The sequence below is a fragment of the Caenispirillum salinarum AK4 genome, assembly GCF_000315795.1.
Lineage (GTDB): Bacteria > Pseudomonadota > Alphaproteobacteria > Rhodospirillales > Rhodospirillaceae > Caenispirillum > Caenispirillum salinarum.
The window spans coordinates 1-113,510 of the sequence record NZ_ANHY01000015.1 but is presented as its reverse complement, the minus strand read 5'-3'; the positions used below and the strand labels follow the sequence as shown (position 1 = coordinate 113,510).

Sequence of the window (113,510 nt, the reverse complement as noted above, 5' to 3'; positions counted from 1 at the left end):
GGCGGCATGGTCTGGCTGGGGGCCGGGATGGATGCCGACACCTCGTTGGCGTCGCTGTCGACGCCGGAGACCGCGTAGGCGGTGCCGGGGGCCGTGACACCGTCCGGCGCGATCTCCAGCGTCAACACGGGATTGGTGCTCATGGCCGACCACGCCTGGATGCGCGCGACCTCTTCGCCGGCCGCATTGGTGATGGTCAGGCGGTCGAGGAAGAATTCGGGGATGTTGTCCACCAGCCCCGTGTCCATGGGGTGATGGATCATCAGCCGCAGCCGGTCGGCGCCGTCCACCGTGCGCCAGGCGCGGGCGCGGACCTCGCCCAGGTGGTCCTCCCAGTTGCCGCCGTCGGCCACCAGACGGGGTGCGGCGCAGCCGCCGCCGGGGGCCTGGACCACCGTGCCGCCCAGGTGCCAGACGCCGTCGCCGGTCTTCACCGCCGCCCGGATGGCCGTGCCCTCGTTCACCTTCATGCGCAGGGCGATGAAGGGGCGGGCCTTGATGGGCTCCAGCATCACCGCGCGGGGGATGGGGTTCAGGTCGCCCAGCACCAGGATCTGCTTGACGTCGGGAATGCCGTCGGCGCGGACAGAGACGGGGACCATGCGGCCGTCCTCCACCTTCTCCGGCGCGAAGACCTGCACGCGGTCGTCGAACACCACCGGCTCGCCGTTCAGAAGCTGTTCGTGGACGTAGTCCCAGACCACGGAGTCCAGCGGGTCCGTCACGTCGGACGCGCCGGCGGGAGATACGGCGAGGCAGACCGCCAGGGCGAGGCTTGCAAGGGAGGATAGGCGCATGGGTCGGTCTCCTCAGCGTTCGGGCGGGCGCCAGGTGACGCCGTGGTCGGCGAAGATGCGCTTCATCGTGCCGTCGGCCTCCATGGCGTCGATCACGTCGCCGACGGCGTAGCCGAGCGCGCGGTAGGTGTGCTTGACGGCGGCTCCGACGTCCCAGGCCGTCTTCACCAGGCCCGGCGTCGGCACGGCGGCGATCTCGAAACGCTGGCGGTGGTTCTTCAGGCCTGCCTCAAGCTGGCTGGCGGGCGCCATGACGCCGGCGACCTCGCCGTTGACGAGCGCATTCACGGCTTCCATGGGCGTGGCGAAGCGCACCATCCCGGGCAGCAGCCGTCCGCCGAAGGCGCCGGACAGATAGAGGTCCGGCAGGCTGTCCAGTTCGACCGCGATCTTTTCGTAGGCGAAGACCGGCAGCGTTTGAACGCCATCCGTCTTCACCGGATCGCGGGCGACCAGGAATTCCTCGCGGTGGTAGGCGCCGAACAGCACCACCAGGTCGTTGCGGATGTTCAATTCGCGGTCGACGGGCATGTGCAGCATCACGTCGGCGACGCCGCCGCCCAGGTAGTGGCCTTTCCAGACGCCGTTGCGCAGGTCGTCGTCGACGTTCTCGTCGGCGGTCAATTCCATGTAGGTGACCTTGAGGCCCATGCGGTCGGCGATCTCGCGGCCGATGTCGACGTCGATGCCCACCAGCTTGCCGGCGTCGTCGCGGTAGGAGAACGGCGGGAAGTCGCGGTAGACACCGATGCGGATGGAGCCCTTCTCCATGATCTCGTCAAGCGACAGGGCGTGGCCGGTGGTCGGCCACGCCCCGGTCAGCAGGACGGCGAGAAGAACGGTCAGGAGGCGGATAATACCCATCGTTACCCTCTCGCTAATACCGGACGACACTTGAAAACAAAGACTTGTCGCCCGGCAAGGCCGATTGGCCGCCGCGCCTTATGGCGCGTGAGGCTGCGTGCCGCTTGAACGCAGCCCCGGCGATGCCAATCGCCGGGGCGTATAGGAGGTTCACTCTTCCGTGTACTTTTCCTCGATGTAGGCGCGGATGGCCCACAGGGCTTCCTGGCTCAGCGTCTCCTCGAAGGCGGGCATGTAGGTCATGCCGTTGCGCACGACGCCGTTGCGCACGCGCATGACGTACCACTCGTCACCCTCCAGGCCCTGCGGCAGGTAGCGCAGGTCGGGCGCGACACCACCGGAGATGACCTCCAGGCCGTGGCAGCGGGCGCAGTTCTGGTTATAGGCGGACGAGCCGATCTCGATGGCCTTGGCGTCGCCGCGGTAGGGGTTTTCCTCCACCCACTCGTCGCCGAGGGGCTCCAGGCCGGTCACGTCGACCGCCTGGGGGGTCACGTCGCCGTGGGCGACGGCGGCCGTCGGCAGGGCGGAGGCACCGGCGAAGGCGGCGAGACCGGCGATGGCGAAGGCGGAGGCGGTGCGAAGGAAGAAGGTCATGGGGCCGTTCCTCGGAAATACGCTGTGGCGGTGGATGAAGCGGGGCGTCTGGCGCCGTCGTCTTCGTCGTCGGGTCTGGTCGTCGTCGTCACCGTCCCTTGCAGGCTAGCGGGGGTGGGCCGGGTCGCGGTAGACGACTTTGGTACGATGCCGGGCGGCGATCTTCAGGCGGTGGCGGCCGGCAATTCGTCGGCGCGCGGCGCGGGGCCGGCGGCGTCCAGTTCGGCGGTCTCGGCATCGGTGAACACGCGCGAGCGGGTGATGAACCGCACCCCCTCCGGCGCTTCCAGCGAAAAGCCGCTGCCGCGTCCGGGGGTGACGTCGATGGTCAGTTGGGTGTGCTTCCAGTACTCGAACTGCGCGGCGCCGATGAACACGCGGCAGCCGGCGACGGTGCCGAGGTAGACGTCGGCGTGTCCGACCCGGAAGTCCCCTTCCGGGTAGCACATGGGCGCCGATCCGTCGCAGCAGCCGCCCGACTGGTGGAACATCAGGGGGCCGTGCGTCTCGCGCAGGCGGCCGATGACGGCTTCGGCGTCGGGGGTGACGGTGACGCGGTCGACCATGGCGGCGGCTCCTGCGGGATCGGGAAAAGACCCGGAGCCGGCCGGGGAGCCCGGCTCCGGGTGTCGCGCGCGGGCTCTTAGAAGAAGCCCAGCGCGTTCGGGCTGTAGCTGACCAGAAGGTTCTTGGTCTGCTGGTAGTGCGAGAGCATCATCTTGTGGGTCTCGCGGCCGATGCCCGACTGCTTGTAGCCACCGAAGGCGGCGTGCGCCGGATACAGGTGGTAGCAGTTGGTCCACACGCGACCGGCCTGGATGCCCCGGCCCATGCGGTAGGCGGTGTTCATGTCGCGGCTCCACACGCCGGCACCCAGGCCGTAGAGCGTGTCGTTGGCGATCTCCAGCGCCTCGGCCTCGTCCTTGAAGGTGGTCACCGACACGACCGGGCCGAAGATTTCCTCCTGAAAGATGCGCATCTTGTTGTGGCCCTCGAACACCGTCGGCGCCACGTAGAAGCCGCTGTCGAGGTCGCCGCCCAGCTCGGCCTTGCCGCCGCCGGTCAGCACCTTGGCGCCCTCGCGCTTGCCGATGTCGATGTAGCTGAGGATCTTCTCCAGCTGGTCGACGGAGGCCTGGGCGCCGATCATGGTCGACGGATCGAGCGGGCTGCCCTGCTTGATCTGCTGCACGCGCTTGATGGCGCGGTCCATGAAGTCGTCGTAGATGCTTTCCTGCACCAGCACGCGCGACGGGCAGGTGCAGACCTCGCCCTGGTTGAGCGCGAACAGCGCGAAGCCTTCCAGCGCCTTGTCGAAGAAGGCGTCGTCCTCGGCCATCACATCGGCGAAGAAGACGTTGGGCGACTTGCCGCCCAGCTCCAGCGTCACCGGAATGATGTTTTCCGACGCGTACTGCATGATGAGGCGGCCGGTGGTGGTTTCGCCGGTGAAGGCCACCTTGGCGATGCGCGGGCTGGTCGCCAGCGGCTTGCCGGCTTCCACGCCGAAGCCGTTGACCACGTTCAGCACGCCCGGCGGCAGGATGTCGGCGATGATGTCCATCACCACCATGATGCTCATGGGCGTCTGCTCGGCGGGCTTGAGCACGATGCAGTTGCCCGCGGCCAGCGCCGGGGCGATCTTCCAGGCGGCCATGAGGATCGGGAAGTTCCAGGGGATGATCTGGCCGACGACGCCCAGCGGCTCGTGGAAGTGGTAGGCCACCGTATCGCCGTCGATCTCGCCCATGGTGCCTTCCTGGGCACGAATGCAGCCGGCGAAGTAGCGGAAGTGGTCGATGGCCAGCGGCAGGTCGGCGGCGGTGGTCTCGCGGATCGGCTTGCCGTTGTCGGTGGTCTCGATCAGCGCCAGCAGCGGCAGGTACTGCTCCATGCGGTCGGCGATCTTGTTCAGGATCGCGGCGCGCTGGGCGACCGGCGTCTTGCCCCAGGCGGGGAACGCCTTGTGGGCGGCGTCCAGCGCCTTTTCCACGTCCTCGGCGGTGGAGCGGGCGACTTCGCACACCGGCTGACCGTTCACGGGGCTGATGTTGGTGAAGTACTGCCCCTTCACTGGTGCGACCCATTCGCCGCCGATGAAGTTCTCGTAGCGCTCGCGGATGGCGAACTTGGTCTGGAGCTTGTCGAGTTCCTGCTGGAGCATGGTGTTCCCTCCTAAGGCCACATTGAGAGCGGGTCGGTGTGTGGAGGGACTATGCTCTCAGGGCCGGCATTTTCTCCATTCAACTTTGGTACACGGCAGTGCAGCGGAGATTTTTACTGTCGCGGCGAAGACAAGCGTGGCAGCGTGCCGACGCTACGCCCGATCCATCGGAAGGAGAACCCGTACAATAGTCGCATTGCCGCCGGACGGCTCCGCGCGCGACCATGATTTCCCTTGTACACCAGGGATCAAGGACTCATGCGCCGCACTGGATTTCTCGCCGCCCTCTGCCTGTCGACCGCGCTGACCGCCCTGCCCGCCCTCGCCGCCGAAAAGGCCATGCAGGCCGTCGACATCGGCTGGCTGAGCAAGGAGCGCGACCTGCCGCCGGTCCTGTCCAACCTGGACGAAATCCCCGCCGACAAGGGCGTGGCGGGTGCGCGGCTCGGCATTTCCGACAACGACACCACCGGCCGCTTCATGGGCCACGACTACACGCTGACGGAACTGGTCGTGCCGCTGGAGGGCGACGTGGCCGACGGCTTCCGACAACTGCGGGACAGCGGCCACCGCCTCATCGTCACCGACCTGACGGCCGAGGAATTGCAGACGGTCGCCGCCCTGCCCGAGGCCGCCGACACCCTCATCTTCAACGCCGGCGCGCCGGACGATGCCCTGCGGCAGACGGCGTGCCTGGCGAACGTGCTGCACACCCTGCCCTCCCGCGCCATGCTGGCCGACGCGCTGGCGCAATTCCTGGTGAAGAAGCAATGGCGGGAGTGGTTCCTGGTCATCGGCCCGGCCACGGGCGACAAGGCCTTCGCCGATGCCATCCGCCGCGCCGCCGCCCGCTTCGGCGCCGAGATCGTGGCGGAGAAGGAATGGCAGTGGGACCACGACATCCGCCGCACTGCGCACGAGGAAATTCCCCTCGTCACGCAGGATGTCGACTATCAGATGCTGATCGTCGCCGACGAGCGCGGCGATTTCGGCGAATACATCCCCTACAACACCTGGGAGCCGACGCTTGTGGCCGGCACCCAGGGTCTCGTCCCCACCGCCTGGCACAAGGTGGTGGAGCAGTGGGGCGCGGTGCAGCTTCAGAACCGCTTCGAGGAACTGGCCGGCCGCCCCATGAGGCCGGAAGACTACGCCGCCTGGGCCGCCGTGCGCTCGGTCGGCGAGGCGGTGACGCGCGAGAACACCATCGAATTCGAACCCGTCAACGCCTTCATCCGCTCCGACGCCTTCGAGCTGGCGGGCTTCAAGGGCCGCAAGCTGACCTACCGCCCGTGGAGCGGCCAACTCCGCCAGCCCATCCCGCTGGCCGCCCCGCGCGCCCTGGTGGCGCTGGCGCCCATGGAAGGCTTCCTGCACCAGACAACCGAACTGGACACGCTCGGGTACGACGCGCCCGAGGTGGACTGCGACCGATGAGAAAGGACACGTCCATGCGCCTGCGCACTACCCTTCTGGCCCTCGGTCTGGGCCTGGCGGCCTCGCCCGCGCTGGCGGCCGGCACGCTGTATGTCTCGAACGAGAAGGATGACAGCCTGTCGGTGGTCGACATCGAGACGCTGGAAGTCGTCGACACCATCCCCGTCGGCATGCGCCCGCGCGGCATCACGCTGAGCAAGGACCAGAAGACGCTCTACATCTGCGCCTCCGACAGCGACACCGTGCAGGTGATGGACATCGCCAGCCGCAAGATCCTCCACAACCTGCCCTCGGGCGAAGACCCCGAGCAGTTCGCCCTGCACCCCGACGACCGGCACCTCTACATCGCCAACGAGGACGACGCCATCGTCACCGTGGTCGACACGGAAAGCCGTCAGGTGGTGGAGCAGATCGACGTGGGCGTGGAGCCCGAGGGCATGGCCGTCAGCCATGACGGCAAATGGGCGGTGAACACCAGCGAGACCACCAACATGGTCCACTGGATCGACACCGCCACGCAAAAGCTGGTCGCCAACACGCTGGTGGACCAGCGCCCGCGCCATGCGGTCTTCACCAGGGACGACAGCCTGCTGTGGGTGTCGTCGGAGATCGGCGGCACGGTCTCCATCATTGACGTGGACAGCAAGGAGATCGTGCACAAGATTTCCTTCGAGCTGCCCAACATCCACCCGGACCGCATCCAGCCCGTGGGCATGGAGCTGACCAGCGACGGCAGAACGGCCTTCATCTCTCTGGGGCCGGCCAACCATGTCGCCGTGGTGGACGCGCAGACCTATGAGGTGAAAGACTACCTGCTGGTCGGCCGGCGCGTCTGGCACATGACGCTGACCCCGGACGAGAAGCTTCTGTTCACCGCCAACGGCGTTTCCGGCGACGTTTCCGTCATCGACGTGGAGGACATGAGCGTGCGCAAGACCATCAAGGTGGGCCGCTACCCCTGGGGCCTGGCGATCGTGGAATGACCGACAGCGCGGCCTTGGTCATACGTGGTCTCAGCTTCTCCTACGGCCCGCGGGCGGCGCTGGAGGATGTGTCCTTCCATGTGCCCGCCGGCGGGGTGACGGCCCTGCTCGGCCCCAACGGCGCGGGCAAGAGCACGCTGATGACGCTGACCGCCGGTCTCTTGAAGCCGCCGCCGGGGACCATCACCGTGCTGGGGCACGACATGGCGGCGGCTCCGCGCAAGGCGCTGGCGCGTACCGGCATCGTGTTCCAGCAGCCGACGCTGGACCTGGACCTGACGGTGGCGCAGAACCTGCGCGTCTTCGCCAGCCTGCACGGCCTGCCCCGCAAGGTCACCGAGGCCCGCATGGCCGAGGAACTGGAGCGCCTGGACCTGACCGGCCGCGCGACGGAGAAAGTCCGCGCGCTCAACGGCGGCCACCGCCGGCGGGTGGAGATCGCACGCGCGCTCATGCACAAGCCCGACCTGCTGCTTCTGGACGAGGCCACCGTCGGCCTGGACGTGCCCACCCGCAAGGCGCTGGTGGCGCACGTCCATGCGCTCGCCCGCGACACCGGGCTCGCGGTGCTGTGGACCACGCACCTGATCGACGAGGTCGACCCCGCCACCGACCGCGTGGTGGTGCTGCACAAGGCGCGGGTGCGGGCCGAAGGTGCTGTGTCCGACGTGCTGAAGCAGGCCGGCGCAGAGGACCTCGCCACCGCCTTCGACCGCCTCACCGGCCCCGATGCCGCACCGCTGACGGAGGCCGCCCAATGAGCGCCGCCCTCATCGCCCTGCGGGGCATCATCGCGCGGGAAATCCTGCGCTTCGTCCACCAGCGCAGCCGATTCCTCGGCGCCCTGGTGCGGCCGCTGATCTGGCTGCTGGTCTTCGCCGCCGGCTTCCGGGCCGCTCTCGGTGTCTCCATAATGCCGCCCTATGAGACCTACATTACCTATGAGCTGTACATCCTTCCCGGACTGGTCGGGATGATCCAGCTGTTCAACGGGATGCAGAGCAGCCTGTCCATGGTCTACGACCGCGAGATGGGCTCAATGCGCGTGCTGCTGACGAGCCCCCTGCCCCGCTGGTGGCTGCTGGTGTGCAAGCTGCTGGCGGGCACCGTGGTGTCCATCCTGCAGGTCTATGCCTTCCTGCTGATCGCGCGGGCCTTCGGCATCGAGACGCCGGGCTGGGGATTGCTCGCCGTGCTGCCGGCGCTGATCGCCAGCGGCATGATGCTGGGGGCGCTGGGGCTTCTGCTGTCGTCGGCCATCAAGCAGCTGGAGAACTTCGCCGGCGTGATGAACTTCGTGGTATTTCCGCTGTTCTTCTGCTCCTCGGCGCTCTACCCGCTGTGGAAGATGCGGGAGAGCAGCGTTATCCTCTACCAGATCTGCGCCGTGAACCCCTTCACCCACGCGGTCGAACTGATCCGCTTCGCCCTGTACCTGGAGTTCAACGCCGCCGCGCTGGGCTGGACACTGCTCGCCGCTGCCGTCTTCCTGGGCTTCGCGGTGCTTGGGTACGATCCGGCGCGGGGCCTGATGAAACGCAAGGCGGCGGAGGCCTGAGAGACATGCGTACCGTCATTCTCGCCCTTCTGCTGGCGTTCGCCGCCCCCGCGCTCGCCCAAGTGGAGGCGCCGGCGGGCTACCGCATGGACCACTACCGCGCGCCCGTGCCCGACCATGTGCCGGGCGGCCGGGTGATCGGCATCGACGAGGCCCGTGCGCTGCATGAAAGCGGCGGGGCGGTCTTCATCGACGTCATCCCCGCCACCCGCCACGACACCGGCGACGGCAAAAGCGCCTGGACCCGGCCGGAGCCGCGCGAGAACATCCCCGGCTCCCTCTGGCTGCCCAACACCGGCAAGGGTGACATCACGCCCGAGGACTCCGCCTGGCTGCGCAAGCACCTGGACCGGCTGGCGGCGGAACGGCCGGGCGGGGGCCTGGTCTTCTACTGCATGGCCGATTGCTGGATGTCGTGGAACGCCGCCAAGCGCGCCGCCTCCTGGGGCTACGGCCCGGTGCTGTGGTTCCCCGCCGGCACCGACGACTGGGCGGCCGCCGGCCTGCCGCTGGAGCCGGGCGAGCCGCCGCCGTGGCCCTGAAGCAGCCGGACCCGGCACGAAAGACTCATTTCCCTGGGCGCGCCCTTCGTCGCATGATGGAAACAAACGTGGGCGAGCGGGGCAAGCCCGCCGCCGATCATGCCGGGGAGGCGTCCTACCATGCTCAACACGCCGCGCGTGCGGCGGGGTTACTCCCGCGCCGACCAGCCCGGCCAGGCCGTCCGCGAACTGGCCAACGACCTGACCCAGCCCGACGCCGCCCTGGTCATCGCCTTTGCGTCCTCCACCTATCCGCGGCGTGCGCTGGCCGCCGGGTTGACCGCCGCCTTCCCCGACACCTGCGTCGTCGGCTGCACGACCGCCGGGGAACTGACCCCGCTCGGCTATCGGCGCGGCACGCTGACGGGGGTCAGCCTCGCCGCGCCCGAGTTCCAGGCCGTGGCCCGGCGCATCGACAACCTGGAGGAATTTTCCGTCGCCGACGGGGTGGAACTGGTGCAGGACGGCCTGACCAGCCTCAGCCGCCGGATGCCGGGGATGCGCACCGATCAGGTCTTTGCCATGCTGCTCATCGACGGGCTGTCGGCCTGCGAGGAACGGGTGGTCTCGGGCCTCTACCAAGCCCTGGGGGAAATCCCGCTGTTCGGCGGTTCGGCCGGCGATGATCTGGCGTTCCGGGAAACGGGCGTGCTCTACGGCGGGGCGTTCCACAGCAATGCCGCCGTCCTGCTGCTGGTGGCGACACAGAACCCCTTCGAGGTGTTCAAGACCGAGCACTTCGTCGCGTCGGACGAAAAGATGGTCGTCACCGAGGCCGATCCCACCCGCCGCGTCGTGACCGAGATCAACGCCGAGCCCGCCGCCCTGGAATACGCGCGCGTCCACGGCGTGCAGATCGACGAACTGACCCCCATGATGTTCGCCGCCCATCCGGTGGTGGTGAAGGTGGGTGGGGTGCCCTACGTGCGCTCCATCCAGAAGGTGAACCCCGACGGCAGCCTGACCTTCTACTGCGCCATCGACGAGGGCATCGTGTTGACCGCCGCCACGGGCGTCGACATCACCGAGAACCTGCGCGATGCCTTCCGCCGGGTGCAATCGCGCATCGGGCCGGCGCAGCTTGTCATCGGCTGCGACTGCATCCTGCGCAACCTGGAACTGGCTCAGAACGACATCCTGGACGACGTCTCGTGCCTGCTGGCCGACCAGCGCGTCATCGGCTTCAACACCTACGGCGAGCAGTTCGGCGCCATGCACGTCAACCAGACCTTCACCGGCGTGGCGATCGGCTATGGCGGCTGACGGCGACCCCAAAACGGCTGTCACGGCCGAGGACCGCATCGCGGCGCTGGAGCACGAGAACGCCAAGCTGCGCAAGATCAACAAGGTCCTCATGGACCGGGTCGAGCGCAGCATGGACTACCAGGGCAACGCCTTTTCCCTGTTCCAGACGGCCATCGTGCTGGAAAACCGCATTCGCGAGCGGACCCAGGCGCTGGAAAAGGCCCTGCGGGAGTTGGAGCGCACCAACCGCGACCTCTCCATCGCCAAGGACCAGGCGGAAAGCGCCCAGACCCTGCTGCGCGAGGCCATCGAGACCATTTCGGAAGGCTTCATCCTGTGCGATGCCGACGACAGGGTGGTGCTGCTGAACACCAAGTTCCGCCTGCTGTGGCCCGGGCTGTCCGACCACATCCATCCGGGCATGCCCTTTTCCGAGGTGGCGCGCCGGGCCCTGGAACTGGACATCGTGGAGGTCATGGACAGCGCGCCGGGCGGCCGGCCGACGGTGGAGACTGCCGGCGACTGGCTGCGCTTCCGCATGCGCCAGCACCGCGACCCCGGCGAACCCATCGTCGTCAAGCTGACGAACGGCACCTGGATCCAGATCAACGAGCGCCCCACCAAGGACGGCGGCATCGTCGGCATCTACACCGACATCACCCAGATCAAGGTGGCGGAAGCCCGCCAGCGCGAGCGGGAACTGGCGGAAAAGTCGGTGCTGCTTCAGGCGACGCTCGACACCATCACGCAGGGCATCTCCGTGTTCGACGGCGGCTTCCGGCTGGTGGCCTGGAACGAGGGCTTCTCCAAGCTGCTCGACATCGACCCCGAGACGGTCGCCCTGCACGCGGGCCTTGAAAAGTTCCTGCGCAACCCGACCATCCGCGCCCAGCTTCTGGTCGACGACGATCCCGAAACCTGGCGCGACAGCCTGGACCTGCCGGCGGTCCTGGAGCACCGCACGTCGTCCGGCCGGGTGCTGGAGGTGCGGCGCAATCCCATGCCCGGCGGCGGCTTCGTCAGTACGTACACGGACATCACGGCCCGCAAGCGGTCGGAAGAGGCCCTGCGCGACAGCGAGCGCCGCCTGCGCCTCATCACCGATGCCATGCCGGCGCTCATCGCCTATGTGGACGCCGACCGCCGCTACCGCTTCACCAACCGCGGCTACGAGGACTGGTTCGGCCGCCCCCGCGACGAGATCAACGGGCGGGAGATGGACGAGGCGCTCGGCCCCACCCTCTACCGCCTGCGCAAGCCCTATGTGGACCGCGCGCTGGCCGGCGAGCCCGTGACCTTCGAGATGCACCTGCCCACCGAGGAAAGCAGCATCGAATACGCCCATGCCACCTACGTGCCCCATGTGGCGCGGTCGGGCGAGGTGCTGGGCTTCTTCGCCCTGATCCAGGACATCACCGAACGCCGCCGCGCCGCCGAAGCCCTGCGCGAGGCCAAGGAGACCCTGGAAATCCGGGTGGAGGAACGCACCCGCGCGCTGACCACGCTCAACGAGGAACTGCGCCACGCCAAGGCGGAGGCCGAGCAGGCGAACCTTTCCAAGACCAAGTTCCTGGCGGCTGCCAGCCACGACCTTCTGCAGCCGCTGAACGCCGCCCGCGTCTTCGCCGGGGCGCTTCAGGACCGCCGCATGTCCGGTCCGAACCGGGAGCTTCTGAACAACGTGACGGCGGCGCTGGAGGCGGTGGACGAGCTTCTGTCGGCGCTTCTGGAAATCTCCCGCCTGGATGCCGGCGTGCTGACCACGGACGTGCGCGACTTCCCCATCGCCGACCTGATGGCGACGCTGGCCGCCGAGCACGCGCCGCTGGCCCAGGCGCGGGGACTGACGCTGCGCCACGTTCCGCGCTCCTGCGTGGTGCGGACCGACCAGCAACTGCTCAGCCGGGTGATGCGCAACTTCCTGTCCAACGCGCTGCGCTACACCGCCGAGGGCCGCATCCTGCTGGGCTGCCGCCGCCACCGCGACGGGCTTCTGGTGGGCGTGTGGGACACGGGCATCGGCATCCCCGAGGACAAGCAACGGGAAATCTTCGAGGAATTCCGGCGCCTGCGCGCCAACCCCGACCGGCGGGGCGACAACGGCGTGGGCCTGGGCCTGGCGATCGTGGAACGCATCGCCCGGCGCATGGGCCATCAGATCGTCGTGCGCTCGCGGCCCGGCAAGGGATCGTTCTTCGGCATCATCGTGCCGCGGGGCGACCGCGCCGCCGTACCAGTGGTGCGCCGCACGGCACCGACCCGGGCCCGCGACCGGGTGGCGGGTGCAACGGTGGCCGTCATCGACAACGAGACGAGCATCCTGGCCGGCATGGCGGCGCTGCTGAAGGGCTGGCACTGCAAGCCGGTCACGGCCGTGGACACCGACGGCCTTCTGGCCGCCGTGGACGCGGCCGGAGTGGTGCCCGACATCATCATCGCCGACTATCACCTTGCCGACGACGCCATCGGCCTGGACTCCGCCGCCGCCCTGCGGGCCCACCTGGGCCGCCGCATTCCGACCATCGTCATCACGGCCGACCGGACCGAGGACATCGCCAAGGCCGTCCGCGACCGTGGCTGGCACCTGATGACCAAGCCCGCCCGCCCGGCGCGGCTCCGCAGCCTGCTCGCCCACCTGCTGGCGGGTGGTGGCGTGGGGGGTGAAGGGGATGGGTGAAGGGGCGCGTCACACCGGCGTCTTCACCTTCGCCGACGCCTCTGCCGCCCCCTCGGCGGCGGCGGCGACCTTGGCCTTCGCCGCGTCCTCCGCCTGCTGGAGACGGAGGGGCACCCGTTTTTCGAACTCGGTGATGTAGTCGCGGGTCAGCGGCACGGCCTCCTGGTGGCGGGCCAGCTGGATCTGGAAGATCATGTGACTCTCGTGGCGGAACGCCATTTCCGACGCCAGCAGGTAGAACTCCCACATGCGGCAGAACCGCTCGTCATAGAGCGCCTTGGCCTTCTCGCGGTTGGCGGCGAACCGCTCCGACCAGTGCCGAAGGGTCAGCGCATAGTGCAGGCGCAGCATTTCCACATCGCAGCCGATCAGCCCCTGGCGCTCCACCGCGGCCATGGTTTCCGACAGGGCGGGGGAATAGCCGCCGGGGAAGATGTACTTGCGAATCCACGGATTGGTGCCGCCCGGCGGGTCCGGGCGCCCGATGGTGTGCAGCAGCGCCACGCCGTCGGGCTTGAGCAGCGCGCGCACCTTCTCGAAGAACTCGTCGTAATGGCTGGCGCCCACGTGCTCGAACATGCCGACCGAGACGATACGGTCGAAGCTGTCCTCCACCAGCCGGTAGTCCAGCAGATGGAAGGTGACCTGGGCGTCCAGCCCTTCCTCGTTGGCGCGGCGGCGGGCGACGGTCAGTTGCTCGGTCGACAGCGTGACGCCGGTGACATGGACGCCGAACTCGCGCGCCAGGTACAGCGCCATGCCGCCCCAACCGCAGCCGATGTCCAGCACCCGCATCCCCGGCTCCAGCAGCAGCTTGGCGGCGATGTGGCGTTTCTTGGCTTCCTGCGCGACGTCCAGGCTTTCCGTGCCGGTGGGAAAATAGGCGCAGGAGTACTGCCGGTCCACGTCCAGGAACAGGTCGTACAATTCGCCCGACAGGTCGTAGTGGTGGGCGACGTTCTTGCGCGCCACATGGACCGGGTTGTTCTGGTGCATCCACCGCAGGCCGCCGTTCACCCGGCTCTGGAACTCCAGCAGCCAGTGGCCGTCGCCGCGGTACATGTTGAACATCAGGCAGTTTAGGGTGTCGCGCAGGGTGCCCTGGTCGATCTCGATGCCGCCGTTCATGTAGCCTTCGCCGAAGGCCAGCGCCGGGTTGGTGACCAGACGCCGGTGCAGGGCCTTGTCGGTCAGTCGCAGGGTCACGGGGCCGGGCCGGTGCTCGAGCGGGACGTCGGTGAAGGGCCGCCCGCCGTAGCGGTGGGTGTTGCCGTCGGCGTCGATCAGCGTGACGTCGCCGTAACGGATCAGGCCATCGAGAACCCGGTCGAGCAGCATGAGCATCCCCCTGTCTGGCGAGAGCGGCGGCTGGGTCAGAACCGTGACACTCAAATAATGGTGGGTCGCGGGGGAAGAACGTGCAAGATGCCGTAAGGGATGCGGGGGGCGGATTACCCCGTCAGGGGAAGGCCCCGCCGGTCTCCAGCGCCGTAATCAGCCGGTGGTAATAGGATGCGTCACATGTGACACCGGCCGTTTCTGCCTCGGCCAGGGATGAACACAGGTTCAAGGCCGCCGGCGGCCGCATATCCTTTGACCGTTGCTGAAAGGCCGCCAGCGCCCGGCCGTCGCCGGCCCCGATCAGATCCGCACCCAGGAGCGGGCTGACCATGCCGCAGGACTCCAGCAGCGGAAACCGCACCAGCGGGTCCAGCGCGTTCAGAAGCCGCGGGCCGCACAGTTGGGGCGGGAAGCCCCTGTCCGGGTCCAGTCGCTGCACCAACCGCTCGCAGGCGTAGATGAGGAAATCGAGCACCGGCGTTGCCGGCGTGAACAGGCAGGCCGCGTTGTGGACGTTGCGCCGCGCCACCGGCCGGGCGCCGGCCCTCGGCCCCGGCTGCACCCAGACCTCCACCCCGAAGGCATGGGGATGGGCGGCGGCGGCGGCGTCCAGGTCGGCCGCGAGCCGGTCGGGCGCGAAGACCAGCACGTCGGCATCCAGCCACACCACCCGCTCCGCCCCCTCGGCCAGCGCCTCCCGCGCCCGCAACAGCCGCCCCAGATCGGCCGCGGTCGCCATGCGGCCATGCGCACGGCATTTCGCCATGTAGCCCGACGGGATGCCGTCGAACAGCGCCGCATCGTCGAGCAGGCGGTAGGCATATCCATGAGCCTCGGCAAACGCCTGCACGCTCTCCAGGCACCGCCGCATCCAGGGCGGCGGGTCGGGGCGGTGGGATTGCAGGAGGATGCGGTCGGCGGCGGTCATGGCGGCGGCAGGATAGCCCGCCGCATGTCCCTTCCGCTACCGCTTGCGCGCCAGGGTCAGGCCGTCGCCGATGGGCACCAGCACGTGGTCGACGCGGTCGTCGTCGGCCACCAGACTGTTGAAGGCGCGGATGGCGCGGGTGTCGGCGTCGTCCTTGGCGTCGTCCACCACGTCGCCATGCCACAGCACGTTGTCCACCGCCACCAGCCCGCCCGGCCGCAGGAGCGTCAGCGCCGATTCGTAATAGTCGGCGTAGTTTTCCTTGTCGGCGTCGATGAAAGCCAGGTCGTAGGACGGTGCGCCGTCGGCCGCGCGCTCGGCCTCCAGCGCCGCCAGGGTGTCGAGAGCCGGCGCCAGGCGCAGGTCCATGCGCGCCGAAACGCCGGCGCGGTCCCAGTAGCGGCGGGCGACGGCGGTGTATTCGGCGCTGACGTCGCAGCAGGTGACTGTGCCGCCGTCATCGGGCAGGGCCAGGGCCATCCACAGCGAGGAATAGCCCGTGAAGGTGCCGACCTCCAGCACGCGGCGGGCGGCCGTCAGCTTCACCAGCAGGTGCAGCAGTTGGCCCTGTTCGGGGCTGGTCTGCATGCCCGCGCCCGCCATGCCGGCGGTTTCCTCGCGCAGCTCGGCCAGGACGGTGGGCTCGCGGACGCCGACGGTGCGCATGTAGGATTCGAGCGCCTCCGACATGGGCGTGGTGGTGCGGGACATCAGCGGCTCCTTGACTGCGCGGAATGACTTGGCGGACCGGCTCACCGCGACGGCGGCGGGGCGTCCGGGCGCGTGAGCAGGAAGGCGGCGACGCAGGCCATGGTCAGCCCGACGGCCACCGGGACGATGGGGTCGGCCGCCGCCCAGGCGACGTAGGCGAGGCTGAGCGCCATCAGGCTGACGGCGGCGACCTTGGCGCGGCGGGGCACGGCGCGATGCTCGTGCCAGGCCACCAGGGTCGGGCCGAAGCGCGGGTGGCCGTACAGCCACGCCCGCAGCCGCCGGGACGACCGCGCGAAGGCCCAGGCCGCCACCAGCAGGAAGGGCGTCGTCGGCAGCACCGGCAGCACCGCCCCGGCCGCGCCCAGGCCGACGCAGGTGCAGCCCAGCACCAGCAGAAGCCAGCGCAGCGGCCCCGTCACCGGGCGCGGCCCGACCCCGTCATCGGCTTCGGACGCGGTCTGTTCAACCCGTGACACCATGGCGGCGGACGCCTCTCGACCCGGTGAACCCATGCCGTGAGTGTGGGGGCTGGAAGGCGGAAAATCCAGTGCCGCCGAGGCATCAGCGCCCGGTGCCGTCGGCCCGCACCGCCGCGAGCGCCTCGCGCAGCGCATCGGTCAGGCCGACGTCGGTGAGCGGCTTGTGCAGCGTCGCCACCACCTCGGCCGCGAGTCCCACGGGCGTGGCGGCGCCCGAAATCGCGGCATCGGTCATGAGGATGACCCGCGGCGGCCGCTCCTGTTCAGGGCGCCTGCTCAGCGCCGCCAGCGCCCGGTCCGCGGCGTCCAGATCCACCACCAGCACGTCGGCCGCCGCCACGGCCACGGCGGTTTCAAGCAGGCGCCGATCCTGTAACGCCACCGCATCGAACCCCTCCGCCTCGGCGCTTTCGGCAATCATGTCGGCAACTTCCGGATGGCCGTCGAGGGCGACGAGGAAGGGCTTCAGGAACTGGCTCATCTCGAGGACTCTCTTCATGCTGTGCCCGGAGGGACATCGCGTGGCGCCGATACACGGCGGGTTTACGGCCTGGGAATGAAAAAGGGTAATTCCATACCGAACACCCTGTACAGCGCCAAGGTTCAGTCGTTTCGATACTGCAACTGTAGTGTCGGGCAGCCAGAGCCGTTATTTGGATGCACAGCACCGCCGAAGGAGTCCGCCACCCCGCCCTAATCCCAGACGGCTGCACGCGCACCGCGATGCGGCGGCGCAACATTCGCGCCAACGTGAATGCGCGTTGACATGGCTGTTCAAGCGCTTACCCTCGAAAGAGCCAGTACGGCGGTCGGGATTGGGGCGCGGGAGGCGTTGCCGGTCCGCGGCCTGCCGTCGCAAAAACTTGTCCAACGGGAGGAATACCGCATGATCTCCAGGCGTGGGTTCGTCGCCGCCACCGCCATCGCCGGTCTGGGTCTTGGCCTGACGGTTGCCGATGTGCAGGATGCGCGGGCGCAGGACACCAACTACCTGCTCGCCACCGCCTCCACCGGCGGCACGTACTACCCCGTCGGCGTCGCGCTTGCGACCCTGACCAAGGTCAAGCTGCAGCCGGGCGAAGGCATCGGCATGTCGGCCATCAACTCGGCCGGCTCGGGCGAGAACATCAAGCTGATCCGCGAGAAGCAGGCGCAGTTCGCCATTCTCCAGGGCCTGTACGGCTACTACGCCGCCCAGGGCGTCGGCCCGCTGGAGCAGGAGGGCAAGCAGGATCATCTGCGCAGCGTCTCCATGCTGTGGCAGAACGTGGAGCACTTCGTCGTCGACGACGAGCACCGCGACAGCGGCACCATGAGCGATTTCGTCAACCTGCCGGAAGGCGCCAAGGTCGCCCTGGGCCGCCAGAATTCGGGCACGCTGGGCTCCAACCGCACCATCCTGGGCAACCTGGGCGTCGACATCGACGAGCACTTCGACCTGATGTACGCTGGCTACACCCCCTCGGCCGAGGCGCTGCAGAACGGCCAGGTGGCGGGCATCTCCACCCCCGCCGGCGTGCCGGTGGGCGCGGTGACGCAGCTGATGGCCGCGGCCGGCGGCTCGGTGGCGCCGCTGGACTTCACCGACGAGCAGGTGGCCGAAGCCAACGGCGAGATGGACCTGTGGAGCCGCTACACCATCCCCGCCGGGACGTATCCGGGCCAGGAGGCGGAGTGGAACACCATCGCCCAGCCCAACTTCCTGGCGGTCCATGCCGACGTGCCGGAAGAGCACGTCTACCTGATCACCAAGACCGTCTACGAGAACCTGCCCTTCCTGCAGGCGATCCACCCGGCCACCAAGGCCATGGCGCTGGAGAAGGCCATCGCCGGCCTGCCGGCCCCGCTGCACCCGGGTGCCGCCCGCTACTACGCGGAGCAGGGCGTGGAGATCCCGGAAAAGCTGATGGCGAAGTAAGCGCCGCCGGCTGATCCGCATGTCACCGGACCCCGCCCCGGCGCCCCGAGCACCGGGGCGGGAGCCGTTTCGAAACGAACAGACCGCCGCCGCGCGCCCGCGCCGTCGCTGTCGCCGTCGTGCGACCGACACGACAAACCGGCGCGGCGGAGCAGGGAGATCCGCAGTCCATGCCCAAGACGGCCCGCACCCGCGATCCCAAGGAGCCGCCGGAGCCCAGCGCCGAGGACACCGCCGAGGCGCAGAAGCAGCCGAGCCCGCCGCCGCCGGACGACGCCGGCCTGCCGCGCCGCTGGCTTCTCGTGGGCTTTGCCGTCGGGTTCCTGCTGGCGGTCGGGCACATCTACCTGGCGCTGTTCCCCGAGTTGTCGGAACTGGAGCGCAACGCCTTCCACTTCGGCGGCTTCGCCTTCCTGTGCGCGCTGTACTTCCCCTTCAGCAAGCGGGCGCGCGAGAAGGCACCGGGCTTCTGGCGCTGGGCGGACCTGACGCTGGGGCTGGTGGCGGTCGCCGCCGCCTTCCACGTCGCCACCGCCGAAAGCGCCATCTACGACCGCGGCGTGCGGCTGACGGCGCTGGACTGGACGGCGGGCGTGGCGCTGATCCTGTGCGCCATCGAACTCACCCGCCGGGCGACCGGCTGGGTGATTCCCATCCTCATCGTCGCCTCTCTGTCCTACGTGGGCTGGTGGGGTCAGTACGTCGAGGGCGTCTTCCAGTTCAAGGGCCTGACGTGGGAGACGGTGCTGTTCCGCTCCCTCTACGGCGACTTCGCCCTGTTCGGGACGATCGCCAGCATCAGCTCCACCTACGTCTTCCTGTTCATCATCTTCGGCGCCTTCCTGGTGCGCTCGGGCGCGGGCGAATACATCATCGACCTGTCGCGCGCCGCCGCCGGGCGACTGGTCGGCGGCCCCGGCCTGGTGGCGGTCATCGCCTCGGGCCTCACCGGCACCATCTCGGGCTCGGCCGTCGCCAACACGGCGTCCACCGGCGTGATCACCATTCCCATGATGAAGCGCGCCGGCTTCCCCGCCCGCTTCGCCGGCGCGGTGGAGGCCTCCAGCTCCACCGGCGGCCAGCTCATGCCGCCGATCATGGGTGCGGGCGCCTTCGTCATGGCCAGCTACACCCAGCTGCCGTATGAGCAGATCATCGCCGTCGCCGCGCTGCCCGCCCTGCTCTACTTCGCCTCCGTCGGCTTCTTCGTCCGCATCGAGGCACGCCGCCAGGGCCTGGAGCCCCAGGCCTACGACGGCCCGGGCCTGTGGCAGACCACCAAGGAGCGCGGCGCGTCGTTCATCATTCCCATCATCGTGCTGATCGTGCTGCTGGTGAACGGCTTCACGCCCACCTATGCCGCCGCCATCGGCATCGCCACGGTCATCGCCGCCAGTTGGCTGACGCGCACGCCCATGGGCCCCAAGGCGATCGTCGAGGCCCTGGCCCACGGCGCGCGCAACATGGTGATGACGGCGGTGCTGCTGTGCGCTGTCGGGCTGGTGATCAACGTCATCGTCACCGCCGGCGTCGGCAACACCTTCAGCCTGATGATCGCCGACTGGGCGGGGGGCAACCTGCTGATCGCCATCGCCCTGATCGCCCTGGCCTCGCTGGTGCTGGGCATGGGCCTGCCGGTGACGGCCGCCTACATCGTGCTGGCGACCCTGTCCGCGCCGGCGCTGCGCGACATGATCGCCGACAGCACGGTCATCGACATGATCGCCGGCGGGCAATTGGGCGCCCAGGCGCAGGCGATCATGATGATCTCCGCCCCCGACGCCGCCGCCAAGCTGGCCGCGCCCATGCCGGTGGCCGAGGCGAAAGAGCTGCTGATGAACCTGCCGCTGGAAATCCGGGCCGCCCTGCGCGACCTGGTGGTGAACCCGGCGGTGATGACGGCGGCGCTTCTGTCGGCGCACATGATCATCTTCTGGCTCAGCCAGGACAGCAACGTCACCCCGCCGGTGTGCCTGGCGGCCTTCACGGCGGCGGCCATTGGCAACTCCGACCCCATGCGCACCGGCCTGACAAGCTGGAAGATCGCCAAGGGCCTGTACATCGTGCCGGTGCTGTTCGCCTACACGCCGCTCTTGTCGGGAGACTGGGGTGCGGCGTTCGAGGTGTTCCTGTTCGCGCTGGTCGGCATCTACGGCATGGCCGCCGGCATGGACGGCTGGATGGAGGCCAGGCTACCGCTGCTGCTGCGCCCGGTCAGCTTCGCCGCCGGCGTCGCCTGCGTGTGGCCCGCCAACCTGCTGGTCGACTTCACCGGCGTGGCGGTGGTCTTCGCCCTGTTCGCCTGGACGGTGTGGAAGAGCCGCCAGGGGCCGGGCGCCGCGGCGACATCGGGCGCCAGGGCCTGAATCACCGCCGGAAAACGGCCACCACCTCCACGTGGGCGGCCCAGGGGAACTGGTCGACGGGCACGACGCTTTCCATCGTGTAGCCGCCGTCCACCAGCAGACGGGCATCGCGGGCGAAGGTGGCGGGGTTGCACGACACCGCCACCACCACGCCCGGACCGTGGGCGGCCAGTTCCGCCGCCTGCGCCTGGGCGCCGGCCCGCGGCGGGTCGAAGACAACCGCCGCGAACCGCTTCAGCCCCTTGGCTCCCAGCGGCCGCTCGAACAGGTCGCGGTGCTCGGCCGTCAGCCCGTCCAGTCCCAGCGCCGACACCGCGCCGACGGCCTCGGCCGCGCCCTCGGCCAGATGCACCACCCGCCCCGCCCCATGCAGGGGCAGTGCGAACGTGCCGATGCCGCCGAACAGGTCGGCCACCGGCCCGGGCGGCGCTGCCTCCACCGCCCGCAGCACATGATCGACCAGCGCCGCCTCGCCCTCACGCGAGGGCTGAAGGAACCCGCCCGCCGGCAGCGCCACCAGACGTCCGCCCAGGCGCACCTCGGGCAGGCGCCGCGCTGCCGCCGGCTCTGGCGGGCCTCCGTCGATGCGCAGGGACAGGCGGGCCAGGTCGTGCGCGGCGGCGAAGGCGGCCAGCCGCTCGCGCGTCTCCAGGTCCGGCTCCGCCCCCAGGTCGAGCACCACGTCGGCGCCCGTGTCGGTGAGCGTCACGGCGCAGTCGCCGCCCTTGCGCGGCAGCGGCACCGTGCGGATCAGGTCCCGCAAGGGCGCCACCAGGGCCCGCAAGGCGTCCGACGGCAGAAGGCAGGTCTCGATGGGCACCACGGCATGGCTGGCACGGGCATTGAAACCCAGCACAGCACCACCGCCCTGGCCCTTGATCGCGAAGGTGGCGCGTCGCCGCGTGCCCGCCGGAAGGGACAAGGTCGCTGCCACGCCGCTGGTCTGCTCGGCATCGAAACCCCGACGGCCCAGCGCCTGCACCACAAGGTCGCGCTTCCAGAGCGCCAGGGCCTCGGGCGCCATGTGCTGGAGAGCGCAGCCGCCGCAACGGCCGAAATGCGGGCACGGCGGCTCCACGCGCTCGGGCGCCGCGGCATCCACCGCCTCCAGCCGGGCCGACCGGCCGTCGCCGCGGGGCTCGCCGGGGCGCACCGTCACATGCTCGCCGGGCAGGACGCCCGGAATGTAGAGCCGCTCGCCGGTATCCGACCGAGTCGCGATGCCGTCGCCGCGCGCCCCGATGGTGTCGACCACCACCGAGACCGGCGCCCCCGGTGCCGCCCGCTTCTGACCGCGCCTTCCACGATACGGTTTCTTCTGCGCCACGCGCCAATCCCCTCATATTCCTCAGGGCCTCCGAACCCTGCGGTTGAACGGAGGCCGTCATAAAGTTGCAAAGCAGCGCCGCGGCAGTGAAATTTTTGTGTCCCGCTGCGCCGAAAGTTGACCCTGCTACCCCTGCTGGGAGATTAAACAGGGGCGGTTCCTTATAGTCCCATCGCGGCCACAAGCGGAGGCTCAGGTGTTCACCGGGCTCTCGAGCATTCATCAGGCAACCCAGCCGACCCGAGACAGCCACTTCGCGGGAGCCTTCACCCGGCGCGGCGGCAGCCCAGTGCTCGGCCCGCGCTGGCTGACCGTCGCGCAGATGCTGGACGTGGCGCTGCAGCCCATCGTCAACATCCACACCGGCCGGTGCCTGGGCTACGAGGCGCTTGTGCGCGGCACCGAGGCCGCCGGCTTCGACTCCATCAAGGCGTTCCTGGACGCCTGCGCAAGCGACGGATGCCTGGCCGAGATGGAAGTGGTGATCGCCGACCTGGCGGTGCGCAAGTTCGCCGCCCTGCATCATCACCGCGACCTGAAACTGTTCCTCAACGTCGACGGACGCACGCTGTCGCACCTCGACACCTACGGCCGGGGCCTGCGGCAGGTCCTGCGCGCCGCCCGCCTGACCGAAGGCGCCCTGATCATCGAGATCAGCGAGCACCACGCCGGCACCGCCGAGCCCGAGGGACACGACGCGCTGGCCACCCTGCGGGGCCTGTGCGGCAAGATCGCCGTCGACGATTTCGGCGCCGGCTATTCCGGCATGCCGCTGTTGTACTTCGCCCAGCCGGAATACATCAAGATCGACCGCTTCTTCATCGACGGCATCGAAAGCGACAGCCGCAAGAAGCTGTTCCTGTCGCACATGGTCAACGTCGCCCACCTGCTGGGCATCCTGGTGGTGGCTGAGGGCGTTGAGAGCGAGGTCGAGTTCTACATCTGCAAGGACATCGGCATCGACCTCGTGCAGGGCTTCCTGATCCAGCATCCGGTCACCGAGACCGGCGCGCTCGCGACGCTTTATCCGGTGGTGGAGGCCATGGCGTCGCGCGACCGGCGCAAGGGCGGCACGGGCGACCAGAAGCTCATCGCCCAGTGGATCGAGCCCATCGAGCCCATCGTCTACGGCGTCGAGATGACCGCCGTGTTCGACCGCTTCCGCCAGGACAAGACGTCCACCTTCTTTCCGGTGGTGGACGAACACCACGAGCCGCTGGGCATCATCCGCGAGCTGGACCTCAAGGACTACACCTACTCGCTCTACGGCAAGGAGCTGATGAGCAACAAGGCCTTCGGCCGCAAGCTGAAGGACTTCGTGTGGAAGTGCCCGGTGGCCGACATCAACACCAAGGCCGAAAGCATCCTCGACGTCTATTCGGCGGGCAGCGAGGACAGCGAGGGCATCATCATCATCGACGACAACAAGTACGTCGGGTTCCTGTCCGCCCGGTCGCTGCTGCGCGTCATCTCGGAAAAGAACCTGGCGCTGGCCCGCGACCAGAACCCGCTGACCAAGCTGCCCGGCAACAACCTCATCAACGAATACCTGGGCAAGGCGCTGGCCGAGGCCGAGGCGTCCTATGTGGTCGCCTACATCGACTTCGACAACTTCAAGCCGTTCAACGACAAGTACGGCTTCCGCCAGGGCGACCGTGCCATCACCCTGTTCGCCGACATCATGCGCTCCGACCTGCCCAAGCAGGACACGTTCATCGGCCACGTGGGCGGCGACGACTTCTTCGCGGCGTTCCGCAACACGTCCTTCGAGACGGCCGAGGCCATGGTCCGCCACGCCATCGACCGTTTCCGCCATGACGTGGAAAGCTTCTATGACGAGGACGCGCGGCGAGAGGGCTTCATCATCGCGAAGAACCGCGAGAGCGAGATGCGCCGCATGCCGCTGCTGTCCGCCTCGGCGGCCATGGTGCTCATCCCCGCCGGCCACGCACCGGGCTCGCTGGACGAAATCAGCTCGCTGATCGCCGAGTTGAAGAAGGAAGCCAAGGCCGCCCCCGACAAGCTGGCCGCGCGCGAGGTGCGGCCGGCGGACGTGGCGGACGCCTGACGCCTGACGCCCCACGGCGCAAACGCATCCGAAGGCTCCGGCAGCCTCTCCCCAGCCGGGAAACGCGCATCGCCGGACCCTGCGGCCCGGCGACGTGCCCCCCTCCCCGCCCCTCGGCGGAGCATGTATCGGTCCGTCAGTTGGAGCCGACGGCCTCCGGCGTCTGGCCGGCGTTGCCGGCTTCCGCCTTTTCCAGGCTGGTCAGCCCCAGGCGCGAGGCCGCCACCACCGCACCCGTGCGGTTGGAAACGTTCAGCGCCTTGAGGATCGCCGTGACGTGCAGCTTCACCGTGCCTTCCGACAGGTTGAGGATGCGCGCGATTTCCTTGTTGGACTTGCCCTGCCCCAGCAGCGCCAGCACCTCGCGCTGGCGCGGGGTCAGGGGTGTCGCGTCCAGGCTGAGGTCGGGACCGGCCATGGCATCGCGGCCGGTGACCGCGTTCTCGTCGATCAGCGCCGGCGGCAGGTAGACGCCGCCGGACATGACAAGCCGCAGCGCCGACAGCATCACCTTGCTGCTGCTCGTCTTCGGAATGAAGCCGGCCGCCCCCAGCCGCACGGCTTCCAGCACAAGGCGCCGGTCCTCCGACGCCGACAGGATCACAACCGGAACCTTGGGCAGGCGACGCTTGACGGCGCCCAGTCCCTCGCTCCACGGCATGCCCGGCATCACCAGGTCCAGCAGCACCAGGTCCAGGTCATCTTCCTGGTTCGTGATTTCCAGCGTCTGGTCATAGCTGGACGCCTCGATCACCGTCAGGTCGGGACCAAGGTCGCTCAGCACCAGCCGCAGGCCGTCGCGGAACAGCTCGTGGTCGTCAGCGATCAGGATCTTCAATCCGCTTCCCCTCACAGCATTGCCGCGCGTCCGTCGCGCGGGCACCGACGCCGCCGGCCCCGTGCCCGTCAGCCGGACGCCCCACCCCACAGGAGCGCTCCGCGATGCGGCAGCGTATGACCGTCTACGTCTTTGGACGGTTCAAGTCTACGCCTTCCAGTCCAAGATTGCGACCCCTAATGGCGGGTTTACGCACCGCAGCAACGTCCCGCCGAAGGCGGCCGGGAGACTTTCCGGCGGAAGACAACACAGGCGCGAATCGATGCGCAAGGGACAGTGCTTTGGTCTTATGACGTAAGCAAAAGCAGGAAAAAGCGACGTTGACATACGGAAGAATATATCCGATCCACGATAATGGAGGTGGGTACCTGATCAAAAGAATCGGGACCATGACCGCCAGCAAGAGCGCCGAACCTTTACGCTCGACACCGGCAGAAGCCGGATCGCCGTGGGATCGCGCCGGGGGAGGAGGTTTTTCGTCCATGGCACCCAGGGACGGGGCCCGCACGCCGTTCACCCGCCTTGCCGCCGGAGGCAGGCCGGGTTGCGATGCCCAGACGCTGCAGGCCCTCATCGACAACCTGCCGTCGGGCGTGACGTTCTTCGGGCCCAATCTGGAGCTGATCGCCTGCAACGACCGGTTCCGCGCGTTGCTCGACCTGCCCGAGTCGCTTTTTGTCGACGGCATGCCGACACTGGTCACCCTGGCCCGGCACTTGGCGGCCCGCGGCGAATACGGCGACGGCGACCCCGAGATCCAGGCCCACGAGGTGATCGAGCGCTACCGCGAGATGCGCCCGCACGTCTACGAGCGCACCCGCCCCGACGGAACCGTGCTGGAGGTGCGCGGGGCGCCGCTGGCGCAGGGCGGTTTCGTCACCACCTACACCGACATCACCGACCGCAAGCGCGCCGAAGAGGAAGCGAAGCGCTACGCCTCCTACCTGGGCGCGGTGCTCGACAGCATGCCGCACGGCATTTCGGTCATCGACGAGCGGTTGAAGATCATCTTCGCCAACACGCGCATCGCCGAAATCCTCGGCCTGCCGCCCGGCGCCTTCCGGCCCGGCGACCCGTTCGAGGCGGTCATCCGCCACAACGCCGAGCGCGGCGAGTACGGACCCGGAGACACCGAACCCCAGGTCATGCGCCGCATCGACCTGGCGCTGAAGTTCGAACCCCATCACTTCGAGCGCACGCGCCCCAACGGCCACGTCCTGGAAATCCAGGGCACGCCGGTGGACATGGACGGGCGCAAGGTGGGCTTCGTCACGACCTACACCGACATCACCGAACGCAAGCGCGCCGAGGAAGAGGTGCGCCGCGCGCGCGACCTGATGACCGAGGCTATCAACGCCTCCGCCGCCTTCGTGTGGGAACTGGACGCCGGCGGGCGCTACACCTATTCCCTCGGCGCCGAAAAGCTGCTGGGTTACTCCGACGCCGAGATGATCGGCCGCCGGTTCGGCACCTTCCACGAGGACTGCGCCGACAGCAGCGCGGCCGGTGACCCGTCGGCCGGCACCCACGACGCCATCGCCCGCGGCGAGCCCTTCAAGAACGTGACCATCTGCCTGCGCCGCAAGGACGGCACCACCGTCTACCTGTCCTCCAGCGGCCACCCCATTCCCGGCAGCGACGGGCGCCCGGCCGGGTATCGCGGCGTCGACGTCGACGTGACCGAGTTGACGGAAGCCCGCATGCAGCTGGAGCGCCAGGCCCTGCACGACCCGCTGACGGGGCTGGCCAACCGCCACAAGTTCCTGGAGCGCTTTACCCTGGAATGCGAGCGCCAGCGCCGCTGGGGCAGTCCGCTGTCGCTGCTGGTCATCGACGTGGACCACTTCAAGCGCGTCAACGACGGCCACGGCCATCTGGTGGGCGACGTGGTACTCAAGCGCGTCGCCGCCCTGCTGGACGGCACGGTGCGGCGCACCGACCTCGTGGCGCGTTTCGGCGGCGAGGAGTTCATCGTCCTGCTGCCGGAAACCGACGCCGAGGGCGCCGCCGCCCTGGCCGAAAGCCTGCGCACCCGCATCCGCGCCGAGCCCGTGCGCGCCGAGACCGGCGGGGCGGCCGTATCGGTGACGGTGACGGTCTCCATCGGTGCCGCCACCATGACGGCGCTGCGGCCGCAATCCTTCGACGACCTGATGGAGCGCGCCGACCGCGCCGTCTACCGCGCCAAGCACGGCGGGCGGGACCGGGTGGAGTTCGCCGCCGCCCCGCCCGCCGGCTGAGAGGCCGGCCATGCCGCCGCCGACAATGGATGACACGGCCGCCGCGACCGGCCATCATGCCGACATGAGCCAGTCCGACCGCCCCGACACCCTGCCCGGCGACCTGGTTACCAGCGACCGCGAGGTGTTCGCCAACCACATGGCGCTGATCGCCAGCATGACGCGGGAGTTTTCCAGCTCCCGCGACAGCCAGGCCGTCAGCCGTCACGGGCTGGAGCGGATCACCACCTTCCTGGGCGCCGAGGCCTCCAGCCTGTTCCTGCTGTCCGATGACGGCCGCGACCTCTATTGCGCCGCCTGCTTCGGGCCGGTGGACGTGACGGGAATGCGGGTGCCGCTGGGCCAGGGCATCGTCGGCCGCGCCGTCAAGCGCAACAAGACGCAGATGGTGCGCGACGCGCGCCATGATCCCGATTTCGGCGGCCAGGACATCGCTGAGGAAACGGGCTTCGTCACCAGGTCGGTGCTGGTCGCGCCGCTGTCGCTGGGCAGCGAGCGCCTGGGCGCCATCGAGATCATCAACAAGGCCGGCGGCGACGGCCTGTTCGACGAGCACGACCAGACCCTGCTGGAGGTGCTGGCGGGCTCGGCGGCGCTGGCCATCGACAACTTCCGCCTGACGCAGCGGCTGGTGGAGCAGGAGCGCGCCCGCCACGAACTGGCTTTGGCGGCCGAGATCCAGCGCAGCCTGCTGCCGCGCCCGACCGAGGACGCCTATCCGGTCCACGGCATCAACGCCGCGGCGCGGCTGGTCTCGGGCGACTTCTTCGATATCGTCGACTGCGGCGAGGAAGGCGGCCGTCCGGGCACGGGACGCATATGGTTCGCCATCGGCGACGTCTCGGGCAAGGGGATGAATGCGGCCATTCTCATGACCAAGACGGCCAGCCTGTTCCGCTGCCTGTGCAAGACCGTCGACAACCCGGGGCGGTTGCTGGCATCCATCAACGCCGAGTTGTGCGAAACCGGCAGCCATGGCATGTTCGTCACCATGATTGCCGGGTACCTGGACCGCGAGACGGGCAACGTGGTGCTGGCCAACGCCGGCCACGAGCCGCCGCTCATCGTGCCTGCCGACGGCGGCGCCATGGACGCGGTCCCCGCCGAGGCGCCGCCGCTGGGCATCGCCTCCGACATCGTCGGGCCCGAGGGCTACCCAGAGCATCCGCTGCACCTGGGCGACGGCTCCCTCTACGTCTTCACCGACGGGCTGACGGAAGCCTATACCGCCGCCGAGGGCGACGCCGTGCTGGGAACCGAGGGCGCGCGCCGGCTGATCCGCCGCGTCGCCGCCCTGCCCGCCGCCGACCGCCTGCGGGAGATCCTGGCGCGCGTGACCGTGCCCGGCCGCCCCTTGCGCGACGACGTGACCGTCCTGCTGGTGCAGGGGAGTGCCGCACCGTGAGCCGGCCCGCCGATCCTGCCGCCGCCGCCCCGGCCGCGCCGCCGGCCCGTGCCCGCACCGCCGCCACCGATTCGGCCCTGCTCGCCCGGCTGCGGGTGCCGGCGCGGCCGCCGTCGCTGCGCATCGTCCGCCGCACGGTGCGCGAGGCCGCCCTGGTCGCCGGCGCCGATGCCGCCTGGGCCGACGACCTGATGCTGGCGGTCGACGAGGCCTGCCAGAACGTGGTGCGTCACGCCTACGCCGCCGCACCCGAGACCGGCGACATGGTCATCGTGGTGCGCACGCATCCGCCGTCCGACGACGGGGTGACGGTCGACATCCTGGATTTCGCGCCCGCCGTCGACCCCACCCGCGTGCGCGGCCGCGACCTGGATGACGTCCGACCCGGGGGCCTGGGCGTTCATCTCATTCACGCCGTGTGCGAGGAGGCCGGCTTCCAGCCGCCGCCCGATGGCGCGGGAAACCTGTTCCGCCTCGTCAAGCACTTTGCCAAACCGCCCGTTGACGGGTAAAACATTGATGCTTATGGGGAGATATGACGGCTGCTCGATGGGGGAGAGACTGCATGACCGTTGACATCGCCGCGCGCGGACCCGCGACCGTGGCCGCATTGTCCGGGGAAGTGGACCTGGAATGCTCGCCGGCAGTGCGTCGCGCGCTGCTTGACGCCCTTCGCGACGGCCGGCCCGTCATCGTCGACCTGTCGCTGGTGTCCTACATCGACAGCTCCGGCATCGCCAGCCTGGTGGAGGCCTACCAGGCCGCCCGCAAGCAGGGGACGGCCCTGATGCTTGCCGCCGTGTCGCCGGCCGCCCTGCGGGTCATGCAGCTGGCCCGCCTGGACCGGGTGTTCAACATCCGGCCCACCGTCGACGACGCCCTGGCGGTCCTGGCCCAGTAGGCGGGCCGCGGCGAAACGGCACAAGGCACGAAGGCGCACCCCTATGGCGACGGCAAAGCCCATCGAACGGCTGGAGCGGCTGGGCCGCGGCACCGTGGAAGCGGTGTCGGAAATCGGCTTCGGCGCGGTGCTGCTGGTGCAGTCGCTGATGTGGACCGTCGTCGGCAAGGCACGGCGCCAGCCGGTGCGGATGTCGGCCATCATCAAGGAAGCCATGGAGATCGGCATCCGCGCCATCCCCATCGTCGCCATCATGTCGGGCACCATCGGCGTCATGCTGGCCATCCAGGGCATCTATTCCCTGCGCACCTTCGGGGCGGAGCAGCAGGTGACCTACGGCGTCGCGGTGTCCATCGTGCGCGAGTTCGCGCCGCTGATCACCGGCATCCTGGTGGCAGGGCGCTCGGGATCGGCCCTGGCGGCGCGCATCGGCACCATGAAGATCAACCAGGAGATCGACGCCCTGGTGGTCATGGGCATCAATCCCGTCCGATTCCTGGTGGCACCCGCCCTGCTGGCCGCCGTGGTGATGATGCCGGCCATCACCTTCATGGCGGACCTGGTGGGCCTGCTGGCCGCCGGCCTTTACATCGCCGTGGAACTGGAAATGACACTGGCGGCCTACTGGTCGCAGGTGATCGAACTGGTGCGGCCCATCGACCTGTTTCACGGCCTGATGAAAAGCGTGCTCTTCGCGATTCTTATCGTGATGGTCGGCATCATCAACGGCGCCGGCGTGACCGGCGGGGCGGAAGGCGTCGGCCGGCTGACCACGCGATCGGTGGTGCACGCCATCTCCGCCATCATCATCACCGACATGCTGTTCGTCTTCGTCACCACCCGCTAGAGCCCGTCAGGACACCGCCCGCGCCATGGACCCCATGCCCCACGCCAGCCCCGAGGAGACGCCGCCCCGCCCGCCCGATCCGGCGGCGCGCGACGCCCATGGCGGCGAGGTGGTGATCCGCGTGCGCGACCTGGTCACCCACTACGGCGACCGGCAGATCCTCAAAAACGTCTCGCTGGACGTCCACGCCGGGGAAATCCTGGTCATCATGGGCGGCTCGGGCTCGGGCAAGTCGACGCTGCTCAACCACTTGCTGGGCCTGCTGCGCCCCACCTCGGGCGTGATCGAGGTGCTGGGCAAGGACATCAACACGTCCAAGGAAAGCGAACTGACGGAAATCCGCCGCAAGTTCGGCGTGGCCTTCCAGGGCGGTGCCCTGTTCTCCAGCATGAACCTGCTGGAGAACATCATGCTGCCGCTCTACGAGCACACCGACCTGGACCGGCGCACCATGGAGATCATGGCGCGCATGAAGATGGAGGTCGTCAGCCTGTCGGGCTTCGACGACCTGATGCCGGCCGAACTGTCGGGCGGCATGATCAAGCGCGCCGCGCTGGCCCGCGCCATCGTCATGGACCCGCGCATCCTGTTCTGCGACGAACCCTCCGCCGGCCTGGACCCGGTGGTGGCGGCCAACATCGACGACCTGATCCTGGACCTGCGCGACGCCACCGGCATGTCGGTGGTCGTCGTCACCCACGAGTTGGAAAGCGCCTTCAAGATCGCCGACCGCATCTGCGTGCTCGACAAGGGCAAGGTACTGACCATCGCGCCGGTCGACGAGGTGCGCGCCAACCCCGACCAGCGCATCCAGAACCTTTTGAACCGCCGCACGGAGGAAGAGGAACTCGACCCCGAGGCCTACCTGCGCCGCCTGACCGGAGAGAAGGAACCATGATGCCGACCCGCCGTATCGACCATCCCGCCCGCCCCGCGCGGGGTGACGGAGGCCGCCGCGCATGAGGACGTCGGCCATCAACTACGTCATCGTCGGCGTCTTCGTCCTGGCGGCCATCGTCGGCATCGTCGCGGCCCTGGCGCTGCTGACCGGGCGGACGGGCGCCACCGATTCCTACTACACCATCTACGACAATGTCGGCGGGGTGAAGTTCGGCACGCCCGTCCTCTACGAAGGCTACACCGTCGGCCAGGTGGAGGACGTGGAGCCGCAGATGACCGACGAAGGCACCCGGTTCCGCGTCGAGATGTCGGTGCAGGAAGGCTGGCCCATCCCCGAGGATTCCAGCGCCGACGTGGCGGCCAGCGGCTTTCTGGGCGGCATGATGATCAACATCACCGGCGGCGACAGCCCGGTGATGCTGGAGCCCGGCGCGCGCATTCCCGGCCGCTCGCCCACCAACCTGTTCACCGCGCTGTCGGACATCGCCGGCCAGTTCCAGACCATGTCGGAAGAAACCCTGACGCCGCTTTTGCAGAACATCAACCGCACCGTGGAGGCCGTGAACGGGCCGCTGGCCGAGCAGGCGCCGGAGATTCTGCGCGAAGTGCAGAAGATCACCGAGGAAATGGCCCGCCGCACGCCCGAACTGGTGGGCGACCTGGCCGAGGCCGCGCGCAACCTCAACGAGGAACTGCTGAGCCAGGAAAACATCACCAGCTTGAACAACACCATCAGGAACGTGGAATCCACCAGCGCTGACATGGACACGCTGGGGACCGAGTTGCTGGAGATGCGCCGCGAGATCGCCGGCGTCATCGCCGAGGTGGACAGCCTGGTCGGCGACAATTCGGAAGAGGTCGACGCGGCGCTCTCGGACCTGCGCTACACCATGGGCACCATCGCGCGCGACATCGACAACATCACCTACAACCTGGAAGCCACCAGCCGGAACATGCTGGAGTTCAGCCAGACCATTCGCCAGAACCCCAGCCTGATCCTGCGCGGGCGGGAGACCGGCGAGACCGGACCGGGCACCTTCCAGTGACGGCCGGCGTTTCACGGGCCAGGAACGGCTGAACGGCCAAGAAGAACGAGCAAGAGGAGAGGCTGATGACACCGCTTTCCGCCACCCGCCGCCGCGCACTCGGGCTCGGGCTTGCCGCCGTCGCCGCTGCTGGCCTGGCCGCGTGCTCGGTGGGCGATCCGGCACCGACCGACCATTTCTACCGGCTGAACGTCACCGTTCCCGCCGGCGTCTCCGTGCCCGGTCCGCCGGCCGAGGGCAAGGCGCTGGTGCAGCCGTTCGACGCCGCCGGCGTGCTGAACCAGCGCGCGCTGCTGTGGACGGAAAACGGGGTGGAGCTGCAGCAGTACAGCTATCACTTCTGGGCCGAACCGCCGGCGCAGCTGTTCCAGGAAGCCACCGCCAGCGCGCTGCGCTCCGCCAATGTCTTCGAGACGGTGGTGGAGCCGTCCTACCGGGCGCGGCCCGACTGGATCGTCCGGGGCCGCATCCGCAACCTGGAGGTCATCGGGCCGAGCGGCGAGGAAAGCGCGGTGCGCGGCGCCCGGATTGCGCTGACCATGACGGTCATCGATCCCGACGCCGAGCGCGTGGTCCTCGATCGCTCCTACGAGGAAAGCGTGACGGTGCCGACCGGGACGGTTTCGGCGGCGGCGGCGGCCATCGGCGCGGCGACGGAAGGCATCCTGGCCCGCTTCCTGCGCGACCTGGCACAGGCGGACCTGACCAAGCGGAACGTCCTTCGCCGCAGCACCGACCGCCGCCGCTGACCTGCGCCGCGGATCACGGCACCGGGAAGGGGCTGCGCAAGCCCTGGACGATCGATTCGTAATCGGGCGTGTCGTCCGGGGTGAGCAGCCCATGGCGGACACAGAAGTCCAGCACCACCAGCGGAACGTTGAACTTGAAGTCCTCGGTCTCGCGGATGATGCGCAAGACTTCGTCCACCGGCATCAACTCGAAGCCCGTGTGCTCGCCGTCGGTGGAGCGCGGCGTGAAGTCCTCGGGCAGTTCGATGTCGAAAAGCACCAACGTGTCGGGCTTGAGCCCCGCCTCGTTCTCCATGCAGTAGGTCACGGCACCGACGCTGCGCGCCTTCTGCGCCAGGGGGCGGGGCATGGCGTTCTCCTCCTCCGCCTCCTTGTAGAGGTTGTCGCGAAAGGCCAGCCCCGCCGGCTGACCGCCCCCGATGGTGCTGTCCAGCTTGTCGGGCGAGACGCGCTTGTCGGGCGCCCGCCGGCCGATCCACATGCGATACCCCCCGTCGGCGTCGCGCACGTACCCGGTGGCGTGCACGCCCCAGGCGCGCAGCCCGAACAGGGGGGCGGCCGAGCGGTCGAGACGGAACAGCTCCGGCCCGTGCCAGCTTGTCTTGACGGGGTACAGTTCCTCGCGCAGCGGCTCCATTTCACCGCCGTCGGCCAGTTCCGCCAGTGCCCGGCCGACGGCGGCGGAGCGGTCCTCGGGATCGGTGCGGTCGGGATGAATGCAGACCGCGCCGTTCTCCAGCCGGAAGATGGCGGGAAAGCGCGTCAACTTGGCGGCCGTCCCGTGACGCACCCAGCCCACCGGTGCGCCGTCGACCAGGAAGGGCCGGAACCCCGACAGGTCGTGGGTGTTGCAGCGGCGGATGTGGTGCAGATAGCTCACGGGCCCGTCTCCTTGCGGCATGACCATGGGTGGCGGCGGCGTCCTCCACTGTAGTCGAAACGCCCGCGCGCCGCACCGGATGCAAGGAACGCAAGGGTTGAGATGATCTGTGACTTCCTTGCCTTCCGCGCCATGCCGGTTTATCCGCCGCACCCTAAAGTGTTATACGGAAAAGGCTCGCCGGGCGACGGTCGACACGGCCGCGGCGGACGGGTGCCACGCGTGACTTTTGGACGGATTCTGCCACAATGCTCAACGGTTTCCGGGACGGCCTCAGCGACCGTCTCGCCAGCTTCGGTACGGACGCGGCGGAGGGCTCCGCCGCGGAGGGGGAAAGCAGCATGCCCGCGACCCTGATCCTTGTCGCGCTCGCCAGCATCATGACGGTGCTGTGGGTGTTCGGCGCCTGGTCGGCCGTTGTGCCCGAGGGCGGCCTGGGCGCGCTTGCGGCCGAGGCGGTGCCGGCCGCCCTGGCCGCCGTGGCGGCGCCGCCGGCCATCCTGTGGCTGGCGCTGACGGTGTGGACCGCCGCCGTCACCGCGCGCCGGTCGGAACGCGCCATGCGCGCCGTCCTCCACCACACCCGCCGCTCCACCGAACAGTCGGAGGTGCAGGTACGCACGCTTCTGCAGATGCAGGAAGACAGCCGCCGCGCCCGCATGCTGGAGGGCCTGGACGAGGCGCTGGCCGACCTGCGGTGCAGCCTGGCGCTGATCGCCGAGCGCACGGGCCTGCTTTCGGCCGACGACACCGAACTGGCCTGGGCCCGCACCGCCGCCGGCGACCGATGGGCCTTCGCCAACGCCTTCCTCACGCCATGGGCCTACCAGCCCGACCTGCCGGAAATCCTGGGCGAGCGCGTCGCCCAGGCGCCCGAGGCCGCCGCTGCCCTGCAGACCTACCTGCGCCGCTGGCGCCGCCTGCTGGCGGTCCTGAGCGAGAACGAGGCCGACAAGCTTCTGCGCGAAACCCTGGAAGACGGCCCTGCCGACCGCCTCTACACCTTCCTGCTGCGCGTCGAGCAGTCCGCCGTCGGCGTCATGCAGAACGGCGAGCCGGCGGCGTCGGGCGGCAGCGGCCCGGCCAACGGCTCCGGCCACGGCGGCACCGGACGCGGCAACGGCAACGGCTCCGGCGCCCGCTATGTCGCCAGCGCCCAGGACATGGCCCCCGAGCCCGAGGCCCTGCTCGCCACAGGCGACGGAGAGGCGGCCGACGCGGGCGCCGCGCTCCCGCCCCTGTTCGAGGGCATGGGCGGCGCCGTCGCCGCCCGGTCGGAGCACTCCGGCGGCAGCGGCGATGCACGCCCGACCGTGAACTGAGGCGGGAGACGGCGTGCGCAAGACGCTCTCCGACCCGCCGGACGGTCGTGCCCGCCACGACTGGCGCACCGTCAAGCGCCTGCTGCCCTACCTGTGGCCGCGCGACTCGCTGGAGCTGCGCGGCCGCGTTGTTCTGTCCATCATCCTGCTGGTGCTGGCGAAGGTCGCAACCGTCGGCGTGCCCATCTTCTACAAGCGTGCCGTCGATGCGCTGACGGTGGACGGTACCGTGGCCGACGCCCTGGTGGCCGTGCCGGTCTTCCTGCTGGTGGGCTACGGCACCCTGCGCGTGCTGCAACAGGCCTTTGCCGAGTTGCAGGGGATGGTCTTCACCAAGGTCGCAGAGCGCGCCACCCGCCGCGTCGGGCTGAAGACCTTCCGCCACCTGCACGCCCTGTCCCTGCGCTTTCACCTGGACCGCCAGACCGGCGGCCTGTCGCGCATCATGGAACGCGGCACGCGGGCCATCGACGTGCTGCTGCGCCTGGCCCTGTTCCGCACAGGGCCGCAGATCCTGGAGCTTCTGTTCGTCTGCGGCGTGCTGTGGAGCCTGTATGACTGGCGCTTCGCCGCCGTCACGCTGGCCACCGTGGGCGGCTACATCCTCTATACCGTCGTGGTCACGGAATGGCGCATGAAGTACCGCCGCGCCATGAACGACAGCGACACCGACGCCAACACCAAGGCGGTCGACAGCCTCATCAACTACGAGACCGTCAAGTACTTCGGCAACGAGCGCCACGAGGCCGACCGCTACGACGCGGCGCTGGAGCGGCTGGAGCGCACCTCCGTCCACGCCAAGAACAGCCTGGCGGCGCTCAACATCGGGCAGGGGATCATCGTCGCGGCAGGGCTGGTGGTGATGATGATGATGGCCGCCGACGGCGTCGCCGCGGGCACCATGACGGTGGGCGACTTCGTGCTGGTCAACAGCTACCTCATCCAGTTGTCACTGCCCCTCAACCTGCTGGGAATGGTCTACCGCGAGATCAAGCAGGCGCTGACCGACATGGAAAGCATGTTCGGCCTGCTCGACGCCCCGGCGGAAGTGACCGACCGCCCGAACGCCCCGCCGCTCGCCATCGCCGGCGGCACGGTCACGTTCGAGGACGTGCACTTCGGCTACAACCCCGACCGCGACATCCTGCAAGGCATCAGCTTCACCATCCCGGCCGGGCGGAAGGTGGCCGTGGTCGGCCATTCCGGGGCGGGCAAAAGCACGCTGGCCCGCCTGCTCTACCGCTTCTACGACCCGACGGCCGGGCGCATCGCCATCGACGGGCAGGACATCGCCGGCGTCACCCAGGACAGCCTGCGCGCTGCCATCGGCGTGGTGCCGCAGGACACGGTGCTGTTCAACGACACCATAGGCTACAACATCGCCTACGGCCGCCCGGGCTGCCCGCCAGAGGCGGTGGAGGAGGCCGCCCGCGCCGCCGCCATTCACGACTTCGTCGTGGCCCTGCCCCAGGGCTACGACACACGGGTGGGCGAGCGGGGGCTCAAGCTGTCGGGCGGCGAGAAGCAGCGGGTCGCCATTGCGCGCACCATCCTCAAGAACCCGGCCATCCTGATCCTGGACGAGGCCACCAGCGCCCTCGACACCCATACCGAACGGGCCATCCAGGACAGCCTGAACCGGGTTTCGGCCAACCGCACGACGCTGGTCATCGCGCACCGCCTGTCCACCGTGATCGATGCCGACGAGATCCTGGTCATGGACGCCGGCCGCATCGTGGAGCGCGGCCGGCATGAGGCGCTTCTCTCCGCCGGCGGCCCCTATGCCGAGATGTGGCGCCGCCAGCAGGAAAGCGCCCGGTTGGCCGACCGCCTGGCCGCCATGGACGCCGACGACCGGGCGGAGGCGGAGGTGCTGGCCGAGGGAGCCGGAAACCGGCCCTAGGTGTTACACCCTTGGATGCAAATCGGGTCGGCATGGACATCGGTCTGTGCTAAGGTACTCCATCGGATCGTTTTCGGGGCACCGCGGTCCGGTGGCACGTTGCCACGCCTGGGACGGATCATGGGACTTTTCGCGCGACTGCTGGGACTGAGCGAGGGCAACGACGGGACGGGCCGCCAGGGCAGCGGCTCGGCGCGGCCCCCCGGCACGGGCACCGCCCTGGCACCGGCCGGCGGTGCGTACGGCCGCGACGCCGAGGAACCGGACCCGGGCGATGATCCGCTGTCGCTGGAGAACGTCGAGGCGGCCATGGAAGCGCGCGAGTCCGCGCACGGGCGGGCCGCCCGGCAGAAAGTGATGAGCGCGCTCGACGACGAGGAGCAGGCCAGGAAGCTTGTCGGTGCCATCCGCCGCATCATGCGCGAGGGCGGTGATCGCTGACAAATGTTGCGCCGCCCCGGGTGACGGGTATTGTAGGGACGCGTCTTCGGGCGCATGGAATTTGTGGGTTCAAGCAGGCGACCATGTCCGATCATCAAGACGTCGCGATCCTGAAACGGGAACTTCTGGGGCTGTTCCAGCACATCCAGAAGATCCGCAAGGAGATCGCCTCCATCCGCCGCCCCGGCCAGCCGGACAAGGACCACTTCTCCAAGATGTCGGATGAGTTGGACGCCATCGTCAGTGCGACGGCGGGCGCCACCGACACCATCCTGGAGACGGTGGAGGAGATGGAGGACCTGATCGACAAGATCCGTCCCATGGTCGCCAACGCCGAGGGCCGGGCGCTGCTGGACACTTTCCCGGAAAAGAGCGGCCAGATTTTCGAGGCCTGCGCCTTCCAGGACATCACCGGCCAGCGCATCACCAAGGTCGTCAACTCGCTCCAGTACGTGGAAGAGCGCGTCAACGCGCTGATCTCCATCTGGGGCGAGAACCAGATCGCCAGCGAGGCGACCGAAGACGGCAACAAGCCGGTCGACGAGTACAAGCAGTACCTCAACGGCCCCCAGCTTGCCGGCGAGGGCGTCAGCCAGGCCGACGTGGACGCCATGTTCAGCGACAAGCCGGCCAAGCCCGGCCTGCCGACGCAGCCGCCCGCCCAGACACCGCCGCAGCAGAAGGCCGCGCCGCCCAAGCCCGCCCAGGCGGCCCCGCCACAAAAGCCGGCACCGGCCAAGCCGGCCGCGCCGCCGCAGCCGCAGCCCAAGCCCCCGGCCAAGCCGCAACAGGCCGCCAAGCCGGCGCCGAAGCCCGAGCCCAAGCCGGCGCCGAAGCCCGAGCCCAAGAAGGACGAGGGCGGCGACGACAGCGGCAGCACCTTCTCGCAGGACGACATCGACAAGCTTTTCGGCTGATCGCGGCCGGTCCGGCGCTCAGTCGATGCATGTTCCCCTTCATCCCCGGCGCATTTTGCGGTAAGAGGGGGCCGCCGTCGACGCGGGGTCGGCGGTGCCCGAGACACACGCCTTAGCGGAGACATCAACCGTGAACACGCTTTCTAGCTGGATCGTCGGCATTCTCATGGTCGTGATGGGCCTGCTCGGTCTGCTGTTCACGTCGCGGGCCGAGGATACCGACGCGGCGATCATGGGCATCATCATGTTCGGCTTCGCGGTGTTCTTCGTCTTCCGCCTGATCGTCAACGGCGGCCGGGACGACTGATCCGCGCCTGCACGGCGGGTCGGGGCCGGTTGCATCCTTTGCGCATGCCGCTGAAGGCGGGCCCTCATGACCGGCGACTGGACTCCCGACTCCTATCTTGATTTCGCAGCGCCGCGCCTGCGCCCGGCCGTCGACCTGCTGGCGCGCATCCCCTTGGCGGCGCCCGATGCAATCGTCGATCTGGGGTGCGGCACCGGCACGGCCACCGGCCTTCTCGCCGCGCGATGGCCGGCGGCGCAGCTGACCGGCGTCGATGCCTCGCCCGCCATGCTGGAGGCCGCGCGGGCAGAGGGACCGGCGGGCGTGCACTGGCTTCGCGCCGATATCGCGGCCTGGGCCGCCGACGCGGCCGGACCGGCGGTCGACCTGATCTTCTCCAACGCGGCCCTGCATTGGCTGGACGACCACGGCACACTGCTGCCGACGCTTCTCCGGCGGCTGCGGCCCGGCGGCGTGCTGGCCGTGCAGATGCCCGCAAACCACACCGAGCCCAGCCACACCGCGCTGTTCGACCTCGCCCGCGATCGCCGCTGGGCCGACCGGCTGCGCCCGCTCTGCCGCACGGCGCCCGTGTGGACGCCGGCGGAGTACCATCGGCTTCTGGCGCCGCTGACGGGCGGCGGCCTCGATATCTGGCAGACGCAGTACCTGCACGTTCTGGAGGGGCCCGATCCGGTGGCCCGCTGGACCGACAGCACCATCGTCCGGCCGCTGGCCGCGGCGCTCACGCCCGACGAGGCGGCGGACCTGCGGGCTGCCTACGCGGCGGCCCAGCGTGCGGCCTATCCGCCAGAGGCGGACGGCCGGACGCTGTTTCCCTTCCGCAGGCTGTTCCTGGTGGCGCGCCCGTAGGGCCCGCCGGCCCGCCCCGTCAGCGGCGGCGGGCTGCGCCCATGGCGGCGGCCAGGAAGGGGTTGGCGGCGCCGGCCATGTCCAGCCAGGGCCGCCACGCCGCTTCCATCATGCCCCACCACAGGCCGAACGGGTCCATGCCGGCGCGCGCATGGGCCGAGCCGCCGGGCGCCGGCAGGGCGGCGAGCGCCAGCGCGGCCGGGTTGCTGAGCAGCGCGGCGGCGGCGTGGCCCAGCGTCGGCGTGGCGATGAAGGTGATGCCCACCGCCTCGCGGCCGTCGTCGGTCTCGCGGCGAACGATCTCCACGTCCAGGTTGGGCAGGCGTCCGGTCAGGCGGGTGGTGGTCACGAGTGGCAATCCTTGGGCGGTTTCGGCACGGTGGTCCCCTTCAATGCCACGGCACGGCGCGGAACGCCAGCACCTCAGGCGTGGGAGCCCGCGGTCCGGGAGGGGCGCCCCTCGGCCTGTTCGCCCTGGTGCCGCGCGCGGCGGTCGCGGGCGAGCAGGGTGTAGACCATGGGCACCACGAACAGGGTGAACAGCGTGCCGATGGACAGCCCCGTGGCGATGGTCAGGCCGATGTGCATACGGCTGACCGCGCCCGCGCCGGTGGCCAGGATCAGCGGCATCACGCCGCCCACCATGGAAAACGCCGTCATCAGGATCGGCCGAAGGCGGATGGCGGCGGCTTCCTCCACCGCCGCGCGGGGGTCCATGTCCTGGTCCTGCTGAATGGCGTTGGCGAACTGCACGATCAGGATGGCGTTCTTCGCCACCAGCCCGATCAGCGTGATCAGGCCCACCTGGGTGTAGATGTTGACCGTGGCATAGCCAAGCCAGATGAACAGCAGCGCCCCCGAGATGGCCGTCGGCACCGCCATCAGGATGATGAGCGGGTCGCGGAAGCTTTCATACAGCGCCGCCAGCACCAGATAGATGATGAGGACCGCCAGCCCGAAGGTGATGAGCAGCGAGGCGCTTTCCTGCTTGAACTGGCGCGACTCCCCGGCGTAGTCGACGGCGTAGTCGGGCGGCAGGATCTTTTCCGCCTCCTCCTCCAGGAAGGCCAGCGCCTCGGCCAGGGTGGTGCCCGGCGCCGGAACGCCCGAGACGGTCGCCGAATCAAGCTGCTGGAAGCGTTCCAGCTTGCGCGGCCCCACCTCCATCTCCAGCGTCACCACGGCCGAGAGCGGCACCATGCTCTCGTCGGATGCGCGGACGTAGTAGTGGTGCAGGTCTTCGGGGTTCAGGCGCTCCAGCCGCTCCGCCTGCGGGATGACGCGATAGCTGCGCCCCTGCGTCGAGAACCGGTTGACGTAGCCTTCCGACAGGAAGACGCCCAGCGTGGCCGCAACGTCGGCCATGGTCAGCCCAAGCTCGGCGGCCTTGTCGCGGTCCACGTCGACGCGCACCTTGGGGCGGTCGATCTTCAGGGACCGGTCGGCGAAGGCGAACAGACCGCTTTCCATGGCGCGCGCCTGCAGCGTGCGGGCGTAGTCCAGCAGCGCCAGCGGCGGCGCGTTGGCCTGGATGACGAACTGGATGGGCAGCCCCTCGCCGGCGGCCGGCAGCGGCGGCGGCGTGAAGGCCACCGCGTCCAGCCCGGCGATCTGGGCGATCCGGCGCTGGATCTCGGGCTTGATGTCCATGGCGGTCTTGTCGCGCTCGCCCCAGGGCTTCAGGGAGATGCCGCCGAAAATGGAGTTGGTGAGCGACGCCCCGCCGCCTCCGCCGCCGACGATGGCGAAGGTGGCGTCGCGCTCCTCCACCGTCTCCAGCGCGCTCAGCAGCGGGTCGGCCCACAGCTCCATCTGGTCGATGGAGGCATTGGGCGCGCCGGTGGCCTGGACGCCGATGAAGCCCTGGTCCTCGGTCGGGGCCAGTTCCTGCTGGCTGTGGGTGAACATCCACCAGATGGCGACGAACACCAGCGCCAGCAGCGGAACCGCCAGCCAGCGGGCCGCGATGGCACCGCGCAAAACCCCGCGGTAGCCGTCGGAGACGCGCGAGAACACCGCGTCCGTGCGGGCCTGCAGGCCCTTCTTCCCGCCGTCGCCGTCGGTGCGGCGGGCCTTCAGCACCTTGGAGGCCAGCATGGGCGACAGCGTCAGGGCGACGATGGTGGAGATGAAGACCGTCGCCGCCAGGGTATAGGCGAACTCGGTGAACAACTGGCCGACCAGCCCGCCCATGAACCCGATGGGCACATAGACCGCCACCAGCACGATGGAGGTGGCGACGATGGGCGGCGCCAGTTCCCGCGCGCCTTGCAGGGCGGCGTCGAACCGGCTCATCCCCTCGCCGACGTGGCGGTCGATGTTCTCCACCATGACGATGGCGTCGTCCACCACCAGCCCGATGGCCAGCACCAGCGCCAGCAGCGTCAGCACGTTCAGCGTATAGCCCAGCATGAACATGATCAGCCCGGCGCCGATCAGCGACAACGGGATGGCGACCGTCGGCACGACGACGGAGCGGAACGACCCCAGGAACAGGAAGATCACCACCACCACGATGGACAGCGTGATGCCGATGGTGCGGATGACCTCGGTGATGGACTGGTTGATGTAGCCCGTCACGTCATAGGGAATGTAGCTGTTCAGCCCGGCGGGAAACTGCTCCTTCAGCCCCTCGTAGGCGGTGCGCACGCCGTCGATCACGGTCAGGGTGTTGGCGTCGGGCTGGACGGTGATGCCCATGAACACCGCCTGCGTGCCCTTGAAGTAGACCGCCGAATTGTAGCTTTCGGCCCCCAGCGTCACCTCCGCGATGTCGCGCAGGCGCACCACCACGTTGTCCGTCTCGCGGACCACCAGGTCGCGGAAGTCCTCGGCACTGGTGATGTTGGTGGACGCGCGGAAGTTCAGCGCCACCATCAGGCCCTTGGTCGAGCCTGCCGGCGCCAGCACGTTGTTGGCCTGAAGGACCCTCTGGACGTCCTGCGCCGTCACCCCCAGCGACGCCATCTTGTCGGGTTCGAGCCAGATGCGCATGGCGACGCGCCGGGCGCCCAGGATCTGGGCGGCCTGCACGCCGGGCACGCTCTCAAGCTCGGGCTGGACGACGCGGACCAGGTAGTCGGTGATCTCGTTGGGCGCCAGGTCGTCGGAAAAGTACGACATGTACATTGATGCCGTGGACGACCCGGTGGTGACATCGATCACCGGGTCCTCCGACCCCTCCGGCAACTGGGCGCGCACCTTGTTGATCTGGGCGTTGATGTCAGCCAGGGCGTCGATGGTGTCGTAGCCCAGTTCCAGCCGCGCGCGGATCTGGCTGACGCCCTGGATGGAGGTGCTTTCGATGTAGTCGATGCCCGCCGCCCCGGCGATGGCCTTCTCCAGCCGCGTCGTGATGAAGCCTTCCACCAGGTTCGCCGGCGCCCCGATGTAGGCGGTGGAGACCGTGACGACGGCGCTTTCGGTCCGCGGGTACTCGCGCACGTCCAGCATCATGAGCGCCCGCGCCCCCAGCAGCAGGATCAGCAGACTGACCACGGTGGCGAGCACCGGGCGGCGGACGAAGATGTCGGTGAAGCGCATGACCTAGTACTCCACCTGCTCCACGTCCACGCGGCTCGGGACGGTGATGGAGTTGTCGACGCGCACCGGCGTGCCGTCCTGAAGCTTGAACAGGCCCGAGGTGGCGACGCGCTCGCCGACCTCCACCCCGTCCTCGATGGCGATCTGCGTGCCGCGCCGCTCGCCGGCGGTGACGAAACGGCGCTCCGCCACCAGCGGCGGGCCGTTATTGCCCTGGTCCTGGCCGCCCTGCTCCGCCTGCTGCCTGGGTTGGCCTTCGCCGCCCTGGCCCTGCCGGCGCTGCTTTTCGCGAATGACGAAGACGAAGTCGCCGTAGGGATTGTAGGACAGGGCCGTCTGCGGCAGCGTCACCACGTCCGCGCGTTCCGGCAGAATGACCCGCACGTCGCCGAACATGCCAGGCCGCAGGCGGCGATCCGCATTGTCGATGCGCGCTTCCACGGTGAAGGTGCGGGTGCGCTCGCTCAAGACCGGGTCGATGGCGGTGATCGTTCCGGTGAAGACGGCGTCCGGGTAGCTGGACACCCGCACCTCCACCGTCTGGCCGGTCTCCACCTTGGCAAGCTGTTGCTGCGGCAGGCTGAAGATGACGCGCAGCGGGTCCAGGTCGGCCAGCGCCACGATGGGCTGGCCGGGTTGGACATAGGCGCCCTCGTTGATGCGGCGGATGCCCAGTTCGCCCGAGAAGGGCGCCTTGATGGATTTCTCGTCCAGGCGCTCGCGCAGTTCGTTGACCTTGGCCTGGGCGCTCTGGAAGCGGGCCTGCGCCTGATCCAGTTCGGCCTCGGAGGCGAAGTTCTCCGCCGCCAGTTCCCGCTGGCGGGCAAGCTGCTGGCGGGTGAGGCGCAGTTCGGCCCGCAGGTCGGCGAGGCGGGCCTCGTCCTGGTCGGTCTGCAACTGCACAAGGACCTCGCCCTTGCTCACGCTCGCGCCGCTTTCGAAGTACACGCCCTCGACCTGGCCGGGCACCTCGGAGGTCAACTGGACCTGTCGGTAGGCGTTGAGCGTGCCGACGGCCGTCAGCCACGGCTGCCAGGTCGCCGTCGCTGCCGTCTCGGCCGTGACCGTGACGGGCGGACGACCGCCGCCGGCCTGCTGCTGGTCGCCGCCGCCGCGCAGGACGAACCACCACACGCCGCCGGCCACAAGCGCCAGCGCCGCCACGCCCAGGACGACAAACCCGATGCGCTTGCGGCGCGCCGGGCGGTCGTCGCTGCGGTCATCATCGTCTGAGTCCGTGCGGGCGGGCTGTTGTCGATCATCCGTCATCGTTCGCACTACGCCCGACGGCGCGTGACGGTTTGATGAAGAATGCCGGTCTCGCGGAAAAGGAGTCCTCAGCCGCCGGCGAAGGCGTGGATCAGGATCGCCGCCGTCGCCGCCACGTTCAGCGATTGCACCCGCCCCGACCCCGGCAGCGTCAGGATGCTCTCGCAGGCCTTCTGCGTATCGCGCGGCAGGCCGTTTTCCTCGTTGCCCAGCACGACCGCCACCGGCCGCTTGCCTCCCTTCAGGTCGCCGATGGAGGGCGACGGCTTGTCGGACAGCGCCGTTCCAACGACGTGATACTGGGCCTTCAGGTCGCGCAGCATCGTCGGCAGCCCGGCAGCGCGGTACAGCGTCACCCACTCCAGCCCGCCCTCGGCCACGCGGTGGGCGCTTTCGGACAGTCCGGCCTGGCCGGCGCGGTCGGAGATCACCAGACGGTCAAGGCCGAAGAAGGCCATGGTGCGGACGATGGCGCCCAGGTTGTGCGGATTGCCGACGCCGTCCAGGATGACCAGCGGACGGCCGTCGCGTGCCCATGCAGCGGCCTGCGCCGGATCGAAGACCTCCGGCTCGCGCGGGCGGCAAACGGCGACGATGCCGCCGTGCAGGACAGTGCCGGCAATCCGCGCCAGCTCGTCCTCCTCCACGATACGGTAGGGCTTGCGCCGCTGCGCCATGCGCTGGGACCACGTGCCCGCCTTGCCGGCCACCTCGGACAGGAAGAACAGCCGCTCCACCCGATCGGGGTCGCGGTCGAACACCGCCGCCACCGCCGGCAGGCCGGTGATGCGGATCACATCGCGGGCGGCACCCGGCTTATCACCGGGAGCAGCGCCCCGCCGACGGTCGTCACGCCCCTTCGCGGCGCGCGGCGGCTTGCGTCCGGCCGGGCCCTCGGGGCCGGAAGCATGGAAAGGGGAAGGGGAACGGGGGCGGCGGGGCGGTCGGGCCATTGTCGGATATCTCTGTTTCGTGGTGCGCCGCCTTTATGACAGGCGCGCGCGGCGTGGCAAGGGAAGATGGGAAGCGCAGGCGGCCGGCACGGCGTTACCCGGACAACGCCAGACGCACAGACGAGAGGTTCCATGACCAGCCGCACGACCCTGATCCGCGCGATGCTCGCCGGCCTCGTGGCGGGGGCCGCCGCCCTTCCCGCCGCCGCAATCGACGACGACACGGTGGGACCCTACGGCGGTCTTGAAGGCGAGGCCCTGGAAGCGGCCCGTGAAGGGGCCGACGGGGACCGCTATGTGGACCCGGACAACGATCCGACCCGCGATCCCGACGAGGACCAGGATGCCCTGCTGGGCCCGCCGCCGACGGATATTCCGCTGGAAGAGGAAGGCGAGCCGCCAGGCCTTCTGGGCGACGGCGAAATCGTCATAGAGGACGGCGAGGTTGTCGAAGGGCTGATCGAGGAATAGCGCGCCGCATCCACTGGACCCGGCCTCCGCGATGCTGTACGACCCAGGCCAGACCTCCTTCATGCGCGGAGACGGGCCGATGGACCACGGCAAAATCGTAATGGTTATCCTGGTGGTGATGGCGCTCGCCGTCCTGATCTTCGCCGGCTGGGTGGACACCCTGCCGCAGTTCCGGTAAGCGGCGGCACCAGTTCCGAACGGAAAGGGGCCGGACGATCGCTCGTCCGGCCCCTTTTTTTTGCGTCTGACGACGTTACGCCGCCCGGCCGGGCTTGCCGAAGCGACGGCCGCGGTCGGCGCGGTTGCCGGTGTGCTTGCGGTCAGCGTGCTCGCCCCGGTTCGGGCGATGGTCGGTGCGCTGCTCGCCCTGGGGCTTGCCCGGGCCGCCGAAGCGCTTGCCGTTGCCGTTGGCGTTGGCACCCTGCGGACGACCGCCGCCGGCCCCCTGGGGACGACCACCGCGACCGCCGCCGCCCTGCTGGCGCTTGGGCGGCTTGGGCGGACGGGTGCGCATGGCCTCCACGTCCGGCGCGTGCCAGTCGTGATCGTTGTGGGCCTCGACGGTCTGGCGGATCGCCCGCTCGATGTCGCGCAGGTAGAACAGCTCGTCGGTGTCGCACAGCGAGATCGCCATGCCCGAGGCGCCGGCGCGCGCCGTGCGGCCGATGCGGTGGACGTAGCTTTCCGGCTCGTTCGGCAGTTCGAAGTTGACCACGTGGGTCAGGCCGTCGATGTCGATGCCGCGGGCGGCGATGTCGGTGGCGACCAGCGCCTTGACCTTGCCCTTGCGGAAGTCCTTCAGCGCCGCCTGGCGGGCGTTCTGGGACTTGTTGCCGTGGATGGCGGCCGCGCCGACGCCGTCCTGCTCCAGCTGGCGGACCAGCTTGTCGGCGCCGTGCTTGGTGCGGGTGAAGACCAGCACGCGCTCGATGCCGTGGCTGTCGATGATGTGCGTCAGGGCGGCGCGCTTGTCGTCGCGGTTGACGAACAGAACGCGCTGCTCGATGCGCTCGGCGGTGGTGGACTGCGGGGTCACTTCCACCTTCACCGGATCGCGCAGCAGGCCGTCGGCCAGGTCGCGCACGCCGGTGGGCATGGTGGCGGAGAACAGCAGGGTGTGGCGGTCGCCCGGCAGGCGGTCCACGACCTTACGCACGTCGCGCACGAAGCCCATGTCGAGCATGCGGTCGGCCTCGTCCAGCACGAACTCCTCGACCTTGTCGAAGCGCACGTAGCCCTGGTTCATCAGGTCGATGAGGCGGCCCGGCGTGGCGATCAGCAGGTCGACGCCGCCCGACAGCGCGCGGATCTGCGGGTTCATGCCGACACCGCCGAAGATGCAGGCGGTGCGGTGGCGCAGGTGGCGGCCGTAGGACTTGATGCTGTCGTTGATCTGCACCGCCAGCTCGCGCGTCGGGGTCAGGATCAGCGCCCGGCAGCCCTTGGGGCCGGCGCGGCGGTTGCTGTCCATCAGGCGCTGCAGCATGGGCAGCGCGAAAGCGGCGGTCTTGCCGGTGCCGGTCTGGGCGATGCCCAGCACGTCGCGGCCGTCCAGCAGCAGGGGAATGGCCTTGGCCTGAATCGGGGTCGGCGTCTCGTAGCCGTCCTCGGCGAGCGCCTTCAGCAGGGACTCGTTGAGGCCCAGGTCGGTAAATTTGGTCATATGGGAAAAAACTTTCTTCGAAGGGGCGACCGCGAAACACAAGAGGCGCACCCTTCCAAGGATGCGCGACAGGGAGCCTGGTAGCCGCTGTGGGGCGACCGTCTCGAATACCTGTCGATGCAGCCGCGGGATGGCCTCATGTAAGGGGATACCGCCTTCTTGTAAAGGCCTAATTGCCGGCGGCCCCCTTCCGAGCACCTACGCCCCATGGACGGCCGATGAACCTTTGGCCGAATTTCGCTGTTTCCAATCAGGGCATGGTGTGGACAATGCTGAAAGGGCGCCGGCGTCGATGGACGGACGTGCCGCCGCCGCGCCGATGCCCACGCCAGCGCCAGCGCCGGCGCATGAGGATACGCCGAGGACCAAAGCCGAGGACGCCCGCCCCCATGACTCCGCCGACGACAGCCACAGCCACCCCCAATCCCGCGCAACCGCCGGGGCGGGAGTCCGAGCCGCTGTCGCCGGATGATGCCTCCGCCCTGACCCGCAAACTGGCGGCAGGCTCCAGCTTCTACTGGGCCATGCGCGTGCTGCCGGGGCGGCGCCAGGATGCCATTTTCGCCGTCTACGCCTTCTGCCGCGAGGTCGACGACATCGCGGATTCGCACGATCTGACGCGCGAGCAGAAAATCGCCGGCCTGGCCGCCTGGCGGGCCCGCGTCGACGCACTGTACGGCGAGGGCACGGTGGCGCCCTTTCCGCTGGAGGTGCCCCTGCGGGCCGCCATCGGGCGCTACGACATGGCCAAGGCCGACTTCCTGGCGATCATCGAGGGCATGGAAATGGATGCCCGCGGCCCCGTCCGCGCGCCGAGCCTCGAGACCTTCGACCACTACTGCGACTGCGTCGCCAGCGCGGTCGGGCGGCTGGCGGTGAAGTCCTTCGGCTGCCCCGACGGCCCCGGCCGGAGCCTGGCCGACCACCTGGGCCGGGCCCTGCAGATCACCAACATTCTGCGCGACATCGCCGAGGATGCCGAGGACGGCCGCCTCTACCTGCCGCGCGAGCTTCTGGAGCGCCACGGCATCGGCTGCGACGACCCCAGGCTGGTCGCCGCCGACCCGCACCTGCCCGGCGTCTGCCGTGATCTGGCCGCCATGGCGCGGGACCATTTCGCCAAGGCCTCGGCCGCTGCCGCCGAATGCCCGCGCCGCACCGTCCGTCCGGCGCTGGTCATGGGGGCGGTCTACGAGGCGACGCTCAACCGCCTGATCGCCCGCGACTGGCGGGACCCGACGCAGCGCGTGCGGCTGTCGACGCCGCACAAGCTGTGGCTCATGGTCCGGCACGGGCTTTTGTAGGGGGACACGCACGGCAAGGGGACCACGAGCGCATACCGCTCCGCCCAAGAATTTGCTATAGCAACAAAGACCATTGTTGAGGGATAGACGCATGCATCCGCAGACGCTGCACCGCCCCGCCGACGAGATCGGCGCGCTGTCGGCCGCCACCCTGGGCACGGCCGAGGCGACGGAGGCGCTTCTCTCGCGACAGAAGGACGACGGTCACTGGGTCTTCGAGCTGGAAGCTGACGTCACCATTCCGGCCGAATACATCCTGCTGTGCCACTACCTGGGCGAGGACATCGATCCGGGGCTGTGCCAGCGCCTGGGCGACTACATCCGCGGTGCGCGCACGGCCAACGGCGGGTGGCCGCTGTTCCACGAAGGGCACATGGACCTGTCGGCCTCGGTAAAGGGCTACTATGCCCTGAAGGCCTGCGGCGACGACATCGACGCCCCCCACATGGTCGAGGCCCGTACGGCCATCCTGCGGGCCGGCGGGGCGGAGCGCGCCAACGTCTTCACCCGCATCCTGCTGGCCCTGTTCGGCCAGGTGCCGTGGCGCGCGGTGCCCACCATGCCGGTGGAGATCATGACCCTGCCGCGCTGGTCGCCCTTTCACCTGGACCGGGTGAGCTACTGGTCGCGGACCGTCATCGTGCCGCTGCTGGTGCTGATGGCCTGCAAGCCGCAGGCGCGCAACCCCAAGGGCATCCATGTGCAGGAACTGTTCAACACCCCCCCGGAAAAGGTGGAGGACTGGCACCACCATCCCGAACAGGCGGCCTGGACGCGCTTCTTCAAGCTGCTGGACGCCGCCGTGCGCCGCGCCGAACCGCTGCTGCCGGCCGACAACCGCCGCCGCGCCATCGCCAAGGCGGTGAACTGGGTGGAGGAACGGCTGAACGGCGAGGACGGGCTGGGCGCCATCTATCCCGCCATGGCCAATGCCGTGATGATGTACGACGCCCTGGGATACTCGCGCGAGCATCCGTCCTACATGACCGCGCGGCGCAGCATCGAGAAGCTGGTGGTCGACCGCCCCGGCGCCACCTACGTGCAGCCCTGCCTGTCGCCGGTGTGGGACACGGCGTTGACCGTGCAGGCGCTGCTGGAGGTCAACACGCCGGCGGCGCAGGAAGCCTGCATCCGCGGCCTGGACTGGCTGGCGGAACGGCAGATCCTGGACACCGTCGGCGACTGGGCGGTGCAGCGGCCGAACGTGAAACCCGGCGGCTGGGCCTTCCAGTACGCCAATCCGCACTATCCCGACGTCGACGACACCGCCGTCGTGGTCATGGCCATGCACCGGGCCGACCCCGTGCGCTACGCCACCGCCATCGAACGCGCCCTGCACTGGATCCGGGGCATGCAGAGCGAGAACGGCGGCTGGGGCGCCTTCGACGCCGACAACACCCACCACTACCTCAACTACATCCCCTTTGCCGACCACGGCGCCCTGCTCGACCCGCCGACGGCCGACGTTTCGGCCCGCTGCGTGGGAATGCTCGCGCAGTTGGGCACCGGCCCCGGCGACCCCGTCATGGACGCCGGGCTGCGCTACCTGCGGCGCGAGCAGGAGGCCGACGGGTCGTGGTTCGGGCGCTGGGGGACCAACTACGTCTACGGCACCTGGTCGGTGCTGTCGGCCTTCAACGCCGCGGGCGTGGACGCCGAGGACCTGACCGTGCGCCGTGCGGTGCAGTGGCTGAAGGACCAGCAGAACGAGGACGGCGGCTGGGGCGAAAGCGGCGCCACCTACTGGCGCGAGCGCCGGCACGAGCGCTGCGAATCCACGGCCAGCCAGACCGCCTGGGCCATGCTGGGCCTGATGGCGGCCGGGGCGGTGGATGACCCCTCGGTCGCGCGCGGCGCCGCCTATCTGGCCGAGAACCAGGGCGAGGACGGCCTGTGGCCGGAAGACCCGTATACGGCCGTCGGCTTCCCGCGCGTCTTCTACCTGCGCTACCATGGCTACCCGGCCTTCTTCCCGCTCATGGCCCTGGCGCGCTACAAGGCCCTGAACGAAGGCAACACAAGGACGACCTCTTGGGGGCTGTAGAGGGCATCGGCGCCGTCACCGGCCTGCATGCGGAAACGGTGCTGGCCCGGCGCCTGGGGATGCGGGCCGCCTGCTGCGGCATTCCGCCCGGCCGGGCCGAGGACCTGGCCGAAGAGTTGGTCGAGGAGCAGAACGTCGTCGCCCTGGTCAGCTTCGGCCTGTGCGGCGGCCTTGACCCGGCCGTGGCGCCGGGCACCCTGGTGATCCCCGACCGGGTCGTCGGCGAGGACGACTACACCGGCTTTCCCACCGATACCCGCTGGCGCAGCGCCCTGCTCGACCGCCTGCCCGAGGCGCGCACGGGCCGGCTGCTCGGCCACGACCGGATCGTCGCCACTGTGGCGGAAAAGGCAGAGCTGTTCGCGCTGACGGAGGCCTTGGCCGTGGACACGGAAAGCACCGGCGTCGCCACCGTCGCGCAGCGCCACGGCCTGCCCTTCATGGCCCTGCGCGCCGTCTGCGATCCCGCGACCATGGCCCTGCCTCGCGCCGCCCTGGTGGCGGTGACGGAAACCGGGCGCGTCGATGCGGGCGCGGTGCTGCGCGCCGTGCTGCGTCATCCGGGGGAGATCGGCCGCCTGGTCCGCCTGGGAGCTGCGAACCGGGCGGCCATGAAGGCGCTACTCCGCGGCGGTGCGGTCCTTGGCCCCACTTTGTCCTAGCTCTTCGAGCTTGTCGTCCACATGGCGGGAGAACACGTATTCCGCCGGCCGCGCCTTGTCGAGCGGGATGTCCTCGGCAAAATCGCCGTCGAGCTTCGGCCCGCGGCGGCTGACGGCCCAGGCCTTCATCGGGTTCTGAACGGCATCCTTCACCGCGCTCGCCTCGAAGCCGGAATGCACCATGCAGTCGGCGCACTTTTCGTAGTTGCCGACGCCATAGGCATCCCAGTCCGTCTCTTCCATCAACTCCTTGAACGACTTGGCGTAGCCCTCGCCCAGCAGGTAGCAGGGCCGCTGCCAGCCGAACACGTTGCGCGTCGGGTTGCCCCAGGGCGTGCAGTGGTAGGTCTGGTTGCCGGCCAGGAAATCCAGGAACAGCGACGACTGCGCGAAATCCCACTTGGACCCGCGCTCGCGGCCCAGCTTGAAGATGTCGCGGAACAGGGTCTTGGTGCGCGTGCGGTTGAGGAAGTGCTCCTGGTCGGGGGCGCGTTCATACGCATAGCCGGGCGATACCGTGATGCCGTCCACGCCCATGTCCATCACATCGTCGAAGAACCGGGCGGTGCGCTCGGGCTCGGCGGTGTTGAACAGGGTGCAGTTGATGTTGACGCGGAAGCCCTTCTCCTTGGCGCGGCGGATGGCCTCGGTCGCGCGGTCGTAGACGCCCTGCTGGCAGACCGACTTGTCGTGCTCCTGCCGGTCACCGTCGAGATGGACCGACCAGGTGAAGAAGTGCGACGGTTCGTAGTCGTCCATGCGCTTGTCGAGCAACAGCGCGTTGGTGCACAGATAGACGTACTTCTTGCGCGCGATGATGCCCCGGACGATCTCGGGCATCTCCTTGTGCAGCAACGGCTCGCCGCCCGCGATGGACACGACGGGCGCCCCGCATTCATCGACGGCCCCCAAGCTGTCCTCCAGCGACAGGCGCTGGTCGAGGATGGGCTTGGGATAGTCGATCTTGCCGCAGCCCGCACAGGCCAGGTTGCAGCGGAACAGCGGTTCGAGCATCAGCACGAGCGGATACTTCTCGCGGCCCGCCAGCTTCTGGCGGAGGATGTAGCTGCCGACACGGGCTTGCTGGCGCAGCGGGATCGTCACCGATCACCTTCCTTCCACGGTTGTCAGTCGTCGTCTCGCGAACTCATTCGGCGGCGTTGGTCTCGGCCTCCGCCTCGGCCCCGTCCTGAAGCTCGCGCGGCAGGCGGAAACGCACGGTTTCCTCCACGCCCTCCAGCACGGTCACCTCGTCGGCGCCGTGGACCCGCAGCGCGTCGATCAGCCCCTCCACCAGCACCTCGGGCGCCGAGGCGCCGGCCGTGACGCCCACCTTCTGCTTGTCCGCGAGCCAGGCCGGGTCAAGCTCGCGCGCGTCGTTGATCAGGTATGACGGCACGCCCATCAACTCGCCGATCTCGCGCAGGCGGTTGGAGTTGCTGGAGTTGGCGGCCCCCACCACCAGCAGCAGGTCGCACTGCTCGGCCAGCACCCGCACCGCCCGCTGGCGGTTCTGGGTGGCGTAGCAGATGTCCTTGGTATCCAGCCCGGCGATGGCGGGAAACCGCTCCTTCAAGGCATCCACCACGCCGCGCGTGTCGTCCAGCGACAGCGTCGTCTGGGTCACGTAGGCCAGCTTGTCGGGATCGGCGACCTGCAAGGACCGCGCATCGTCGGCCGTCGAGATGACGTGCACCGTGCCGGGGATCTGCCCCACCGTGCCCTCCACCTCGGGGTGGCCGGCGTGGCCGATGAGGATTACCTCGCGCCCCTGTGCGGCATACTTGCGGCCCTCGATGTGGACCTTGGAAACCAGCGGACAGGTGGCGTCGATGACCGGCAGGTCCTTGTCGGCCGCCATGTCCTCCACCGAGCGGGCGACGCCGTGGGCGGAAAAGATGGTGACGACGCCGGGCGGCACGTCGTCGAGGTCCTCGACGAACACCACGCCCTTGGCGCGCAACTGTTCGACGACGTGCTTGTTGTGGACGATCTCGTGCCGGACATAGATGGGGGGACCGTACTTCCGCAGCGCGCGCTCGACGATGTCGATGGCACGTTCGACGCCCGCGCAGAAGCCTCGCGGTTGAGCCAGGATGACCTGCATCGGCACTCCTTTATCTCCTGAGCCGCTCTTCCCCTGCGGTCTCAACAACCGACCCACCGTAACCGTTCCCGCCGCGAAATCCTTGGAGAAATCTTTCGGCAGGGCCGGACGGGGCTTTCCGCCATGAAGTGGGGGCGAAACGCGTCACGATAAAGGGGCGTCTCGCTTCTCCCTGCGGTCGAGGCGCGGCGGACGTGGCGCGGGCGCCGCGGTTCGGCTACAACGGCGTGCGCCATGACCGACCGCCGCCACGCCCCCCGACCCGTTCCGCAGCCCATGCCCGTCCGCCTGATCGGCGGTGCGGCCCAGGGGCTGGCCGTGCTGGGCGGGCTGGCGCTGGTGGGGGCGATGGGCGTCACGCTGGCCAGCGTGATCGGCCGGGCGGCGCTCGACAGCCCCATCCTCGGCGACTACGAACTGGTGGAGCGGCTGGTGGGCGTCGCGGTCTTCCTGTTCCTGCCCTACGGCCACTGGGTGGGCGGGCATGTCTCCGTCGACCTGCTGGTGCGGAAACTGCCGGACCGGCTGCGCTCCCGCCTCGCGCGGGGCGTGGAACTGGTGTTCGCGGCCGTGGCGGCGGCGCTGGCCTGGCGCATGACGCTGGGCGGGCTCGACATGCACCGCTTCAACGACAGCTCGATGATGCTGGGCATCCCCACCTGGTGGGCCTTTGCCCTGATCGTGCCCAGTCTTTGCCTTCTGGCGCTGGTCTGCATCACCAGGGCCCTCAGGGCATAAAAAAATCCGGCGGACCGTGGGGGCGCGGTCCGCCGGCTCAAGTTCAGGGAGGAAACATCGACCGGTACTGTAACACCGCTCGGTTAAGGAAGGTTTACAGGTCGCGGAATTTCCGTCGCAGGCGGAATTCCTCGGACAGCACGGCGGTCTCCATGCGGCCCAGGCGATCCTCGGCCTCGCGCATGCGGGCCCGGGCCTCGCGCAGGGCGTCGCCGGGGCTCAGGTGGACCTTGCGGCGCAGGTCGTGCTGTTCCTCGGACTCGTACAAGTCGTCGGGTTTGGACGGGATGACGAAGATCATCACCAGATAGGCCAGGATGGCCGGCGGCGTGAAGAAGATCAGCGCCAGCACCCAGGCCACGCGGACGACGCGCACGTCGATCCCGGCGTAGTCCGCCATGCCCGCCGCGATGCCGGCGATCCAGGCTTCGCGCCGGTCGCGGTACAGGCGGAAGGGGCGGCTGCCGTCCATGGTTCGGTCATACCTCATGCGTCATTCCTCCAGCCGGGGGCCTCGGCATCGAGGACCTTTTCCAGGTTGGTGATGCGCTCCCGCATCCGGTCGGTGGACGCCAGCAGGTCCGTCAGGGTCCGCTCCTCTTCGGTCGAGAGGGTGCGGATGGACCGCCAGCGCGTCACGTAGTGGCCGATGATGGCGATGGGCGCGACGATCGCGAGGGCCAGGAAGCCCAGGACGAAGACGACGAATTCCATGTCAGCCCTCGCCGCCGGACTTCACCTTCGCCTTCAGGCGGGCGAGTTCGTCCTCAACCGCGTCGTTGGTCTCCAGGTCGGCGAACTCGTCGGCCAGGCTTTTCTGCTGCTTGCGGCCGAGATCGTAGCTCTCGACCTTGCCTTCCATCTCGTCCAGGTCGCGCTCGACCTGCTCGAAGCGGCGGAAGGCGTCGCCCATGCGGTCGTCGTGGATCTGGCTGCGCATCTTCAGGCGGTTGGACGCCACCGAGTGACGGGTCTTGAGCGCCTGCTCGCGGGCCTTGGCGTCGGCCAGCTTGTCCTGCAGGCGGGCCAGATCCTCGGACTGGCGGGCCAGCGCGTCGTCGATGTTGACCAGTTCCTGCTTGAGCGCCTTGATGGCTTCGGCAGCCTTGGCCTTGGCGGCGAGAGCGCCGCGCGCCAGATCCTCGCGGTCCTTGCGCAGGGCCAGCTCGGCCTTCTCGGCCCACTCGGCGTGCTCGTCCTCAAGCCGGGCGATGCGGCGTTCCAGGTCCTTCTTCTCGGCGATGTAGCGGACCGAACTGGAGCGGACCTCCACCAGGGTGTCTTCCATCTCCTGGATGATGAGGCGGATGATCTTCTCCGGGTCCTTGGCGCGCTCCAGCATGCTGTTGATGTTGGAGTTCACGATGTCGCTGAGGCGCGAAAAAATACCCATGATGGTCTCTCCGACAGGCGTTGTGCTTGGTTTCGCACCGTTCTCTTCAAGGAGCGTGCCAAACCGCAGGACGGCGGTTTTCCGCCGCTTCCCGCTGGAAAAGGCGGATTGCGCCGTGGCGTTTTTCGCCATAGATTGGCGGCATGGACTATTATGAAGCGGATAACGCCACCACACCGGGCCCGCCACCCTTGCTGGGAGAGTCCCGCGTCTTCCTTGAGATGCTGGAGACGGTCAGCCGTCTGGCGCCCATCGACCGGCCGGTGGTGCTCCTGGGGGAGCGCGGCACCGGTAAGGAGCTGATCGCCGCCCGGCTGCACTACCTGTCGCGCCGCTGGGACCAGCCCTTCGTCAAGGTCAACTGCGCCGCCCTGCCCGAAAGCCTGCTGGACGCCGAACTGTTCGGCCACGAGGCCGGCGCCTTCACCGGCGCCACCCGCCGCCGCATGGGCCGGTTCGAGGCCGCCGACGGCGGCACGTTGTTCCTGGACGAAATCGGCACCGCGCCCCTGTCCGTGCAGGAGAAGATCCTGCGTGCGGTGGAATACGGCACGTTCGAGCGCGTCGGCTCCAGCGCCACGGTGCAGGTGGACGTGCGCCTGGTCGCCGCCACCAACGCAGACCTGCCGACCATGGCGGCGGCGGGTGACTTCCGCGCCGACCTGCTGGACCGCCTCGCCTTCGCCGTGCTCACCCTGCCGCCCCTGCGCGCGCGGCGCGACGACATTCCCCTGCTGGCCGAGCACTTCGCCCTGTCCATGACGCGCGACCTGGGCCGGCCGCTGTTCGCCGGCTTCTCGGATGCGGCCATGGACCAGCTTCTGGCCCATCCCTGGCCGGGCAACGTCCGCGAGTTGCGCAACGCGGTGGAGCGCTCGGTGGCGCTGGCGCCGGACACGGACACGCCGCTGGAGTCGGTGACGGTCGACCCCTTCGTCGGCCATCCCCGGCCGGAGCCGCGCCCGACGGAGGAAGCGGAGGGGGCGGAGCCGGTAGACGCCCCGCCGCCTGCACCGTCGCCGGCCCTGCCGGACGATTTCGATGCCGCCGTCGACGCTCACGCCCGCGGCCTGCTGACCCGGGCGCTGGAGGAGGCGCGCTTCAACCAGAAGGAGGCCGCGGGGCGCCTGGGCCTGGACTACCACCGCTTCCGAAGGCTTCTGAAGAAGCATGGGGCTTGATCCGCGGCCCCGACGCACCCGTATGCCCCTCTGCCGCAAGCCGAGGGAGAGCCGCGCCATGACCGACCGTCCACGCGAATCCGTCTGGGACTACCCGCGCCCGCCGCGCCTGGAGCCCACGTCCAGCCGCCTGCGGGTCGTCTTCGCCGGCGAGACCGTCGCCGACACGCTGCGCGGCTTCCGCCTGCTGGAGACCAGCCACCCGCCGGTCTACTACATCCCGCCCGACGACGTGCGCCTGGACCTGCTGGAGGCCGCGCCGGGCCCCCGCTCCTTCTGCGAATTCAAGGGACGTGCGACCTACTGGACCATCCGCGTCGGCAACGCAGTGGCCGAGCGCGCCGCCTGGTCCTACCCCGAGCCGGCCGCACCCTACTACCCCATCGCCGACTGCCTGGCGTTCTATCCCGACCTGGTGGACGCCTGCTACGTCGGCGACGAAAAGGCCATGCCGCAGGACGGCAGCTTCTACGGCGGGTGGATCTCCAGCGCGATCGAGGGACCTTTCAAGGGCGGCCCCGGCACCTGGGGCTGGTGAGATCAGGCCGGCATCGCCTTTCGCACGTCCTCGGCACGGGGAATGGGCGCCACCGCTCCGTACCCCGTCGTTGACAGCGCCGCGGCCGTGTTGGCGTATTCCGCCGCCGCGAAGGGATCGTCGCCAAGCTGGAGCCGCGCCAGGAAGCAGCCGTCGAAGGCGTCGCCCGCCCCCGTTGCGTCCACCGCCTCGACCCTGTGCGGCGGGATGCGCCGGCGGGCGTCGGGCGTGGCCACCAGCACGCCCTCGTGCCCCATGGTCAGCGCGATGACCTTCACGCCCTGTTCCAGGTAGAGGTCGACCACTGCGTCGGCATCGTCCAGTCCGGTCAGCAGGCGGGCGTCGTCCAGTCCCGGCAGCAGGATGTCGGCATAGGGGACGGTGCCGGCGATGATGGCGCGGGCGCGCGCCAGCGGCCACAGCTTCAGCCGCAGGTTGGTATCGTAGGAGGTGGCGACGCCGGCCTCGCGTGCTGCCTCCAGCGCCGCGAACACCGAGTCGCAGGCCGAGGCACTGATCGCCTGGCTGATGGCCGAGCAATGGAAGATGCCCGCCGAGCGAATGGCATCCAGCGGCAAATCGGCGGGCGTCATGCGGCTGGCGGCCGAGCCCGCGCGGTAGTAGGCGAAGCGGTGCCCCTCTTCCCCATGCGAGACGAAGTAGATGCCCGTCGGCGCGTCGGCCACCTGCCGCACATGGGTCGTGTCCACGCCCTCGCGCCGCCACATGGCGAGCATGTCGTCGCCGAAGGTGTCCGCCCCCACCGCGCTGATGAAGGCCGCCTTCGAGCCCTGGCGGGCAGCCGCGACGGCCGTGTTGGACGTGTCGCCGCCGAATCCCGGCATGTACGACTGGTCGGACCCGCGGGTCTGGTTCAGCTCCATCAGCCCCTCGCCGAGGCTTACGATCGGTCCGTCCTGCATGGGTCTCGATCCTTATCCGCCGCTGATACGTTGACGCTGGGGAAAGCGTTACGCCCGTCTTGCCGCGCTGCAAAACTGACTTTTGCGCTGCAAGGTAAGACTTTGTTGAACCCTATGTCTGACATAGCCTAGTATAGTTCCCACGAACTGGAAAGGCGCACCGTGATGTCCCCGGCGGCTTCGCACAGCACCAACGCCTCCCGCGACCTGGGGAACCGGGTGGCCGAGGAACTGGCCGCCGGCCTGTTCTCGGGACGCTACCGCCCGGGCGAGATGCTGCCCAAGGAAACCGAGCTGTGCGACGCCTTCGGCATGAGCCGCCCCAGCGTGCGCAACGGCCTTCAGATCCTGTCGTCGCTGGGCATCGTCCGACGCATTTCGGGAAAGGGCACGGTGGTCGAGGAGTTCCGGGAGTGGAACCTGCTGGACCCCATGGTCACCCGCTGGATGGCCGAATACGCCCAGCCCAACCCCAACTTCCTGGCGGAAATCTTCGAGTTCCGCCATGCCACCGAACCCACCATCGCCGCCCTGGCCGCGCGCAAGGCCACCGCCCGCGACCTGCTGGCGATGGAAGAGGCCTTCCAGGGCATGGAAGCCGCACTTGAGGGGGCCGAGGCGGGCGAGGAATGGGACCGCAGCGCCTTCTCCGACCACGATGTGGCCTTTCACGCCGCCATCTACCGCGCCACGCACAATCTGGTGTGGGCGCAACTGGCCCACATCCTGCGGCCGTCCATCACGCTGGTCGTGCGCACCTCCAACGAAACGGCGGAGGAATTGCGCGACAGCCTGGGCCGCCACCGTCACCTGATGGAATGCATCCGTTTGCGCCGACCCGAGGACGCCGAGGAGGCCGCCCGCAGGGTCATGGCGCGCACCGCGTTCGACCTGGGCATCACACCCGACCCGGATGCCGGGCCGGGGCCCGCGCCGAACGCTCACGCCCCGGACGACGCCCCCAAGAAGGCGTCGCCCCATCGCCGAGCCTGACGCCAGGAAGGCAAGGACTCCAGGAGGAAGCACACATGGTTCATCTCTCCATCACCCGTGCAGCCAAACAGGTCGCCGGCGTGGCCGTCGCCGCCACGGTCGCCCTCGGCCTGTCGACCGTCGCCACACAGGATGCGCTGGCGGCCGAATACAACTGGACGTTCCAGACGTCCGAGACCGCCGGCGAACCGCAGTTCAAGCTCAAGCAGCAGTGGGCGGACAACATCGAGACCATGTCCGGCGGCCGGGTCGCCATCGAGATCCTCCCCACCGGCGCCGTCGTGCCCCACAACCAGACGCTGGAAGCGGTCGGCGCCAACATCCTGCAGGGCCACCTGACCGACCCGAGCTATTTCTCGGGCCAGAATCCGGCGTTCTCCATGCTGGGCAACCTGGTGGGCGCCTGGGGCGACCCGCTGGAGTTCCTGGAGTACATGAAGCACGGCGGCGGCGAGCAGTTGTACAACGAACTGGTCCAGCCCTATGGCGTGCACCTGATCGGCGCCGCCGCGACCGGCCTGGAATCCTTCCCCTCCTCCAAGCCCATCCGCTCGGTCGAGGACCTGAAGGGCCTGAAGCTGCGGGCCCCGGAGGGCATGGTCTATGACATCTTCTCCAAGGCCGGCGCCGCGCCCGTGAACCTGCCGGGGTCCGAGGTCTACACCGCGCTTGAAAAGGGCGTCATCGACGCCGCCGACTACACGGTGTTCGCCACCAACCAGGCGCAGGGTCTGCACGAGTTCGCGCAGTATCCCAACTACCCGGGCTTCCACAGCCTGCCCATGGTCGCGGTGTCCATCAACAAGCAGATCTGGGACGGCCTGCCCGACGACATCAAGAAGATGTTGGAAGTGGCCACCGACGACATGGCCTACAACATGGTCTTCGAGTTGAAGAAGAACGACATCCAGGCCGTGCAGGAAGCCCGCCAGGACCCGGAGATCGAGATCATCGACCTGCCGGCGGAGGAGCGGAAGAAGTTCCGCAACATCGCCCAGGAGGAATGGAAGAACTGGGCCGAGAAGAACGAGATGACCCAGAAGGTCTATGACTCGGTCACCGAATTCCTCAAGGCGCGCAACCTGATGTAACCCGCGTCCGGCGCGGCGGGCGGCACAGTTCCAAGCCGTCCGCCGCCCGCATTTTCTTCTATCGATGAACGATCCAGTCCCGCCGGCCGCCCCAGCGTCCGGCGGCGGCCGAGGGGTCCCCGCCATGACAAACAACACATCCCGTCCCACGGACCCGGAGGCCTACGAGGAACTGTCCGACACCGATGCCGGACAGCAGCCCGTGGACCGCAGCGGCCAGGAAGGCCACATCCGCACCGTGCTGGATTTCGCCGTGGCGGAATCCGCCAAGGTGTTCGCCTGGCTGGTCTTCGTCGGCGCCGTCATCAGCGTCTACGAAGTCGTGATGCGCTATGCCTTCAACAACCCGACGTCCTGGGTGCACGAGACGACCGTGTTCCTGATCTCGGTCATCTTCGCGCTGGGCGGGCCCATTGCGCTGGCCCGCGACAAGCACATCCGCGTGCGCCTGATCTATGACTGGGTCGGGCCCAAGGCCAGACGATGGCTGGACGTGGTGAACTCCATCATCACCTTCGTGTTCCTGTCGGGCATGACCTATGCCGCGTGGATCATGTTCTACAAGTCCACCCACTCGCCCCTGGGCGTCATTCAGCTTGAACGCTCCGGCACCTCGTGGAACCCGCCGTTCCCCGCCTTCACCAAGACGATCATCCTGATTTCCGTCGCCGTGATGCTGGTGCAGACCATCCTCCACCTGGTCAAGGCCTTCCGCGGCAAGGGCTACGACGACGATCACGGCGGCGGCAAGGGCAAGGGCGGCGGCCCCGGCCCGGCCTCCACCACGCTGGGCAAGGAGGGTTGACGCCATGTGGAACCTCGGCCTGTCCGCCATGGGCATCGAGTGGGGCACCTACGTCCTGGTCGGCAGCATCTTCCTTTTGCTGCTGACGGGCCTGCCGCTCGCCTTCGTCACGGGCCTGGTGGCCCTGTTCTTCACGTTCGGCTGGTTCGGACCCAACGCCCTGCCGCTGGTCACCAGCCGCGTCTACGGGTTCATTACGGAATATTCGCTGGTCGCCGTGCCCATGTTCGTCTTCATGGCGAGCCTGCTGGACCGATCAGGGCTGGCGCGCGACCTGTTCAACGGCATGAGAATGCTGGCCGGCCGCGTGCCCGGCGGCGTCGGCGTGCAGACGCTGGTGGTGGCGTTCTTCCTGGCCGCCATGTCGGGCATCATCGGCGGCGAGATCGTGCTGCTGGGCATCCTGGCGCTGCCCCAGATGCTGCGGCTGGGCTATGACCGCAACATCTCCATCGGCGTTGTCTGCGCCGGCGGTGCGCTGGGCACCATGATGCCGCCGTCCATCGTGCTGATTATCTATGGCCTGATCGCGTCTGTCTCCATCGCCGACCTGTTCACCGCCGCCATCACCCCGGCGGTGATCCTGATGCTGTGCTACGTGACCTACGTGCTCATCCGCTGCGTCCGCAACCCGTCGCTGGGCCCGCCGCTGTCGGCGGAAGAAGCGCACATGCCGCTGCACGAGAAGCTGAAGGCCATTCGCGCCATCATCCTGCCGGCCGCCATCGCCTTCATGGTGCTGGGCACCATCTACGGCGGCATCGCGTCCGTCACCGAAGCCGCGGCCATGGGCGTGGTGGGCGTGCTGGGTGCGACCATCATCCGCCGCGAGCTGACGCTGGGCCTGTTGCAGAAGTCCGTCGTTCAGACCATCAACACCTGCGGCATGATCATCTGGATCGGCATCGGGGCGGCGGCGCTGGTGGGCGTCTACAACCTGATGGGCGGCAACACGTTCGTCTCCAACTCCATTCTGGGCATCGACGCGCCTGCGGTGGTCATCATCATGGTGATGATGGCGATCCTGCTGGTGCTGGGCCTGTTCCTGGACTGGATCGGCATCGCCATGCTGGCCCTGCCCATCTTCGTGCCCATCGTGGTGAAGCTGGGCTACGACCCCATCTGGTTCGGCATCCTGTTCGCCGTGAACATGCAGGTGAGCTTCCTGAGCCCGCCGTTCGGTCCGGCCGCCTTCTACCTGAAGGGCGTGGCGCCGACCTCGATCACGCTCCAGCACATCTACACGGCGGTGCTGCCCTTCATCGCCATGCAGCTGATCGTGCTGGCGGCGATCCTGTTCTATCCCGAGATCGCCATGTGGATGGTGGACTGAGGAGCCTTGTCATGAAGATAACAGCACTCAAGACATGGCTGGTCCCGCCCCGCTGGCTGTTCCTCAAGATCGAGACCGACGAAGGCGTGTCGGGCTGGGGCGAGCCGGTGGTGGAGGGCCGCGCCCACACCGTGCAGGCCGCCGTGGAGGAGTTTTCCGACACCCTGATCGGCCGCGACCCGCGCCGCATCGAGGACATCTGGCAGAGCCTTTATCGCGGCGGTTTCTATCGCGGCGGGCCGATCCTCATGTCCGCCATCGCGGGCATCGACCAGGCCCTGTGGGACATCAAGGGCAAGGCGCTGGGCGTGCCCGTGCATGAACTGCTGGGCGGAGCCGTGCGCGAGAAGATGCGCATGTACTGCTGGATCGGCGGCGACCGCCCCCACGACGTCGGCCGCCAGGCGAAGGAGGTCATCGCCAAGGGCTTCACCGCCTTCAAGATGAACGGCACGCCGGAACTGCAAATCGTCGACAGCCACGCCAAGGTCGACGACGCCGTCGCCCGCGTGGCCGAGGCGCGGGACGCGGTCGGGCCGGATGTTGGCATCGCCATCGATTTCCACGGCCGCGTCCACCGCCCCATGGCCAAGGCGCTCTTGCGCGAACTGGAGCCCTTCCACCCCCTGTTCGTGGAAGAACCCGTGCTGCCCGAGCACCTGCACGCCCTGCCCGCGCTGACCGCCGGCCTGGGCTATCCCATCGCCACCGGTGAACGCCTGCACAGCCGCTACGACTTCCGCCCCATCCTGGAAGACCGCTGCGTGGACATCGTCCAGCCCGACATCTCCCACTGCGGCGGACTGACGGAGGCGCGCAAGATCGCCACGCTGGCGGAAACCTTCGACGTGGCGCTCGCGCCGCACTGCCCGCTGGGGCCGTTGACACTGGCGGCCTCCCTGCACCTGGATTTCATCTCGCACAACGCGTTCATTCAGGAACAGAGCATGGGCATCCACTACAACCAGGGCAACGACGTGCTCGACTACCTGACGGACCCGAGCCCGCTGACCATCACCGACGGCTACACGCCCCTTCTGACCAAGCCGGGCCTGGGGGTGGAGATCAACGAGGACTTCGTCATCGAGCGTGCGGCAGAAGGCCACCGCTGGCGCAATCCGCTCTGGCGCCATGAAGACGGGAGCATCGCGGAATGGTAGACCCAGGCACGGGCGACAACACGCCCATCACCATCGACGAAAAGGCCAACCCCTACCGCGACTGCATCCAGGGGCTGGCGAACGAGCCCATCACCGTCGTCAGGTTGCTGGAGGATGCGCGGAAGGAGTTGCACCCCTCCAGCAAGCTGGCCGACCTGGGCGGCGGCGTGACGGTGAAGGAAGTCGTGCACCGGCTGGTGACCAACCGGCCGCGCGTCGCCATCATCGCCGGCTCGCCCGACCATCCGGCGCACCTGCTGGACCGGGCGCACACGCTGATGGCCGCCGCCGCCATCTGGCAGCGCGGCGGGGTGCCGTTCACGTTCTCCGTCCCCGTCATCTGCGACGGCACGGCCCAGAACAACATCGGCCAAAGCTATTCGCTGGCGTCCCGCAACGACACCGCGCGCGCCGTCAACATCAACTTCGAGGGCCACAGCTACCACGCGGCCTATGTGCTCGCCGGCTGCGACAAGAGCCCGAGCGCCATCCTCTCGGGCCTCGCGGCGGCTGAGGTCGCACGCCGGCATCGCGGCGATCAGGCGCCGGTGTGGGCGGTCTTCGCGCCGGAGCACGTGCTGAAGGGCGGCAAGATTCCCGACGGCACCCGCAAGGAGCTGGAGACCATCGCCGCCAAGGCCCGCGAGCACGGCCACCGCGAATTGGGCGAGGATATCGAGGGGAACCTTGAATACATCCTCCAGTGTTCCAGCGACGAAGCCTTCGCCGGGCAGCTCAAGCGTGCCAAGAACCTGGAGCTGATCGACCCCGACACCGAACGCCGCATCCTCAACGAACTGGCGGAACACACCTGCGACAGCCACGGCGGCATCTGCGCCTTCAACGGCACGGGCAACTCCTCGCGCACCATGCTGGCCGCCTTCGGCCTGACCCCACCGGAGCTGGAGCTTCTGACCGGCGTGCCCGCCGACGATGCCGTGGGCCAGGGCATGGATTGCCTGTTCGGCATCCTCAACAAGCCCGAATACAGCGTCTGCAATCTGGTGAAGGCCAACTTCGCCAACGTGGTGCGCATCCACAACGCCACCGGTTCGTCGTCCAACATGCTCCTGCACCTGCCCTGCATCATGCGCCACGCGGGCTTTGACGTGACCATCGACGACTACGCCGAGATTCGCGACAACACGCCGGTGCCGGAGGTCTTCGCCCATTCGCTGACGGAAAACCGCGATACCTTCGTGCTGGCCCAGCAGTTCATGGCCGGGCAGCACCGGGGGATGGAGAGCCTCTACCGCGTGCTGTCGGACCTTAAGGTGCCCATGGACCTGGACGCCGTCACCGTCTCCGGCACCTGGCGCGCGCGCACGGAAAACCTGGAGACGCCGGTGGACCCCGCCCTTGGCGACCGGGCCGTCATCCGCACCCTGCCGGTGCGCAAGATGTCGGGGGTGGAGGTGCTGCGCGGCAGCTTCTTCGATACCTGCGTGGTCAAGGTCTCGGGCATGTCCGACGACCAGTACGCCGGCTTCGACGACCACATTTTCGTGGTGCGCTACTACGAGAACGAACACGTCTGCAACGGCGACTTCGCCGCCCGCGACCTGCTCAACCGCCTGAGGGCGACGGAAGGCGTCGACGACGCCCTCATCCGGGCCGTCGTCAAGCGCAACGGCGGCGGCGAGGAACCGGACCTGGAGAACTTCCGGGGCCTTTTGGAAAAGCACCTGCTGTCGTTCGCCTTCATCATCGCCGGCCAGGGGCCGCAGGCCTACGGCATGCCGGAGATGTTCTCCCCCAGCCAGAACCTGCGCCACCACCGCGTGCTGGAGGCATCATCGATCCTCATGACCGACGGGCGGTACTCGGGCGTGACCAAGGGGGCCTGCATCGGCCACACCACGCCGGAAGCCTTCGAGGGCGGCGGCATCGGGTATCTGCGCAACGGCGACATCCTGCGCGTGAAGCTGACCGATCGCCGCATCGACCTGCTGGACCGCGCCGCCTTCCTGGAAAACCGGGAGGTGGTCATCGACCCGACGCAGGACGAGGGCCGCGCCGAACTGCACGCCGAGCGCATGAAGCGCATGGATCACCGCCGCCTGGACATCGCCGCCTGCAACCTGATGGAGCACGTCTCCGACGCCTCCCACGGGGTGGTGCCGGCGGCCGTGGACCGGCGGGCGACGGCGGCGTGGCGGTAACCATTCCAGGGGCAGCCGCCCCCGGAACCCCGGCTTGGGGAGCACAGCTCCCCAAACCCCTCAGTTTCTTGAAACTGGAGGGTGATAAGGATTCGACATGACCGATGCATTCGATACAGCCTTCGACGGCATGCCCCTGGTGGCGGTGCTGCGCCACATCACCACCGACGAAATCATTCCCGTCGCCGACGCCCTGGTGGACGCGGGCTTCCGCTTTCTGGAGGTGCCGCTGAACTCGCCGGACGCCTTCACCAGCATCGGGAAACTGGCGAAGCACTGCCCGCCCCACGTGCTGACGGGCGCCGGCACGGTGCTGGAGCCCTCCCAGGTGCGGCGGCTGGCCGACACGGGCGCCAAGCTCATGGTCACGCCCAACACCGACGCCGACGTCATCGACGCCGCCGTGTCCGCCGGGCTCTACCCGCTCATCGGCTGCCTGACGCCGACGGAGGCTTTGCAGGCCGTGCGGCGGGGCGCGCGGGGCCTGAAGATTTTCCCCGCCTCGCGCATGGGGCCGGACTACCTGAAGGACATCCGCGCCGTGCTGCCCCAGGGCACCCGGCTGCTGCCCGTCGGCGGCATTGGCCTGGAGACCATGGAGGCGTTCCACAGGACGGGTGCGGACGGCTTCGGCTACGGCACCAACCTCTACAAGCCCGGCAGGCCGGCCGCCGATGTGGGCGAAACCGCCCGGGCGCTGGTGACCGAGTTCCGCCGCCTGCGGGGCCGCTGACGTGGGCGCGCGGCAGGCCATCGTCGTCGACTGGGGCACCACGTCCTTCCGGGCGTGGCTGGTGGACCTGGACACGGCGGAGCGGCTGGGCGAAATCCCCTCCGGCCGGGGCATGAAGGATGTGGCGGCGGCGGAGTATCCCGCCTACTGCCACGCCATGCTGTCGCGCTGGCGGGAGCGCCCGGACCCGCCGCCCGTCTACATGGCCGGCATGGTGGGCGCGCCGACGGGATGGCTGTTCGCCCCGCAACCGCCCCTGCCCGTCTCCGCCGCCGACCTGGCCGCGCAGGTGGTCGCCGCGCCGGGCCTGCCCGACGCCTGGATCATTCCCGGCTGCCGCGTCGACACCGCCGACCCCGACCGTGTGGACGTCATGCGCGGCGAGGAGGTGCAGATTTTCGGCGCGCTGGCGCTGCTCGACCGCCGCGACGGCATCCTCTGCCTGCCCGGAACCCACAGCAAATGGGCGACGGTGGAGGACGGGCGCATCACCGACTTCCACACCTTCATGACCGGCGAGATGTACCGCGCCGCCCTCGACGCCACCATCCTCGGCCAGGGCGTCCCCGCCTCCGCGCCGTGGGACGAGGCGGCCTTCCTGAAGGGGCTGGAGGCGGCGCGCCAGCCGGGCGGGCTGCTCAACCGCCTGTTCACCGCGCGCGGCCGGCGCCTCTACCGCGACCTGGGGCCGGAGGCCGTGCCGTCGTACCTGTCCGGCCTTCTCATCGGCGAGGAGTTCCGTGCCGCCGCCGAGATGGCCCCGTCCGCCGACCCGGTCCCCCTGATCGGCGCGGAACCGCTGCGCCGCCCCTATGAGGCCGCGGCCCGCGCCTTCGGCCGCGCCAAGCAATGGGTTCCCGCCGCCGACGCCACCGTGCGCGGCTGCATCGACGTCATCCGCCAGCGACCCTGAGTCCCACCGGCGCCGCTGCGCCGGTGGGCCCGTTCCCGCGGTACGGAGCCTCACGCGCCTGACCGGCGCGGGGTCGCGGTCGCGACCCTATGCCGCAACGGCGGCCTCTCCGGCGGCGTTCGGCGGACAACGGTTTTACCAGTCCAAGGGGAAACGGCATGAGCGGTTCCGTGCTGACGCGGCTTACCCGGACGCGCCCCGCCCGCGCGGCGGCGGTGGTCATCACCTGCGGCGGACTTCTGACGGCCTGCGCCGGCGACGGCACCGGCCTCGGCATCAATCTGGTGCCCGAGGAACAGGTCCAGCAGATGGGCCAGCAGACCTGGGCGCAGATCCGCTCCGAGACCCCGGTCTCCAACAACCAGACCTACCAGCGCGCCGCCCAGCAGGTGTCCGCCCGCCTGCTGCAGGCCGGCGGCATGAACCCGCAAGCTTGGGAGGTGGTCGTTTTCCAGGGCGACGAGGCCAACGCCTTCGCCCTGCCCAGCGGCAAGATCGGCGTCTACGAGGGCATGTTCCGCATGGCCCGGAACGAGGCGCAACTGGCCGCCGTCATCGCGCACGAGATCGCCCACAACGAGGAAAACCACGCCGCCGAGCGCGTCAACACCCAGGCCGCCACGTCGGCCGGCGTCCAGATTGCCAGCGCTGCGGCGGGCGTCGCCGGCATCGATCCGCAGACGGCGGCCGCCCTGCTGGGGGCCGGCGCGCAATACGGCCTCACCATGCCCTATTCCCGCAACCAGGAACTGGAGGCCGACCGGCTGGGGCTCAACATGATGGCGCGGGCCGGCTACGACCCGCGCGCGGCGGTGGAACTGTGGCAGCGCATGGCGCAGCAGGGCGGCCAGCCGCCGACGTTCCTGTCCACCCACCCGGCCCCGCAGCAGCGCATCGACCAGCTTCAGCAGATGATGCCGCAGGCGCTGGACATCTACCGCGCCAACACCTGAGCGGGAGGCCGATATGGAGCAATCCTTCACCGAACCCTATGAGGGCAAGTACCGCCTCATCGTCCTGTTCGGCCCCGACGAGCACGACCCCCGCCTGACCCGCCAGATCGACCTGCTGATGGCCGAGGAACAGGCGCTTAGGGAGCGCGACGTCTACATCTTCATCGTCGGCGGTCCCGGCGCCGTGAAGGCCCTCGGCGACGGGGCATCCGGCGCGCGGCTGGACCCCGATTCCATGCGTGAGCGCTTCGATGTGCCGGCGGATGCCTTTCGTATCGTCATCATCGGCAAGGACGGCACCGTGAAGAAGACCAGCGACGATCCGCTGGCCGTCTCCGACATCAAGGCCCTGATCGACTCCATGCCCATGGGGGCCGAGGAAAAGCGGCAGCGGGACGGGGGCTGACGCGCGAAGGACCTGACGAAATGGTGGATGCTCGCCGCCGAAGCGCAGAATTGCCAGCACCGTTGGTGGACCCCTGCTTTCGCAGGAAAGACGGTTTCTAAATGTCTGAAGGTTAAGGAAAATTCCTGTCACCCCTGCGAAAGCAGGGATCCACATACGGTTTCTGCCGCCCTGCCGCACTCCTGGCAATAGCGCCCCGCTACCCCTCCGGATACTCGATCGCCAGCACCTCCAGCGTGTCTACCCCGCGCGGGGTGCGGACGTCGACCTCGTCGCCCACCTCCGCCTTCAACAAAGCGCGGGCGATGGGCGAGAGCCAGCTGATCTTGCCCTCGTTCATGTCGGCCTCGTCGACGCCGACGATCTTCACCCGCAGTTCCTCGTCGCGGCTGTTCACATAGGTGACGGTGGCGCCGAAGAAGACCTTGTGGCGGTTGGGTTGCTGCGAGGGGTCCACCACCAGCGCGTTGTCCAGGCGCTTGCGCAGGAAGCGCACCCGCTTGTCGATCTGGCGCAGCAGGCGCTTGCCTTCCTTGTAGTCGGCGTTCTCCGAGCGGTCGCCCAGGGACGCCGCCCATTCCACCACCTTCACCACCTCGGGCCGGCGGGTTTTCCACAGGTGGTCCAGTTCCCCTTTCAGGGCGGCGTGGCCCTCGGGCGTCATGTAGAACTTGCCGCCGGGCGGACGCGGGCCGGAGTCGGCGCTTTCGTCCTCGTCGTCGTCCGCATCCTCGGCGGCGGCGGGAAGGCGGTCGTCGGATGCCATGGCGGAAGGTGTCCTCTAGCGGCTGCAAAGCACCGGGTTAGCGGGCCGGACGCCCCTCTGTCAACGCAGCCGAGTCGCCCGCCTCAAGCGAATCTTAAGAATGATCTGCTATGACGTACGTCATAGGCTGGTTGCCTTTGCCCGGCCATTATGGGTAGCGCCCGGAAACCGGGAAAGGCAGTCCGTCCGCAGAACGAGGATCAGGGTCATGTCCCGCCGCGTCCCGAAGAACCTGGCCGCGCTTATCCGCCGCATCCGGTCCCTGCCCGGCGACCGGCAGGGCTCGGTCGCGATCATGGTGGGGTTGGCCTTTCCGGTGCTGGCGGGGATGGGTTTCCTGGCCGTGGACGTGGGCGCCTGGTACTGGGAGCGCCGCAACCTCCAGACCGCCGCCGACGCCGCCGCCCTGTCCGGGGCCTTCGCCCAATTCGACGGGCTGGACGCCGAGGCCGCCGCCACCGCCGACGCCGCGTCCAACGGCTTCGACTCGGTCAACGGCACGATCACCGTCGGAGCCCCGGCCTCGGGCACGGGCGCAGGCGATCCCGGCGCCGTCGAGGTGGTGCTGACCCAGCCCCTGCCCCTCTTCTACGCCCAGGTGATGGGCGAAACCGACGCCAGCGTCACCGTCTCGGCCCGCGCCACCATGGCCGAGGTGGGGGAATACTGCGTGCTGGGCCTGGACCGCAACAATCCGAACACGGTGGAGGTCACGGGCAACGGCAGCATGCTCATGACCTGCGGCGTCGCGGTCAACAGCATCAGCGGCAGCGCGCTGTATCTCGGCGGCTCGGCCACCATCGAAGCCACGACCGCCAGCGTCACGGGCGGGATCGAGATCAACGGCAGTCCCACCACCACATGGACGGACAGCCCGCCGCTGACCGGCCGGCAGCCGGTCAAGGACCCCTATGAACACCTTGACGCCCCGCCGCCGGGCGCCTGCGAGACCAACAACCTGAAGGTCGCGCCCTCGGACTCCGTCGTCCTGGATGCCGGGGCCGACGGCACCATGACCCTGTGCGGCGGTCTAGACGTCAAGGGCACGGTCGACTTCACCCCCGGCACCTACATCTTCGACGGCGGCGAGTTTTCCGCCAACTCGGGCGCGGTGATCACCGGCGACGACGTGACGCTGATCTTCACCGGGCAGGGCACCGACTACGCCACCGTCCACATCAACGGCGGAGCGGAGGTGGACCTGCGCGCGCCCACCTCGGGCACCTGGGAGGACATCGTTCTGTTCCAGGACCCCGACGCACCGTCGACCAAGAATGGCTCGACCATCTCCAACACCCTGAACGGCACCGGTTCGCTGAACCTGGAAGGCGTGGTCTACTTCCCGTCGCAGAAGGTGAACGTGGTCGGCACCGGCGACAGCACCAACGGCTGCATGAACCTGGCGGCCCTGCAGGTGTCGTTTTCGGGCAATTCGGCGGTGGTGAACACCTGCCCCACCCGCGACCTGAAAAAGATCTCGGCCTACAAGGTCACGCTGATCCAGTAACGGAGGACCCGATGACCGCCCGCCCCGCCCGTCTGACGTCCGCATTCGCAACCGTCGCCGCCCGCGTGCTCGGGCCGGCGCGGCGCATGCTGGCGGATACGGGCGGGGCCGGCGCGGTGGAGATGGCGCTGACCGCGCCGATGCTGCTGCTCATGCTGGTGACCTTCGTCGACCTGGGCATGGCCTACCAGCACCGCACCACACTGGAAAGCGCGGCGCGGGCCGGGGCGCAGCGGGCGATCATCGACTACATGGACACCGCCGCCATCACCGCCACCACCACCGGCGCCCTGCCCGACGCCACGGGCGCGGCGGTGGCCGTCGGCACCACGCTGGAATGCGGCGGCACCGTGGTGGCCGCGGGATCATGGTGCGCCGACGGCACCTTCCCGGCGACCTACGTGACCGTGTCCGTCACACAGCCGGTCCAGACCCCGCTCGGGTTCCTGGACCTCGCGACCCTGATCGATGCCGATGGAGTGGCCCGTGTGCGCGTCAACTGACCCGCCCCGGCGCGGCCGTTTCCTGGCGCGCCTGCATCCCCGCTGCATCCGGCGCGACCGCGACGGCGGCGCCGCTATCGAGTTCGCGCTGCTGCTGCCGCCGTTCTTCCTCATGCTCTATGCCCTGATCGAACTGGGCCGCGCCATGTGGAACTTCAACACGCTGCAACTGGTGGCCGACGAGGCCTCGCGCTGGGCCTCAGTCCGCCCCACCGCCACCGCCGAGCAGGTGCGCACCGCCGCCCTGCCCATGGGGGTCGGCCTCAAGGAAGCGGACCTTCTGGTCGCGGTCGCCCGCCAGGGACCGGATGCAGCGGGCGTGACCACCGTCAACGTGACGCTGACCTACACCTTCCGCCCGGTCGCCTTCCTGGGTGCGGGCGGCATGGAATGGCAGATGGCCGCGCGCGGCACCATGCCGGTCATCGAGAACAATTGAGGGTACGGAGAGCTTTCCGGCTGCGCCGGAAGTGAATGCGAGGGAGCCACGGGCTCCCTCGCGCTCCCTCGATTCCTGGTCATCAAACCCGGCCGATGCGTGAACCAGATTAATGATGGCGCGCCTTCGCGCGCTTTCTTGGTGTCTTGGTGTCTTGGTGTTTAGAAATCTCACCCCATGAACTGCCCGCCGTTGATCTCCAGCACCTGCCCGGTGATGTAGCCGCTGAGCGCGTCCGAGGCGAGGAACAGGTAGGCCGGCGCGCAGTCCTCGGGCGTCCCCAGGCGGCCGAGCGGGATGGCCTTGGCGGTCGCCGCCAGTTTCTCGGCGCTTGAATACCGCTGGTGGAAATCGGTGTCGATGGTGCCCGGCGAGACCGCGTTGACCCGGATGCCGCGCGGCGCCAGTTCCTTCGCGAGGCTGCGGGTATGCGTCGCCACGAACGCCTTTGCGGCGGAATAGAGCGACGATCCGGGGCTGCCGCCGGTGCGGGCGGAGATGGAGACCGTGTTGACGATCGCGCCGCCGTCGCCGGTCGCCAGCAGGTCCTCCAGCGCCGAACACAGCAGCACCACCGACCGGGCGTTCAGGTCCACCACACGGTGATAGTGGCCGGCATCCACCTCCTTCGAGGGCACGCGACCCAGCATGGTGCCGGCGTTGTTGACCAGCACCGTCAGTCCGCCGGGAAAGGCCTCGCGCGTGGCAGCGGCGAGGGTCTCGACACCTGTTTCCTCCGCCAAGTCGGCGGTGACGGTGGTCAGGCGGCCGGCCTGGCTGAGCGGCAGGGTCTCGCGCCACTCCGCCGCATGGGCATCGGTGCGGCCCACATGCGCCAGCACCTCTGCCCCCGTCGCCAGGAACATGCGCGCCACCGCAGCCCCGATGCCCCGTCCGGCACCGGTGACCAGGACGTTGGCGCCGGAAAACAGGTCGTCGCGGAAGGGCATGGCGGGCGTCATGGCGCGGGCTCCCGAGGTGGAGAAGGAACAGAGCCCATCACCATGACAGCCGGGCGGCGGCGCCTCAACCGGCCCGTTCGGGCTCCGCCGCAAGGGTCGGCAGGGCCAGCGTCACCAATACGCAGACCGCCAGCATCGCCGCGCTCGCCCACAGCGTCGCCGTCAGTCCGGCAAGCTGGTAGAGGACGCCCGAGGCCAGCGTGCCCCCCAGCCGGCCGACGGCGTTCGCCATGTAGTAGAAGCCGACGTTCAGGGCGACCTTGTCGGCGTCCGAATAGGCCACGATCAGGTAGCTGTGGACCGACGAATTGACCGCGAACACCGCCCCGAACACCAGCAGCCCGCCGATGAGCACCGCCGCGCTGTCGGTCCCCGTCAGGCCCAGCGCGCCCGGCGTCATGGCAGCCGCGATGGCGGCGGGGATCAGCGCCAGCACCACCGCCCAGACCCGTGCGGCGCGCGCACCCGTGGCGGCGTTGGTGGTCGACCGCAGAAGCTTCGGCACGCTCGCCTGCACGATGCCGTAGCCGATCACCCAGACAGCCATGAAGGCGCCGACCGCGTCGAAATCCCACTCCAACTGCGAATAGAGGAAGATCGGCACGCCGACCACGAACCACACGTCGCGGCTGGCGAACAGGAAGATGCGGGCGATGGACAGAAGGTTGATCTCGCGCGTCTTGGAGAACAGCTCGCGGCCCCTGATGGGGCTTTTGGCCTTGCCCATGTCCGCCTTCAGCCGCAGCAGGCTGGCGGCCAGCACCAGCGCCAGCATCCCGGCCATCACCCAGAGCGCCGGCGCAAACCCCAGCACCTCCAGCAGCAGGCCGCCCAGGAAGAACCCCAGCCCCTTCAGCGCGTTCTTGGACCCCGTCAGCAGGGCCACCCAGCGGAACAGCAGACCCTGCCCGCCGCCGCCGGCCGCATCCTCCTTCACCACCAGCTTGACGGCGGATTTGGAGGACATCTTGGTCAGGTCCTTCGCCACGCCCGACAGCGCCTGCGCCGTCATCACGTAGGCGACGGACAGCGCCATGGTCCACGCCGGGTCCATGGCGGACAGCATGAGCAGCGCCCCGATCTGAACCGCGAGCCCGGCGAACAGCGTCAGCCGCAGGCCGAAGCGGGCGCCGATCCAACCGCCGAAGAAGTTGGTGAGGATGCCCATGCCCTCGTACAGCAGGAACAGGAACGCCAGTTCCACCGGCGAGAACCCCAGCCGATGGAAGTGCAGCAGCACCAGCATCCGCAGGGCGCCGTCGGTCAGCGTGAAGGCCCAATAGGCGGCCGTGACGGCGGCGTAGTCGCGCACGTTCGCCATGGGGTTACAGCCGTCCGGCCATCATGGCGGCCAGTTCCACCATGCGGTTCACATAGCCCCATTCATTGTCGTACCAGGCGTAGACCTTAACCTGCCGCTTGTTGACCACCATGGTCGACGGCCCGTCGATGATGGTGGAGCGCGGATCGTCGGTGAAGTCGGTGGAGACCAGCGGCCGGCTCTCGAACCCCAGGATGTCCTTCAACGGCCCTGCTTCGGCGGCGGCCTGGAACAGGGCGTTGACCTCGTCGGCGGTGGTGTCGCGGGCGACCTCGAACACGCAGTCCGTCAGGCTGGCATTGAGCAGCGGCACCCGCACCGCATGGCCGTTCAGCTTGCCCTTCAGCTCCGGGTAGATGAGCGCGATGGCCGTCGCCGAGCCCGTGGTGGTGGGGATCAGCGCGTTGAGCGCAGACCGCGCCCGCCGCAGGTCCTTGTGCGGCGCGTCCACGATGACCTGGGTGTTGGTGACGTCGTGAATGGTGGTGATGGAACCGTGGACGATACCGATGTTCTCGTGGATCACCTTGACCACCGGCGCCAGGCAGTTGGTGGTGCACGACGCCGCCGTCACCAGGTGGTGGCGGTCGGAATCGTAGAGGTCGTGGTTGACCCCCATGACCACGTTCAGCGCGCGCTCGTCCTTCACCGGGGCGGCGACGATCACCTTGCGGATGCCCCGGTCGAAATAGGGCTGGAGGCTTTCGGGCGTGCGGAAGGCGCCGGAGCATTCCAGCACCATGTCCACGTCGTCGCCGGTCCAGGGGATGTCCGCCGGGCTGGCGGCGTCCGAGAACGCCCAGCGCCGCCCCTCCACCGTCAGGCCGTCAGCATCCCAGCCGATGGCGCGGGGCCAGCGGCGGTGCACCGTGTCGAACTCCAGCAGGTGGGCGGCCGTCTCCGGCCCGCCCTTGATCTCGTTGACGGCGACGATCTCCAGGTCCGTCTCCAGCGCGTCCACCAGGACCCGCGCCGCCAAGCGCCCCATGCGGCCGAAGCCGTTGATACCGATGTGTATGGTCACGATACCTCTTCCCTTGCCGTGGCGGCCGTTCGCCGCTTGTACCAGCCCTTGGTGGCGTTGGTGATGCGCACCGCCGTCAGCATGATTGGCACCTCCACCAGCACGCCGACGACCGTCGCCAGCGCCGCCCCGCTCTCGAAGCCGAACAGGCCGATGGCCGTCGCCACCGCCAGTTCGAAGAAGTTGGACGCCGCGATCAGCGACGACGGCGCCGCCACGCAGTGGGCCTCGCCGCTCCACCAGTTCAGCAGGTAGGAGAGGCCCCAGATGAAGAACACCTGGATGATGATGGGCACCGCCAGCAGCGCGATGATGAGCGGCTGGTCGATGATCTGCTCTCCCTGGAAGCCGAACAGCAGCACCAGCGTCAGCAGCAGCGCGCCGATGGAGACCGGCCCCAGGCGATCCAGCGTACGTTTCAGCGCCGCCTCGCCGCCGCGCGCAAGGATGGCCCGGCGCCAGAGGTTGGCGGCGATCACCGGTACCACGACGAACAGCACGACCGAGATCAGCAGCGTCTCCCACGGCACGACGATGCTCGACAGCCCCAGCAGCAGGGCCACGATGGGCGCGAAGGCGAACACCATGATGGTGTCGTTCAAGGCGATCTGGCTGAGGGTGAAGTGCGGCTCGCCGTTGGTCAGGTGGCTCCAGACGAACACCATGGCGGTGCAGGGCGCGGCGCCCAGGATGATGAGCCCGGCGATGTAGCTGTCGATCTGCGCTTCCGGCAGCCACGGGCGGAACAGCCAGCCGATGAACAGCCAGCCCAGAAGCGCCATGCTGAAGGGCTTCACCGCCCAGTTGGCGAAGACCGTGATGCCGACGCCGCGCCAGTGCTCCCGCACCCGCGTCAGGGCGCGGAAGTCCACCTTCAGCAGCATGGGCACGATCATGGCCCAGATGAGCACGGCGACGGGCAGGTTGACCTGCGCCACCTCCAGCCGGCCGAGCGCCTGGAAGGGTGCAGGCAACAGCGTGCCCAGGCCGACGCCGGCCACGATGCACAGCGCGACCCAGACCGACAGATAGCGTTCGAAGAAACCCATGCGTTCCGTCTCTCAGGCCGCGCCGGCGCTGGCGTCCATGCCGCCGATGTCGTCCAGGCGCTTTTGCAGGGTCAGCTTGTCCAGCGAGCGCAGCGGCAGGGCGCAAAAGACGCTGATGCGGTTGGTCAGCATGCGGAAGGTGTCGGCAAAGGCCAGCGCCCGCTGGCGCGCGTCGCCCTCGAAGGCCACCGGGTCGGGCACGCCCCAATGCGCCGTCAGGGGCTGGCCGGGCCACGCCGGGCAGACTTCCCCGGCCGCGTCGTCGCAGACGGTGAAGACGAAGTCCATCCGCGGCGCGCCGTCCTTGGCGAACTCGTCCCAGCTCTTGGACCGCAGGTGGCCGGTGGGATAGTTGTTGCGGACCAGCAGGTTCATGGCCTCCGGCGCGATCTCTCCGCGCGGGGTGCTGCCGGCGGAGAAGGCCCGGAAGCGGCCCTGCCCCTCGCGCTGGAGAATGCATTCGGCCATGATGCTGCGGGCCGAGTTGCCGGTGCACAGGAACAAGACATTGTAGACCTTGTCGGGCGCGAGGCTCATGGGGCTCCCCTCCTTCTCGGGGCGGTCGAGACATAGTTCCGGCCGGTGACCGCAGCAGGTTTCCATCAGGAAGGCCGCCAGGGCCTCTCCGGCCAGCGCGCTGGCGGTGTAGACCATGGTCCGCCCGTCGCGCCGGCTCTCCACCAGCCCCGCCTGACGCAGGTCGCGCAAGTGAAAGGACAGGGTCGGCTTGGGCATGCCCAAGGCTGCGGCCAGGTCGCCGTGCGTCATGCCGGCCGCGCCCGCTTCCAGAAGGCGGCGCCAGGCCGACAGGCGGGCCTCGCTGGACAGGGCGGACAACAGGGTTGCGGCGTCGCGGGTGGTCATCGTCATGCGGATGACTGTTCCAGAATTCCAAACCAGTTTCAAATGACAGTTCCGCGACTGCTTCAGGACCACCATGAAGAAGGGCCCGCCGGCGCGGTGCCGGCGGGCCCTGATGTAGCGGCCTCCGCAGTTGGTCGGCTGGACGTTACTCGGTGGGTTCGGGCTCCTCGTATTCGGGCATTTCGGCGATCTGGTCGCTGGTCATGGGGGCGACGACGGTTTCGCCGTCCACCCGCAGGTCCTGGGGCATCATGGCGTACTGCTTGCGGCCGAGGCCCAGGAAGCCGCCCCGTTCAATGATCACCAGCGTCTGGCCGTCAGGGCCGGCGACGACGGTGGAGATCTCGCCCAGTTCCTCGCCGGTGTCGGACATGAGCGGCATGCCCACGTACTGGGCCCAGTCCACCTGCTCGGCGGGGCCGCCCGAACCGGTGGTGTCCCCGGCGGTGGCGGTGGCGGGCGCGTCTTCGGCGGCGGGCTCACCTTCCGCCATGCCCGCCTCGGCCGGCTGTTCGTCCCCGGCCATCCCGGTATCCTCGGCAGCCTGCGCCTCGTCGGCGGGGGCCGCCTCGTCCTCGGTCATGTCCGTCTCGGCCGCCTGCTCGTCCTGCCCCTCGGCCATGCCGGCATCATCTGCGGCCTGTTCGGGCATCTGCTCGGTCTGCTCGGCCGCAGCTTCGGTTCCGGTGGCCTCGGTCTTGGGCACCTCGTCGGCGGCCAGGGCGGGCATTCCGATGCCAAGCGCCAGAATAGCGACGGCACTCGTCAACATCCTCGGCATGGGTCGGTCCTCCTGAGTGTCTGCGGAAAGCGGACTTGCCCCGCTCCAGAATTCACCGAATCAACGGCGCCGCGGTCCCCCCGTTCCCCAAGCCGAGGCGGACACGAATATTTCACAGCACCGCGCCGGTCTTTTCGCAGGCTCTCAAGCCATTTGGGGGTGCAGACACGAAAACGGCCGCCGGAAAATCCGGCGGCCGTTCCGCGACGGGCAGGAAATGTCGTCTACAGGCGGTCGCCCAGGTCGATCTCGCCCGGCTTGGCGTGCCCCTCGGCGACGGCGATGGCCGCGGCCTTGAGGGTGTAAAGCTCCAGTGCCCGGTCGCTGTCGGGCTTGGTGACGCGGCGCTCAAGGCGGCCGATGCGGGTCAGAAGGGCGGAATAATCGCGCGTATTCATGAGAAGTGCCTCCGTCTTCGTCAAATCCCGGGGCGCCGAGCCTTGGCCGGCCTCTTGCGCCCTCTTTTGCCTGACCAACGGCCGAGCCGAATTGGCTGTTGCATGACCGTTTACGGCCAAGGACAGAAGCCGGACCATCACCAGGGGTCGGGCGGACGAAAAAAACCCGGACGCTCCACGACGGAAGCGCCCGGGCTCAGGTACAGGGAGGGAGCCCCTGGGGGGGGATGACAGGGGCTGGAGGAAGCGTCCGAGCAGGGAAGCAACAGGACCCTTCACCGCACCTACGCGGCGCAAGGACGGCCCGTTCTCGCGGCCGTTCAATTTTTCGTGGCATTTCGACGCCACCACAACAGTGGCTTTATTCCTTGGGCCTGAGCGGGAAGGTGCTCTTGGCGCCGTCCTTGTCGTAGGCTTCCTCGCGCCGTCGTTTCTTCTCAAGCGCGCGGCGCCCCTCTGGCGTGCGTCTGCTCAGGGGCCGGATGACGCGGCGCTCCAGTTCATTGACCAGGATCAGCACGACCAGCCCCATCAGGGTGGTCATGCCGGCCACCACGAAGTGACCGGAGCCCGCCGCCACGCCGATGGCGCCCGCCAACCAGATGGAGGCGCCGGTGGTCATGCCCTCGACGCTGCCGCTCTGCTGGATGATCGTGCCGGCGCCCAGGAACGCCACGCCGGTCACCACGGCTTCCACCACGCGCACGGGGTCGGGTCGGCCGCCCTCGTCCACCGCGTCCAGGAACAACTCGCGCGCCAGCACGGCGAAGGTCGCCGAGGCCAGCGCCACCAGAATGTGGGTGCGCAGGCCCGCCGGCTTGTGCAGCCATTCGCGGTTCAGCCCCAAAAGGCCGCCGAAGACGATGGCGATGCCCAGGCGCGCGGCGATCTCGCCCAGGGTCAGATGGGTCTGGAGCTTGTCGTAGATTGCTTCCATCAACTGGTGACGTCCAAGGATGTCCGGGTAGAGCCCGAACGCGCCTTTTCCGCCGCTGGTTGCCGCCGCGCAACGGCAGTCTCGGCAGCAACGTTGCGCCGGAAAGCCCCATCCCGCTCCCATCCAAGCGAGAGGCCTTCCGTCATGGCAGAAACGCCGCTTCCCAAGCAGCAGCAGGACCAACCGGGCACCCGCGACAAGATGACGCCCAAGCCGCGCGCCGAAATGGCCGGCTACAAGGGCGCCGGCAAGCTCGACGGCATGCGCGCGCTGGTCACCGGCGGCGACAGCGGCATCGGTCGCGCCACGGCCATCGGATTCGCCAAGGAAGGCGCCGACGTCTTCATCGCCTACAAGGAGGAGCACGCCGACGCCGAGGAAACCGCCCGGCTGGTGCGCGAGACGGGCCGCGCCTGCCACCTGAAGGCCGGCGACATCGGCGCGGAAGCCTTCTGCCACGAGTTGGTGAACGAGGCCATCGCGGCGCTGGGGGGCCTGGACATCCTGGTCAACAACGCCGGCGAGCAGCACTCGGTGGGCAGCTTCGACGAAATCACGCGCGAGCAGGTGGAGCGCACGTTCCACACCAACGTCATCAGCATGTTCGACATCATCAAAGCCGCCCTGCCCGCCCTGCGCGAGAGCGCCAAGGCGGGGCGGCGGCCGTCGATCATCAATTCCACCTCCATCACCGCCTACCGCGGCTCCGGCCACCTGATCGACTACGCGGCGACCAAGGGCGCCATCACCGCCCTGACGCGGTCGCTGGCCAAAAACGTCGCCGACGACGGCATCCGGGTGAACGGCGTGGCGCCGGGGCCTGTGTGGACGCCGCTGATCCCCGCCAGCTTCGACCCCGACCACCTGCAGCACTTCGGCGAGAAGACCGCCATGGGCCGGCCCGGCGAGCCCGACGAGGTGGCGCCCAGCTACATCTTCCTGGCCTCCGGCGATGCCGCCTTCATGACCGGGCAGGTGCTGCATCCCAACGGCGGCGAGGTGGTCAACACCTGAGCCGGGGCACCGATCCGCAACCAGACGGGCCTGCGTAGCGTGATTCACGCAAGCGGTCGACACGCCGCACCGGCACAACCGGACGGAGAAGTTCCATGGTTGCCAACACCCCGAAGTCCGACGGCAAGACCCGTCGCATGCTGTTCAAGATCTGGGTCGGACTGGCCATCGTCGGCGGCCTGTTCATCATGATCGGCGGCCCCATCGCCGAGCGCCACGTGGGTCACGACATCATCGCCCTGGCCGATATCGCGACGGCGGCCTTCCTGGTGATCACCGGCCTGGGCTGGCTGGTCTACATGGTCATGACCAAGCGCCGCACCGGCACCAACACCGGGGAGCGCAACGGCACCAACCACCACGCGCCATCGCGCTGACCCCCGTCCGCGCGCCAGACGTCACGGCCGGGCCGCTACGCCCGGCCGTTTTTCTGCCGCGCTCATCGCTTGTGCCTGAGGAGCCACGCCACATCCGCCGCGAACGACCACGCCAGAAAGGCCAGCACCCCCGCCACGGCGGGCACGGAGACCGCCGCCGGGATCGCCGGCGCGATGACCGCCGACAGCGTGCCGACCATCAGCGCGCAGGCGAAGCGGCGGCGGTTGCTGGGCGGCAGGTCGGCCTTGAGCAACGGCCAGAGGGCAGCCGCGGCGATGAAGGCATAGCGCAGCATGCCGGCCGCCAGCACCCAGGCTCCGGCCATGTCCAGGCGCCACACCAGCGCCGCCAGGACCAGGGTGACGAAGGCGTCGAGTTCCATGTCGAAGCGGGCGCCGAACGCGCTGTCGACGCCCGCCCGCCGGGCGATCCAGCCGTCCACGCCGTCCAGGATGAAGGCGCCGAACGCCAGCACCGCCAGGAACCACTCCAGCCGCGCGTCCGCCAGTTCCCCCGGCGTCAGGGCCAGGGCCGCCGACAGCACCGCGGTCGCGGACAGGCGCACCAGCGTCACCGCATTGGCGGGGCCGAAGCGGTCGCCGGGCAGGTGGTCAGGCAGCACGGCCAGAATCAGCGGCACCGCTGCCAGATAGACCGCCACACCGGTGACCGGAAAGCGCACCGGCAGGTCCAGCGCCGCCGTCGGCATGGCCAGCAGCACCGCCAGCAGGACGAACCCTGCCGCCAGGTGCCACAGGACGTCGCGGACGGTGGCGCTCATGGTTGCGGTGCTCCGAACGCCGGTGTCGGCGCGTAGAAACTCGACATGCTCCCGATCCCTCCTCTACCCTGATGGACCCGATGCCCACCGACCCGAGCCACAGCACCGCCTTCTGGACCGTCGCCCCCGGCCGCGGCGAACTGCGGCGCGAGCCCCTGGCCGCGCCCCGCCCGGACGAGGCGCTGGTGACGGCCCTGTATTCGGGCGTCAGCCGCGGGACGGAAAGCCTGGTGTTCCACGGCCGGGTGCCGGAAAGCCAGTGGCAGTCCATGCGCGCGCCGCTTCAGGTGGGCGACTTTCACTGTCCCGTCAAATATGGATACGCTTCGGTCGGACGTGTGGACCAAGGCCCGCCCGATCTGGCGGGCCGGAGCGTCTTCTGCCTGCATCCGCACCAGGACCGCTATGTCGCCCCCGCCGCCATGCTGGTGCCCCTGCCCGACGGGCTGCCGCCAGCGCGCGCGGTACTGGGCGCCAACATGGAAACCGCCGTCAACGGCCTGTGGGACGCCGGCCCGCGGGTGGGCGACCGCATCGTCGTGCTGGGCGCGGGCGTGGTCGGGGCGCTGACGGCATGGCTCGGCGCCCGCATCCCGGGCACCCGCGTCACGCTCTGCGACATAGACCCGGCCCGCGCCGGCCTGGCGGCGGCGCTCGGCCTGGACTTCGCCGCACCGGCCGAGGCGCCCGCCGACGCCGACCTGGTGGTGGAGGCCTCCGGCGCGCCCGAGGCCCTGGCGACGGCGCTGGGGCTGACGGGATACGAGGCGACGGTGCTCTGCCTGTCGTGGTACGGCGATGCCGTCGTGCCCCTGCCGCTGGGCGAGGCCTTCCACAGCCGCCGCCTGCGCCTGGTCAGCAGCCAGGTGGGCGGCGTCTCGCCGGCGCGCCGCGCCCGCCGCACCCACGCCCAGCGCATGGCGACGGCGCTGGAGTTGCTGACCGATCCGGCCCTGGAGGCGTTGATCACGGGCGAGAGCCGGTTTTCCGAGATGCCGGACGTCATGCCGCGCCTCACCGCGCCCGGGTCGGGCGTGCTCTGCCACCGCATCGTCTACGACTGACCGCACAACCACAGGAGACCGCGACGCCGATGTACAGCGTCACCGTTCGCGACCATTTCATGATCGCCCACAGCTTCACCGGCGAGACCTTCGGCCCCGCGCAGGCCCTGCACGGCGCCACCTACACGGTGGACCTGGAATTCCGCCGCCCGCGCCTGGACCCGGACGGGGTGGTGGTCGACATCGGCGCCGCGCACGCGCTGCTGAAGGACGTCCTGTCGGAGCTGAACTTCCGCAACCTCGACGACGAGCCCGCCTTTGCGGGGCAGAACACCACCACCGAATTCCTGGCGGGTGCGGTGTTCGAGCGCATCGCCCGCCACGTCCACGACGGCGCCCTGGGCGCCAATGCGGAAGGGCTGACGGGCATGAAGGTCACGCTGCACGAAAGCCACGTCGCCTGGGCCGCCTTCGAAGGTCCGCTGAACGGCGCGGCCTCGGGCGCGGAGGCCCGATGACCCTGCATTTCGTCCTGCCCGGCAACATCGACCGCCAGACCGGCGGCACCATCTATGACCGGCGCGTGGTCGAGGGCCTGCGGGCGCGCGGCATGGCGGTGGAGGTGCACGAGCTTCCCGACCGCTTCCCGACGCCCGACGCCGCCGATTTGAAGGCCGCCGACGATCTTCTGGCGTCGCTGCCCGACGGCGCGCTGGTGGTTGTCGACGGCCTGGCCTTCGGCGCCATGCCCGAGGCAGCCACCGCCCACGCCGGCCGGCTGCGGCTGGTGGCCCTGGTGCACCACCCTCTGGCGCTGGAGACCGGCCTTTCGGCCGCCGCCGCCGCCCGCCTGCGCACCAGCGAGACGGTGGCGCTGAAGGCCGCCCGCCACGTCATCGTCACCAGCCCCGCCACGCGCGACAGTCTGGTGCGCGATTTTGGTGTGCCGGCCGACGCCTGTACCGTCGTCGTCCCCGGCACCGACCGCGCCGAGGCGGCGCCCGGCTGCGGCGAGGGAACGGAGGGGCCGGCCTTGCTGAGCGTCGGCTCGCTGATCCCGCGCAAGGGCCACGACGTGCTCATCGAGGCCCTGGCCCCGCTCGCCGGCCGACCCTGGCACCTGACCATCGCCGGCCCCGGCGAGCATGATCCTGCCACGGCCCAGGCCCTGCGCGACCTGATCGCCGCGCGCGGTCTGGACGACCGGGTGACGCTGACGGGCGCCCTGCCGCCCGAGCGTCTGGACCGGGCCTACGCCGCGGCCAACGTCTTCGTGCTGGCCTCCCACTACGAGGGCTTCGGCATGGTGCTGACCGAGGCGCTGGCCCGCGGGCTGCCCATCGTCTCCACCACCGGCGGCGCCATTCCCGACACCGTGCCCGAAGGCGCCGGGCTGCTGGTGCCGCCGGCCGATGCCGTGGCGCTGGGACAGGCTCTCGCCCGCGTCATGGATGACGCCGCCCTGCGCCGGCGCCTCCGCGAGAGCGCGCTGGCCGCCCGCGACGCCCTGCCCGACTGGACCGCCACCGCCGACCGCTTCGCCGCCGCCCTGGAGGTTTCCCCATGACCGCTCCCGCCGCCGCCGACACGCCCGCGCCGTCGTCCGCGCCCGAGCCTCCGTCGGGAGGCTTTTCCACCGACTGGCTGTCCCTGCGCGAGCCCCTGGACCTGGAGGCCCGCCCGGTGGCGCTGGTCCACCGCCTGGCCTCGCGCCTGCCGACGGGCCGCCCGCTGACCATCGTCGACCTGGGCTGCGGCACCGGCTCGAACCTGCGCGCGCTGGCCCCGGCGCTGGATGCGCGCCAGACCTGGCACGTCATCGACAACGACCCGGTCCTGCTGTCCGACCTGGCCCACCGCACCCGCCCCTGGGCCGAGGGCCGCGGCCTGGTCCAACGCTGGGAGAACGCCGACGAGACGGTGCTGAGCCTGGATGGCGAGGAGGACCACTTTCGCTACCGCATCGTGCTGGAGGTCCAGGACCTGGCCGAGACGGTGTCCTCCCTGGACATCTCCGGCCGCGATCTGGTGACCAGCGCCGCACTCATGGACCTGGTCTCGCGCGAGTGGGTGAAGACCTTGGTGGACCGTATCGTGGCGGCCGGGGCGCTGGCCTACTTCGCCCTGACCTACAACGGCGAGATGCGGTGGACGCCCGTCGATCCCATGGACGATGAGATCCTGTCCCTGTTCAATCGCCACCAGCACGGCGACAAGGGTTTCGGCCCGGCACTGGGCCCCGACGCGCCGCAGGTGATGGCGGACCTGTTCACCGCCGCCGGCTACCGCGTGACCACCGAGCCCAGCGACTGGGACGCCGCACCCGACGCCCGGGGCTTCCAGCGCACCATGGCACGGGGCATCGCCGCCGCCGCGGCCGAGCTGGCGCCGCCGGAAAAGCAGCCGCGCGTAAGCCAGTGGCTCGACCGCCGCCTGCAGGCCATCGAGGACGGCCACAGCCGCCTGCGCGTCGGCCACGTCGACCTTCTGGCGCATCCCTGAGGCGGACCGGCTTCAACCATGGACAAAGGCCGGAAACGCGCTCTGGGTGCCCTGCGCCTGACCGCCACCGTGGCGGTGCTGGGGACCGTCGCCTACTTCCTCGATACCCGGGCCATCATCGACAAGCTGGCGGGCGTACGGCCCGAGTGGCTGGTGGCCGCCCTGGCCGCCGCGCTGCCGCACTACGTGTTCTCCGCCCTGCGCTGGCGCTACATGACGCGCCAGTTCGGCGGCGACCTGAGCCTGAACCGCGCCGTGCCGGAATACTTCCTGGCGGTGCTGCTCAACCAGACCCTGCCGGGCGGCGTGCCCGGCGACCTGGTCCGCGCCTGGCGCGACAAGGGCCGCGCCAGTGGGAACGGGAACGGAAACGGGAACGGGAACAGCAACGGCAACGACAACGGGGCGGCGAACGGCAACGGCAGGAACAGCGGCCTCGGCCGCCATACCGAGGGGCTGGGCGCCGCCGCGCGCGGGGTGCTGTTCGAGCGCGCCTCGGGCCAGATCACGCTGGTCCTGGTGGCGATCGTCGGCGTGCTGACGCTGCCGGGCACCATCCGCGACACCCTGCCGCTCTGGGCGTTCGCGCTGGTGCCGCTGGGCCTGGCGGTGGTGGTCGCGGCGTCCATGCTGGTGCTGCGCCGGCTGGATGCGGGTGCCCGCACGGGCGACAAGCCGGGGCGCGTCCTTCAGTTTCTGCGCGACGGGCGGTGGGTGCTGTTCGGGCCGCGCCACTTCCTCATGCATGTGCTGTATTCGCTGCCGGTGGTGGCGAGTTTCCTCGGCACCTTCTACCTGGCCGGCAAGGCCATCGGCATCACCCTGGACCCGGTGCTGGCGGTCTCGGCCGTGCCCATCGTGCTGTTGTCCATGACCGTGCCCATCACCGTGGGCGGCTGGGGCGTGCGCGAGGGCGCAGCCGCCGCCCTGTGGGCCGTGGTCGGGCTGCCGGCATCCGAGGGCGTGGCGATCAGCGTGCTTTACGGCGTGGTGATCCTGCTGTCGGCATCGCCGGGCGCGCTGGTCCTGCTCCGGCGCTGATGCCGCGCCGCATCCCTGTGGGCGGGGCTGAGCACGCAGTCGAACAGCATGTCCCGCCCCATGGGCAGCCAGCGGCCGGCGGGGCGCAGGGCATCATCGACGTGCTCGATGGGCGGCAGGGTGACGGCGGGGATGCCGGAGCCCAGCAGCAGCGGCGCCACGCAGACCTGCAGCCGGTCCAGCACGCCGGCCGCCAGGAAAGCGGAAACCAGCCGGCCGCCGCCTTCGACGAACACCCGCGCCAGCCCGCGTTCCCGCAGGGCCGCCACCACCGCCGCCGGCCGGGCGTGCCCCTCCTCGTCCGCCGCCACCGTCACCGCGTCGATCCCGGGGGGCGCGGCCGGGCCTTCGGGCGTGCGCACCAGAAGCGTCGGCGCGGCATGGTCGGTGAAGACGCCGAGGCCCTCGTACAGCGGTCCGCGGCCGGCGATGATGACACGGGTCGGCGAGGTGCCTGCGACCCGCCGCGTCGTCAGCCGGGGATCGTCCGCACGCGCTGTGCCGGCGCCCACCACCACAGCATCGGCCAGTGCCCGCAGGCGGTGCATGTGGTCGATGTTCGGCGCATCGTTGATGGTGTGCGAATGCCCGCCTGAACACGCGATGCGGCCGTCCAGGCTCTGCCCCAGGTGGCCGAGCACGAAGGCCGGCGCCGCCGCCAGCGGCAGGTAGAGGTCCAGGAATGCCGCCACCTCGGGCGCCGGCGCACGGTTGGCCGCCCAGCCGCCGCCCGGGTGGACGGTGACGTGCTCGGTGGTGTGGCTGGCCTCCGGGTCGGCATGCACCGCCAGGATGAGCCGCCAGGCGGCGTCGATGTCGAGCGTCATGGTGGCCCGTCCCCTCCGTCAGGCTTCTTCCTCCCCGTCAAACGTTCGCGCGGCGGCGGCCGTTTCGGGTTTCATGCCTGGATACGCGGGCAGGCCGCGAACGGATGATGCCGCCGCGGCGGACACACAACCCCGTTCCACCCGGCGCTTGCCTGCGCTACGCTCGCGCCCCATGGAGACAGAAGCCGCAAACGCCGCCGCCCATGCCGCCCATGTGGACGTCACGGGCATCGCCCTTACCGCCCTGGCCGCCATGGCCTGCGGGCTGCTGATGCATCTGCTCAGGCAGCCGGCGATCGTCGGCTACATCATCGCCGGCGTCCTGCTCGGCCCCTCGGCGCTGGGGCTGGTGGACGACCGCGAGTCCGTCGCCCTGCTGGCCGAGTTGGGCGTGCTGATGCTGCTGTTCATCATCGGGCTCGAGCTTTCGGTCAAGAAATTCATGACCGTGTGGAAACAGGCGCTGGTCACCACCCTGTTGCAGGTGGGCGGCAGCGTCGCCGTGATGCTGCTGATGTACCGCTTCGCCGGGTGGGACCTGGGCATGTCGGTGCTGCTGGGGTTCGCCGTGGCCCTGTCGTCCACCGCCGTCGTCATCAAGCTGCTGGAGCAGTCCGGGGAGTCCGAGACCCCCGCCGGCCGGCTGACCATCGGCATCCTCATCGCCCAGGACATGGCCGTGGTGCCCATGCTGCTGGCGCTGTCCATGCTGCATGCGCCGGAGCAGGTCAGCTATCTGGACGGAGCGCGAATCGCCGCCGCCGTGCTGATCCTGGCCGGGCTGATCTGGCTGCTCTTGCGCCGCGAGGTGAAACTGCCCTTCGCCCGCACCATCGCCGCCCACGGCGACCTGGCACCGCTGGCGGCCTTCGGCCTGTGCTTCGGCGGGGCCGCGGCCTCGGGCCTGCTCGGCCTGTCGGCGGGCTACGGCGCCTTCCTGGCCGGGCTGGTGCTGGGCAACAGTTCCATCGGCAGCCGCATGATCCACGCCGCCCACCCCATCCAGAGCCTGCTGCTGATGGTGTTCTTCCTCTCGGTCGGGCTGCTGCTGGACCTGGATTACGTCTGGGAAAACCTGGGCGCGGTGCTGGCGGTGCTGCTGTGGGTGACGCTGTTCAAGACGGCGCTCAACCTGGGCGCCCTGCGCCTGCTGCGCACGCCCTGGCCGGAAGCCTTCCTGGCCGGCGTGGCGCTGGCGCAGATCGGCGAATTCTCGTTCCTGCTCTCCAGCCAGGGTGCGGCGCTGGGCCTCCTGGACCAGCAGGAGGCGCAGTTCGTGGTCGCCGTCACCGTGCTCAGCCTGATGTTCAGCCCGCTGTGGCTCGCCACCCTGCGGCGCCTGGGCGGCGGCCTTGCCCGGCGGCGCCGCATGAAGACCCTGGGGGCCGTGCTGGACACCGTCTACGGCCCCGAGGCGCGCAAGGTGGGCTGGGTCTCGCATGCGGCCGTCAGCCGCCTGCGCGGACGCCCCGCCCCGCCGCCGCCTCCCGAACCGGTCGAGCCGCCGCCCGAACCGGCCGTCGACCGGCCCGAGGAGCCCATGCCCGCCATGGAGGCCGACCCCGCCGAGGAACCCCTTGCGCCGGCGCCGGCGGAGGCGTATGACACCGCCCCCGACCAACCGCCGCTCGAGCAGGAACCCGCCGCCGTGGCCGACACGGACACCACCGCCGCGACCGACGACAAGGACCGCCCGCGCAATGCCTGACTTCCAGTTGGAGTGGGCCGAGACGGGCGTGGTCTGCGGCATCGACGAGGCGGGGCGCGGCCCGCTGGCCGGGCCGGTGGTCGCCGCCGCCGTCATCCTGGACCGCGCGTGCGTGCCCGACACCCTGGTCGACGGCCTCAACGACAGCAAGAAGCTGACCGCAAGCAAGCGGGAAGAGTTGCTGACCGTGCTGGAAACCTGCGGCGCCGCCGTCATCGGCATCGGCCAGGCGGACGTGGCGGAAATCGACACCCACAACATCCTGCGCGCCACCCATATGGCCATGGACCGCGCCTGCGGTGCACTCGGACGCGCGGTGGACGTTGCCCTGGTGGACGGCAACCAGCCGCCCGCCCTGTCGCTGGACTGCGCCGTGCGGACCGTGGTCGGCGGCGACGGGCTCAGCCTGTCCATCGCCGCGGCCTCCATCGTCGCCAAGGTGACGCGCGACCGCATCATGGCGGCGCTGGCGGTGGACCATCCCCACTACGGGTGGGAGCGCAACGCCGGCTACGGCACCGCCGAGCACCGCACCGCCATGCTCGAACACGGGGTCTGCGTGCACCACCGCCGGTCGTTCGCGCCGGTGCGCGATCTGTGTGCGTGACACTTTTACAAAGCCTGTGGCCGATGGGACACAGGCGCTAGATCATGGAGTCGCGCCCCCAGGCGACTCACAAGATCATGTGGCAGGACTCTTGCCGAGTCGCTTTTGAGACCCCACTTTCACCGAATCCGCCAAGCCACTGAGTCAAGCGGATTCTTGACGCCGAGTCGCCTGTGGATAATCGTCTGTGCAGCAAGACGGACGACCCGACGCAGTGGCGACTTATCCCATGAAAACTCTCAAGACCAACCGCATTTTCCAGGGCGATTGCATCGCCATCATGGAAAGCCTTCCCGAAAAGTCGGTGGACATGGTGTTCGCCGACCCGCCGTACAACCTGCAGCTGGGCGGCGACCTGCACCGCCCCAACAACACGCGGGTCGACGGCGTGGACGACGCCTGGGACAAGTTCGCCAGCTTCGCCGAATACGACGACTTCACCCGCCGCTGGCTGGCCGCCGCCCGCCGGGTGCTGAAGGACGACGGCACGCTGTGGGTCATCGGCAGCTACCACAACATCTTCCGCGTCGGCGCCTCGCTGCAGGACATGGGCTACTGGATGCTCAACGACGTGGTGTGGCGCAAGACCAACCCCATGCCCAACTTCCGCGGCCGGCGCTTCACCAACGCGCACGAAACCCTCATCTGGGTCGCCAAGTCGGAAAGCAGCAAGTACACCTTCAACTACGAAAGCATGAAGGAACTCAACGAGGGCCTTCAGATGCGCAGCGACTGGACCCTGCCGCTGTGCACCGGGGCGGAGCGCCTGAAGGACGCCGAGGGCGCCAAGGTCCACCCGACCCAGAAGCCCGAGAGCCTGCTCTACCGCGTCATCATGGCGTCCACCAACCCCGGCGACGTGGTGCTGGACCCCTTCTTCGGCACCGGCACCACGGGCGCGGCGGCCAAGAAGCTGGGCCGCAAGTGGATCGGCATCGAGCGCGAGCAGGACTACATCGACGCCGCCCGCACCCGCATCAACTCGGTGGAGGAAATCAGCGACACCAGCCTTCTGGTCACGCCGTCCAAGCGCAGCGAGCCCCGCGTGCCCTTCGGCAACCTGGTGGAGCGCGGCATGCTGAAGCCGGGCGACGTCCTCTACGACCCGCGCGGCAAGGCGGTGGCGAAGGTGAAGGCCGACGGCACCATCGTCTCGGCCGAGCACAAGGGGTCTATCCACAAGGTGGGCGCGGCGATCCAGGGCGCACCGTCGTGCAACGGCTGGACCTTCTGGCACTTCAAGACCGGCGACCAGATGGTCGCCATCGACCTCCTGCGTCAGAAGCTGCGCGCGGAAATGGCGGGCAAGGAACTGAACTAGAGCCCTCTCCGATCAAGCGCGATCGAATAGGGCGACATAGGGTCGCGCCTGCGACCCCGCGCCGGTCAGGCGCGTGAGCCTCAGTGGCGCTTGAACGCCCATCAGGCGCGACCGCGCCTGATGGGAAAACGCTTCAAGGACCCTTCGAGGGGCGGGGCGCCGAGGGCCGGACCGCGCGGCGCTCCCGCTCAATCAACTCCGGCGGTTGGGTTCTTCCCGGTCGGTGTCGCCGGAGGCGCCGGCCTCCTCCTCGCCCTCGGGAGAGGCGAAGGGATCGTCGGCACCGCCGTCCTCCATGGCCTCCAGGCGCTCCAGGTCCTCCTGGCGGGTCTTGGCCTTCAGGCGGCGGTAGCTGCGCCACGCCAGCGGCAGCGTCGCCAGGTAGACCACCCCCAGCACCGAGAGGGTCGACCACGGGTTGGTCACCAGGAAGGCCGCCAGCAGGCCCACCACGATCATCAGCGGCAGCGCCATGGCGCGGGGCACCCGCACGCGCTTGAAGGAATAGGTGGGGATCTGGCTGACCATCAGCAGGCCGACCCCGACCATGAAGATGGCCACCACCCACGGCTGGCTGAAGAATTCCGCCCCGAACTGGAAGCTGAGCATCATGGGCAGCAGCGCCAGCCCGGCCGCCGCCGGGGCCGGCACGCCCACGAAGTAGTTGCGCGACCACGGCGGCGGGTCGGGATCGCCCAGCATGGTGTTGAACCGTGCCAGCCGCAGCGCGCCGCAGGTGGCGAAGAACAGCACCAGCGCCCAGCCGGCGCCGCCGGCGTCGTTCATGGTCCACAGGTAAAGCAGCACCGCCGGCGCCACGCCGAAGGACAGGAAGTCCGACAGGCTGTCCAGTTCCGCGCCGAACTTGGTCTGGCCGCGCAGCATGCGGGCGATGCGCCCGTCCATGCCGTCCAGCAGCCCCGCCAGCAGGATGGCCGCCACGGCGCGCTCGAACTCCTCGCGCAGGCCGTAGCGGATGCCCGTCAGCCCTGCGGCGAGCGCCAGCAGGGTGACCATGTTGGGGATCATCTTGTTGATGGGCAGCGCCCGCAGACGCGGGCGGCGGGGCTTGGCAATCATGGGGTCAGCGGGCCTCCGCGTCGCGTTTCAACTCATCGGCCTCGATGTCGGCGATGACCGTCTCGCCGGACACGCAGGTCTGGCCGAGCGCCACAAGGGGTTCCACCCCCGGCGGCAGATAGATGTCGAGCCGGCTGCCGAAGCGGATCATGCCCATGCGCTCGCCGGTGCGGGTGGTCTGGCCTTCCTTGATGTCGCAGCGGATGCGCCGCGCCACCAGGCCGGCGATCTGCACGAAGGCCAGGTCCTTGCCGTCGTCGGTGGTGACGAAGACCATGTTGCGCTCGTTGTCCTCGCTGGCCTTGTCCAGGCTGGCGTTGACGAACTTGCCGGCGATGTAGACCACCTTGCGGATGGTGCCGCCCACGGGCATGCGGTTCACGTGGCAATCGAAGACGCTCATGAACACGGAAACCCGCCAGCGCTCGTCCTCGCCCATCTCCAGTTGCTTGGGCGGCGGTACCTTCTTGATGAGGCTGACCACACCGCTGGCCGGCGTGATGACCAGCCCCTTGCGCATGGGCGTGAAGCGATCGGGGTCCCGGAAGAAGTAGAAACACCACACCGTGAGGACGACACCCACCCAGCCGAGCGGCTCCCACGCCCAGAACAGCAGAAGCGCGGCGATGGCGAAGACCGCCACGAACTTCGGCCCCTCACGATCCAGGGGAGGCAGCAGGTAGCGCCGCCAGGAAACATTGAACTCGGTGGTCACGGGGGAATTGCCTCCATCAGGACAAGACAACGGAGCCGCTGCGCGGCCCGTTGCGAGACATTACCCGCAGCGGGCGGTCGCGCCAATCGGCGGAACACGATTTTTCAAGGCCGTGGCAGCGGCGCGGACGAAAGTGCTAAGCTCCTCGCCGATCACCCTACCTTCCAACTCGCCCGGATACCATGGCCGAACTCAGGATCGAACAGGACGGACTGCCCATGCGCCTGCGCGGCGTGCGGGTCCGCCGCGACGGCACGCTGGCCGCCGCCCATGACCGCACCGTCCAGCGCTTCCGCTTCCGGTGGCGCGGGGTGGAGTTCGTCGCCCGCTACCGCCAGGACGGCCAGGGCGCCCGGCTGCGCTATGCGGCGGATTTCGGCCCCCTGCCCTACGCCACCCAGGCGCCGGACACCAACGCGAATCTGCGCGCCATCGTTGACGCCGCGCGCGAACACCTGGGCCCGGTGGCCCGCATCCGCCGCGACCGCCGCATCATCGTCGGCCGCCGCGTGCCGCTGGAGACACCGGTCACCGCCGACCGCCTGATGGCGACGCTGGCGACCGAACTGCTGGCCGTGGCGCCCTACCTCGATCTCCTGAAGGACCACCGCGCCGCCTGAGGCAGCTGCCGCACCTTGGCGATGCAGTCGGCGATATTATCTGTAAGGACGGACTGTCGCGTCATCCGCCGGGAGAGTGTCGCCATGGCCCTTCGCCGACCGCTTATCGCCGCCGTTTGTCTCGCGCTCGCCCTGTCGGCGGGTCTGCTGCTGGCACCGCGCGAGCAGGAGGCCCGCGCCGCCCTGCCGAACCAGGCCGTGCTGACTTATGACCTGCGCCTGGGCGGCTTCGACATCGGGCGGGCGGAGGTCGCCGTCGCCCTGCCGCCCTCGGTGGCCGAAGGACCCTACCGCATTACCACCGACGTCGCCGCCAGCGGCATGCTCAGCGTCTTCACGGATTTCCGCTCCAGCGCCGCCACCGACGGCGCCCTGGCCGGCGCCACCGTGCGCCCGCGCCTGCACGAGGTCGCCAATGTCTGGCGCGGCGAGACGCGGCAGGTGCGGCTTGCCTACGACGACACGGCGCCGATGCCGGAGGCGCTGGTCGATCCGCCGCCCGACGCCGACGAGCGCGAGCCCGTGGACCCGTCCGACACGGCGGGCAGCGTCGACCCGCTGTCGGGCGTGCTGCAACTGGTGGCGGATGGCGACGGCGAGGCCGGTCCCGTGAAGATCTTCGACGGGCGCCGCCTCTACACCCTCGCCCTGGACGATCCCGAACCGGCCGCGGCGAGCGTGGGCGGCTTCAGCGGCCCGGCGCTGCGCGCCGACCTGCGCTACGAGCGCCTGGGCGGCGCCTCGCGCAAATGGGACAGCCGCAAGGAGGCGACGGCGTCTGTCACCCTGGCGCCGCCGGCGGCCCTGGGCCTGCCCGTGGCGGTCCCGCTGCGGGTGGTGGTGCCGACCACCGGCTTCGGCGGATTCATCATTGAACTGGCCGAGGTGCGCACCGGAACGGCGGGCTGAGGACCCCCGGCCCTACCGCCCCACGTCGCGCCCGATCTCCTCGCCCAGCGCGCGCAGGGCGGCATCCGCCGCCGGAATGAGGCCGGCCATGTGCAGGAACCCGTGGATGAGCCCCGGATGCTCCACCAGCCGCGCCGCCACGCCCTCTGTCGTCAGGCGCGCGACCCAGCGGCGGCCGTCGTCGGCCAGCGGATCATGCCCGGCGATCACCACCGTCGCCGGCGGCAGGCCCGCCAGGGTATCGGCCTGCAGGGGCGACAGCAGCGGGTCCAGGACCGAGACGCCGTGGCCGGTCGCGTACTGCTCCAGGAAGAACAGCACGTCGGCCTGCTCCAGGAACCGTCCCTCGGCGTGAGTGCGGTGGCTGTCGCCGGCGAGCGTGGCGTCCAGGCTGGGATAGACCAGCGCCTGATGCACCGGCTGTGGGCGCTTGTGATCGCGCAGCAGCAGGCACAGCGCCGCCGTCAGGTTGCCGCCGGCGCTGTCGCCGCCGACCGCCACCGCGCCCTGGGTCTGACGCGCCCAGGCGTAGGCCGCCTCGGCATCGTGGAGGGCGGCGGGAAACGGGTCCTCCGGCGCCCGGCGATAATCCAGCGACAGGACCGGGCCGCCGTAGCCTTTGGCCAGCCAGCGGCAGGGGGTGTCGTGGGTGTCCAGGTCGCCCAGCATCCAGCCGCCGCCGTGCAGCCACAGAAGCAGCGGCCGGTCGCCGGTGGCGGTTTCCGGCCGGAACAGGCGCGCGGGACGCGGCCCGTCGCCGCCGGGCACCGTCAGGTCCTCGGCCGTGACGCCGGAGGGTGGCGCGCTGCCGGCCCGCTTCTGAAGCTGCGCGAACTGGCGGCGGGCCTCGTCTATCGGCAGGGCGCTGGTGGGCGGCCGGTTGCCGGAGGCGATACGGTCGAGGAAGGCGCGGGCGGCGGGGTCGAGAGGGGCATCGGTCATGGCATAGGGATCGGGCCTGTTCCGGGCCGCGTCAAGGCCTCAGGGGGCACAAGGCCCCCTGAAGACGCCCTGGGCGTTACGCCGGCAGTTCCGAGAAGGCGATCTCGTACCGGTCCTGCGGCGCCGCGAACCCCTTGAAACGGGACACGACGTCATCGGCCGACAGGCCTTCGGGCACGTCGGTGACCTCGTAAACGATGCTGGAGCCGCTGGTGGGGCCGGGGTCGGCCAACCGATGGGCCTTGGCGACGAGGCCTTCGCCGGCGACCTTGATCATGACGGTGGACATGGATGGGCACTCCCTCTTCAGTCGAAGCTGGTTGTCGAAACCGCCGCGGGGGGAGTGGAACACGGCCTTTATCCAATACCCCGTTTCCGCCCAGGGCGGAAGAGGATGTTGTAGATGTCACCGAAACAGCGCTTGAAGCCGTTCCGGGCGCATCCACTTCACGCGCACCCAAGCATCATCCAACCGGAGGATCATCAGATGGATGCCCAGGATCGTGCCCTCATTGACGGCGTATTCGACAAGGTTCGGCAGGCGGAAGAGCAAGGCGGTTCGCGCGATGCGGATGCCGAAGCCGCCATCGCGGCCCACGTCGCCGAGCAGCCGCACGCGCCCTACTACATGGCCCAGGGGCTGGTCATGCTGGAGGAAAGCCTGAAGGTGGCCGAAGAGCGCATCGCCCAGCTTGAAGACGAATTGTGCCACCGTCCTGCCGGTGCAGGTGGCGGTCTCCTCGGCGGGCTGTTCGGCGGCGGCGCGAGCGGCGGCCGCGGCACGGTGCCGGCTGCGCGCCCGGCGACGGAAAGCTCGCCCATTCTGGCCCGCGCCGCGCGGCCGGGACACGGCGGCTTCATGGGCGGCGCGGGATCGACGCTCATGGCGGTGGCCGGCGGCGTCATGCTGGGCAACCTGCTGGGTGCGGCGATGATGCCAGACATGGCGGGCGCCGAGGACGCCGCGGCCGGCGAAGAGGAAATGGCCGGCATGGAAGAGGACCTGGGCGGCGCCGAGGACATGGACTTCGAGTTCTGAGGAGGGCTGACAGGGGGCGCCTTTGAGCGGCCCAGTAATGCGCCATTATGGATTCCGTCGGTGTCGCGAGGGAACTGACGGCGTGCGTGGGTCCCTGCTTTCGCAGGGACGACGGGTTTCGTAACCTGTTATTCTGTAACGAAAAATTCCCGTCATTCCTGCGAAAGCAGGAATCCATATATGGTACTAACCATACTGCCGCGCACCCTCCTGTGCTCGTCCACCGATCTCGTGAGCGCCTCGAAATCAGCGCCTACGCCCGGCTCCCACCGCCCTCGCACCACCGTCCACCAGAAACGGAAACGGCCCGCCGGAGCATCTGCTCCGGCGGGCCGATCCGTCGGTCGGAACCGCTATAACCTGAGTAACCTGGGGTAGACGGGCTTACATGCCCATCTTTTCGCGCAGGCGCGCGTCCAGGGTCTCCAGGAACTGGTTGGTGGTCTGCCACGGCTGGTCCGGGCCGATCAGGATGGCCAGGTCCTTGGTCATGTTGCCGGCCTCGACGGCCTCAATGCAGACCTGCTCCAGCTTCTCGGCGAAGTCGACCACCTCGGGGGTGTCGTCGAACTTGCCGCGGAACTTCAGGCCACGGGTCCAGGCGAAGATGGACGCGATCGGGTTGGTGGACGTCTCCTTGCCCTGCTGGTGCAGGCGGAAGTGACGGGTCACCGTGCCGTGCGCGGCCTCGGCCTCGACGGTCTTTCCATCCGGCGTCATCAGCACCGACGTCATCAGGCCCAGAGAGCCGAAGCCCTGCGCGACCGTGTCGGACTGCACGTCGCCGTCGTAGTTCTTGCAGGCCCAGACGAAGCCGCCGCTCCACTTCATGGCGCAGGCGACCATGTCGTCGATCAAACGGTGTTCGTAGGTGATGCCGGCCGCCTTGAACTTGTCGGCGAACTCGTTCTGGAAGACCTCCTCGAACAGATCCTTGAAGCGGCCGTCATAGGCTTTCATGATCGTGTTCTTGGTGGACAGGTAGACCGGCCAGCCACGGTCCAGGCCGTAGTTCATGCAGGCCCGCGCGAAGCCCTTGATGGACTCGTCCAGGTTGTACATGGACATGGCCACGCCGGCCGACGGGAACTTGTAGACCTCGTGCTCGATCGGCTCGCCGCCGTCCTCGGGCACGAACTTGACCGTCAGGGTGCCGGGGCCCGGAACCTTGAAGTCGGTGGCGCGGTACTGGTCGCCGAAGGCGTGACGGCCGATGACGATCGGCTGCGTCCAGCCCGGGACGTAACGCGGGACGTTCTTGCAGATGATGGGCTCGCGGAAGACGGTGCCGCCCAGAATGTTGCGGATGGTGCCGTTGGGCGACTTCCACATCTTCTTGAGGCTGAACTCCTCGACGCGCTGCTCATCGGGGGTGATGGTCGCGCACTTCACGCCGACGCCGTACTGCTTGATGGCGTTGGCGGAGTCGATGGTCACCTGGTCGTCCGTCGCGTCCCGGTTCTCGACCGAGAGGTCGTAGTACTTCAGGTCGACATCGAGGTACGGCAGGATCAGCTTGTCCTTGATGAAGGACCAGATGATCCGGGTCATCTCGTCGCCGTCCAGCTCGACAATCGGATTTTTGACCTTGATCTTGCTCATCTAAGCGGTTCTCCCGATGGGTGACGAACTCGGGTGTCCGATGGGGTGCGCCCCATGTGCATGGTTGGACCACTACCGGAAGCGAATCGCCGCGGACGGCGGCACCATAGACGGCACCGCCGCCGAGAGCAAGACCCGCCCTTTCGGGCGGGATGGGGGTAGGCGGGAATCTTGCGGTTTTACAGGCGCTCTGCCGCGTCCGCCGCCACCGTGCCGACGCCGGCCCGGCCCAATTCCTGCTCGATGGTGGGGAGAATCCGCGTCCAGTCGTCCACCACGGTGAACAGGTCGCGGTTGACGGGCTTGGCGAAGCGCCGGGCAATCATGCTGTCCACCAGGTCCAGGAACGGGTCCCAGTAGCCCTCGATATTGGCGATGATGATGGGCTTGTTGTGAATGCCCAACTGCCGCCAGGTCAGGATCTCGAACGTCTCGTCCATGGTGCCGAAACCGCCGGGAAACACCACGAAGGCGTCGGCGCGCTCGAACATGGCGAACTTGCGCACGTGCATGTTTTCCACCACGTGCAGCTCGGTCGCGCCCTGGTAGGCCGCCTCCAGCCGGGTCAGGTGCTCGGGGATGAAGCCGACGACGCGGCCGCCCTCGCGCATGACGGCCTCGGCCGCCACGCCCATGATGCCGACGTGCCCGCCGCCGTAGACAAGCTGCACGCCGGCCTGCGCCATGGCGGCGCCCAGTTCGTCGGCCGCCTCGGCGAAGGCGGGGTTGTCGCCCACGTTGGAGCCACAGAAGAGGCAAAGAGATGTCAGTCGACCCATGGCGGTGACCTCGCGTCTGTTCTTGTTGTGCTTCTGCCGCAGGACCCGGGCCGAAGCCGGGGCTCGGCGGCGAAAAAAGGGGCGGTCGGGCGACCGTCCCCTTTCTTTATCTATGGGAGCCAACGCGCGCCCGCGCCAGGGGGGTGCATGGCCTACCCCGGACGGCGGGCCTGCCCGGCACCGATGCGGCGCTCGCCGGTTTGTGTGACGGAGTCACCGACCGCGTCATCAAAACGTGTCTTGATCCTCCACACGCTCTGGGATATTTGCCACAGAGTTCTTCCCGTCGATCGACCATCCCGATCCCCTTCGGGTTCACAAGGAAGGAGCACGTTTCATGAAGCTTCGCGCCATTACCGCCGCCGCCGCGCTGGCTGCCGCTGCCGTCGCCCCGATGGCCGCCAACGCCATGGACGCCGAGAACGCCGTGAAGTACCGCCAGCAGGTCATGAAGGCCATCGGCGGCCACACCAACACCGTGGTGATGATCCTGAAGGGCGAAGTGCCGTACTCCGACCAGTTGCTGCCCAGCGCGCAGATGCTGGCCGATACGGCCGACCTGGCGCTGCTGCCCTTCGAAGAGAACACCGCCGAGTCGGGCGTGAAGACCACTGCCACGGCCGACGTCTGGACCAATTGGGACAAGTTCTCGGGCGGCATCAAGATGATGCAGGAGCGCACCGACACGCTGGTCGCGGCGGTGGAAAGCGGCGACAAGGGCGCCATCGGCGAGGCCATGCAGGCCGTCGGCGAGACCTGCAAGAACTGCCACGACAACTTCCGCGAGAAGTAAGCGGAGCGGGAAACCGCGACGGCCGAAACGGAAAGAGCCGGCGGCACGATGCCTCCGGCTCTTTTTGCGTGGCGCGCGTGGCGATCCTGCCGATCACATCACCTCGACGATGTACCAGACGACGCCGCCGGCCACCACGGCCGCCGCCACCGCCACCAGGGGCGAGGCGAAGCGCAAACCTCTTTCGGCCTCGGGCGGGGCGGGCTTGCGGCCGGTGACCATGGCCCGGATCAGGTTCTCGCCCTTGACGAACAGGTACAGAAAGGCCGCCAGCACGTGCAGGCCCACCAGAATCTGCAGGGCCGGGAACAGGATGTTCTTGTGCCAGCCGGTCAGGGCATCGCTGGTGTCCTTGCTGACCAGGTTGGCCAGCGGCCCCTCGCTGAAGATGTCGTCGTTGGCGAACAGGCCCGTCCCCGCCTGCGCCAGCACCAGCACCAGCAGAAGCAGAACCATCCAGCCGCCGGCCGGGTTGTGGCCCAGCACATAGGCCTTGGTGCGCGTCGTCGTGCCCTTGCCGAAAGCGGTCTTCAGGTAACTCGCCACCGCGGCCGGCCCTTTCACGAAATCCACGAATCGCGCGGTGGTCGAGCCGAACACGCCATAGATCAGCCGCCACAGGATCAGCGCCAGCACGGCAGAGCCGGCCAGCATGTGATCGCTCATGGGACCATTCTCGCCCGTCCACCACAGGTATCCCAGCAGGCCCACCAGCACCCAATGGAACAGGCGCGTCGGCACGTCCCACACGCGCACGGGCCTCAGGCTCCCCAGGTCCCTCTGCGCGGCGCGGGCGGGAGAGGCGGGCGCCGGCTTGGTCTTGTCCATGTCCATGGCGTCGTGCTCACTGCTGTTGCGGTGAAGGCTGGGCGTAGCCCGCCTGTTGCTTTAGAACCCGGCGGGAGGATAGGTGGTGTTCCCGCCTGGGTAAATGCAACTCTTCTAACACAAGGACCGCCCCCGCCCGATGATCGACATGGTGCTGTCGCTGGCCCTGCCCCTGCTGGTGGCCCTTGCGGTCAGCGGCGTCGTCCGCCTGTCCGCCGGTCCCGAGCGCGGGGCACGGCTCATGGGCGTGGGCCTCGGCGTCGGCTTCCTCGGCTGGTGGTTGTGGGCCAACGGGGTGGAGCCTCTCGGTCGCCTGACGCCGCTGGGCACTGCCCCGCTTGTGACTCTGGCGGGCCTGGCGGCGGGCGCGGCCGTCAACGCCTGGGCCGCCGCCCGCCGCGCCGCGGCCTGGACGGCGGCGACGGTCTTCGCGGCCCTCAGCCTGTGGGCGCTGGCCGGACTGCCGATTTCCACCCAGGGCCTTGCCGCCGCTGCCCTGCCCGCCGCCGGCCTGGCGCTGCTGTTCGCGGTGGTGCTCGGCGGCCTGGGCACCGCGCGGGAGCGTGCCCCCTGGGCTCCGGCCCTTCTGCTGGCGGTGGCCTGCGCCGGGCTGGGCGCGGCGGCCTCGGCCCTGGGTGCCGCCGACGTGTCGGCGGCGGCGCTGGCGCTGGCGGTGGCGGTGCTCGGTGTCCTGCCTTGGCTGCCGGCCGCGCCCGGGGCACCGGGATGGATCGTGACCCTGGCCGGCGGCGGCACCTTCGTCGCGCTGTCGGCGGCTCTTCTGGCGGCGAACCCGGGCGCGGCGGGCGCGCTTGCGGTGCTGGCACTCGTGTTCCTGGCGGAGCCCACGGCGGCGCGCCTGCCGGCGGGAGGGCCCCGCACCGCCCTTCTGGCGCGACCCGGCTGGCTGGTTCTGGTGGCGGCCCTGCCCGCCGGGCTGGCCGGACTGCTGGCCCAGGTGGCGGCGAAAATGGTCGGCGGCTGAGGCGATTGCGCCTTATCAGGGGACGTAATACCCTTGAGCGCATGTTGAATTGGCATCGCCACCCAAAGTCGCCCGGCGACGCCCTGCCAGAGGACCGCCCGTGAACCGCCCGCTCATCGTCGCCCTCGTCGGGGCCGTCGTCGTCGTCTTCGCGCTTGGCCTGAGCTGGCTGGTCGGCCGCCAGGACGCCGCCCCCGACGCGCCACCGCCCGTGACCGTCGAGGTGCCGCCCGCAGATACGGCGGCGCCCGCCGGCGACGACGCAAGCGAGAGCAAGGGCGAGGGCGAGGACGAGCCCACGTCCGCGGCCGCTCCGCCGGCGGCGCAGCCCGAGTCGGCGGGCGCCGCGCAGACGACGGTCTCGCCGGCCCCCGCAACGGAGCCAGTCCCGAGCGGCACGGGCCCGTCCTTCGACGTCGTGCGGGTGGACCGCGAGGGCAACACGGTCATGGCCGGCCGCGCCACGCCGGAGACGGAGGTGATCATTCGCGACGGCGAGACGGAACTGGGCCGCGTACGGGCGGACGAGCGCGGGGAATGGGTCTTCCTGCCCGACAAACCCCTGCCGCCGGGCACCCGTGAACTGCGGCTGGGCGCCCTCGGCACGGATGGCGCGGAGACGGAAGCCGAGTCCTCGGTCGTCCTGGTCGTGCCGGAACAGTCGGCCGACGAGGGCCGTCCGCCCCTGGCGGTGGAAACGGCGCCGGGCCGCCCGAGCCGCGTGCTGCAGGCGCCGGCCCCGGCCGTCGCCGGCACGGAAACGGGCGATGCTCCGCTGCCGCCGCCCGGACAGGATGGCGCCGCGCCGTCCGTCGTGATCGACGTGGTGGACTACGACGCCGCCGGCAACCTCAGCTTCGGCGGCCGTGCCGCGCCGGGCACCGTCGTGATGGCCTATGTGGACAACCGTTTTGTCGGCCGCACTGTGGCCGGGCCCGACGGGCGCTGGTCGGTGACCGCGGCGGACCCCGTCGCCACCGGACGGCACACCCTGCGGGCGGATGTGCTGGGCCCGGAAAAAGAGGTCGCCGCCCGCGCCGAGATCCCCTTCCTGCGCCCCGAAAGCGTCGACACACCCGCCGGCGCCGGCGAGCGGGTGGTGGTCCAGCCGGGCAACAGCCTGTGGCGCATCGCGCGCGAGCGCCTGGGCGCGGGCATGGAATACACGGTGATCTACGAGGCCAACCGCGCCCAGATCCGCGACCCGGACCTCATCTACCCCGGACAGGTGTTCGTCATCCCCGACGACGGCGGGCGGTAACGCCGCTCCGCCGCCTCCGCGAGCAGAACTCCAGAGCCTTTTCCCATCAGACGCGGTCGCGCCTGATGAGCGGTGTGCGCGCTTCCGCGCACGCCTTCGGCTCCGCGGCCCTATGTCGCCGTTTTCGATCTCGTTTGACCGAAAATGCCCTAGAACGCGCTTTCGCGGATCAGGACGCCGGCGATCGTGCGCCACAGCCGCACGGCCAGGCTTTCCGGCTCGCCGTCGACGCGCAGGGTGCCGCGCCGCAGTTGCGCCGGCGCGTCGGGATCGTCCAGCACCACCACCACGCGGTACAGCGAGTGCTCCGGCAGCATTCGGCCGTCCTCGTCGCGGCGCGCGGCCACGTCGCCGCCCTGGTCGGCTGCCAGCATCGGATGGTCGAGCACCGGGCGGTTGACCGCATCCACGGCCGTGACGCGCCCACTCAGGGACGGCGCCAGGGCGTCGTCGGGATGGAAGCGGGCCGGTGCGCCGGGCGTCAGGCGGGCCAGGTCCTCCTGCCGGGCGTAGCCGGTGACGCGGCCGCGCTCGGCGTCCACCACGCGCAGGAGCACGGCGCGCGGCTCCACCCACAGCCCGGTCCGCAGCCCCGGCATGACGTCGGTGACCCGTCCGGCGACGGCGCTGCGCAGCGTCATGCGGTCTTCGCGCGCGGCAAGGCCGTCAGCCTCCGCCACCAGCTTGCGCAGATCGGCGGCCAGAAGGGGCACGTCGTTGCGGGCTTCCTCGTCGGCATAGGCGCGGTCCAGGCTCAGGCGCGTCACGTCCAGCCGCAGGTCGGTCAGCTGCCGCTTGAACGCGAGATCGGGATTGACCAGCTCCGCCACCGGCTGGCCGGCCTCCACGGTGTCCCGTGCCGCCACCAGCACGCGGGCGACGCGGGCCGCTTCGGGCGCGTGCACCTCGTGGCTGCGCTCGGCCTCCAGCACCGCCGGCAGCACCACCGTTCCGCGCCAGGGCACGAAGACGGCCGCCAACAGCAGCCCCAGCACCGCCAGGGTACCCAGCACGTGGGCGTTCAGGCGCATGTCGCCGCGCCGCTTCCACCATTCGGTCATTTCGTTGGTCATGGGCTTGAGGATGAACCAGGCGATCTCGACGACGAACAACAGGATGCCGACCACCTTGATGAAAAAGGCATACACCAGCAGCGCGATGCCGATGAACAGCATCAGCCGGTACAGCCACGTCGCCCAGGCGTAGAGGACGAACAGCCGGCGCCGGCCGCGCGGCAGCGGTTCCGGCGGGGCGTCGCCGAAGCCGAACAGGATTTCGCGCAGCGCCCAGCGGCCGAAGGCGAAGGCGCGCGGTTGCAGGTTGGGTTCGTCCAGCCAGTCGGCCAGCAGGTAATAGCCGTCGAACCGCATGAAGGGGTTCAGGTTGATGATCAGGCTGGCCGTCCATCCGGCCGTCGCCAGGAAGAACGCCGCAGAGCGCACCGGCCCGTCGTCGGTGAAGGCCCATACCAGCGTCGCCAGCACGGCGACGGCCAGTTCCGTGATCATGCCGGCGGCCCCGATGGCAAGGCGCCGACGGTTGTCGGTCAGCTTCCAGCCTTCCGAGGTATCGGTATACAGCACCGGCCACAGCACCATGAAGGCGACCCCCATGGTCGGCACACGGCAGCCGTAGCGGTGGGCGGTGAAGGCGTGCCCCAGCTCGTGCAGGATCTTGGTCACCACCAGCGCCAGGGCCATCCAGGCCAGCCCTTCCAGGTTGGCGAACTGGGTGAAGGTGTGAACGAAGCCGTCCCACCGCCGCGCCACCAGATAGAGCCCGGCCACCGTCAGGGCCGCCAGCAGCAGCACGGCGCCCCGGCTGAACAGCGGGCGCACCAGCGGCCACGCCGCGCGGAGGAACGGGTCGGGCCGCACCAGCGGGATGCGGAAAAACAGATAGTTGTGCAGCATCCAGGTACTCCAGTGCCGCCGCATGGCCTTGGCCTGACGCTCCCACATCTCGCGGTCGGACGGCGCGGCCATGTCCACCAGGGCATTGGCGCGCAGGAAACGCACCACCTGCAAAAGCTCGTCCCGCCCGGGCGTCAGCACGGTCTCCGCCGCCACGGCCTCGCAGACGGCCGCGCCGGTGCCGTGGTGCCAGCGGGCCAGCATCTCGAAACCCGTCCAGGTGATCCGGTGGAAGCGGTTGCGCACCGGATCATGGATCGTCCAGGTGGGCGAGCCGTCTCGGGCACGCGGCCCGGGCAGCAGCCGCAGGTCATCGCGCAACGGCGGCAGCGGCACCGTCATGGGATCAGGCTGGCCCATGCCAGCGCCCGACGCAGAGACGGCGCCCGAGGAGATGCCGGCCAGGCCGCCCATGGGTCAGAGCCCCAGGAACTGGCGGATGGAGGCGATCGGCCGGCGGAACAGGGTGAAGGCCAGCGGCGCGTGCTCGCCATACAGCTTCGCCGTGCCTTGAAGGCCGATGCGCGGCGCCGACCGGTCCAGGAACGTGGCGTCGACGCGGTAGGCGAGCGTTCCCTCGGGCGTCAGTTCGGCGTCATAGCTGGCACGGTTGAGGATCGCCGGCACGGGGTTGAGCGGATCGACGGCCAGGAAGACGCGGACGTCGGTCCCCGGCTCCAGCGCGATGGCGTCGGAGACCGGCAGCCAGGCCCGGAGCTTCGTGCGCTCGGGGTCGGCGACCACCATGACGCGCTCGCCCACCGCCACCGGTCGGCCCGTCCAGTCGTCCTTGTCGGCGAAGACCGCCACCCCTGCCGCCGGTGCGCTGACCACGGCCCGCGACAGCAGTTCCTCGGCATAGGCCAGTTCGGCCCGGCGCAGATCGACCGCCGCCTCCTTCAGCGCCACCTCACCCTTGCGCGCGGGGCTGCGGAAGGCCGACTGGCGCGCCTGGCGCAGATCGGCCTCGGCGACGGCAAGCTGCTTGGCGGCCACCTCGCGGCGGGCCCTGAGCGGCGCTTCCTCGAACCGGAACAGGGGCTGGCCAGCCTCCACCGCCTGGTTGGGATCGACCAGGACGGTCTCCACCACGCCCTCCAGCGGCGCGGCGACCACCTGGGGCTCCATGGGAACCACCTCCGACGGCGCGAGCGCCGACTGACGCACCGGCCAGGCGAGCACCGTCACCACGATGAGTGCCGCGGCCCAGGCGAGTACCGTGCGACGGCGCCGCTTCTGTCCGGCCGACACCTTAAGGCCCAGCCGCCGCCGCAGGGCTTCCCAGGCGTGGCCGTAGGCGTCGGCCAGGCGGTCGGCCAGCACCTGCTCGGCCGACTGGAACGGCTCTTCCCGCGCCAGCATCAAGCCGCCGAGAAGGCGCCCGTCCGCCCCCTTCAGCGGCTGCCACAGAACCTCGGGCGGCCACCATTCCGACCACTCGGCCCGCAGCGCCTCCGGCAAGGCCGCCGCGTCCAGGCGCTGCGACCCGGGCTCACCGGACGCCTGTGCGGCGGCGGCGGCGTCCGTGGTCGGCGGCTGGTCTGGGCGAAGCGTCTTCAGCACGCGGGTCAGCCACCGCACGAAGGGTGCGTCGCGGTCGATGACGGGCACGTTGGAAACGGCTTCCACCGCGAACCGGCCCGGCCCCTCCAGCCGCACCAGCACGGCCTGACGGTAGGCCACCAGGCGGCGGGTCTGGTTGACCAGCACGAAACGCAGGGCGTCCTCCGTCTCGGCGTGGCGGGCCTCGCGTTCCAACTGGAGGAGGCGGGAATAGACGCTGCTCTGCTCGGTCATGGCGCCTTCATAAGGTCGGCGTTCGGCGGTCGGAATCGGCGGCGCCCGCAGGGTGCACCGGCGGCGACCATACCGCGCCGTGGTTGAACAGGCGGTTAATCCCCTGACGGCGTGCGCGCGCCCGCGTCCGGCTCCGACGACGGTTCGGGCGGCACGAAGCGGGCGGTGCCGCTCATGCCGGCCACCAGCCGGGGTGCTTCGTCGGTCAGGCGTGCGACCACGGTCACCGACTGGCTGACGGGATCCACCCGCGCCCCCAGGCGGGTAATCGTCGCCGGGTGTTCGGTGCCGGTCTCGTCCACCAGCACCGTCAGGTCGTGCCCCGGCGCCAACCACCCCAGCCATGGCGAAGGCACGATGACCTCCACCTCCAGCGCCGTGTCGTCGATGATTTCCAGCAGTTCGGCGCCGGCCTCGACACTTTCCTGCGGCCGCGCCCGCCAGTCCACCACATGGCCCGACCACGGCGCCGTCACGCGGCAGCGGTCCACCAGCACGGCGGCGGCGTTCACCGCGCCCTGGGCCTCGGCGGTCTCGCCGCGGGCGATGGCGACTTCCAGGTCGCCGATGGAACCCAGCTGCCGCAGTTGCCGGTTGGACGCCAGCTTCGACCGCGCCGCCGCCAGCCGCCCTTCCGCTTCGCTCAGGCGTGCCTCGTAGAGGCGGCAGTCGAAGGCGGCCAGCACCGCCCCCTCCTCGAACGCCTCGCCGGGGCGGACAGGCATGTCGGTCAGCCGGCCGGCGATGTCGGACGACAGCACCGCCTCGCGCGCCGGCACCAGCAGGCCGCGCGCCGCAAGCTCCGGGTCGACCGCCGGCAGCGCCGCATCGGAGGACGGCACGGGCGGCGCCGGCTCCTGCGCGGAAACGGGCACCGCCGCGCCGCCCCAGAGGAGCAGCGCGGCGGCGGTCATTAGGGTCCTGACCGCTACAGCCCGCACGTCAGAACCTCATGCCGCGCGGCATGGTGGCCCAGATGGCGGGCGCCGGTTCGGCACGGGCCTGGGCGGCGGCCGGCTCGAGCAGCAGGATGCGCCCGTCCGACGCCTCGACAGGCGCCGGCGGCGTGGCCGGCTCCGGCGCGTAATCCACCGCTTCCACCGCTTCCACCAGCTCCACCGCTTCCACCGGGGCGGCGGCCTGGGCGGGTGCGGCCGGCGCCGGCGCGGCGGCCTCGGCCGGTGCGGCGTCCGGCAGCGCCGCGAGGGGCGCGGAGGTCACCACCGGGTCCGCGGCCAGATCCTCGGCCGGCGGCTGAGCCACGGCGGACGCGGCCTCGGCGGCGTCCCCTTCGGCGGATGCCGCGTCGGGCCGCTCGACCTGAGGCTCCTCGTCCAGCACCGCCTGCACGGCACCGGGCGCGGCCAGGTCGGCGGGGTCTTCGGCGGTGATGGTGCCGGATTGCCACTGGTCGAAGGTGCTGGCGACGGCCGCCGCCACCGTGTTGACGTCACCGTCGGGCAGCGAGCCCGGCAGCGGGTCGGCGCCGATGGTGGCGAAAATGCGGCCCCACGCAGCCTGCATCTCGGCGTACGCCATGTCGCGGCGCAGTTCCGTCAGGGCGGCATTGATGCGGCTCTGAATGACCTGCTGGCGGCTCATCTGGCGGGCCGTGCCGGCGGCCTCCATCTGGCCACGGATCGCCGTGTCCACGTCCGCCAGGCGGTCGGCCATACGGTAATCCTCAACCGCCGTGCGGTAGGCCAGGTTGGCGATGTGCACCTGGCTCATCACGGCCATGGACAGCGCCTGACGGCGGACGTCCGAGAGTTGCTCGCGGGTTTCCGCCAGCTCGATGTTGCGCGGGCCGGAAATCAGGTTGAGCAGGTTCCAGGTCAGCTCAAGCCCGCCCGTCGCCCAGGTGTTGTTGAGCAGATAGGTGTTGCCCGAGAAATTGCCCGAGCCCGAAAACTCCAGCCCCGGCAGCATGCGCAGGATCTGCACCCTGGTCTCGCGCGCGTTGATGCGGCCCTGGTAGCTTTCGCCGCGCACCTCCGAGCGGTTGGTGAGCGCCGCCAGTTCCAGGTCCTCCACCGGTGCCGGCAGGTCCAGGACCGCGTCGGGCGTCGGTGCATCGGCGGCGGCGATGGTGAAGCCGGTGCCCGGTCGCACGTTCATCAGCGTCGCCAGCTCCGTGCGGGCGCGCTGCAACTCGCCGCGCAGGGACTTGAGCTGACGCTCGGCCTGCAGCATGTCGCGCTGGTAGGTCAGTGCGTCCAGCGGACGCCCAACCCGGCGCGCCACGGCCTCCTCGGCATCGGCGACGGCGGCCTTCACGTCCGCCAGCAGGGGCTCCAGGCGCTGGATGGCGCGCTCCGCCGCGGCCGCCCGCCAATAGGCGGCGCGCACGTCCTGCACGATGGTCTGCACCACCTGGCGGCGGCGCTCCGACACGATCAGCGCCTGGTCCGCCTGCTGCTTGGCGCGGATGTAGGAAATGCCGAAGTCCAGCACGTTCCAGCTGATGGTCAGGTCGGCGGTGCCGAATTCCTTCTCGTCGGACGCCGAGAAGCTGTCGCCCACCGAGCCTTCGCGCGCCGGATTGGTGGGGTCCTTGATCACGCGGCTCTGGGAGGCATCGTAGTTCGACCGCGCCGTATAGCCCGCCGAGGCTGCGATGGTCGGCAGGAGCGACATCTCGGACACGTCGACCTCGCGCCGCGAGACGGCCTCCTCCATCAGCTTGAGGCGGCGGTCCAGGTTGTACTTCAGCGCCCGCGCCACCGCCTCTTCCAGCGTCAGGGGTCCGCCGATGGGCTCCTGCTGCTCGAACATCTGGGCCAGGTCGGCGACGGCGCGCGCCTGGTGCTCGGCCTGGCTGAACGGCTCGGTCTGTACGGCGCAGCCGGCCAGTGCCAGGGACAGGATCGCGACGCTGGCCCCAACCATCGCCGCACGTTTCGGACCGCGGACCGGCGCGGTGCGCGCCGGTTCGGTGACCCCGGTCATAGCTTCGTTCACTCTCTTCCCCCCAAAAGCATCAACGGATTGCTCTCTCACATTCATGATCCTCAGGCGACCTTCTTGGACGCCCTGTTCTCAAGCTCGGCCACGGACCGCGCCAGTTCTTCGGCCTCGGCATCGAACTGCTGGTGCAGCGCCGCGAGCCGCGAGGTGAAGCTCGGCGCGCCAGGAACGGCGGCCTGATCGCCGGCCGGCACGTCAGCGGGCTGTTCGCCCGGCGCACCCTCGCCCTGCGGCAGATTGTCGGCGTTCTCGCCCGGCTGCCCACCGGGCTGCTCGCCCGGCAGAGCGCCGGCGGGATCACCGCCGAAGCCGTTGCCACCCGGCGCGCCACCCGCGCCCTCGAAGCCGCCGGCACCGGCACCGGCGCCGCCGCCGAGACCGCCGCCAGCGCCACCGCCGGGGCCGCCACCGGCGCCAGCCCCGAAGCCGCCGCCGGTGCCACCACCGAACCCGCCGCCGAGACCGCCACCGCTCGCGCCATAGGCGCCCGCGGCATTGAAGCTGCCCGTGCCGAAGCTGTTGGTGCCCAGGCCCGTCCTCACCGGCGACCCGCTGTTGTCGATGGGCGACTGGCTGCCCAGGCCGCCGGTGACGGGGCTGCGCGTGCCGGCGCCGTTCTGGCCCGTGCCGAAGCCGCCGCCGTTCAGCCCGGCAGCCACCGGCGTGCCGCTGTCACCCAGGCCCGGCGCGGTGAGGCCCGGCGGCGGGCCCGGGGGACCCGGCGGGGTGGTGGTCGGCGGTGCGCCGACCGGATTGCCACCGGCCGGCGCCTGCGGAGCCCCCTGGATGGTGACGGTAAGGGTCGCAGTGACCGTCGCGCCCGCCGCATCGGTCGCCGTAAGGACGACGCTGAAGGTACCCGGTGCGCCGCTGGGAACACCGCTGATACGGGTGCCGTCGGCAGACAGCGACAGCCCCTCCGGCAGGCCGCTGGCGGTAATGGTCAGCGGACCGCCCTCGGCGTCGGTGAACAGGGCCGAGGGAATGGCGTAGCTGAGCGCCGTGCCGCTCTCGCCCTCCACCGGCGTCAGCACACTCGGATCAGCCGAGGGCGCATCGTTGACCGGCGTCACGGCAACCGAGACGGTGGTCGCCGCCGTCGTCGCCAGCCCGTCGGAGACGGTGACGGAGAACCCGTCGGCCGGGTTCTCGCTGCCGTCGTGGCGGTAGGTGACGTTGCCCGCCGCGAGGTCGGCCTGGGTGAAGGTGCCGCCGGCGGTCAGCGCCGCGCCGTTGAGCAGCAGGGCGCCGTGGGCGGGCGCCTGGCTCACCGTGAAGGTCAGCGCGGCGGCGCCGTGGTTGGCGTCGCTGGCCGACAGCATGGCGGTGGTGAGCGTCACCGTCGCGCCCTCGTCCACCGGCACGCCCGCGTTGACCGCGATCACCGGAACGGCGTTGACCGCCACCGTGGCGTCGGCCGTGGCGCCGGCGCTGCCCCGCTCCTCCACCGTGAAGCGCACCGTGCGGTCGCCCGCGGTCGGCGTGCCACTGGCGTCGGCGTACTGCACCGCACGCATGGCCGCCTGGATGTCGGCCAGCGAGTGGGTGCCGGAGATGGTGATGGTGCCCGTTCCCGAGCCCGCGATGTTGCCGGCCGAGATGGTGCCGAAGGTGCCCGTCAGCGTCAGCGTCTCGGCCGCACCGTCCGGCCGCGCGACGATGCTGATGGTGGCGGCGGTGACCTGGGTGTCGTCCACGTCGGTCAGCGTCAGGTTGGGCGCCACCGTGACGGCAGAGTTCTGGAAGACCGGCGCACCGGAATTGTTCACCGTCAGCGTGCCGGTGTCGTTGGCGTCCGTGATGGTGATGGTGCCCGAGATGCTGGCCGTCTGCGGTCCGCCGGTCCCGGTGTTGCCGCCGTCCCCGACGGTGACCGCGATGGTGCGGTTGGGCGTGGTCCCCTTCTGGGTCGGGTCGTCGTTGGTGGTCCAGAACGTGATGTGGTTCATCACGTGCGCGATGTGGCCGCCCGTGACGCCGGCGTCATTGACGAACTGCACCGTCATGGTGCCCGTCGCGGCGTCCCAGCCGACATCGGCAATCTTGGTGCCGAAGTAGGTCAGCACGCCGGTGTTCTGATCGTAGGCCAGGTTGTTCGCGCTGGTGATGCCCAGCTGGTCGCCGGTCAGGTAAGGGTTGCCGCCCCCGGTGTCCACCCGCGCGGTGATGGTGGCGTTGGGGAAGCTGCCGCCGGCGTCCACGTCGGCGATGCCGTCCACCCAGTCCGCGCCGAAGACAAGCGTGCCCTGGTGCTCGGTGTTGGCCCCGCCGATGGCCGCCGCCGTGATGGTCGGTGCGTCGTTGACGGGTGTCACACCCACCGTGACGGTCGACGCGGTCGAGGTGCCGCCGGAGCCGTCGGTGACCTGCACGGAGACGGTGCGGCTGGCGTTGGACGGGTTGTCGCCGTTGGTGTTTTCGTAGGCGATGTTGCGCAGGACAAGCTGCACGCGCGCCGGCGTGGCATCGGCGTTCATGGTCAGCGTCAGCGGCACGCCGCCGGTGCCCCCGACGACGGTGCCCACCAGCGTTCCGCCGACCGAGACGTTGCCGCCGGCCACGGAGACGCCGTCGGTCGCGTTGTCGAGCACCTTCAACACGTCCTCGGCCGCGGTGCCGCCGCTGGTGATGGAGACGGTGACGGTGCCGCCGTTGAAGTTGGCGCTGTCGGCGTCCGTCACCGTGGCGTTGCCGTCGGCGTCCAGGCGCACGGCCGTGCCGCCCTCGGTAAAGGTCACCGCGCCCCCGTCGAGGCCGCTGAGCACCGGCGGGTTGGGCATGACGTTGATGAAGAAGTTGGCCGTCGTGTCGGCGTCGCCGCCGTCGCCGTCGTTGACGGCCAGGGTGAAGGTTCGGGCGCCCAGGCCGCTGGGCGCGGCATAGGTGAGGTTCCGCAACAGCGTCTGGACCCGCGCCGGCGTGGCGTCGGTGTTCAGGGTGATCTCCAGCGTCGCAACGCCCTGGCCGGTGTTGGTGGCATGCACCGTGCCGATGGCGACGCCGCCGACGTGGATGGTCTGCCCCCCCGCCACGGCGGCGTCGCCGCCGGCGGTCACGGTGGTGCCGTCGACGCCCCAGTTGCCGTTGGAGGTGCCGCCGGTCTGGGTGATGGTCAGGACGCCGCCGTCGAAGTTGGCCGAGTCGACGTCGCTAATCGTCGGGGCGCCGCCGAACGGTATGCTCAGGTTCAACGCCTGCGCTCCAGCGCCGGCGATGATAGAATCCAATCCGGCATGCACGTTGTCGATGGTCGGCGCGGTGTTGACCGAGGTGGAGACCACCGTCGTGGTGGCATCGGTCACCGGATCGGTGCTGCCGTCGGCGTCCTCGACGCTGATGGTGAAGGTGGTGGTTTCCGTCAGGCCGGGTGCGACGCGGTTGGGCGTCGGCGTGAACACCATGCCCTGGATGGCGGTCTGCGCCGCCGATGCCGTGCCGGTGAAGGTATAGGCGCCGCCGCCCGCATCCGTGAAGCCGTTCAGCGTCGTGAAGCTGCCCTTGGCGGCATCGTCCAGGGTGACGGTGACGGTCACGGTCTCGCCGTCGGCCTCGGTGATGGTGGTGGCGGAGAACGGCTGGATGGTCGCCGTGTCGAGCACCCCCTGCCCCGCCGACACGCCGCCGATCACGGGCTGGTCGTCGGTGGCGGTCACGGCCATGGTGACGGTCTGTGTCGCCGAGGTGGCGCCGTTGCCGTCGTTCATGGCGACGGTGATTGTGCGGGCGGCGGTGGCCGGCGCGTCCGACGCGGTGCGGTAGCCGATCTGCCCCAGCAGCGCCGCGGCGGCGGTGGCATCGGCATGGCCGCCGGCGGCGAAGGTGATCACCAGCGCCTGGGCGTTGGAACCGGCCTGCGTGACGTCGGCGATCTTGTTGCCGTTGTAGCTGATTTCCGTTCCAGCGACGGTGATGTTGTTGCCGTCCACCACGCCCAGCACGTCGCCGGCCGCGCCGTTGCTGGTGATGGTGACGGTCACCGTGCCGCCCGCAAAGTCGGCCGTGTCGGCATCGCTGAGCCCCACGGCACCGCCGGCCAGCAGGGTGGAGCCGCTGTCGCTTTCCGTGTGCGAGCGCGAGCCGCCGTCAAGGCCGGTGATGACCGGCGGGTTGGGCTGCACCGCGATGGAGAAGGTGGCCGTGCCGGTATCCGATCCGCCGTTGGGCGTGCCGTCACCGTCCACGATGGACAGCGAGAAATTGCGGGTTTCCTGCGTGGTCTGGCCGTCGTACTGCAGCGAGCGCAGGAAGTCGCGCACCGCCGTGGGCGTGGCGCCGGCACCCAGGCTGATGACCAGGTTGGCACCGCCCTGTCCGGTGTGGGTGTTGTCGACCGTGCCGATGACGAGGCCCTGCCCGCCGGTGAAGACTGCGCCGCCGGCACCCCAGTTGCCTTCGACCGCACCGGCGGTCTTGGTAATGGTCAGGGTGCCGCCGTTGAAGTCGGCCGCGTCCACGTCGGTGAGCGTCAGGGTGTCGAGAAGGGTGACATCCGTCAGCCCCGCCCCCGCGACCACAGGCTGCGGCCCGGCGCCGATGCCGCCGACCACCGGCGCGTCGTTGACGGCCGTGATGTCGACGTTGACCGTGCCGGCATTGATGTCGCCGCTGCCGGCGCCGTCGTTGACGGTGACCGCGATGGTCGCCGCATTGTCGCC

Annotated in this window: 107 protein-coding genes (1 of these 107 running past the window's edge); 60 read left to right on the top strand and 47 right to left on the bottom strand. The window is 69.5% G+C overall.

Annotation, left to right across the window (positions count from 1 at the left end):
- The 5 genes from C882_RS15155 to adh form a co-directional block, all read right to left on the bottom strand.
- Positions 1-797, bottom strand: partial view of a quinoprotein dehydrogenase-associated SoxYZ-like carrier gene (locus C882_RS15155; protein WP_009541517.1) — the 5' portion only. It extends 28 nt beyond the left edge of the window; only the first 797 of its 825 coding nucleotides appear in the window; its start codon is at positions 795-797; its stop codon lies off the left edge, out of view.
- Positions 798-809: 12 nt separating this feature from the next.
- On the bottom strand, positions 810-1,661 hold the full coding sequence (locus C882_RS15150) for a substrate-binding periplasmic protein (RefSeq protein ID WP_009541516.1): 852 nt from the start codon (positions 1,659-1,661) through the stop codon (positions 810-812).
- Positions 1,662-1,811: 150 nt separating this feature from the next.
- Positions 1,812-2,258, bottom strand: a complete 447-nt coding sequence (gene pedF, locus C882_RS15145) for a cytochrome c-550 PedF (RefSeq protein ID WP_009541515.1) — start codon at positions 2,256-2,258, stop codon at positions 1,812-1,814.
- Between the two features lie 164 nt (positions 2,259-2,422).
- Positions 2,423-2,824 carry a DUF779 domain-containing protein gene (locus C882_RS15140; RefSeq protein ID WP_009541514.1) on the bottom strand — a complete coding sequence of 134 codons (402 nt, stop codon included), beginning with the start codon at positions 2,822-2,824 and terminating at the stop codon, positions 2,423-2,425.
- Positions 2,825-2,901: 77 nt separating this feature from the next.
- Positions 2,902-4,422, bottom strand: a complete 1,521-nt coding sequence (adh, locus tag C882_RS15135) for an aldehyde dehydrogenase (protein ID WP_009541513.1) — start codon at positions 4,420-4,422, stop codon at positions 2,902-2,904.
- A 258-nt stretch (positions 4,423-4,680) separates the two neighbouring features.
- Between adh and C882_RS15130 the strand changes: the two genes are divergently transcribed.
- From C882_RS15130 to C882_RS15100, 7 genes are all read left to right on the top strand, one after another.
- Positions 4,681-5,859 carry an ABC transporter substrate-binding protein gene (locus tag C882_RS15130; RefSeq protein ID WP_009541512.1) on the top strand — a complete coding sequence of 393 codons (1,179 nt, stop codon included), beginning with the start codon at positions 4,681-4,683 and terminating at the stop codon, positions 5,857-5,859.
- A gap of 14 nt (positions 5,860-5,873) precedes the next feature.
- On the top strand, positions 5,874-6,842 hold the full coding sequence (locus tag C882_RS15125; protein WP_009541511.1) for a YVTN family beta-propeller repeat protein: 969 nt from the start codon (positions 5,874-5,876) through the stop codon (positions 6,840-6,842).
- Positions 6,839-7,603 carry an ABC transporter ATP-binding protein gene (locus C882_RS15120; RefSeq protein ID WP_009541510.1) on the top strand — a complete coding sequence of 255 codons (765 nt, stop codon included), beginning with the start codon at positions 6,839-6,841 and terminating at the stop codon, positions 7,601-7,603. The genes C882_RS15125 and C882_RS15120 overlap by 4 nt, the downstream gene beginning before the upstream one ends.
- The gene (locus C882_RS15115; protein ID WP_009541509.1) at positions 7,600-8,400 is read left to right on the top strand and encodes an ABC transporter permease; all 801 of its coding nucleotides are present in this window, start codon (positions 7,600-7,602) and stop codon (positions 8,398-8,400) included. Before C882_RS15120 ends, C882_RS15115 begins: the two co-directional genes overlap by 4 nt.
- A gap of 5 nt (positions 8,401-8,405) precedes the next feature.
- On the top strand, positions 8,406-8,942 hold the full coding sequence (locus C882_RS15110) for a rhodanese-like domain-containing protein (protein WP_009541508.1): 537 nt from the start codon (positions 8,406-8,408) through the stop codon (positions 8,940-8,942).
- Between the two features lie 120 nt (positions 8,943-9,062).
- Positions 9,063-10,205: a nitric oxide-sensing protein NosP gene (gene nosP / locus C882_RS15105; protein WP_009541507.1), complete on the top strand. Its 1,143-nt coding sequence runs from the start codon at positions 9,063-9,065 to the stop codon at positions 10,203-10,205.
- A complete protein-coding gene (locus tag C882_RS15100; RefSeq protein ID WP_009541506.1) occupies positions 10,195-12,864 on the top strand; it encodes a NahK/ErcS family hybrid sensor histidine kinase/response regulator in 2,670 nt (889 codons plus the stop codon). The genes nosP and C882_RS15100 overlap by 11 nt, the downstream gene beginning before the upstream one ends.
- Positions 12,865-12,873: 9 nt before the next feature.
- Here the strand turns inward: C882_RS15100 and C882_RS15095 are convergent, their stop codons facing one another.
- The 5 genes from C882_RS15095 to C882_RS15075 form a co-directional block, all read right to left on the bottom strand.
- The gene (locus C882_RS15095; protein WP_152415357.1) at positions 12,874-14,202 is read right to left on the bottom strand and encodes an SAM-dependent methyltransferase; all 1,329 of its coding nucleotides are present in this window, start codon (positions 14,200-14,202) and stop codon (positions 12,874-12,876) included.
- Between the two features lie 121 nt (positions 14,203-14,323).
- On the bottom strand, positions 14,324-15,133 hold the full coding sequence (locus C882_RS15090) for a hypothetical protein (RefSeq protein ID WP_009541504.1): 810 nt from the start codon (positions 15,131-15,133) through the stop codon (positions 14,324-14,326).
- A gap of 36 nt (positions 15,134-15,169) precedes the next feature.
- Positions 15,170-15,844: an O-methyltransferase gene (locus C882_RS15085; RefSeq protein ID WP_009541503.1), complete on the bottom strand. Its 675-nt coding sequence runs from the start codon at positions 15,842-15,844 to the stop codon at positions 15,170-15,172.
- Positions 15,845-15,885: 41 nt separating this feature from the next.
- Positions 15,886-16,326, bottom strand: a complete 441-nt coding sequence (locus tag C882_RS15080; RefSeq protein WP_009541502.1) for a YbaN family protein — start codon at positions 16,324-16,326, stop codon at positions 15,886-15,888.
- 82 nt (positions 16,327-16,408) lie between these two features.
- The gene (locus C882_RS15075) at positions 16,409-16,807 is read right to left on the bottom strand and encodes a hypothetical protein (protein ID WP_009541501.1); all 399 of its coding nucleotides are present in this window, start codon (positions 16,805-16,807) and stop codon (positions 16,409-16,411) included.
- A gap of 405 nt (positions 16,808-17,212) precedes the next feature.
- On the opposite strand from C882_RS15075, the gene C882_RS15070 reads away from it, so the two are divergent.
- On the top strand, positions 17,213-18,244 hold the full coding sequence (locus C882_RS15070; protein WP_009541499.1) for a TAXI family TRAP transporter solute-binding subunit: 1,032 nt from the start codon (positions 17,213-17,215) through the stop codon (positions 18,242-18,244).
- A 170-nt stretch (positions 18,245-18,414) separates the two neighbouring features.
- A complete protein-coding gene (locus tag C882_RS15065; RefSeq protein WP_009541498.1) occupies positions 18,415-20,610 on the top strand; it encodes a TRAP transporter permease in 2,196 nt (731 codons plus the stop codon).
- 1 nt (position 20,611) lies between these two features.
- Here C882_RS15065 and C882_RS15060 read toward each other — a convergent pair whose 3' ends face one another.
- A complete protein-coding gene (locus C882_RS15060) occupies positions 20,612-21,937 on the bottom strand; it encodes a class I SAM-dependent RNA methyltransferase (protein WP_043645840.1) in 1,326 nt (441 codons plus the stop codon).
- A 196-nt stretch (positions 21,938-22,133) separates the two neighbouring features.
- On the opposite strand from C882_RS15060, the gene C882_RS15055 reads away from it, so the two are divergent.
- Positions 22,134-24,005 carry a bifunctional diguanylate cyclase/phosphodiesterase gene (locus tag C882_RS15055; protein WP_236262696.1) on the top strand — a complete coding sequence of 624 codons (1,872 nt, stop codon included), beginning with the start codon at positions 22,134-22,136 and terminating at the stop codon, positions 24,003-24,005.
- Between the two features lie 136 nt (positions 24,006-24,141).
- Here C882_RS15055 and C882_RS15050 read toward each other — a convergent pair whose 3' ends face one another.
- Complete coding sequence (locus tag C882_RS15050) at positions 24,142-24,843, bottom strand: LuxR C-terminal-related transcriptional regulator (RefSeq protein ID WP_009541495.1); 702 nt, start codon at positions 24,841-24,843, stop codon at positions 24,142-24,144.
- A gap of 482 nt (positions 24,844-25,325) precedes the next feature.
- Between C882_RS15050 and C882_RS15045 the strand changes: the two genes are divergently transcribed.
- The 8 genes from C882_RS15045 to C882_RS15010 all read left to right on the top strand — a co-directional run bounded on the left by C882_RS15045 (position 25,326) and on the right by C882_RS15010 (position 32,931).
- Positions 25,326-27,083 carry a PAS-domain containing protein gene (locus C882_RS15045; RefSeq protein WP_009541494.1) on the top strand — a complete coding sequence of 586 codons (1,758 nt, stop codon included), beginning with the start codon at positions 25,326-25,328 and terminating at the stop codon, positions 27,081-27,083.
- Between the two features lie 10 nt (positions 27,084-27,093).
- A complete protein-coding gene (locus C882_RS15040) occupies positions 27,094-28,488 on the top strand; it encodes a PP2C family protein-serine/threonine phosphatase (RefSeq protein ID WP_083875928.1) in 1,395 nt (464 codons plus the stop codon).
- Positions 28,485-29,000, top strand: a complete 516-nt coding sequence (locus C882_RS25055; protein WP_009541493.1) for an ATP-binding protein — start codon at positions 28,485-28,487, stop codon at positions 28,998-29,000. The genes C882_RS15040 and C882_RS25055 overlap by 4 nt, the downstream gene beginning before the upstream one ends.
- Before the next feature lie 53 nt (positions 29,001-29,053).
- The gene (locus C882_RS15030; protein ID WP_009541492.1) at positions 29,054-29,389 is read left to right on the top strand and encodes an STAS domain-containing protein; all 336 of its coding nucleotides are present in this window, start codon (positions 29,054-29,056) and stop codon (positions 29,387-29,389) included.
- Positions 29,390-29,432: 43 nt separating this feature from the next.
- Positions 29,433-30,236: an MlaE family ABC transporter permease gene (locus tag C882_RS15025; protein ID WP_009541491.1), complete on the top strand. Its 804-nt coding sequence runs from the start codon at positions 29,433-29,435 to the stop codon at positions 30,234-30,236.
- Positions 30,237-30,261: 25 nt separating this feature from the next.
- Positions 30,262-31,134 carry an ABC transporter ATP-binding protein gene (locus C882_RS15020; RefSeq protein ID WP_009541490.1) on the top strand — a complete coding sequence of 291 codons (873 nt, stop codon included), beginning with the start codon at positions 30,262-30,264 and terminating at the stop codon, positions 31,132-31,134.
- Between the two features lie 61 nt (positions 31,135-31,195).
- Positions 31,196-32,182 (top strand): MlaD family protein, encoded by a 987-nt coding sequence (locus C882_RS15015; protein WP_009541489.1) that lies wholly within the window; start codon positions 31,196-31,198, stop codon positions 32,180-32,182.
- Positions 32,183-32,247: 65 nt separating this feature from the next.
- Entirely contained in the window at positions 32,248-32,931 is a 684-nt protein-coding gene (locus tag C882_RS15010) for an ABC-type transport auxiliary lipoprotein family protein (protein ID WP_009541488.1), read from the top strand.
- A gap of 13 nt (positions 32,932-32,944) precedes the next feature.
- Here C882_RS15010 and C882_RS15005 read toward each other — a convergent pair whose 3' ends face one another.
- The gene (locus tag C882_RS15005; RefSeq protein ID WP_009541487.1) at positions 32,945-33,811 is read right to left on the bottom strand and encodes a DUF4743 domain-containing protein; all 867 of its coding nucleotides are present in this window, start codon (positions 33,809-33,811) and stop codon (positions 32,945-32,947) included.
- Positions 33,812-34,152: 341 nt separating this feature from the next.
- Here C882_RS15005 and C882_RS15000 point away from each other — a divergent pair, with 341 nt between their 5' ends.
- The 6 genes from C882_RS15000 (at position 34,153) to C882_RS14980 (ending at position 39,553) form a co-directional block, all read left to right on the top strand.
- Complete coding sequence (locus C882_RS15000; RefSeq protein ID WP_152415356.1) at positions 34,153-35,133, top strand: hypothetical protein; 981 nt, start codon at positions 34,153-34,155, stop codon at positions 35,131-35,133.
- A gap of 13 nt (positions 35,134-35,146) precedes the next feature.
- Positions 35,147-37,036 carry an ABCB family ABC transporter ATP-binding protein/permease gene (locus tag C882_RS14995; protein WP_009541485.1) on the top strand — a complete coding sequence of 630 codons (1,890 nt, stop codon included), beginning with the start codon at positions 35,147-35,149 and terminating at the stop codon, positions 37,034-37,036.
- Between the two features lie 120 nt (positions 37,037-37,156).
- Positions 37,157-37,477 carry a hypothetical protein gene (locus C882_RS14990; protein ID WP_009541484.1) on the top strand — a complete coding sequence of 107 codons (321 nt, stop codon included), beginning with the start codon at positions 37,157-37,159 and terminating at the stop codon, positions 37,475-37,477.
- Positions 37,478-37,560: 83 nt separating this feature from the next.
- Positions 37,561-38,394, top strand: a complete 834-nt coding sequence (locus C882_RS14985) for a protein phosphatase CheZ (protein WP_009541483.1) — start codon at positions 37,561-37,563, stop codon at positions 38,392-38,394.
- Positions 38,395-38,524: 130 nt separating this feature from the next.
- Complete coding sequence (locus C882_RS25050; RefSeq protein ID WP_009541482.1) at positions 38,525-38,701, top strand: hypothetical protein; 177 nt, start codon at positions 38,525-38,527, stop codon at positions 38,699-38,701.
- Positions 38,702-38,767: 66 nt separating this feature from the next.
- Positions 38,768-39,553, top strand: a complete 786-nt coding sequence (locus C882_RS14980; RefSeq protein WP_009541481.1) for a methyltransferase domain-containing protein — start codon at positions 38,768-38,770, stop codon at positions 39,551-39,553.
- Between the two features lie 19 nt (positions 39,554-39,572).
- On the opposite strand, the gene C882_RS14975 is transcribed toward C882_RS14980, so the two are convergent.
- From C882_RS14975 to C882_RS14960, 4 genes are all read right to left on the bottom strand, one after another.
- Entirely contained in the window at positions 39,573-39,902 is a 330-nt protein-coding gene (locus C882_RS14975) for a hypothetical protein (RefSeq protein ID WP_009541480.1), read from the bottom strand.
- A gap of 74 nt (positions 39,903-39,976) precedes the next feature.
- Positions 39,977-43,096: an efflux RND transporter permease subunit gene (locus tag C882_RS14970; protein WP_009541479.1), complete on the bottom strand. Its 3,120-nt coding sequence runs from the start codon at positions 43,094-43,096 to the stop codon at positions 39,977-39,979.
- 3 nt (positions 43,097-43,099) lie between these two features.
- The gene (locus tag C882_RS14965; protein WP_009541478.1) at positions 43,100-44,365 is read right to left on the bottom strand and encodes an efflux RND transporter periplasmic adaptor subunit; all 1,266 of its coding nucleotides are present in this window, start codon (positions 44,363-44,365) and stop codon (positions 43,100-43,102) included.
- Positions 44,366-44,433: 68 nt separating this feature from the next.
- Positions 44,434-45,162 carry a TrmH family RNA methyltransferase gene (locus C882_RS14960; protein ID WP_009541477.1) on the bottom strand — a complete coding sequence of 243 codons (729 nt, stop codon included), beginning with the start codon at positions 45,160-45,162 and terminating at the stop codon, positions 44,434-44,436.
- Between the two features lie 288 nt (positions 45,163-45,450).
- On the opposite strand from C882_RS14960, the gene C882_RS14955 reads away from it, so the two are divergent.
- Complete coding sequence (locus tag C882_RS14955) at positions 45,451-45,789, top strand: hypothetical protein (RefSeq protein WP_009541476.1); 339 nt, start codon at positions 45,451-45,453, stop codon at positions 45,787-45,789.
- 253 nt (positions 45,790-46,042) lie between these two features.
- On the opposite strand, the gene C882_RS14950 is transcribed toward C882_RS14955, so the two are convergent.
- The gene (locus C882_RS14950; protein WP_009541474.1) at positions 46,043-47,452 is read right to left on the bottom strand and encodes a DEAD/DEAH box helicase; all 1,410 of its coding nucleotides are present in this window, start codon (positions 47,450-47,452) and stop codon (positions 46,043-46,045) included.
- Positions 47,453-47,841: 389 nt separating this feature from the next.
- Here C882_RS14950 and hpnD point away from each other — a divergent pair, with 389 nt between their 5' ends.
- From hpnD to C882_RS14935, 3 genes are all read left to right on the top strand, one after another.
- Positions 47,842-48,756: a presqualene diphosphate synthase HpnD gene (gene hpnD / locus C882_RS14945; RefSeq protein ID WP_009541473.1), complete on the top strand. Its 915-nt coding sequence runs from the start codon at positions 47,842-47,844 to the stop codon at positions 48,754-48,756.
- A gap of 91 nt (positions 48,757-48,847) precedes the next feature.
- Entirely contained in the window at positions 48,848-50,800 is a 1,953-nt protein-coding gene (gene shc / locus C882_RS14940; RefSeq protein WP_009541472.1) for a squalene--hopene cyclase, read from the top strand.
- Positions 50,788-51,462: a phosphorylase family protein gene (locus C882_RS14935; RefSeq protein WP_009541471.1), complete on the top strand. Its 675-nt coding sequence runs from the start codon at positions 50,788-50,790 to the stop codon at positions 51,460-51,462. The genes shc and C882_RS14935 overlap by 13 nt, the downstream gene beginning before the upstream one ends.
- Here the strand turns inward: C882_RS14935 and hpnH are convergent.
- Positions 51,421-52,566: an adenosyl-hopene transferase HpnH gene (gene hpnH / locus C882_RS14930; protein ID WP_009541470.1), complete on the bottom strand. Its 1,146-nt coding sequence runs from the start codon at positions 52,564-52,566 to the stop codon at positions 51,421-51,423. The two genes, C882_RS14935 and hpnH, sit on opposite strands and share 42 nt — an antisense overlap.
- A gap of 43 nt (positions 52,567-52,609) precedes the next feature.
- Complete coding sequence (ispH, locus tag C882_RS14925) at positions 52,610-53,569, bottom strand: 4-hydroxy-3-methylbut-2-enyl diphosphate reductase (RefSeq protein ID WP_043645838.1); 960 nt, start codon at positions 53,567-53,569, stop codon at positions 52,610-52,612.
- A 234-nt stretch (positions 53,570-53,803) separates the two neighbouring features.
- Between ispH and C882_RS14920 the strand changes: the two genes are divergently transcribed.
- Complete coding sequence (locus tag C882_RS14920) at positions 53,804-54,307, top strand: TRAP transporter small permease (protein ID WP_009541468.1); 504 nt, start codon at positions 53,804-53,806, stop codon at positions 54,305-54,307.
- 94 nt (positions 54,308-54,401) lie between these two features.
- Here C882_RS14920 and C882_RS14915 read toward each other — a convergent pair whose 3' ends face one another.
- Genes C882_RS14915 through pspA form a run of 3 tightly spaced genes read right to left on the bottom strand, consistent with a single transcriptional unit; the run spans position 54,402 to position 55,700 of the window.
- A complete protein-coding gene (locus C882_RS14915; RefSeq protein WP_043645836.1) occupies positions 54,402-54,797 on the bottom strand; it encodes a PspC domain-containing protein in 396 nt (131 codons plus the stop codon).
- The gene (gene pspB, locus C882_RS14910) at positions 54,794-55,021 is read right to left on the bottom strand and encodes an envelope stress response membrane protein PspB (protein WP_009541466.1); all 228 of its coding nucleotides are present in this window, start codon (positions 55,019-55,021) and stop codon (positions 54,794-54,796) included. Before pspB ends, C882_RS14915 begins: the two co-directional genes overlap by 4 nt.
- Before the next feature lies 1 nt (position 55,022).
- A complete protein-coding gene (gene pspA / locus C882_RS14905; RefSeq protein ID WP_009541465.1) occupies positions 55,023-55,700 on the bottom strand; it encodes a phage shock protein PspA in 678 nt (225 codons plus the stop codon).
- A 143-nt stretch (positions 55,701-55,843) separates the two neighbouring features.
- Here pspA and pspF point away from each other — a divergent pair, with 143 nt between their 5' ends.
- Both pspF and C882_RS14895 read left to right on the top strand, forming a co-directional pair.
- Complete coding sequence (gene pspF / locus C882_RS14900) at positions 55,844-56,881, top strand: phage shock protein operon transcriptional activator (protein WP_009541464.1); 1,038 nt, start codon at positions 55,844-55,846, stop codon at positions 56,879-56,881.
- A gap of 58 nt (positions 56,882-56,939) precedes the next feature.
- A complete protein-coding gene (locus tag C882_RS14895; protein ID WP_009541463.1) occupies positions 56,940-57,419 on the top strand; it encodes a DUF427 domain-containing protein in 480 nt (159 codons plus the stop codon).
- 2 nt (positions 57,420-57,421) lie between these two features.
- On the opposite strand, the gene C882_RS14890 is transcribed toward C882_RS14895, so the two are convergent.
- The gene (locus tag C882_RS14890) at positions 57,422-58,342 is read right to left on the bottom strand and encodes a sugar kinase (protein WP_009541462.1); all 921 of its coding nucleotides are present in this window, start codon (positions 58,340-58,342) and stop codon (positions 57,422-57,424) included.
- 165 nt (positions 58,343-58,507) lie between these two features.
- Between C882_RS14890 and C882_RS14885 the strand changes: the two genes are divergently transcribed.
- The 10 genes from C882_RS14885 (at position 58,508) to C882_RS14840 (ending at position 68,891) form a co-directional block, all read left to right on the top strand.
- A complete protein-coding gene (locus tag C882_RS14885) occupies positions 58,508-59,335 on the top strand; it encodes a FadR/GntR family transcriptional regulator (RefSeq protein ID WP_152415355.1) in 828 nt (275 codons plus the stop codon).
- Positions 59,336-59,370: 35 nt separating this feature from the next.
- A complete protein-coding gene (locus C882_RS14880) occupies positions 59,371-60,426 on the top strand; it encodes a TRAP transporter substrate-binding protein (RefSeq protein WP_009541460.1) in 1,056 nt (351 codons plus the stop codon).
- Between the two features lie 124 nt (positions 60,427-60,550).
- On the top strand, positions 60,551-61,231 hold the full coding sequence (locus C882_RS14875; protein ID WP_009541459.1) for a TRAP transporter small permease subunit: 681 nt from the start codon (positions 60,551-60,553) through the stop codon (positions 61,229-61,231).
- Positions 61,232-61,235: 4 nt separating this feature from the next.
- Positions 61,236-62,564 carry a TRAP transporter large permease gene (locus tag C882_RS14870; RefSeq protein WP_009541458.1) on the top strand — a complete coding sequence of 443 codons (1,329 nt, stop codon included), beginning with the start codon at positions 61,236-61,238 and terminating at the stop codon, positions 62,562-62,564.
- Positions 62,565-62,575: 11 nt separating this feature from the next.
- Positions 62,576-63,724 carry a galactonate dehydratase gene (dgoD, locus tag C882_RS14865; RefSeq protein WP_009541457.1) on the top strand — a complete coding sequence of 383 codons (1,149 nt, stop codon included), beginning with the start codon at positions 62,576-62,578 and terminating at the stop codon, positions 63,722-63,724.
- Positions 63,718-65,886: a dihydroxy-acid dehydratase domain-containing protein gene (locus C882_RS14860; RefSeq protein ID WP_009541456.1), complete on the top strand. Its 2,169-nt coding sequence runs from the start codon at positions 63,718-63,720 to the stop codon at positions 65,884-65,886. Before dgoD ends, C882_RS14860 begins: the two co-directional genes overlap by 7 nt.
- Positions 65,887-65,983: 97 nt before the next feature.
- A complete protein-coding gene (locus C882_RS14855; protein ID WP_009541455.1) occupies positions 65,984-66,619 on the top strand; it encodes a 2-dehydro-3-deoxy-6-phosphogalactonate aldolase in 636 nt (211 codons plus the stop codon).
- A 1-nt stretch (position 66,620) separates the two neighbouring features.
- The gene (locus C882_RS14850; RefSeq protein WP_009541454.1) at positions 66,621-67,532 is read left to right on the top strand and encodes a 2-dehydro-3-deoxygalactonokinase; all 912 of its coding nucleotides are present in this window, start codon (positions 66,621-66,623) and stop codon (positions 67,530-67,532) included.
- A 158-nt stretch (positions 67,533-67,690) separates the two neighbouring features.
- Positions 67,691-68,485, top strand: coding sequence for a M48 family metallopeptidase (locus C882_RS14845; protein ID WP_009541453.1), 795 nt, complete (start codon positions 67,691-67,693; stop codon positions 68,483-68,485).
- A 13-nt stretch (positions 68,486-68,498) separates the two neighbouring features.
- Positions 68,499-68,891: a DUF4174 domain-containing protein gene (locus C882_RS14840; protein WP_009541452.1), complete on the top strand. Its 393-nt coding sequence runs from the start codon at positions 68,499-68,501 to the stop codon at positions 68,889-68,891.
- Positions 68,892-69,090: 199 nt separating this feature from the next.
- Here C882_RS14840 and greB read toward each other — a convergent pair whose 3' ends face one another.
- Entirely contained in the window at positions 69,091-69,657 is a 567-nt protein-coding gene (greB, locus tag C882_RS14835) for a transcription elongation factor GreB (protein ID WP_009541451.1), read from the bottom strand.
- 208 nt (positions 69,658-69,865) lie between these two features.
- On the opposite strand from greB, the gene C882_RS14830 reads away from it, so the two are divergent.
- Genes C882_RS14830 through C882_RS14820 form a run of 3 tightly spaced genes read left to right on the top strand, consistent with a single transcriptional unit; the run spans position 69,866 to position 72,106 of the window.
- Entirely contained in the window at positions 69,866-71,164 is a 1,299-nt protein-coding gene (locus tag C882_RS14830; protein ID WP_009541450.1) for a Tad domain-containing protein, read from the top strand.
- Positions 71,165-71,175: 11 nt separating this feature from the next.
- Entirely contained in the window at positions 71,176-71,667 is a 492-nt protein-coding gene (locus C882_RS14825) for a TadE/TadG family type IV pilus assembly protein (protein WP_009541449.1), read from the top strand.
- Positions 71,651-72,106: a TadE/TadG family type IV pilus assembly protein gene (locus C882_RS14820; protein WP_009541448.1), complete on the top strand. Its 456-nt coding sequence runs from the start codon at positions 71,651-71,653 to the stop codon at positions 72,104-72,106. The genes C882_RS14825 and C882_RS14820 overlap by 17 nt, the downstream gene beginning before the upstream one ends.
- Positions 72,107-72,276: 170 nt before the next feature.
- Here C882_RS14820 and C882_RS14815 read toward each other — a convergent pair whose 3' ends face one another.
- From C882_RS14815 to C882_RS14785, 8 genes are all read right to left on the bottom strand, one after another.
- Positions 72,277-73,068 (bottom strand): SDR family NAD(P)-dependent oxidoreductase, encoded by a 792-nt coding sequence (locus C882_RS14815; protein WP_009541447.1) that lies wholly within the window; start codon positions 73,066-73,068, stop codon positions 72,277-72,279.
- Between the two features lie 64 nt (positions 73,069-73,132).
- Entirely contained in the window at positions 73,133-74,389 is a 1,257-nt protein-coding gene (gene arsJ, locus C882_RS14810) for an organoarsenical effux MFS transporter ArsJ (protein ID WP_009541446.1), read from the bottom strand.
- 4 nt (positions 74,390-74,393) lie between these two features.
- Positions 74,394-75,413 carry an ArsJ-associated glyceraldehyde-3-phosphate dehydrogenase gene (locus C882_RS14805; protein ID WP_009541445.1) on the bottom strand — a complete coding sequence of 340 codons (1,020 nt, stop codon included), beginning with the start codon at positions 75,411-75,413 and terminating at the stop codon, positions 74,394-74,396.
- Entirely contained in the window at positions 75,410-76,462 is a 1,053-nt protein-coding gene (gene arsB / locus C882_RS14800; protein WP_009541444.1) for an ACR3 family arsenite efflux transporter, read from the bottom strand. The genes C882_RS14805 and arsB overlap by 4 nt, the downstream gene beginning before the upstream one ends.
- A gap of 12 nt (positions 76,463-76,474) precedes the next feature.
- A complete protein-coding gene (locus C882_RS14795) occupies positions 76,475-77,332 on the bottom strand; it encodes a metalloregulator ArsR/SmtB family transcription factor (RefSeq protein ID WP_236262695.1) in 858 nt (285 codons plus the stop codon).
- 139 nt (positions 77,333-77,471) lie between these two features.
- Entirely contained in the window at positions 77,472-78,107 is a 636-nt protein-coding gene (locus tag C882_RS14790) for a hypothetical protein (protein ID WP_152415354.1), read from the bottom strand.
- Positions 78,108-78,331: 224 nt separating this feature from the next.
- A complete protein-coding gene (locus C882_RS25045; RefSeq protein ID WP_009541441.1) occupies positions 78,332-78,505 on the bottom strand; it encodes a hypothetical protein in 174 nt (57 codons plus the stop codon).
- A gap of 361 nt (positions 78,506-78,866) precedes the next feature.
- Entirely contained in the window at positions 78,867-79,442 is a 576-nt protein-coding gene (locus tag C882_RS14785; protein WP_009541440.1) for an MgtC/SapB family protein, read from the bottom strand.
- Between the two features lie 144 nt (positions 79,443-79,586).
- On the opposite strand from C882_RS14785, the gene C882_RS14780 reads away from it, so the two are divergent.
- Both C882_RS14780 and C882_RS14775 read left to right on the top strand, forming a co-directional pair.
- Complete coding sequence (locus C882_RS14780) at positions 79,587-80,456, top strand: SDR family oxidoreductase (RefSeq protein ID WP_009541439.1); 870 nt, start codon at positions 79,587-79,589, stop codon at positions 80,454-80,456.
- 95 nt (positions 80,457-80,551) lie between these two features.
- Complete coding sequence (locus C882_RS14775) at positions 80,552-80,833, top strand: hypothetical protein (protein ID WP_009541438.1); 282 nt, start codon at positions 80,552-80,554, stop codon at positions 80,831-80,833.
- 62 nt (positions 80,834-80,895) lie between these two features.
- On the opposite strand, the gene C882_RS14770 is transcribed toward C882_RS14775, so the two are convergent.
- Positions 80,896-81,615, bottom strand: a complete 720-nt coding sequence (locus tag C882_RS14770) for a CDP-alcohol phosphatidyltransferase family protein (RefSeq protein ID WP_009541437.1) — start codon at positions 81,613-81,615, stop codon at positions 80,896-80,898.
- An 80-nt stretch (positions 81,616-81,695) separates the two neighbouring features.
- Between C882_RS14770 and C882_RS14765 the strand changes: the two genes are divergently transcribed.
- The 5 genes from C882_RS14765 to C882_RS14745 are packed head-to-tail and all read left to right on the top strand — an operon-like array spanning position 81,696 to position 86,162.
- Positions 81,696-82,679 (top strand): zinc-dependent alcohol dehydrogenase, encoded by a 984-nt coding sequence (locus C882_RS14765; protein ID WP_043645833.1) that lies wholly within the window; start codon positions 81,696-81,698, stop codon positions 82,677-82,679.
- A gap of 29 nt (positions 82,680-82,708) precedes the next feature.
- Positions 82,709-83,137 carry a 6-pyruvoyl trahydropterin synthase family protein gene (locus C882_RS14760; RefSeq protein WP_009541435.1) on the top strand — a complete coding sequence of 143 codons (429 nt, stop codon included), beginning with the start codon at positions 82,709-82,711 and terminating at the stop codon, positions 83,135-83,137.
- Positions 83,134-84,186: a glycosyltransferase family 4 protein gene (locus C882_RS14755; protein ID WP_009541434.1), complete on the top strand. Its 1,053-nt coding sequence runs from the start codon at positions 83,134-83,136 to the stop codon at positions 84,184-84,186. The genes C882_RS14760 and C882_RS14755 overlap by 4 nt, the downstream gene beginning before the upstream one ends.
- Entirely contained in the window at positions 84,183-85,121 is a 939-nt protein-coding gene (locus tag C882_RS14750; RefSeq protein WP_009541433.1) for a class I SAM-dependent methyltransferase, read from the top strand. Before C882_RS14755 ends, C882_RS14750 begins: the two co-directional genes overlap by 4 nt.
- A gap of 18 nt (positions 85,122-85,139) precedes the next feature.
- Positions 85,140-86,162 carry a lysylphosphatidylglycerol synthase transmembrane domain-containing protein gene (locus tag C882_RS14745; protein WP_009541432.1) on the top strand — a complete coding sequence of 341 codons (1,023 nt, stop codon included), beginning with the start codon at positions 85,140-85,142 and terminating at the stop codon, positions 86,160-86,162.
- On the opposite strand, the gene C882_RS14740 is transcribed toward C882_RS14745, so the two are convergent.
- Positions 86,102-86,989, bottom strand: coding sequence for a RibD family protein (locus C882_RS14740; protein ID WP_083875920.1), 888 nt, complete (start codon positions 86,987-86,989; stop codon positions 86,102-86,104). The two genes, C882_RS14745 and C882_RS14740, sit on opposite strands and share 61 nt — an antisense overlap.
- A gap of 172 nt (positions 86,990-87,161) precedes the next feature.
- On the opposite strand from C882_RS14740, the gene C882_RS14735 reads away from it, so the two are divergent.
- The 3 genes from C882_RS14735 (at position 87,162) to C882_RS14725 (ending at position 90,625) form a co-directional block, all read left to right on the top strand.
- On the top strand, positions 87,162-88,697 hold the full coding sequence (locus tag C882_RS14735) for a cation:proton antiporter (protein ID WP_009541430.1): 1,536 nt from the start codon (positions 87,162-87,164) through the stop codon (positions 88,695-88,697).
- Entirely contained in the window at positions 88,690-89,304 is a 615-nt protein-coding gene (locus tag C882_RS14730) for a ribonuclease HII (RefSeq protein ID WP_009541429.1), read from the top strand. Before C882_RS14735 ends, C882_RS14730 begins: the two co-directional genes overlap by 8 nt.
- Positions 89,305-89,533: 229 nt before the next feature.
- A complete protein-coding gene (locus C882_RS14725; protein WP_009541428.1) occupies positions 89,534-90,625 on the top strand; it encodes a site-specific DNA-methyltransferase in 1,092 nt (363 codons plus the stop codon).
- A 192-nt stretch (positions 90,626-90,817) separates the two neighbouring features.
- Here the strand turns inward: C882_RS14725 and pssA are convergent, their stop codons facing one another.
- On the bottom strand, positions 90,818-91,705 hold the full coding sequence (pssA, locus tag C882_RS14720) for a CDP-diacylglycerol--serine O-phosphatidyltransferase (protein ID WP_009541427.1): 888 nt from the start codon (positions 91,703-91,705) through the stop codon (positions 90,818-90,820).
- 4 nt (positions 91,706-91,709) lie between these two features.
- Positions 91,710-92,420 (bottom strand): phosphatidylserine decarboxylase, encoded by a 711-nt coding sequence (locus C882_RS14715; protein ID WP_009541426.1) that lies wholly within the window; start codon positions 92,418-92,420, stop codon positions 91,710-91,712.
- Positions 92,421-92,602: 182 nt separating this feature from the next.
- Between C882_RS14715 and C882_RS14710 the strand changes: the two genes are divergently transcribed.
- A complete protein-coding gene (locus tag C882_RS14710) occupies positions 92,603-93,040 on the top strand; it encodes a hypothetical protein (protein ID WP_009541425.1) in 438 nt (145 codons plus the stop codon).
- 84 nt (positions 93,041-93,124) lie between these two features.
- Positions 93,125-93,949: a DUF3108 domain-containing protein gene (locus C882_RS14705; RefSeq protein WP_009541424.1), complete on the top strand. Its 825-nt coding sequence runs from the start codon at positions 93,125-93,127 to the stop codon at positions 93,947-93,949.
- A gap of 12 nt (positions 93,950-93,961) precedes the next feature.
- Here the strand turns inward: C882_RS14705 and C882_RS14700 are convergent, their stop codons facing one another.
- Positions 93,962-94,891, bottom strand: a complete 930-nt coding sequence (locus tag C882_RS14700) for an alpha/beta hydrolase (protein ID WP_009541423.1) — start codon at positions 94,889-94,891, stop codon at positions 93,962-93,964.
- 76 nt (positions 94,892-94,967) lie between these two features.
- Positions 94,968-95,180 (bottom strand): hypothetical protein, encoded by a 213-nt coding sequence (locus tag C882_RS14695; RefSeq protein ID WP_009541422.1) that lies wholly within the window; start codon positions 95,178-95,180, stop codon positions 94,968-94,970.
- Between the two features lie 198 nt (positions 95,181-95,378).
- Here C882_RS14695 and C882_RS14690 point away from each other — a divergent pair, with 198 nt between their 5' ends.
- Entirely contained in the window at positions 95,379-95,930 is a 552-nt protein-coding gene (locus tag C882_RS14690) for a DUF2076 family protein (protein ID WP_009541421.1), read from the top strand.
- A 384-nt stretch (positions 95,931-96,314) separates the two neighbouring features.
- Here the strand turns inward: C882_RS14690 and C882_RS14685 are convergent, their stop codons facing one another.
- Together C882_RS14685 and C882_RS14680 are read right to left on the bottom strand one after the other, a co-directional pair.
- Complete coding sequence (locus C882_RS14685; RefSeq protein ID WP_009541420.1) at positions 96,315-97,532, bottom strand: NADP-dependent isocitrate dehydrogenase; 1,218 nt, start codon at positions 97,530-97,532, stop codon at positions 96,315-96,317.
- A 179-nt stretch (positions 97,533-97,711) separates the two neighbouring features.
- Positions 97,712-98,311, bottom strand: coding sequence for an LOG family protein (locus tag C882_RS14680; RefSeq protein WP_043645831.1), 600 nt, complete (start codon positions 98,309-98,311; stop codon positions 97,712-97,714).
- A 337-nt stretch (positions 98,312-98,648) separates the two neighbouring features.
- Here C882_RS14680 and C882_RS14675 point away from each other — a divergent pair, with 337 nt between their 5' ends.
- Complete coding sequence (locus tag C882_RS14675) at positions 98,649-99,104, top strand: c-type cytochrome (protein ID WP_009541418.1); 456 nt, start codon at positions 98,649-98,651, stop codon at positions 99,102-99,104.
- A 93-nt stretch (positions 99,105-99,197) separates the two neighbouring features.
- Here C882_RS14675 and C882_RS14670 read toward each other — a convergent pair whose 3' ends face one another.
- Positions 99,198-99,938, bottom strand: a complete 741-nt coding sequence (locus C882_RS14670) for a cytochrome b/b6 domain-containing protein (protein WP_009541417.1) — start codon at positions 99,936-99,938, stop codon at positions 99,198-99,200.
- A 133-nt stretch (positions 99,939-100,071) separates the two neighbouring features.
- On the opposite strand from C882_RS14670, the gene C882_RS23370 reads away from it, so the two are divergent.
- Positions 100,072-100,917, top strand: coding sequence for a hypothetical protein (locus C882_RS23370; RefSeq protein WP_009541416.1), 846 nt, complete (start codon positions 100,072-100,074; stop codon positions 100,915-100,917).
- 100 nt (positions 100,918-101,017) lie between these two features.
- On the top strand, positions 101,018-102,178 hold the full coding sequence (locus C882_RS14660; RefSeq protein WP_009541415.1) for a LysM peptidoglycan-binding domain-containing protein: 1,161 nt from the start codon (positions 101,018-101,020) through the stop codon (positions 102,176-102,178).
- A gap of 149 nt (positions 102,179-102,327) precedes the next feature.
- On the opposite strand, the gene C882_RS14655 is transcribed toward C882_RS14660, so the two are convergent.
- The 5 genes from C882_RS14655 to C882_RS14635 form a co-directional block, all read right to left on the bottom strand.
- Positions 102,328-104,505: an HlyD family efflux transporter periplasmic adaptor subunit gene (locus C882_RS14655; protein WP_009541414.1), complete on the bottom strand. Its 2,178-nt coding sequence runs from the start codon at positions 104,503-104,505 to the stop codon at positions 102,328-102,330.
- A gap of 3 nt (positions 104,506-104,508) precedes the next feature.
- Positions 104,509-105,888, bottom strand: a complete 1,380-nt coding sequence (locus C882_RS14650; RefSeq protein WP_009541413.1) for an efflux RND transporter periplasmic adaptor subunit — start codon at positions 105,886-105,888, stop codon at positions 104,509-104,511.
- Positions 105,889-105,983: 95 nt separating this feature from the next.
- The gene (locus C882_RS14645; protein ID WP_009541412.1) at positions 105,984-106,802 is read right to left on the bottom strand and encodes an efflux RND transporter periplasmic adaptor subunit; all 819 of its coding nucleotides are present in this window, start codon (positions 106,800-106,802) and stop codon (positions 105,984-105,986) included.
- Positions 106,803-106,830: 28 nt separating this feature from the next.
- Positions 106,831-108,777: a TolC family protein gene (locus C882_RS14640; protein WP_009541411.1), complete on the bottom strand. Its 1,947-nt coding sequence runs from the start codon at positions 108,775-108,777 to the stop codon at positions 106,831-106,833.
- Positions 108,778-108,899: 122 nt separating this feature from the next.
- The coding region (locus tag C882_RS14635; protein WP_043645828.1) for a beta strand repeat-containing protein at positions 108,900-113,510 on the bottom strand (4,611 nt) is incomplete at its 5' end.

Coding starts and splice junctions, on each gene's coding strand:
- C882_RS15150 (WP_009541516.1), bottom strand. CDS start 1,661: ATGGGTATTATCCGCCTCCTGACCGTTCTTCTCGCCGTCCTGCTGACC.
- pedF (WP_009541515.1), bottom strand. CDS start 2,258: ATGACCTTCTTCCTTCGCACCGCCTCCGCCTTCGCCATCGCCGGTCTC.
- C882_RS15140 (WP_009541514.1), bottom strand. CDS start 2,824: ATGGTCGACCGCGTCACCGTCACCCCCGACGCCGAAGCCGTCATCGGC.
- adh (WP_009541513.1), bottom strand. CDS start 4,422: ATGCTCCAGCAGGAACTCGACAAGCTCCAGACCAAGTTCGCCATCCGC.
- C882_RS15130 (WP_009541512.1), top strand. CDS start 4,681: ATGCGCCGCACTGGATTTCTCGCCGCCCTCTGCCTGTCGACCGCGCTG.
- C882_RS15125 (WP_009541511.1), top strand. CDS start 5,874: ATGCGCCTGCGCACTACCCTTCTGGCCCTCGGTCTGGGCCTGGCGGCC.
- C882_RS15120 (WP_009541510.1), top strand. CDS start 6,839: ATGACCGACAGCGCGGCCTTGGTCATACGTGGTCTCAGCTTCTCCTAC.
- C882_RS15115 (WP_009541509.1), top strand. CDS start 7,600: ATGAGCGCCGCCCTCATCGCCCTGCGGGGCATCATCGCGCGGGAAATC.
- C882_RS15110 (WP_009541508.1), top strand. CDS start 8,406: ATGCGTACCGTCATTCTCGCCCTTCTGCTGGCGTTCGCCGCCCCCGCG.
- nosP (WP_009541507.1), top strand. CDS start 9,063: ATGCTCAACACGCCGCGCGTGCGGCGGGGTTACTCCCGCGCCGACCAG.
- C882_RS15100 (WP_009541506.1), top strand. CDS start 10,195: ATGGCGGCTGACGGCGACCCCAAAACGGCTGTCACGGCCGAGGACCGC.
- C882_RS15095 (WP_152415357.1), bottom strand. CDS start 14,202: ATGCTGCTCGACCGGGTTCTCGATGGCCTGATCCGTTACGGCGACGTC.
- C882_RS15090 (WP_009541504.1), bottom strand. CDS start 15,133: ATGACCGCCGCCGACCGCATCCTCCTGCAATCCCACCGCCCCGACCCG.
- C882_RS15085 (WP_009541503.1), bottom strand. CDS start 15,844: ATGTCCCGCACCACCACGCCCATGTCGGAGGCGCTCGAATCCTACATG.
- C882_RS15080 (WP_009541502.1), bottom strand. CDS start 16,326: ATGGTGTCACGGGTTGAACAGACCGCGTCCGAAGCCGATGACGGGGTC.
- C882_RS15075 (WP_009541501.1), bottom strand. CDS start 16,807: ATGAGCCAGTTCCTGAAGCCCTTCCTCGTCGCCCTCGACGGCCATCCG.
- C882_RS15070 (WP_009541499.1), top strand. CDS start 17,213: ATGATCTCCAGGCGTGGGTTCGTCGCCGCCACCGCCATCGCCGGTCTG.
- C882_RS15065 (WP_009541498.1), top strand. CDS start 18,415: ATGCCCAAGACGGCCCGCACCCGCGATCCCAAGGAGCCGCCGGAGCCC.
- C882_RS15045 (WP_009541494.1), top strand. CDS start 25,326: ATGGCACCCAGGGACGGGGCCCGCACGCCGTTCACCCGCCTTGCCGCC.
- C882_RS15040 (WP_083875928.1), top strand. CDS start 27,094: ATGCCGCCGCCGACAATGGATGACACGGCCGCCGCGACCGGCCATCAT.
- C882_RS15030 (WP_009541492.1), top strand. CDS start 29,054: ATGACCGTTGACATCGCCGCGCGCGGACCCGCGACCGTGGCCGCATTG.
- C882_RS15025 (WP_009541491.1), top strand. CDS start 29,433: ATGGCGACGGCAAAGCCCATCGAACGGCTGGAGCGGCTGGGCCGCGGC.
- C882_RS15020 (WP_009541490.1), top strand. CDS start 30,262: ATGGACCCCATGCCCCACGCCAGCCCCGAGGAGACGCCGCCCCGCCCG.
- C882_RS15015 (WP_009541489.1), top strand. CDS start 31,196: ATGAGGACGTCGGCCATCAACTACGTCATCGTCGGCGTCTTCGTCCTG.
- C882_RS15010 (WP_009541488.1), top strand. CDS start 32,248: ATGACACCGCTTTCCGCCACCCGCCGCCGCGCACTCGGGCTCGGGCTT.
- C882_RS15000 (WP_152415356.1), top strand. CDS start 34,153: ATGCCCGCGACCCTGATCCTTGTCGCGCTCGCCAGCATCATGACGGTG.
- C882_RS14990 (WP_009541484.1), top strand. CDS start 37,157: ATGGGACTTTTCGCGCGACTGCTGGGACTGAGCGAGGGCAACGACGGG.
- C882_RS14985 (WP_009541483.1), top strand. CDS start 37,561: ATGTCCGATCATCAAGACGTCGCGATCCTGAAACGGGAACTTCTGGGG.
- C882_RS14980 (WP_009541481.1), top strand. CDS start 38,768: ATGACCGGCGACTGGACTCCCGACTCCTATCTTGATTTCGCAGCGCCG.
- C882_RS14970 (WP_009541479.1), bottom strand. CDS start 43,096: ATGCGCTTCACCGACATCTTCGTCCGCCGCCCGGTGCTCGCCACCGTG.
- C882_RS14965 (WP_009541478.1), bottom strand. CDS start 44,365: ATGACGGATGATCGACAACAGCCCGCCCGCACGGACTCAGACGATGAT.
- C882_RS14955 (WP_009541476.1), top strand. CDS start 45,451: ATGACCAGCCGCACGACCCTGATCCGCGCGATGCTCGCCGGCCTCGTG.
- C882_RS14950 (WP_009541474.1), bottom strand. CDS start 47,452: ATGACCAAATTTACCGACCTGGGCCTCAACGAGTCCCTGCTGAAGGCG.
- hpnD (WP_009541473.1), top strand. CDS start 47,842: ATGACTCCGCCGACGACAGCCACAGCCACCCCCAATCCCGCGCAACCG.
- shc (WP_009541472.1), top strand. CDS start 48,848: ATGCATCCGCAGACGCTGCACCGCCCCGCCGACGAGATCGGCGCGCTG.
- ispH (WP_043645838.1), bottom strand. CDS start 53,569: ATGCAGGTCATCCTGGCTCAACCGCGAGGCTTCTGCGCGGGCGTCGAA.
- C882_RS14920 (WP_009541468.1), top strand. CDS start 53,804: ATGACCGACCGCCGCCACGCCCCCCGACCCGTTCCGCAGCCCATGCCC.
- C882_RS14915 (WP_043645836.1), bottom strand. CDS start 54,797: ATGAGGTATGACCGAACCATGGACGGCAGCCGCCCCTTCCGCCTGTAC.
- pspB (WP_009541466.1), bottom strand. CDS start 55,021: ATGGAATTCGTCGTCTTCGTCCTGGGCTTCCTGGCCCTCGCGATCGTC.
- pspA (WP_009541465.1), bottom strand. CDS start 55,700: ATGGGTATTTTTTCGCGCCTCAGCGACATCGTGAACTCCAACATCAAC.
- pspF (WP_009541464.1), top strand. CDS start 55,844: ATGGACTATTATGAAGCGGATAACGCCACCACACCGGGCCCGCCACCC.
- C882_RS14895 (WP_009541463.1), top strand. CDS start 56,940: ATGACCGACCGTCCACGCGAATCCGTCTGGGACTACCCGCGCCCGCCG.
- C882_RS14890 (WP_009541462.1), bottom strand. CDS start 58,342: ATGCAGGACGGACCGATCGTAAGCCTCGGCGAGGGGCTGATGGAGCTG.
- C882_RS14885 (WP_152415355.1), top strand. CDS start 58,508: ATGTCCCCGGCGGCTTCGCACAGCACCAACGCCTCCCGCGACCTGGGG.
- C882_RS14880 (WP_009541460.1), top strand. CDS start 59,371: ATGGTTCATCTCTCCATCACCCGTGCAGCCAAACAGGTCGCCGGCGTG.
- C882_RS14875 (WP_009541459.1), top strand. CDS start 60,551: ATGACAAACAACACATCCCGTCCCACGGACCCGGAGGCCTACGAGGAA.
- C882_RS14870 (WP_009541458.1), top strand. CDS start 61,236: ATGTGGAACCTCGGCCTGTCCGCCATGGGCATCGAGTGGGGCACCTAC.
- dgoD (WP_009541457.1), top strand. CDS start 62,576: ATGAAGATAACAGCACTCAAGACATGGCTGGTCCCGCCCCGCTGGCTG.
- C882_RS14860 (WP_009541456.1), top strand. CDS start 63,718: ATGGTAGACCCAGGCACGGGCGACAACACGCCCATCACCATCGACGAA.
- C882_RS14855 (WP_009541455.1), top strand. CDS start 65,984: ATGACCGATGCATTCGATACAGCCTTCGACGGCATGCCCCTGGTGGCG.
- C882_RS14845 (WP_009541453.1), top strand. CDS start 67,691: ATGAGCGGTTCCGTGCTGACGCGGCTTACCCGGACGCGCCCCGCCCGC.
- C882_RS14840 (WP_009541452.1), top strand. CDS start 68,499: ATGGAGCAATCCTTCACCGAACCCTATGAGGGCAAGTACCGCCTCATC.
- greB (WP_009541451.1), bottom strand. CDS start 69,657: ATGGCATCCGACGACCGCCTTCCCGCCGCCGCCGAGGATGCGGACGAC.
- C882_RS14830 (WP_009541450.1), top strand. CDS start 69,866: ATGTCCCGCCGCGTCCCGAAGAACCTGGCCGCGCTTATCCGCCGCATC.
- C882_RS14825 (WP_009541449.1), top strand. CDS start 71,176: ATGACCGCCCGCCCCGCCCGTCTGACGTCCGCATTCGCAACCGTCGCC.
- C882_RS14815 (WP_009541447.1), bottom strand. CDS start 73,068: ATGACGCCCGCCATGCCCTTCCGCGACGACCTGTTTTCCGGCGCCAAC.
- arsJ (WP_009541446.1), bottom strand. CDS start 74,389: ATGGCGAACGTGCGCGACTACGCCGCCGTCACGGCCGCCTATTGGGCC.
- arsB (WP_009541444.1), bottom strand. CDS start 76,462: ATGGGTTTCTTCGAACGCTATCTGTCGGTCTGGGTCGCGCTGTGCATC.
- C882_RS14795 (WP_236262695.1), bottom strand. CDS start 77,332: ATGACGATGACCACCCGCGACGCCGCAACCCTGTTGTCCGCCCTGTCC.
- C882_RS14790 (WP_152415354.1), bottom strand. CDS start 78,107: ATGCCGAGGATGTTGACGAGTGCCGTCGCTATTCTGGCGCTTGGCATC.
- C882_RS25045 (WP_009541441.1), bottom strand. CDS start 78,505: ATGAATACGCGCGATTATTCCGCCCTTCTGACCCGCATCGGCCGCCTT.
- C882_RS14785 (WP_009541440.1), bottom strand. CDS start 79,442: ATGGAAGCAATCTACGACAAGCTCCAGACCCATCTGACCCTGGGCGAG.
- C882_RS14780 (WP_009541439.1), top strand. CDS start 79,587: ATGGCAGAAACGCCGCTTCCCAAGCAGCAGCAGGACCAACCGGGCACC.
- C882_RS14775 (WP_009541438.1), top strand. CDS start 80,552: ATGGTTGCCAACACCCCGAAGTCCGACGGCAAGACCCGTCGCATGCTG.
- C882_RS14770 (WP_009541437.1), bottom strand. CDS start 81,615: ATGAGCGCCACCGTCCGCGACGTCCTGTGGCACCTGGCGGCAGGGTTC.
- C882_RS14765 (WP_043645833.1), top strand. CDS start 81,696: ATGCCCACCGACCCGAGCCACAGCACCGCCTTCTGGACCGTCGCCCCC.
- C882_RS14760 (WP_009541435.1), top strand. CDS start 82,709: ATGTACAGCGTCACCGTTCGCGACCATTTCATGATCGCCCACAGCTTC.
- C882_RS14755 (WP_009541434.1), top strand. CDS start 83,134: ATGACCCTGCATTTCGTCCTGCCCGGCAACATCGACCGCCAGACCGGC.
- C882_RS14750 (WP_009541433.1), top strand. CDS start 84,183: ATGACCGCTCCCGCCGCCGCCGACACGCCCGCGCCGTCGTCCGCGCCC.
- C882_RS14745 (WP_009541432.1), top strand. CDS start 85,140: ATGGACAAAGGCCGGAAACGCGCTCTGGGTGCCCTGCGCCTGACCGCC.
- C882_RS14740 (WP_083875920.1), bottom strand. CDS start 86,989: ATGACGCTCGACATCGACGCCGCCTGGCGGCTCATCCTGGCGGTGCAT.
- C882_RS14735 (WP_009541430.1), top strand. CDS start 87,162: ATGGAGACAGAAGCCGCAAACGCCGCCGCCCATGCCGCCCATGTGGAC.
- C882_RS14730 (WP_009541429.1), top strand. CDS start 88,690: ATGCCTGACTTCCAGTTGGAGTGGGCCGAGACGGGCGTGGTCTGCGGC.
- C882_RS14725 (WP_009541428.1), top strand. CDS start 89,534: ATGAAAACTCTCAAGACCAACCGCATTTTCCAGGGCGATTGCATCGCC.
- pssA (WP_009541427.1), bottom strand. CDS start 91,705: ATGATTGCCAAGCCCCGCCGCCCGCGTCTGCGGGCGCTGCCCATCAAC.
- C882_RS14710 (WP_009541425.1), top strand. CDS start 92,603: ATGGCCGAACTCAGGATCGAACAGGACGGACTGCCCATGCGCCTGCGC.
- C882_RS14705 (WP_009541424.1), top strand. CDS start 93,125: ATGGCCCTTCGCCGACCGCTTATCGCCGCCGTTTGTCTCGCGCTCGCC.
- C882_RS14700 (WP_009541423.1), bottom strand. CDS start 94,891: ATGACCGATGCCCCTCTCGACCCCGCCGCCCGCGCCTTCCTCGACCGT.
- C882_RS14695 (WP_009541422.1), bottom strand. CDS start 95,180: ATGTCCACCGTCATGATCAAGGTCGCCGGCGAAGGCCTCGTCGCCAAG.
- C882_RS14690 (WP_009541421.1), top strand. CDS start 95,379: ATGGATGCCCAGGATCGTGCCCTCATTGACGGCGTATTCGACAAGGTT.
- C882_RS14685 (WP_009541420.1), bottom strand. CDS start 97,532: ATGAGCAAGATCAAGGTCAAAAATCCGATTGTCGAGCTGGACGGCGAC.
- C882_RS14680 (WP_043645831.1), bottom strand. CDS start 98,311: ATGGGTCGACTGACATCTCTTTGCCTCTTCTGTGGCTCCAACGTGGGC.
- C882_RS14675 (WP_009541418.1), top strand. CDS start 98,649: ATGAAGCTTCGCGCCATTACCGCCGCCGCCGCGCTGGCTGCCGCTGCC.
- C882_RS14670 (WP_009541417.1), bottom strand. CDS start 99,938: ATGGACATGGACAAGACCAAGCCGGCGCCCGCCTCTCCCGCCCGCGCC.
- C882_RS23370 (WP_009541416.1), top strand. CDS start 100,072: ATGATCGACATGGTGCTGTCGCTGGCCCTGCCCCTGCTGGTGGCCCTT.
- C882_RS14655 (WP_009541414.1), bottom strand. CDS start 104,505: ATGGGCGGCCTGGCCGGCATCTCCTCGGGCGCCGTCTCTGCGTCGGGC.
- C882_RS14650 (WP_009541413.1), bottom strand. CDS start 105,888: ATGACCGAGCAGAGCAGCGTCTATTCCCGCCTCCTCCAGTTGGAACGC.
- C882_RS14645 (WP_009541412.1), bottom strand. CDS start 106,802: ATGACCGCCGCCGCGCTGCTCCTCTGGGGCGGCGCGGCGGTGCCCGTT.
- C882_RS14640 (WP_009541411.1), bottom strand. CDS start 108,777: ATGGTTGGGGCCAGCGTCGCGATCCTGTCCCTGGCACTGGCCGGCTGC.